Annotated in this window: 108 protein-coding genes, 1 tRNA gene and 1 other RNA gene (2 of these 110 only partly in view); 42 read left to right on the top strand and 68 right to left on the bottom strand. The window is 59.6% G+C overall.

Features of this window, described 5'->3' with window-relative positions:
- From JNB91_RS11215 to rimP, 9 genes are all read right to left on the bottom strand, one after another.
- On the bottom strand, nt 1–784 hold the 5' portion of the coding sequence (locus JNB91_RS11215) for an Ldh family oxidoreductase (RefSeq protein WP_220325585.1). It extends 209 nt beyond the left edge of the window; the window shows 784 of its 993 coding nt (coding positions 1–784); the start codon lies at nt 782–784; its stop codon lies off the left edge, out of view.
- Nucleotides 785–880: 96 nt separating this feature from the next.
- On the bottom strand, nt 881–1,813 hold the full coding sequence (locus JNB91_RS11210; RefSeq protein WP_220325584.1) for an energy transducer TonB family protein: 933 nt from the start codon (nt 1,811–1,813) through the stop codon (nt 881–883).
- A complete protein-coding gene (exbD, locus tag JNB91_RS11205; RefSeq protein WP_220325583.1) occupies nt 1,810–2,328 on the bottom strand; it encodes a TonB system transport protein ExbD in 519 nt (172 codons plus the stop codon). The genes JNB91_RS11210 and exbD overlap by 4 nt, the downstream gene beginning before the upstream one ends.
- A gap of 4 nt (nt 2,329–2,332) precedes the next feature.
- Complete coding sequence (exbB, locus tag JNB91_RS11200) at nt 2,333–3,565, bottom strand: tonB-system energizer ExbB (RefSeq protein ID WP_220325582.1); 1,233 nt, start codon at nt 3,563–3,565, stop codon at nt 2,333–2,335.
- A 265-nt stretch (nt 3,566–3,830) separates the two neighbouring features.
- Nucleotides 3,831–4,589, bottom strand: a complete 759-nt coding sequence (gene kduD / locus JNB91_RS11195; RefSeq protein ID WP_220325581.1) for a 2-dehydro-3-deoxy-D-gluconate 5-dehydrogenase KduD — start codon at nt 4,587–4,589, stop codon at nt 3,831–3,833.
- Between the two features lie 74 nt (nt 4,590–4,663).
- The gene (gene infB / locus JNB91_RS11190; RefSeq protein ID WP_220325580.1) at nt 4,664–7,486 is read right to left on the bottom strand and encodes a translation initiation factor IF-2; all 2,823 of its coding nucleotides are present in this window, start codon (nt 7,484–7,486) and stop codon (nt 4,664–4,666) included.
- Between the two features lie 100 nt (nt 7,487–7,586).
- Entirely contained in the window at nt 7,587–8,276 is a 690-nt protein-coding gene (locus tag JNB91_RS11185; RefSeq protein WP_220325579.1) for an RNA-binding protein, read from the bottom strand.
- Complete coding sequence (gene nusA / locus JNB91_RS11180) at nt 8,273–9,880, bottom strand: transcription termination factor NusA (RefSeq protein WP_220325578.1); 1,608 nt, start codon at nt 9,878–9,880, stop codon at nt 8,273–8,275. Before nusA ends, JNB91_RS11185 begins: the two co-directional genes overlap by 4 nt.
- A gap of 68 nt (nt 9,881–9,948) precedes the next feature.
- A complete protein-coding gene (rimP, locus tag JNB91_RS11175; RefSeq protein WP_220325577.1) occupies nt 9,949–10,542 on the bottom strand; it encodes a ribosome maturation factor RimP in 594 nt (197 codons plus the stop codon).
- Nucleotides 10,543–10,776: 234 nt separating this feature from the next.
- Here rimP and JNB91_RS11170 point away from each other — a divergent pair, with 234 nt between their 5' ends.
- The gene (locus tag JNB91_RS11170) at nt 10,777–12,405 is read left to right on the top strand and encodes an MFS transporter (protein ID WP_220325576.1); all 1,629 of its coding nucleotides are present in this window, start codon (nt 10,777–10,779) and stop codon (nt 12,403–12,405) included.
- A gap of 8 nt (nt 12,406–12,413) precedes the next feature.
- Nucleotides 12,414–12,866: a GNAT family N-acetyltransferase gene (locus tag JNB91_RS11165; protein ID WP_220325575.1), complete on the top strand. Its 453-nt coding sequence runs from the start codon at nt 12,414–12,416 to the stop codon at nt 12,864–12,866.
- Here JNB91_RS11165 and JNB91_RS11160 read toward each other — a convergent pair.
- Together JNB91_RS11160 and recR are read right to left on the bottom strand one after the other, a co-directional pair.
- Nucleotides 12,858–14,081, bottom strand: a complete 1,224-nt coding sequence (locus JNB91_RS11160; protein WP_223218151.1) for a lytic murein transglycosylase — start codon at nt 14,079–14,081, stop codon at nt 12,858–12,860. The two genes, JNB91_RS11165 and JNB91_RS11160, sit on opposite strands and share 9 nt — an antisense overlap.
- Before the next feature lie 58 nt (nt 14,082–14,139).
- On the bottom strand, nt 14,140–14,745 hold the full coding sequence (recR, locus tag JNB91_RS11155) for a recombination mediator RecR (protein WP_220325573.1): 606 nt from the start codon (nt 14,743–14,745) through the stop codon (nt 14,140–14,142).
- Nucleotides 14,746–14,802: 57 nt separating this feature from the next.
- Here recR and JNB91_RS11150 point away from each other — a divergent pair, with 57 nt between their 5' ends.
- Together JNB91_RS11150 and JNB91_RS11145 are read left to right on the top strand one after the other, a co-directional pair.
- Entirely contained in the window at nt 14,803–15,408 is a 606-nt protein-coding gene (locus tag JNB91_RS11150; RefSeq protein ID WP_220325572.1) for an MOSC domain-containing protein, read from the top strand.
- Between the two features lie 101 nt (nt 15,409–15,509).
- On the top strand, nt 15,510–16,121 hold the full coding sequence (locus tag JNB91_RS11145) for a hypothetical protein (RefSeq protein WP_220325571.1): 612 nt from the start codon (nt 15,510–15,512) through the stop codon (nt 16,119–16,121).
- A gap of 5 nt (nt 16,122–16,126) precedes the next feature.
- Here JNB91_RS11145 and JNB91_RS11140 read toward each other — a convergent pair whose 3' ends face one another.
- From JNB91_RS11140 to ffs, 4 genes are all read right to left on the bottom strand, one after another.
- A complete protein-coding gene (locus JNB91_RS11140; protein WP_220325570.1) occupies nt 16,127–16,738 on the bottom strand; it encodes a LysE family translocator in 612 nt (203 codons plus the stop codon).
- Between the two features lie 24 nt (nt 16,739–16,762).
- Nucleotides 16,763–17,086: a YbaB/EbfC family nucleoid-associated protein gene (locus JNB91_RS11135; RefSeq protein WP_112506836.1), complete on the bottom strand. Its 324-nt coding sequence runs from the start codon at nt 17,084–17,086 to the stop codon at nt 16,763–16,765.
- Between the two features lie 20 nt (nt 17,087–17,106).
- On the bottom strand, nt 17,107–18,993 hold the full coding sequence (locus tag JNB91_RS11130) for a DNA polymerase III subunit gamma/tau (RefSeq protein WP_220325675.1): 1,887 nt from the start codon (nt 18,991–18,993) through the stop codon (nt 17,107–17,109).
- A gap of 90 nt (nt 18,994–19,083) precedes the next feature.
- Nucleotides 19,084–19,180: signal recognition particle sRNA small type (gene ffs, locus JNB91_RS11125), an RNA gene on the bottom strand.
- A 99-nt stretch (nt 19,181–19,279) separates the two neighbouring features.
- Between ffs and JNB91_RS11120 the strand changes: the two genes are divergently transcribed.
- Together JNB91_RS11120 and nudC are read left to right on the top strand one after the other, a co-directional pair.
- Entirely contained in the window at nt 19,280–19,690 is a 411-nt protein-coding gene (locus tag JNB91_RS11120) for an HIT family protein (RefSeq protein WP_223218140.1), read from the top strand.
- Nucleotides 19,687–20,664 (top strand): NAD(+) diphosphatase, encoded by a 978-nt coding sequence (nudC, locus tag JNB91_RS11115; RefSeq protein ID WP_220325568.1) that lies wholly within the window; start codon nt 19,687–19,689, stop codon nt 20,662–20,664. The genes JNB91_RS11120 and nudC overlap by 4 nt, the downstream gene beginning before the upstream one ends.
- A 139-nt stretch (nt 20,665–20,803) precedes the next feature.
- Here the strand turns inward: nudC and JNB91_RS11110 are convergent, their stop codons facing one another.
- Nucleotides 20,804–21,667, bottom strand: a complete 864-nt coding sequence (locus JNB91_RS11110; protein WP_220325567.1) for a prephenate dehydratase — start codon at nt 21,665–21,667, stop codon at nt 20,804–20,806.
- Nucleotides 21,668–21,678: 11 nt separating this feature from the next.
- On the bottom strand, nt 21,679–22,437 hold the full coding sequence (locus JNB91_RS11105; RefSeq protein WP_220325566.1) for a 3-deoxy-manno-octulosonate cytidylyltransferase: 759 nt from the start codon (nt 22,435–22,437) through the stop codon (nt 21,679–21,681).
- A gap of 169 nt (nt 22,438–22,606) precedes the next feature.
- Between JNB91_RS11105 and JNB91_RS11100 the strand changes: the two genes are divergently transcribed.
- Nucleotides 22,607–23,185: a c-type cytochrome gene (locus tag JNB91_RS11100; RefSeq protein WP_220325565.1), complete on the top strand. Its 579-nt coding sequence runs from the start codon at nt 22,607–22,609 to the stop codon at nt 23,183–23,185.
- 67 nt (nt 23,186–23,252) lie between these two features.
- Here JNB91_RS11100 and JNB91_RS11095 read toward each other — a convergent pair whose 3' ends face one another.
- Nucleotides 23,253–24,197: an AEC family transporter gene (locus JNB91_RS11095; protein ID WP_220325564.1), complete on the bottom strand. Its 945-nt coding sequence runs from the start codon at nt 24,195–24,197 to the stop codon at nt 23,253–23,255.
- A 411-nt stretch (nt 24,198–24,608) separates the two neighbouring features.
- Between JNB91_RS11095 and JNB91_RS11090 the strand changes: the two genes are divergently transcribed.
- The gene (locus tag JNB91_RS11090; protein ID WP_220325563.1) at nt 24,609–25,601 is read left to right on the top strand and encodes an adenosine kinase; all 993 of its coding nucleotides are present in this window, start codon (nt 24,609–24,611) and stop codon (nt 25,599–25,601) included.
- Here the strand turns inward: JNB91_RS11090 and JNB91_RS11085 are convergent.
- Nucleotides 25,594–26,133 (bottom strand): SH3 domain-containing protein, encoded by a 540-nt coding sequence (locus JNB91_RS11085; protein WP_220325562.1) that lies wholly within the window; start codon nt 26,131–26,133, stop codon nt 25,594–25,596. The genes JNB91_RS11090 and JNB91_RS11085 overlap by 8 nt on opposite strands.
- A gap of 155 nt (nt 26,134–26,288) precedes the next feature.
- On the opposite strand from JNB91_RS11085, the gene JNB91_RS11080 reads away from it, so the two are divergent.
- The gene (locus JNB91_RS11080) at nt 26,289–27,293 is read left to right on the top strand and encodes a 2-hydroxyacid dehydrogenase (RefSeq protein WP_220325561.1); all 1,005 of its coding nucleotides are present in this window, start codon (nt 26,289–26,291) and stop codon (nt 27,291–27,293) included.
- A gap of 2 nt (nt 27,294–27,295) precedes the next feature.
- Here JNB91_RS11080 and JNB91_RS11075 read toward each other — a convergent pair whose 3' ends face one another.
- From JNB91_RS11075 to recF, 3 genes are read right to left on the bottom strand one after another with little or no spacing between them, the layout of a single operon-like run.
- A complete protein-coding gene (locus JNB91_RS11075) occupies nt 27,296–27,781 on the bottom strand; it encodes a GNAT family N-acetyltransferase (protein ID WP_222857507.1) in 486 nt (161 codons plus the stop codon).
- Nucleotides 27,778–28,572, bottom strand: coding sequence for a molybdopterin-synthase adenylyltransferase MoeB (locus tag JNB91_RS11070; protein ID WP_222857506.1), 795 nt, complete (start codon nt 28,570–28,572; stop codon nt 27,778–27,780). Before JNB91_RS11070 ends, JNB91_RS11075 begins: the two co-directional genes overlap by 4 nt.
- Before the next feature lie 58 nt (nt 28,573–28,630).
- Complete coding sequence (recF, locus tag JNB91_RS11065) at nt 28,631–29,752, bottom strand: DNA replication/repair protein RecF (RefSeq protein ID WP_220325560.1); 1,122 nt, start codon at nt 29,750–29,752, stop codon at nt 28,631–28,633.
- A gap of 274 nt (nt 29,753–30,026) precedes the next feature.
- Between recF and JNB91_RS11060 the strand changes: the two genes are divergently transcribed.
- Both JNB91_RS11060 and JNB91_RS11055 read left to right on the top strand, forming a co-directional pair.
- Nucleotides 30,027–31,526, top strand: a complete 1,500-nt coding sequence (locus JNB91_RS11060; protein WP_220325559.1) for a globin-coupled sensor protein — start codon at nt 30,027–30,029, stop codon at nt 31,524–31,526.
- 91 nt (nt 31,527–31,617) lie between these two features.
- The gene (locus JNB91_RS11055) at nt 31,618–31,824 is read left to right on the top strand and encodes a SlyX family protein (RefSeq protein WP_183823872.1); all 207 of its coding nucleotides are present in this window, start codon (nt 31,618–31,620) and stop codon (nt 31,822–31,824) included.
- Here JNB91_RS11055 and JNB91_RS11050 read toward each other — a convergent pair whose 3' ends face one another.
- The gene (locus JNB91_RS11050; protein WP_220325558.1) at nt 31,825–33,006 is read right to left on the bottom strand and encodes a low temperature requirement protein A; all 1,182 of its coding nucleotides are present in this window, start codon (nt 33,004–33,006) and stop codon (nt 31,825–31,827) included.
- Nucleotides 33,007–33,471: 465 nt separating this feature from the next.
- The gene (locus JNB91_RS11045) at nt 33,472–33,681 is read right to left on the bottom strand and encodes a cold-shock protein (RefSeq protein WP_112459391.1); all 210 of its coding nucleotides are present in this window, start codon (nt 33,679–33,681) and stop codon (nt 33,472–33,474) included.
- Between the two features lie 563 nt (nt 33,682–34,244).
- On the opposite strand from JNB91_RS11045, the gene JNB91_RS11040 reads away from it, so the two are divergent.
- Nucleotides 34,245–34,739 carry a YbaK/EbsC family protein gene (locus JNB91_RS11040; protein ID WP_220325557.1) on the top strand — a complete coding sequence of 165 codons (495 nt, stop codon included), beginning with the start codon at nt 34,245–34,247 and terminating at the stop codon, nt 34,737–34,739.
- Between the two features lie 6 nt (nt 34,740–34,745).
- Here JNB91_RS11040 and JNB91_RS11035 read toward each other — a convergent pair whose 3' ends face one another.
- From JNB91_RS11035 to JNB91_RS11015, 5 genes are all read right to left on the bottom strand, one after another.
- A complete protein-coding gene (locus JNB91_RS11035) occupies nt 34,746–35,114 on the bottom strand; it encodes a hypothetical protein (RefSeq protein ID WP_220325556.1) in 369 nt (122 codons plus the stop codon).
- 106 nt (nt 35,115–35,220) lie between these two features.
- On the bottom strand, nt 35,221–35,433 hold the full coding sequence (locus JNB91_RS11030; RefSeq protein WP_220325555.1) for a hypothetical protein: 213 nt from the start codon (nt 35,431–35,433) through the stop codon (nt 35,221–35,223).
- Between the two features lie 288 nt (nt 35,434–35,721).
- Nucleotides 35,722–35,919 carry a hypothetical protein gene (locus JNB91_RS11025; protein ID WP_220325554.1) on the bottom strand — a complete coding sequence of 66 codons (198 nt, stop codon included), beginning with the start codon at nt 35,917–35,919 and terminating at the stop codon, nt 35,722–35,724.
- A 110-nt stretch (nt 35,920–36,029) separates the two neighbouring features.
- Complete coding sequence (locus JNB91_RS11020) at nt 36,030–36,239, bottom strand: hypothetical protein (RefSeq protein ID WP_220325553.1); 210 nt, start codon at nt 36,237–36,239, stop codon at nt 36,030–36,032.
- A 131-nt stretch (nt 36,240–36,370) separates the two neighbouring features.
- On the bottom strand, nt 36,371–36,553 hold the full coding sequence (locus tag JNB91_RS11015) for a hypothetical protein (protein WP_220325552.1): 183 nt from the start codon (nt 36,551–36,553) through the stop codon (nt 36,371–36,373).
- 292 nt (nt 36,554–36,845) lie between these two features.
- Between JNB91_RS11015 and JNB91_RS11010 the strand changes: the two genes are divergently transcribed.
- The 3 genes from JNB91_RS11010 to dnaJ all read left to right on the top strand — a co-directional run bounded on the left by JNB91_RS11010 (nt 36,846) and on the right by dnaJ (nt 42,751).
- Nucleotides 36,846–39,416 (top strand): transglycosylase domain-containing protein, encoded by a 2,571-nt coding sequence (locus JNB91_RS11010; protein WP_220325551.1) that lies wholly within the window; start codon nt 36,846–36,848, stop codon nt 39,414–39,416.
- A 219-nt stretch (nt 39,417–39,635) separates the two neighbouring features.
- On the top strand, nt 39,636–41,534 hold the full coding sequence (gene dnaK, locus JNB91_RS11005; RefSeq protein ID WP_220325550.1) for a molecular chaperone DnaK: 1,899 nt from the start codon (nt 39,636–39,638) through the stop codon (nt 41,532–41,534).
- An 89-nt stretch (nt 41,535–41,623) separates the two neighbouring features.
- Entirely contained in the window at nt 41,624–42,751 is a 1,128-nt protein-coding gene (dnaJ, locus tag JNB91_RS11000; RefSeq protein ID WP_220325549.1) for a molecular chaperone DnaJ, read from the top strand.
- A gap of 192 nt (nt 42,752–42,943) precedes the next feature.
- On the opposite strand, the gene JNB91_RS10995 is transcribed toward dnaJ, so the two are convergent.
- Nucleotides 42,944–44,335, bottom strand: coding sequence for a M20/M25/M40 family metallo-hydrolase (locus JNB91_RS10995; protein WP_220325548.1), 1,392 nt, complete (start codon nt 44,333–44,335; stop codon nt 42,944–42,946).
- A 226-nt stretch (nt 44,336–44,561) separates the two neighbouring features.
- Here JNB91_RS10995 and JNB91_RS10990 point away from each other — a divergent pair, with 226 nt between their 5' ends.
- Nucleotides 44,562–46,229 carry an L-lactate permease gene (locus JNB91_RS10990; RefSeq protein WP_220325547.1) on the top strand — a complete coding sequence of 556 codons (1,668 nt, stop codon included), beginning with the start codon at nt 44,562–44,564 and terminating at the stop codon, nt 46,227–46,229.
- Nucleotides 46,230–46,267: 38 nt separating this feature from the next.
- Here JNB91_RS10990 and JNB91_RS10985 read toward each other — a convergent pair whose 3' ends face one another.
- A complete protein-coding gene (locus JNB91_RS10985) occupies nt 46,268–46,699 on the bottom strand; it encodes a MarR family winged helix-turn-helix transcriptional regulator (RefSeq protein ID WP_220325546.1) in 432 nt (143 codons plus the stop codon).
- A 393-nt stretch (nt 46,700–47,092) separates the two neighbouring features.
- Between JNB91_RS10985 and polA the strand changes: the two genes are divergently transcribed.
- Complete coding sequence (gene polA, locus JNB91_RS10980) at nt 47,093–50,107, top strand: DNA polymerase I (protein ID WP_430736266.1); 3,015 nt, start codon at nt 47,093–47,095, stop codon at nt 50,105–50,107.
- Nucleotides 50,108–50,135: 28 nt separating this feature from the next.
- On the opposite strand, the gene JNB91_RS10975 is transcribed toward polA, so the two are convergent.
- The 15 genes from JNB91_RS10975 to phnG all read right to left on the bottom strand — a co-directional run bounded on the left by JNB91_RS10975 (nt 50,136) and on the right by phnG (nt 62,700).
- Nucleotides 50,136–50,450 (bottom strand): hypothetical protein, encoded by a 315-nt coding sequence (locus JNB91_RS10975; RefSeq protein WP_220325545.1) that lies wholly within the window; start codon nt 50,448–50,450, stop codon nt 50,136–50,138.
- Between the two features lie 88 nt (nt 50,451–50,538).
- Nucleotides 50,539–51,147 (bottom strand): phosphonate metabolism protein/1,5-bisphosphokinase (PRPP-forming) PhnN, encoded by a 609-nt coding sequence (gene phnN, locus JNB91_RS10970; RefSeq protein ID WP_220325544.1) that lies wholly within the window; start codon nt 51,145–51,147, stop codon nt 50,539–50,541.
- Entirely contained in the window at nt 51,147–52,283 is a 1,137-nt protein-coding gene (locus JNB91_RS10965; protein ID WP_220325543.1) for an alpha-D-ribose 1-methylphosphonate 5-triphosphate diphosphatase, read from the bottom strand. Before JNB91_RS10965 ends, phnN begins: the two co-directional genes overlap by 1 nt.
- Nucleotides 52,280–52,993 carry a DUF1045 domain-containing protein gene (locus JNB91_RS10960; RefSeq protein WP_220325542.1) on the bottom strand — a complete coding sequence of 238 codons (714 nt, stop codon included), beginning with the start codon at nt 52,991–52,993 and terminating at the stop codon, nt 52,280–52,282. Before JNB91_RS10960 ends, JNB91_RS10965 begins: the two co-directional genes overlap by 4 nt.
- A 136-nt stretch (nt 52,994–53,129) precedes the next feature.
- Nucleotides 53,130–54,485, bottom strand: a complete 1,356-nt coding sequence (gene phnE, locus JNB91_RS10955) for a phosphonate ABC transporter, permease protein PhnE (protein ID WP_220325541.1) — start codon at nt 54,483–54,485, stop codon at nt 53,130–53,132.
- Nucleotides 54,485–55,411 (bottom strand): phosphonate ABC transporter, permease protein PhnE, encoded by a 927-nt coding sequence (gene phnE, locus JNB91_RS10950; RefSeq protein WP_430736268.1) that lies wholly within the window; start codon nt 55,409–55,411, stop codon nt 54,485–54,487. The genes phnE (JNB91_RS10955) and phnE (JNB91_RS10950) overlap by 1 nt, the downstream gene beginning before the upstream one ends.
- A 131-nt stretch (nt 55,412–55,542) precedes the next feature.
- The gene (gene phnD, locus JNB91_RS10945; RefSeq protein ID WP_220325540.1) at nt 55,543–56,448 is read right to left on the bottom strand and encodes a phosphonate ABC transporter substrate-binding protein; all 906 of its coding nucleotides are present in this window, start codon (nt 56,446–56,448) and stop codon (nt 55,543–55,545) included.
- A gap of 87 nt (nt 56,449–56,535) precedes the next feature.
- Nucleotides 56,536–57,390 (bottom strand): phosphonate ABC transporter ATP-binding protein, encoded by an 855-nt coding sequence (gene phnC / locus JNB91_RS10940; protein ID WP_220325539.1) that lies wholly within the window; start codon nt 57,388–57,390, stop codon nt 56,536–56,538.
- A 116-nt stretch (nt 57,391–57,506) separates the two neighbouring features.
- Nucleotides 57,507–58,124: a transferase hexapeptide repeat family protein gene (locus tag JNB91_RS10935; protein WP_220325538.1), complete on the bottom strand. Its 618-nt coding sequence runs from the start codon at nt 58,122–58,124 to the stop codon at nt 57,507–57,509.
- The gene (gene phnL, locus JNB91_RS10930; protein ID WP_220325537.1) at nt 58,121–58,831 is read right to left on the bottom strand and encodes a phosphonate C-P lyase system protein PhnL; all 711 of its coding nucleotides are present in this window, start codon (nt 58,829–58,831) and stop codon (nt 58,121–58,123) included. The genes JNB91_RS10935 and phnL overlap by 4 nt, the downstream gene beginning before the upstream one ends.
- 10 nt (nt 58,832–58,841) lie before the next feature.
- The gene (gene phnK, locus JNB91_RS10925) at nt 58,842–59,618 is read right to left on the bottom strand and encodes a phosphonate C-P lyase system protein PhnK (protein WP_220325536.1); all 777 of its coding nucleotides are present in this window, start codon (nt 59,616–59,618) and stop codon (nt 58,842–58,844) included.
- Entirely contained in the window at nt 59,615–60,499 is an 885-nt protein-coding gene (locus tag JNB91_RS10920; RefSeq protein ID WP_220325535.1) for an alpha-D-ribose 1-methylphosphonate 5-phosphate C-P-lyase PhnJ, read from the bottom strand. Before JNB91_RS10920 ends, phnK begins: the two co-directional genes overlap by 4 nt.
- Nucleotides 60,496–61,611: a carbon-phosphorus lyase complex subunit gene (locus JNB91_RS10915; protein WP_220325534.1), complete on the bottom strand. Its 1,116-nt coding sequence runs from the start codon at nt 61,609–61,611 to the stop codon at nt 60,496–60,498. The genes JNB91_RS10920 and JNB91_RS10915 overlap by 4 nt, the downstream gene beginning before the upstream one ends.
- Before the next feature lie 19 nt (nt 61,612–61,630).
- Nucleotides 61,631–62,230, bottom strand: coding sequence for a phosphonate C-P lyase system protein PhnH (phnH, locus tag JNB91_RS10910; RefSeq protein WP_220325533.1), 600 nt, complete (start codon nt 62,228–62,230; stop codon nt 61,631–61,633).
- Entirely contained in the window at nt 62,230–62,700 is a 471-nt protein-coding gene (gene phnG, locus JNB91_RS10905; protein ID WP_220325532.1) for a phosphonate C-P lyase system protein PhnG, read from the bottom strand. Before phnG ends, phnH begins: the two co-directional genes overlap by 1 nt.
- Before the next feature lie 89 nt (nt 62,701–62,789).
- On the opposite strand from phnG, the gene phnF reads away from it, so the two are divergent.
- Complete coding sequence (gene phnF / locus JNB91_RS10900) at nt 62,790–63,524, top strand: phosphonate metabolism transcriptional regulator PhnF (protein ID WP_220325670.1); 735 nt, start codon at nt 62,790–62,792, stop codon at nt 63,522–63,524.
- 73 nt (nt 63,525–63,597) lie between these two features.
- Here phnF and JNB91_RS10895 read toward each other — a convergent pair whose 3' ends face one another.
- The 6 genes from JNB91_RS10895 to mepA form a co-directional block, all read right to left on the bottom strand.
- Nucleotides 63,598–64,233, bottom strand: a complete 636-nt coding sequence (locus JNB91_RS10895) for a 2,3-bisphosphoglycerate-dependent phosphoglycerate mutase (RefSeq protein ID WP_112506748.1) — start codon at nt 64,231–64,233, stop codon at nt 63,598–63,600.
- A gap of 18 nt (nt 64,234–64,251) precedes the next feature.
- The gene (dapB, locus tag JNB91_RS10890; RefSeq protein ID WP_220325531.1) at nt 64,252–65,076 is read right to left on the bottom strand and encodes a 4-hydroxy-tetrahydrodipicolinate reductase; all 825 of its coding nucleotides are present in this window, start codon (nt 65,074–65,076) and stop codon (nt 64,252–64,254) included.
- Nucleotides 65,077–65,093: 17 nt separating this feature from the next.
- Nucleotides 65,094–66,875, bottom strand: coding sequence for an ABC transporter ATP-binding protein (locus JNB91_RS10885; protein WP_220325530.1), 1,782 nt, complete (start codon nt 66,873–66,875; stop codon nt 65,094–65,096).
- A 121-nt stretch (nt 66,876–66,996) separates the two neighbouring features.
- A complete protein-coding gene (locus tag JNB91_RS10880; protein ID WP_220325529.1) occupies nt 66,997–68,019 on the bottom strand; it encodes a glucokinase in 1,023 nt (340 codons plus the stop codon).
- Between the two features lie 18 nt (nt 68,020–68,037).
- The gene (locus JNB91_RS10875; protein ID WP_220325528.1) at nt 68,038–68,415 is read right to left on the bottom strand and encodes a methylglyoxal synthase; all 378 of its coding nucleotides are present in this window, start codon (nt 68,413–68,415) and stop codon (nt 68,038–68,040) included.
- A 118-nt stretch (nt 68,416–68,533) separates the two neighbouring features.
- Nucleotides 68,534–69,592, bottom strand: a complete 1,059-nt coding sequence (mepA, locus tag JNB91_RS10870; protein WP_220325669.1) for a penicillin-insensitive murein endopeptidase — start codon at nt 69,590–69,592, stop codon at nt 68,534–68,536.
- 176 nt (nt 69,593–69,768) lie between these two features.
- Between mepA and JNB91_RS10865 the strand changes: the two genes are divergently transcribed.
- From JNB91_RS10865 to pncB, 6 genes are all read left to right on the top strand, one after another.
- Nucleotides 69,769–71,604 carry an extracellular solute-binding protein gene (locus tag JNB91_RS10865; protein WP_220325527.1) on the top strand — a complete coding sequence of 612 codons (1,836 nt, stop codon included), beginning with the start codon at nt 69,769–69,771 and terminating at the stop codon, nt 71,602–71,604.
- 128 nt (nt 71,605–71,732) lie between these two features.
- Nucleotides 71,733–72,815, top strand: a complete 1,083-nt coding sequence (locus JNB91_RS10860; protein WP_220325526.1) for a microcin C ABC transporter permease YejB — start codon at nt 71,733–71,735, stop codon at nt 72,813–72,815.
- A 20-nt stretch (nt 72,816–72,835) separates the two neighbouring features.
- Nucleotides 72,836–73,963, top strand: coding sequence for an ABC transporter permease (locus tag JNB91_RS10855; RefSeq protein ID WP_430736267.1), 1,128 nt, complete (start codon nt 72,836–72,838; stop codon nt 73,961–73,963).
- A 4-nt stretch (nt 73,964–73,967) separates the two neighbouring features.
- The gene (locus tag JNB91_RS10850; RefSeq protein ID WP_220325524.1) at nt 73,968–75,596 is read left to right on the top strand and encodes an ABC transporter ATP-binding protein; all 1,629 of its coding nucleotides are present in this window, start codon (nt 73,968–73,970) and stop codon (nt 75,594–75,596) included.
- Between the two features lie 15 nt (nt 75,597–75,611).
- Entirely contained in the window at nt 75,612–76,562 is a 951-nt protein-coding gene (locus JNB91_RS10845) for a 2-hydroxyacid dehydrogenase (RefSeq protein ID WP_220325523.1), read from the top strand.
- A 222-nt stretch (nt 76,563–76,784) separates the two neighbouring features.
- Entirely contained in the window at nt 76,785–78,089 is a 1,305-nt protein-coding gene (gene pncB, locus JNB91_RS10840; protein WP_220325522.1) for a nicotinate phosphoribosyltransferase, read from the top strand.
- A 66-nt stretch (nt 78,090–78,155) separates the two neighbouring features.
- Here pncB and JNB91_RS10835 read toward each other — a convergent pair whose 3' ends face one another.
- On the bottom strand, nt 78,156–78,554 hold the full coding sequence (locus JNB91_RS10835; protein WP_220325521.1) for a DUF1236 domain-containing protein: 399 nt from the start codon (nt 78,552–78,554) through the stop codon (nt 78,156–78,158).
- Nucleotides 78,555–78,832: 278 nt separating this feature from the next.
- Between JNB91_RS10835 and JNB91_RS10830 the strand changes: the two genes are divergently transcribed.
- The 3 genes from JNB91_RS10830 to JNB91_RS10820 all read left to right on the top strand — a co-directional run bounded on the left by JNB91_RS10830 (nt 78,833) and on the right by JNB91_RS10820 (nt 81,828).
- Nucleotides 78,833–79,228, top strand: coding sequence for a response regulator (locus JNB91_RS10830; protein ID WP_220325520.1), 396 nt, complete (start codon nt 78,833–78,835; stop codon nt 79,226–79,228).
- Nucleotides 79,229–79,391: 163 nt separating this feature from the next.
- Nucleotides 79,392–80,399 carry an NAD-dependent epimerase/dehydratase family protein gene (locus JNB91_RS10825; RefSeq protein WP_220325519.1) on the top strand — a complete coding sequence of 336 codons (1,008 nt, stop codon included), beginning with the start codon at nt 79,392–79,394 and terminating at the stop codon, nt 80,397–80,399.
- A 220-nt stretch (nt 80,400–80,619) separates the two neighbouring features.
- Nucleotides 80,620–81,828: a glycosyltransferase family protein gene (locus JNB91_RS10820; protein ID WP_220325518.1), complete on the top strand. Its 1,209-nt coding sequence runs from the start codon at nt 80,620–80,622 to the stop codon at nt 81,826–81,828.
- A 2-nt stretch (nt 81,829–81,830) separates the two neighbouring features.
- On the opposite strand, the gene JNB91_RS10815 is transcribed toward JNB91_RS10820, so the two are convergent.
- From JNB91_RS10815 to JNB91_RS10790, 6 genes are all read right to left on the bottom strand, one after another.
- Nucleotides 81,831–82,973 (bottom strand): glycosyltransferase family protein, encoded by a 1,143-nt coding sequence (locus JNB91_RS10815; RefSeq protein WP_220325517.1) that lies wholly within the window; start codon nt 82,971–82,973, stop codon nt 81,831–81,833.
- A complete protein-coding gene (locus JNB91_RS10810) occupies nt 82,970–84,220 on the bottom strand; it encodes a glycosyltransferase family 4 protein (RefSeq protein WP_220325516.1) in 1,251 nt (416 codons plus the stop codon). The genes JNB91_RS10815 and JNB91_RS10810 overlap by 4 nt, the downstream gene beginning before the upstream one ends.
- A gap of 106 nt (nt 84,221–84,326) precedes the next feature.
- A complete protein-coding gene (locus tag JNB91_RS10805; protein ID WP_220325515.1) occupies nt 84,327–85,502 on the bottom strand; it encodes an ABC transporter permease in 1,176 nt (391 codons plus the stop codon).
- The gene (locus tag JNB91_RS10800) at nt 85,499–86,497 is read right to left on the bottom strand and encodes an ABC transporter permease (protein ID WP_220325514.1); all 999 of its coding nucleotides are present in this window, start codon (nt 86,495–86,497) and stop codon (nt 85,499–85,501) included. Before JNB91_RS10800 ends, JNB91_RS10805 begins: the two co-directional genes overlap by 4 nt.
- Nucleotides 86,494–88,398 carry an ABC transporter substrate-binding protein gene (locus JNB91_RS10795; protein WP_220325513.1) on the bottom strand — a complete coding sequence of 635 codons (1,905 nt, stop codon included), beginning with the start codon at nt 88,396–88,398 and terminating at the stop codon, nt 86,494–86,496. Before JNB91_RS10795 ends, JNB91_RS10800 begins: the two co-directional genes overlap by 4 nt.
- Complete coding sequence (locus JNB91_RS10790; RefSeq protein WP_220325512.1) at nt 88,395–90,278, bottom strand: ABC transporter ATP-binding protein; 1,884 nt, start codon at nt 90,276–90,278, stop codon at nt 88,395–88,397. Before JNB91_RS10790 ends, JNB91_RS10795 begins: the two co-directional genes overlap by 4 nt.
- Before the next feature lie 179 nt (nt 90,279–90,457).
- Here JNB91_RS10790 and JNB91_RS10785 point away from each other — a divergent pair, with 179 nt between their 5' ends.
- Nucleotides 90,458–91,405 (top strand): glycosyltransferase, encoded by a 948-nt coding sequence (locus JNB91_RS10785; protein ID WP_223218137.1) that lies wholly within the window; start codon nt 90,458–90,460, stop codon nt 91,403–91,405.
- A 4-nt stretch (nt 91,406–91,409) separates the two neighbouring features.
- Here JNB91_RS10785 and JNB91_RS10780 read toward each other — a convergent pair whose 3' ends face one another.
- Both JNB91_RS10780 and JNB91_RS10775 read right to left on the bottom strand, forming a co-directional pair.
- A complete protein-coding gene (locus JNB91_RS10780) occupies nt 91,410–92,150 on the bottom strand; it encodes a polysaccharide deacetylase family protein (RefSeq protein ID WP_220325511.1) in 741 nt (246 codons plus the stop codon).
- 4 nt (nt 92,151–92,154) lie between these two features.
- Complete coding sequence (locus tag JNB91_RS10775; RefSeq protein WP_220325510.1) at nt 92,155–93,243, bottom strand: glycosyltransferase family 4 protein; 1,089 nt, start codon at nt 93,241–93,243, stop codon at nt 92,155–92,157.
- Nucleotides 93,244–93,351: 108 nt separating this feature from the next.
- On the opposite strand from JNB91_RS10775, the gene JNB91_RS10770 reads away from it, so the two are divergent.
- Nucleotides 93,352–94,692, top strand: a complete 1,341-nt coding sequence (locus tag JNB91_RS10770) for a nucleotide sugar dehydrogenase (RefSeq protein WP_220325509.1) — start codon at nt 93,352–93,354, stop codon at nt 94,690–94,692.
- 33 nt (nt 94,693–94,725) lie between these two features.
- Complete coding sequence (locus tag JNB91_RS10765) at nt 94,726–95,208, top strand: class I SAM-dependent methyltransferase (RefSeq protein ID WP_220325508.1); 483 nt, start codon at nt 94,726–94,728, stop codon at nt 95,206–95,208.
- A gap of 14 nt (nt 95,209–95,222) precedes the next feature.
- Here the strand turns inward: JNB91_RS10765 and JNB91_RS10760 are convergent, their stop codons facing one another.
- The 7 genes from JNB91_RS10760 to cyoA all read right to left on the bottom strand — a co-directional run bounded on the left by JNB91_RS10760 (nt 95,223) and on the right by cyoA (nt 103,689).
- The gene (locus tag JNB91_RS10760; protein ID WP_220325507.1) at nt 95,223–95,678 is read right to left on the bottom strand and encodes a cyclic nucleotide-binding domain-containing protein; all 456 of its coding nucleotides are present in this window, start codon (nt 95,676–95,678) and stop codon (nt 95,223–95,225) included.
- A gap of 31 nt (nt 95,679–95,709) precedes the next feature.
- Nucleotides 95,710–98,433 (bottom strand): ABC transporter transmembrane domain-containing protein, encoded by a 2,724-nt coding sequence (locus JNB91_RS10755; RefSeq protein WP_220325506.1) that lies wholly within the window; start codon nt 98,431–98,433, stop codon nt 95,710–95,712.
- 271 nt (nt 98,434–98,704) lie between these two features.
- Entirely contained in the window at nt 98,705–99,424 is a 720-nt protein-coding gene (locus tag JNB91_RS10750) for an SURF1 family protein (RefSeq protein ID WP_220325505.1), read from the bottom strand.
- A 59-nt stretch (nt 99,425–99,483) separates the two neighbouring features.
- On the bottom strand, nt 99,484–99,885 hold the full coding sequence (gene cyoD, locus JNB91_RS10745) for a cytochrome o ubiquinol oxidase subunit IV (protein WP_220325504.1): 402 nt from the start codon (nt 99,883–99,885) through the stop codon (nt 99,484–99,486).
- Nucleotides 99,882–100,502 carry a cytochrome o ubiquinol oxidase subunit III gene (gene cyoC, locus JNB91_RS10740; protein ID WP_220325503.1) on the bottom strand — a complete coding sequence of 207 codons (621 nt, stop codon included), beginning with the start codon at nt 100,500–100,502 and terminating at the stop codon, nt 99,882–99,884. Before cyoC ends, cyoD begins: the two co-directional genes overlap by 4 nt.
- Nucleotides 100,503–100,504: 2 nt before the next feature.
- Nucleotides 100,505–102,508 carry a cytochrome o ubiquinol oxidase subunit I gene (gene cyoB, locus JNB91_RS10735; RefSeq protein WP_220325502.1) on the bottom strand — a complete coding sequence of 668 codons (2,004 nt, stop codon included), beginning with the start codon at nt 102,506–102,508 and terminating at the stop codon, nt 100,505–100,507.
- A 44-nt stretch (nt 102,509–102,552) separates the two neighbouring features.
- Entirely contained in the window at nt 102,553–103,689 is a 1,137-nt protein-coding gene (cyoA, locus tag JNB91_RS10730; protein WP_220325501.1) for a ubiquinol oxidase subunit II, read from the bottom strand.
- Nucleotides 103,690–104,005: 316 nt separating this feature from the next.
- Here cyoA and JNB91_RS10725 point away from each other — a divergent pair, with 316 nt between their 5' ends.
- The 12 genes from JNB91_RS10725 to deoA form a co-directional block, all read left to right on the top strand.
- Nucleotides 104,006–105,358 (top strand): MFS transporter, encoded by a 1,353-nt coding sequence (locus JNB91_RS10725; RefSeq protein WP_220325500.1) that lies wholly within the window; start codon nt 104,006–104,008, stop codon nt 105,356–105,358.
- 210 nt (nt 105,359–105,568) lie between these two features.
- Nucleotides 105,569–105,643 (top strand) — tRNA-Thr (locus tag JNB91_RS10720).
- Nucleotides 105,644–105,776: 133 nt separating this feature from the next.
- Nucleotides 105,777–106,103: a hypothetical protein gene (locus tag JNB91_RS10715; protein ID WP_220325499.1), complete on the top strand. Its 327-nt coding sequence runs from the start codon at nt 105,777–105,779 to the stop codon at nt 106,101–106,103.
- Nucleotides 106,104–106,179: 76 nt separating this feature from the next.
- Nucleotides 106,180–106,839, top strand: coding sequence for a peptide-methionine (S)-S-oxide reductase MsrA (gene msrA, locus JNB91_RS10710; RefSeq protein ID WP_220325667.1), 660 nt, complete (start codon nt 106,180–106,182; stop codon nt 106,837–106,839).
- Nucleotides 106,840–107,070: 231 nt separating this feature from the next.
- Nucleotides 107,071–108,063, top strand: a complete 993-nt coding sequence (locus tag JNB91_RS10705) for a BMP family lipoprotein (protein WP_220325498.1) — start codon at nt 107,071–107,073, stop codon at nt 108,061–108,063.
- Nucleotides 108,064–108,138: 75 nt separating this feature from the next.
- The gene (locus JNB91_RS10700; protein ID WP_220325497.1) at nt 108,139–109,665 is read left to right on the top strand and encodes an ABC transporter ATP-binding protein; all 1,527 of its coding nucleotides are present in this window, start codon (nt 108,139–108,141) and stop codon (nt 109,663–109,665) included.
- Between the two features lie 79 nt (nt 109,666–109,744).
- Entirely contained in the window at nt 109,745–110,848 is a 1,104-nt protein-coding gene (locus JNB91_RS10695; protein ID WP_220325496.1) for an ABC transporter permease, read from the top strand.
- Between the two features lie 3 nt (nt 110,849–110,851).
- On the top strand, nt 110,852–111,823 hold the full coding sequence (locus tag JNB91_RS10690; RefSeq protein ID WP_220325495.1) for an ABC transporter permease: 972 nt from the start codon (nt 110,852–110,854) through the stop codon (nt 111,821–111,823).
- Between the two features lie 3 nt (nt 111,824–111,826).
- A complete protein-coding gene (locus JNB91_RS10685; RefSeq protein ID WP_220325494.1) occupies nt 111,827–112,219 on the top strand; it encodes a cytidine deaminase in 393 nt (130 codons plus the stop codon).
- The gene (locus JNB91_RS10680; RefSeq protein WP_220325493.1) at nt 112,216–113,013 is read left to right on the top strand and encodes a purine-nucleoside phosphorylase; all 798 of its coding nucleotides are present in this window, start codon (nt 112,216–112,218) and stop codon (nt 113,011–113,013) included. Before JNB91_RS10685 ends, JNB91_RS10680 begins: the two co-directional genes overlap by 4 nt.
- Nucleotides 113,014–113,119: 106 nt before the next feature.
- Nucleotides 113,120–113,890, top strand: coding sequence for a deoxyribose-phosphate aldolase (gene deoC / locus JNB91_RS10675; RefSeq protein WP_220325492.1), 771 nt, complete (start codon nt 113,120–113,122; stop codon nt 113,888–113,890).
- Nucleotides 113,891–113,899: 9 nt separating this feature from the next.
- A protein-coding gene (gene deoA, locus JNB91_RS10670; RefSeq protein ID WP_220325491.1) for a thymidine phosphorylase crosses the window boundary here: on the top strand, nt 113,900–114,297 show its beginning. The gene runs 913 nt beyond the window's last position; only the first 398 of its 1,311 coding nucleotides appear in the window; it begins with the start codon at nt 113,900–113,902; the stop codon falls past the right edge of the window.

The raw sequence follows: 114,297 nt of genomic DNA, 5'->3' as shown, positions 1-114,297 counted from the left end.
CCGGCGGCGGGCCATTTTCGTCAAAGAGCGAGCTGGCCTGGTAGGAGAAGTTTGCGCCTGCAAGACCTGCGGAAAGCACCTCCACCATCAGCGCCAGCGCAGCCCCCTTGGCGCCGCCCGAGGGCGCCATGGTGCCTTTAAGCGCCGCAGCGGCATCCGTGGTGGCATTGCCGTTAATATCGAAAGCCCAGTCATCGGGAATGCTCTTGCCCTTCTGGTGGGCCTCCATGACCTTGCCACGCGCGACTTTAGACAGTGCCAGGTCGATGACCAGAGGGTCCGAATTCAAGACAGGGACTGCAAAGGCGATCGGGTTGGTGCCGAAGAGCGGGCTTTTCCCGCCCCAGGGCGCCATGGCGGCCGGTGCATTGGCAAACATCATCGCGATCAGCCCCTGATCGGCAAAGCGCTCCACCGTTAGTGCCATAACCCCGGCATGATGCGAGCGCCCGATGGCGGCAAAAGCAATGCCTTGCTCACGGGTGATGGCGGGAAGCTCGGCGACGGCAAGATCGAGAGCAGGGTAGGCAAAGCCATGTGCGGCGTCGATCGACAGAACTGCGGGACGCGTGCGTGAAGATCGTGGCGTGGCAGAACCGTCCACTTTGCCGGTTCTAACCTGCTTCACATAAGCGGGTACGCGGCGAAGACCGTGGCCGGATTGGCCGGCGGCTTCCGATTGAACCAGTGCGCGGGCGACGGAAAGAGCGGCCGAAGGCACGACGCCATTATCTTCGAAGATGCCGCGGATGAGCGCTTCGGCTTCAGTCAAGGTCATATGCATGGGGAGGGGGTCCAGAAATTCCGTGTTGAGGCGAGAGACCAGAGCGAGCTGCCTAAGCCTCCAAGCGGAATTTCGGGCGGGATCCCTCTTAAGCGATCACTCGCACTCTACCGACTGGGTAAGTGAGCTGGCAACACCCGAAGGCGGTGCCGGAATTGGCGAGGCCTTGCGAATGGCTGAAGTCACGTAATCATCGATCTGAGCATTGCCTGAGGAGCGAGCAACAGAAACGCGACCGATATTGCCGCCATTGTCGAATGTGAAGCTGACCGTGACGACACCCTTGTCGCGGACCGGGCAGCGACGTGCATTGCGGGCGATCTTGGCTCTGACACGCGTCATCCAACGCGCCGGAGAGACCGAGGAGGTCGCAACGGAACCGGTCGATGACTGGCTTGCGGCATTGCGGTTCGATTGCTGGACCTGGGCCTTGGCCTGGGCAAGCTCCTTTTGAGCTTGCTGCTGCTGCGGCTTTTTGCGCTCGACCTTCTTGGGCTCTTTTTTAGGTTCGGGCTTTTCCGCAATCTCCGGCGGTGGCGGCGGCGGACGAACGACCGGCAGCGGCACCTCGACATTTTCCAGCGCCGCAGTCATCTGCTGCTCAAGCGGATCTGGCTCTTCGATCGGCTCCGGCGGTGGCTCGGGCAGGGGCTGAGCGATTTCAGGCTCGGGCGGAAGAGGTTCTTCCTCGACGACTTCTTCGGGCGGCGGCTCAACCGGATCGGGAAGCGGATCAGGCTCCTGCTGAACCTCTTCGACAGGTTTTACCTGCTCACTCTCCACCTTCTCTGAATCGGTCGTGTCGGGCGAAACCTGTTCCGCCTCCGTATTGACGGCCTCCGGCTCCGGCGCAAGCTCGATCATGATTGCGGCGGGCGGTGCGCTGTCAGCATCGACGACCGGTTCTTCCTGCATCAAAAGGGCAGCGGCGGCGATATGCGCGCTCAGCACCAGCACGGAGGCGCCGGCCCATAGCGAGATCTCGCCGATCTTCTGAACCCGATTGCGATAGGGGGCGGCAGGGTTCATGGTGAAACTCCAGACGCTGCTCCAGCGGGCGCCGGCGCAGTTTGTGCTTCAGGCTGAGCCTCAGCACCTGGCTGAGCTGCCGGTTGAGCAGCACCAGGCAATACTTCCAGCCCGACCAGCGCGATCTTCAGATATCCCGAATTGCGCAGCAGGTTCATCACTTCCATGAACTGGCCGTAATCGACGGCCTTGTCGGCACGCAGGAAGATACGCGTGTCCTTGTTGCCGCCGGTGATTGTGTCGAGCCTGGCCGCCAGTTGTTCGCGAGCCACTGGATCATTGCCGAGATTGAGCGTCAGGTCCGACTGGACAGTCAGATAGAGAGGTTCTTCCGGCCGCTGTGCAGGCTTTGCGCTCGACGCAGGCAGGTCGACATTGACGTCCACCGTCGAGAGCGGGGCGGCGACCATGAAGATGATCAGGAGAACCAGCATGACGTCGATGAACGGCGTCACGTTGATCTCGTGATTCTCCTGCAATTCCTCGCCGTGATGTTCGCGAATGCCGCCGGCCATGGTCTTACTCTCCGGCCATGAGCGATACCGGGGCCGACTTGCGGCCGCCCGGGGGAACCTTGCGGAAATCGAGGTCGCGGCTTACCAGCCGCTCGACGCCGCTGGCGGCATCGGCAAGCAACTGGCGGTAACCGGTCACCGAGCGGGCAAAGAGGTTGTAGATCACGACGGCCGGAATGGCGGCAACGAGGCCGATGGCGGTTGCCAGCAGCGCTTCGGCAATGCCGGGTGCAACGACGGCGAGGTTGGTCGTCTGCGTTTCCGAAATGCCGATAAACGAGTTCATGATACCCCAGACCGTACCGAACAGGCCGACGAAGGGCGCAACAGATCCGATCGTTGCCAGAATGCCGGTACCGCGCGCAATCCGACGGCCTGCAAAGGCCTCGATGCGCGAGAGCGACGAGCCGACGCGTTCTTTCACACCGTCACCTTCGACATGGTCGAGAGCATCTGCGGACATCTTCATTTCCTCGGCGGCAGCTTGCAGCATATAGGCCGCGGGGCCGCCGCGTCCGGCAGACGCATCGACCGCTTCTGCGAGCGTGCGGGAATTGCGGATGATCTTGATGGTACGGCCTGCGCGGGCGCGGGCGCCGGCAAGTTCAAGCGTCTTCACCAGCCAAACGGTCCAGGTTGCGAGCGATGCGATGGCAAGCCCGATCATGACGCTTTTCACGACCCAGTCTGCCGCCATGAACATGCCCCAAGGGGAGAGATCATGCGGAATTGTCAGCGCTTCCGGCTCCTCAGCCGGGGCAAGATCCGTCACGGTTTCCTGCGGCAACTGTGCCTGAACGGGAGCGGAACCGGCGTCCACGGCGGGCGCGTCAGGCGTCGAGGTGGGGGCGGGCTGAGAAGCGGCTGGAGCTGGCGTCTCGGCCGGTGTGGAAGGTGCAGTCGGCTGCGCCGGTGCCTGGGTAGCGGGAGCCGTCTCGTTTGCTGGCGGTGCGGCAGGTGCTACGCTTTCTGAAGGAGCAGAAGGCGCTGTAGGAGCCTGCGCAGTTGTCGGTGCGGCGGGAGCAGCCCGACCGGTCGTCGGCGCAGCGGAAGAAGCGGGGGCCGGCTGTTGTGTCGTGTTATCCGCCTGCGGAGAGGCTGGTGCCTCTGGAGCAGAGGTTTGGGCCATTGCCATTGCGCTCAGCAGGGTAAGCGTCGCAACCGTGAGCCCGAGATGTTTCGCAACCTTCCCAAGGCGGCGGTTTCCGGCGACGGCAGGGGCAAAAGCAGCAGACATTTCAGGCGATACTCCGACTATTGCCGAAAGGCATTTTTGCCGGCTCGGCACGATATCATTCGGTCACGGCCCAACTTGAGGCCAGCAACAGACTTTGCTGCTATGCGATAATAAACATGACTACAAATGGCAACTAATAAATCTTGAGTGAAGCCGCCAATTTTACCTTCAGCATATCGTAAATGACGGAAGTCAGGCCTGTTGTGGTCTGCGCCATACCAAAATGGCGCAGACCAAATGCTTGTTGGATGTCTGGTTTGAAGACTTAGCGAGCTAGCCAGCCGCCATCTACGGGCAGCACGGTGCCATGGATATAGTCCGACGCCGAAGAGGCAAGGAAGACGGCAGCGCCGCCGAGTTCTTCCGGCTTGCCCCAGTGGCCGGCCGGAATGCGTGCCAGAATGGCGGCATTGCGGTCGGGATCGTTGCGCAGTGCCTCGGTATTGTTGGTCGAGAAATAGCCGGGCGCAATCGCGTTGACGTTAATGCCCTTGCCCGCCCATTCGCAGGCCAGAAGCCGGGTCAGGCCGGCAAGGCCGCTCTTCGATGCCGTATAGGATGGGATGCGGATGCCGCCCTGGAAGGATAAAAGCGAGGCGATGTTGACGATCTTTCCGCCCTTTTCGGCTGCAACGAGCCGCCGGGCAAAGGCCTGAGACAGAAAGAAGACGTTCTTCAGGTTCACGTCCATCACCGCGTCCCAGTCTTCCTCGGTAAAGTCGAGGGCATCGGCGCGACGGATGATCCCGGCATTGTTGATGAGCACATCGGCGCCGCCGGACCATGCTGTCGTCTCGTCCAAAATACGCTCGATCGGTTCAAGCGTGGAAAGATCCGCCGAGATCGCGAGGCTTTCACCGCCGGCGGCTTTGATCGCAGCTTCGGTCTCTGCCATCGATGAGCGACCGACCAGCGCCACTTTGGCTCCAGCTTCGGCAAGCGCCACCGCGATTGCCTGGCCGAGGCCGGTATTGGCCCCGGTAACGATTGCTGTCTTGCCGGTCAGGTCGAACGAATTAGCCATGTAAACCTCCACATAAACGAAAACCGCCGGGGATTGCTCCCCGGCGGCTGTTCGTAACATGACAATTGTCAAGCTTAAAGCGTGCGCGTGATATGTTCTACGCGGAAGCACTCGATCGTATCGCCGGCGCGGATATCTTCGTAGTTTTCGAAAGCCATACCGCATTCCTGACCCATCGGCACTTCGGCAACTTCGTCCTTGAAGCGCTTGAGCGTCTTGAGCTTGCCTTCGTGGATGACGACGTTGTCGCGGATGAGGCGTACGCCTGCACCACGCTCGACCTTGCCTTCGACAACACGGCAACCGGCAACCTTGCCGACCTTGGTGATGTTGAAGACTTCCAGGATCTCGGCATTGCCGAGGAAGGTTTCGCGGCGTTCCGGCGAGAGCAGACCCGACATCGCTGCCTTAACGTCATCTACCAGATCGTAGATGATGTTGTAGTAGCGGATATCGATACCGTTGCGCTCGGCCGTCGTGCGGGCCTGGGTGTTGGCGCGAACGTTGAAGCCGATGATGGCGGCATCCGATGCCTCGGCGAGCGAGATATCCGACTCCGTGATGGCACCGGCGCCCGAATGGACGATGCGTGCGCGAACTTCGTCGGTACCGAGCTTGTCGAGCGACGCGATGATCGCTTCGACCGAACCCTGCACGTCGCCCTTGATGACCAGCGGGAATTCCTTGAAACCGGTATTCTGCAGCTTGCTCATCATCTGTTCGAGCGAACCGCGCTGACCGGTCTGACGGGCAACGGCCTTGTCGCGTGCCAGACGCTGACGGTATTCCGAGATTTCGCGGGCGCGCGCTTCGTTTTCGACGACCGCGAAACGGTCACCGGCAGCAGGCGTACCCGAGAGACCAAGGACTTCGACCGGAGTTGCCGGACCGGCTTCCTTGACGTGATCGCCCTTGTCGGTGACGAGAGCGCGAACACGGCCCCACTGATCGCCGGCAACGATGATCTGGCCAGGCTTCAGAGTGCCCTTCTGGACGAGTACGGTCGCAACCGCACCGCGACCACGGTCGAGCTGGGCTTCGATAACGGTACCTTCGGCCGTACGGGTCGGATCGGCCTTCAGGTCGAGGATTTCAGCCTGCAGCAGAACGGCCTCGAGCAGCTTGTCGAGGTTGGTCTTGTTCTTGGCCGAAACTTCGACGTCGAGCACTTCACCGCCGAGCGATTCGACGAAGACTTCGTGCTGCAGAAGCTGCTGACGGACCTTGTCCGGCTTGGCTTCGTGCTTGTCGATCTTGTTGATCGCCACGATGATCGGAACACCGGCCGCCTTGGCGTGGTTGATGGATTCGATCGTCTGCGGCATCACGCTGTCGTCGGCTGCAACCACGAGAATTGCGATATCCGTCGCCTGCGCACCACGGGCACGCATGGCCGTAAAGGCGGCGTGACCGGGGGTGTCGATGAAGGTGATCTTCTGACCGTTCTTTTCGACCTGATAGGCACCGATATGCTGGGTGATGCCACCGGCTTCGCCGGAAACGACATTCGCCTGGCGGATGGCGTCGAGCAGCGAGGTCTTGCCGTGGTCGACGTGACCCATGATCGTGACGACCGGCGGACGCGAAACCATTTCGCCCGCATCGTCGGCCTTGTCGAAGATGCCCTCTTCAACGTCGGATTCCGAAACGCGCTTGACGGTATGGCCGAATTCGGCGGCGATGAGTTCTGCAAGGTCGGCGTCGATGACGTCGCCCGGCTTCATCATCTGGCCTTCCTTCATCAGGTACTTGATAACGTCGACCGCGCGTTCGGACATGCGCTGCGACAGTTCCTGAATGGTGATGGTTTCCGGCAGGATGACTTCGCGAGCGACCTTTTCACGGGTCTCCTGCATCTGGCTGCGGCGGAACTTTTCCTGTCGGCGGCGCATGGCCGCCATCGAACGGCCGCGGTTGTTGCCGTCATCGTCGGTGCTGGCAGCGGTGATCGTCAGCTTGCCCTGGCGGCGGCCTTCGTCGCCCTTCGGGCGTGCCGGCGGCTTGGCAGGGGCGGGCGCCGCGACGCGACCGCGACCGGGTGCACCGGCCGGACCACGAGCAGGACCACGATCATCGTCTTCATCATTGCCACGACGGCCGCGTACGGCGCCGGGCTGCGCTGCAGGAGCGTCGGCACCGGGGCGCGGCGACTGCGGGCGACCGGCCGGACCACGATCGGCAGGTGCGCGATCGGCGGTACGTTCCGGGGTCCGGGCTGCTGCCGGAGCAGGCTCTGCTGCAACGGGTTCGGGTTCCGGCTCGGGCTTCGGCATGGCTGCAAGGCGGGCAGCCTCGGCAGCTTCTTCAGCCTTGCGGGCCTCTGCTTCGGCGGCGCGACGTGCTTCGTCTTCAGCGCGCTGCTTGGCTTCGATGACTTCGCGTGCCTGTGCTTCCATCAGCGCGCGGCGACGGGCTTCCATTTCTCCTGCGGAGAGATCGTGAAGCACGTTCGGGCGGCTCTGCTGCGGACGCTGGCCGGACTGCTGCGGGCGCTGGCCCTGCTGCGGACGTTGGCCCTGTTGTTGGCCGTAGTTGGAGCCTGGACGCTGGCCCTGATGAGAGCCGGGGCGCTGGCCCTGCGGCTGTGCCGGGCGCTGAGCCTGCGGAGCAGGCTGCTGTACAGGAGCTGCCGGCTGCGGGCGCGGCTGCTGAGGCGCAGGCTGTGCTGCAGCTTCAACAGGGCGCGGAGCCGGTGCTGGTGCTGCAGGGGCTGCGATCGGGGTAATCGGCTTTTCGTCCTGCGGACGGGTCGGGCGGCGTTTCACCGTTTCGACGACGACCGCTTTCGTGCGGCCGCGACCCATATCCTGGCGTACAGTACCCTGGTTCATGCCGGATGGCTTGAGCGAGAGGGTCTTCTTCACGCCGAGTGTCTTGTCGTCTTTGTTGTCGGTCATTCCGTTCCTGTTCCTTCGTACAGGAACGGATGGAAGCCATCAGAACCTGTCGTTCAAGTCTTACAAATCGATCTGCGTCCGGCTAGAGCCGGTGACAGCGTCATGGTTTAGGCATGTCAAAGACATCCTTTGTCTGGGGCAGGCCGCCATTGCGGTACTGCTCAAGTAGGTTTGCGCGCTTCACTACACCCTCACCCGCCTGCCCTGCAAGCGCGCAGGCATGGATAAAAGCATTCTCGCGCATCACTTCGTCCAATTCGGCCCCTGTGAGGAGCAAAAAGGCCGGAATGTCTGTCTCGGCATCGGTGCCGAACTTAAAGGCCTTGCGGGCCTGATCTATCTTTCGAACGCCGTCCGCCGCTGCATCCGAAGCGTGGAAGACGCCGACGGCGGCTCCCGAGCGGACTGCGGCATCGACCTTCATTGCGCCGGAAACGAACTGGCCGGCCTTGCGCGCCATATTCATCATTCCGGCAAGGTCGGCGACCAGAAGCCGGTCGACCAAAGCGCCGAGATCTTCCGCTGCTTTCGTTTCGCTTTTGAAAGCGCGCGAAAACAGCTTCCGCTTCACCGCCCGGTCGACAAGTTGCCGTTCGGCCTTGATCCAGCAGCCTCTACCGGGAAGCTGCCGTTTCAGATCCGGAACCACGCTCCCGTCGGGAGCGCGGACGAACCGGATCAGGTCCTTCGGGTCGGTCGCCTCGCGGGTGACAATGCAGGTGCGGTCGTTCACGACGAAATCGTCCGGCCAATCATCTGCATCATTCACCCCATCACCGTCCGCGATCATTCCTGATCGGCGGCGACGGCCTCCTCCTCGGCCTCAGCCTGTTCTTGGGCGAGATCTTCTTCGGTGATCCAGCCTGCAAGCAGACGGGCCTGAACGATCATCTGTTCGGCTTCGACGCGGGAAACGTCGAACTTCGAGAACGTGCCTTCAAATTTCTTCGTTTCGCCGTCCTTGCGTTCCGACCAGCCGACCAGATCGTCGGCAGCGCAGCCGGCGAAGTCTTCGACCGTCTTGATGCCTTCTTCACCGAGTGCAACCAGCATCTGGGCAGTAAGGCCTTCGATCTGCTTCAGCTCGTCCTGAACGCCGAGTGCGACGCGCTTGGCATCGTTCTCAGCCTCGATACGCTCCAGATATTCGCGGGCGCGGGTCTGGATTTCCGTCGCGGTGTCTTCGTCGAAACCGTCGATCGACGAGATTTCGTCGAGTTCGGTATAGGCGAGTTCCTCGACCTGGGCGAAACCTTCCGAAGCCAGCACCTGGCCGACCATTTCGTCGACATCGAGGGCTTCCATGAACAGGTTGGTGCGCTCGTTGAATTCCTTCTGACGGCGTTCCGACTCTTCGGCTTCCGTCATGATGTCGATATCCCAGCCGGTCAGCTGCGAAGCGAGGCGAACGTTCTGGCCGCGGCGACCGATGGCGAGCGACAGCTGCTCGTCCGGAACAACGACTTCGATCCGCTCTGCATCTTCGTCGAGAACGACCTTGGCCACTTCAGCCGGCTGCAGGGCATTGACGATGAAGGAAGCCGGATCCTGGCTCCACGGAATGATGTCGATCTTTTCGCCCTGAAGCTCGCCGACAACCGCCTGAACGCGGGAGCCACGCATACCGACGCAGGCGCCGACCGGATCGATCGACGAATCGTTCGAGATAACGGCGATTTTCGCACGCGAGCCGGGGTCGCGGGCGACCGACTTGATGTTGATGATGCCGTCGTAGATTTCCGGCACTTCCATGGTGAACAGCTTCACCATGAACTGCGGATGGGTACGCGACAGGAAGATCTGCGGGCCGCGCTGTTCGCGGCGCACGTCGTAAACGTAAGCGCGGACGCGGTCGCCGTAACGCATGTTTTCGCGCGGGATCATCTCATCGCGACGGATGATGCCTTCGCCACGGCCGAGATCGACGATGACATTGCCGTATTCGACGCGCTTGACGGTACCGTTGACGATTTCGCCGACGCGATCCTTGAATTCGTCGAACTGGCGGTCACGCTCGGCTTCGCGCACCTTCTGCACGATGACCTGCTTGGCCGACTGGGCGGCGATGCGGCCAAAATCCATCGGCGGCAGCGGATCGGCGATGAAATCACCGATCTTGGCATCGACATTGCGGTCGCGGGCCAGCGCCAGCGGGATCTGCGTGCCGTAGTCTTCTGCATGCTCGACGACTTCGAGAAGGCGCTGCAGGCGGATTTCGCCGGTCTTGGAATTGATGTCGGCGCGGATATTGGTTTCCGAGCCGTAACGCGAGCGGGCGGCCTTCTGGATGGCGTCAGCCATCGCAGCCAGCACGATTTCGCGGTCGATGACCTTTTCGCGGGCCACAGCGTCTGCGATCTGCAGAAGTTCAAGCCGGTTTGCGCTCACTGCCATTGTCGTTGGTCTCCGTAGGTCCAATTCTGGCGGCCCTCCCTCCTCGGAAAGGCCAGTGTGTTGGTCGATTATTCTTCGTCTTCTGCTTCGTCGTTCTGGTTCGCCGCCTGCTGCTTTGCGAGCTTGTCGGCCCGCAGCGCATCGCGGATCAGATCGTCCGTCAGGATCAATTTGCCTTCGGCCAGCGCCGAGAACGGGATGACGACCCGCGGTTCCTCGCCATAGGCGACCTGGTCGCGCTCGACGGTAAAACTCTCTTCGTTGACGTCAGCAATCTTACCGCGGAAACGCTTCTTGCCGTCGATCATGATCGACGTTTCGCATTTCACCAGATGGCCGGTCCAGCGGGCAAAATCCGACTTGCGCACCATCGGCCGGTCGATGCCGGGCGACGACACTTCGAGATGATACTCGCGATCGATCGGATCTTCCACATCAAGAACGGGTGAGATGGCGACCGAAACGGCTTCGCAGCCTTCGACATCCATCGTGCCGTCGTTGCGCTCGGCCATGATCTGCAGGGTCATGCCGTTCAGGTTGAGCAAGCGCACACGGACCAGACGGTAATCCATGGCGGTCAGTACCGGCTCGATGATTTCGGCGATCCTGAGGTCGAGACCTGTCTCGACGATGAGACGCGGCTCGTGGTCTGTCTGCTGCATAAGCTCTCCGGTTCAATCCCCGCTCAAACTGCGGGTTGAAGCGATCGCCTAACAAAAAAGAGCGGGTCCGGTGTGGGCCCACTCTTCATCGGACGATCAAGAATATGGGCTGCATATACGCGCTTGGACCGGCAATTGCAAGACTTCCGCATTTCCGCCATTCAAAGCTGGAATTAGCCTGATCGACGTCTATAACCGGTTCAGAGAGTCGCTAAGAGGAGCAAGAGCCATACCGTGCCGGACAGGATAGCAACACTCGCACCGTTCAAGAACCAGACCTTCCGCACAATATGGATTGCGAGCCTTGCATCGAATTTCGGTGGCTTGATTCAGGCTGTCGGCGCTGCCTGGATGATGACCTCGATTTCCAATTCGCAGGACATGGTGGCGCTCGTCCAGTCTTCCACCACCCTGCCGATCATGATGTTCTCGTTGATTGCAGGCGCTCTCGCCGACAATTTCAACCGGCGCAGCATCATGCTGACGGCACAGCTCTTCATGCTGGCCGTCTCGATTGCGCTGACCATCTTTGCCTATCTCGACCTGCTGACACCCTGGTTGCTTCTCTGTTTCACCTTCCTTCTCGGCTGCGGCGTGGCGCTGAATAACCCCGCGTGGCAGGCGTCCGTCGGCGATATTGTTTCTCGCGAAATGCTGCCCCAGGCCGTGACGCTCAACAGCGTAGGCTTCAACATTACCCGAAGCGTCGGGCCGGCCATCGGCGGCGCCGTGGTGGCCGCGGCAGGAGCTGCAGCCGCTTTCGCGTTGAACGCCGCCAGTTACGTAGCGCTCATGTATGCGCTCCTGCGCTGGAAGCCCGAGCGTCGCGACGATGCCCTGCCGCGCGAAACGCTTCTGAGGGCGCTTTCGGCAGGTCTCGGTTACGTCTCCATGTCGCCGAACATTTTGAACGTGCTTTTCCGCGGCATGCTTTTCGGTTTTTCGGCCAGCGCCATTCTGGCGCTTCTGCCGATCGTTGCGCGCGATCTCGTGTCGGGCGGCCCATTGACCTACGGCATCATGCTCGGTTGCTTCGGCGTCGGCGCGATCGGTGGCGCCATGTCGAACGCGAGATTGCGCGAAAAGCTGACGAGTGAGCGGATCGTCCAGTTCGCTTTCCTCGGCTTTGCTGCAAGTTCGGCCGTTATCGCGCTCAGCACCAATACCGCGCTGACCGCGATCGTGCTGGTCGTGCCGGGAGCTTGCTGGGTCCTGGCCCTGTCGCTTTTCAACACGACCGTGCAGCTGTCGGCCCCGCGCTGGGTCGTCGGTCGGGCATTGTCCTTTTACCAGACAACCACATTCGGCGGCATGGCTGTCGGGAGCTGGATTTGGGGTGTCGGTGCCGAAAATCTTGGTGTCTCTGTTTCCCTGAGCCTTGCCAGCCTGGCGATGCTCGTGGGCGGGCTTGCAGGTTTAAGAAACCCGCTGCCGCAGTTTACCGATGTCGACCTGAGCCCGCTCAACAAGTTCAACGAACCGATGCTGCGGCTCGACCTGCAGCCACGAAGCGGCCCGATCGTGTCGCAGATCGATTATGAGATCGCGGAGGACGACATTCCCGAATTCCTCACCCTGATGGCGCGTCGTCGGCGGGTTCGCATTCGTGATGGCGCACGCCAATGGGCTCTGATGCGCGATCTCGAACATCCTGAAATCTGGACCGAGACCTATCACACAGCGACCTGGGCCGACTATGTCCGCCATAATCGCCGGCGTCTGCAGATCGACCAGGAGATATGGGACGCGATCCGGCAGCTTCACAAGGGCGTGGAGGGGCCGCGGGTTCACCGCATGATCGAGCGGCAGACCATCCCGCCGAAGGACGATATCTTCCACAAGCACCATGTCGATCTGCATTGAGGCCGGTGATGTTTCGCAAGGCAAGCTCGGTCGACCTGCCCGCAATCGTAGCACTTCTGAGCGATGATCCGCTCGGCGCGACCAGAGAGGTTGCGTCCGAGACGATCGATCAGGCCTATCTGGACGCTTTCGCGGCAATCGATGCGGACAGCAACCAATTGCTGGTGGTCGCCGTCGATGACGGTGATGGCGTAATCGGCTGTCTGCAGCTTTCGTTCATCCCGGGCCTGTCACGCACGGGCATGTGGCGAGGCCAGATCGAAAGTGTCAGGATCGCTGCTGGTCATCGCGGTGACGGGTTGGGGGCGACCATGATCGAATGGGCCGTCGGGCAGGCGAGAAATCGCGGTTGCGGCCTCGTGCAACTTACGTCCGACAAGCGGCGGCCTGATGCGATCCGGTTTTACGAAAAACTGGGCTTCGTCGCGAGCCACGAAGGGCTGAAGCTGGACCTATCTTAACCTGGCCTTGAGCGAGGCATCGGGATAGCAGGTCGGAGAGATCCCGGCCTTCGTCTGCCAGTCACCGAGCGAGCGGCGGGTCTTGAAGCCCGGTAATCCATCGACATTGCCGACATCGTATCCCTTTGCGACCAGTGCCTTTTGCATCGCAAGCACGTCGGAGCGCAGCATTTTGCCCACATCGCCCCATTTTGCCTGGAACGGCCCGCTACCATAAGCGATGCGATCGGCCAGATTGCCGATGAACAGCGCATAGAGGTCGGAATTGTTATATTCCTTCAGCACGTAGAAATTCGGCGTGACGATGAATTCCGGACCGTTTCTGCCCGCCGGTAGAAGCATCATCGCCGGCGCTTTCATTTCCGAAGCCGGAAACGCCTTGCCGGAAATCCGCGTAATCCCGGTCGATGCCCAGGCGGAGATCGGCTTGGCAAGGTCCGGCCCTTCCTGCGCGCAGGAGACATTGGCGGGGATGGAGACTTCAAAACCCCAGTCACGACCGGCCTGCCAGCCTTCGTGCTTCAGATAGTTTGCTATCGATGCCAGCGTGTCAGGCACCGAATTCCAGATATCCGGATGGCCGTCCTTGTCGAAGTCCACGGCATATTTCAGATAGCTCGTCGGCATGAACTGCGGCTGGCCGAGCGCGCCGGCCCAGGAGCCCTTCATCGTCGAAGCGCTCACATCGCCACGCTCGATCATCGTCAACGCAGCAATCAGCTCTTCACGGAACATCGGCTTGCGGGTCGACATGAAAGCTTTGGTCGCCAGCACTTCGACCGCCGAATAGGGCAGTTTTGCCCGTCCGAAACCTGATTCACGGCCCCAGACGGCGATGATGATCTCGCCGGGAACGCCATAGGCCGCTTCGATTTTCTTCAGGCCCGCCGCATAGGTGCCCGCCAGCCCGCGCCCGGTCGCGCCCAGCGTCTGCAGCCGGTTCTCATTGAAATAGGCGCCGGGAGAAGAAAATTCCGCCTGGCTTTGATCCTGCTGTTTCGGCGGTTTGGAACCGGGCGGCACGAGATCCGGCAGGCTCCAGTTGAGCTTGATCCCGTCGAATGCCGCACGCAGCGTCTTGTCCGAAATCCCCGCCTTGCGCGCCTCCGGGCCAAGATCGGTTGCAATCCACTGCTGGAACTGGCGTTCGACATCCGGCTTGCTTTGGGCGGATGCGGGGAGGGGCGAAATGATGGCAGTGAGGGCCAGAAGCATTGCTGCGCCATAGCGGCGGGTAGGCTTGCTCATCATCGTCCTCCTCGAAACAAAAATATCAGATCGCCGTCCGTGCTCGAAGCGCCGCCGTCAGCGTGCCTTCGTCGAGATAATCGAGTTCGCCGCCGACCGGTACGCCATGGGCAAGCCGCGTTATCTTGACGTCGAAATCGGAAAGCTGGTCGGTGATGTAATGCGCCGTCGTCTGCCCCTCGACCGTCGCGTTGACCGCGATGATGATCTCCTTCACCGTCCCTTCGCTGACGCGATCGACCAGCGCACGGATGTTGAGATCGTCGGGGCCAACACCATCGAGCGGCGACAGCGTGCCACCGAGAACGTGATAGGCGGCATTCATCGCGCCGGCCCGTTCCAGCGCCCAGAGATCGGACACGTCCTCGCAGACGATCAGCATCGAGTGATCGCGGCGGATATCGGTGCAGACGGTGCAGGGATCGGACGTATCGACATTACCGCAGCGCGAGCAGATCTTCACCTTGTCATAGGCCTCGCCCATCGCAAGCGACAGCGGGCCGAGCAATTGATCCTTCTTCTTGATCAGGTGCAGCGCTGCCCGGCGCGCGGACCGCGGCCCAAGCCCCGGCACTTTCGCCAGAAGCTGGATGAGTTTTTCGATTTCGGGGCCGGTGACTCGCTTTGCCATGTTCTCCCTTTAGCCCATATGTCGGTTGAACGGAAAGACCGAAGGACCAAGGCCCGCATGAAACTTCTCGCGATCTGCATCGGCCAGGCGGAACGACTGCCCGGAAAGAGCTACAAGACCGGCATCTACAAGACACAGGTCACCGGCTCGGTGCTGATCGATGAGTTTGGTCTGGTTGGAGATGCTGTCTGCAACAAAAAACATCACGGCGGGCCGGATCAGGCGGTTCTGCTCGAAGGATCGGTGACGCTTGATTGGTGGCGTGCCGAACTTGGTCAAGCCGTGCCGTTCGGAACATTCGGCGAAAACCTCGTTATCGAAGACTTAGATAATCGGGATGTGGCGGTGGGCGACCAGTTTCATCTGGGCGATGTCGTGCTTGAGGCAACGTCTCCCCGCTCTCCCTGCAACACGCTTTCCGCCCGTATGAGCGCTCCGGGATTTTCTAGGGCGTTTCTCAAAGCAGGCCGGCCCGGTATTTATTGCAGGGTCATCAAGCCGGGAACTCTTCATGCTGGAGATAGCGTCAGACGCGAGTTTCATGCTGGCGACCGCGTGCCTGTTTCAGACCTCTTAGCGTCGATAGGGCGAAAAGTGTCCGAAGCCGAGAAGAGCCGCTTCCTCTCAGTACCGCTCGGCAGCCGTTGGAGGGAGCGGTTCTAAGTCGCCGATGAGCGCATTTCACGAAACCGTGATATTTGGTGACATGGTTGCTTAGGTTTAAGGCCCTATACCCCTTGGCTGATGGCTATGCGGAGCTTTGTATGGATTTTCTGAGACGCATCCCCCTCGGGTTTCTTTCCGGTGCGCTTATCGCGCAGCTTGTAACGGCCGGCGTTGCCGTGGCCGAGGGGACCGATATCGAGCATTCGCTTTTCACCTTTGGTGGGGCCATGGTCGATGGAGACATGGCGGAATCGGCCAATCCTTTCGGCGTCGATTACGAAGATCATCCGATTTTTGGTATCGGTTACCAGTTCTTTCCTTACAGTATCGGTTCGGTGAAACTCGGGCTCGAAGCAGGCCTCGCCGGCCGGTTTGGCGGCAATACCAATGCCGAGATTTGGGGTGGTGTTGTCGGCCGTTACGATGCGATCGAGATTGCCAACACGATCCGGATCATCCCGTCCTTCACCTTCGGCCTGAGCCATGTGACCGAGACGATGAAAGGTCGCGAAAAGAAGAATGAGGAAACGCGTGACGGCGATGCCTCGACGCTCTTCTATCTCGGGCCGGAATTGAGTTTCAGCAGCGTTTCGAAACCCGAGCTTGAAGTCTTCTGGCGCCTGCATCACCGATCCGGTGCATGGGGCACCCTTGGCGATATGCATGGCGGCTCGAACGCCAACGTCGTCGGCGTCCGATATAACTTCTGACGGGTTTATCGGGTCGCGATGGCTGCCGCCGCGCCGGCCATGGTTCCAGCGGAAATGCGGTTGGCGATCTTGAGAGCGCGCGGGCTTTTCAAGAAAGTCCGCGCCTTGTTCGCCAATACGATCCAGACGATGTCGACGGTCGCGAGCACGAGAAGCATCGCGGCCACGAGTTCCAGCCAGCCGATGACTGTCACGCCGTTAAGATCGATGATCGACGGCAAAAGCGCGACATAGAACATCATGATCTTCGGGTTGCCTAGCGTCACGGTCAGTCCGGCAAAGAACATCCTTGCCGCAGAACGGCTCTCCGGCAGTTCGCCGTCAGCAGCATCCGTTCTGGCAAACCACATTTTCCAGGCGAGATAGAGAAGATAGGCAACACCGATCCACTTGATCGCGACGAAGACGGGCTGAAAGCTTTCGGCGATGGCGGAAAGACCGGCAACCGCAAAGGACAGCCAGACGGTCTCACCCACCCACATCGCCATCAGGAAGGGCAGCACGTCGCGCCAGCCCTTGGTCAGCACCCGCGAAACGAGCGCTGCAATGCTGGGGCCGGGAGAACCCGCCGCTAGGAACAGCGCGGCGGCGAATACGAGCACGGAAGCCAATGTCATCGGAACCGCCCTTTCGATGTCAGATCAGAACGGCAGCTTCATGCCCGGCGGGATCGGCAGGCCGGCGGTCAGTTCCTTGGTCTTTTCCGCGGTGATCTGCTCGGCGCGATCCTTGGCCGATTTGTGGGCGGCAACGATCAGGTCTTCGAGGATCTCGATATCGTCTTCCTTGAACAGCGACGGATCGATTTTCAGGCCGAGCATTTCGCCCTTGCCGTTCATCTTCACGGTCACGAGACCGCCGCCGGCAGTCCCCTCGACTTCGAGAGCGGCGATATCCGCCTGCATCTTCTCCATCTTGGCCTGCATTTCCTTGACCTTGCCCATCATGCCCATGATGTCGCGCATCGGTAATTCCTCTTCTTCTCTTATAGCTCGATGTCGTCGCCGGGCAGGATGTCGCCCTCGGCGGATTCCGCGATGGCCGGAGCCGGCGCATCCTCGACCTCGTTGTCTTCCTCAAGCACACGAATTCTGACGTCGGTAATCTTGGCGCCCGGAAATTGCGACAGGATCGCCGCGACATCCGGATCGGCGCGCGCGTCGGTCATCCGCGCTTCGCGGGCGCTGGCATCTGCCTCCACCAGCGTCGGTTCGCCTTCGTCCTTGCTCAGCGTAACGATCCAGTGGATGCCGGTCCAATCCTTAAGCTTGACGCCGAGTTCCCCGGGCAGCGTGCCGGGCCCGCCATCCGTCATGCGGATATCGAGACGGCCGGGTTCGATCTTCACCAGACGGACGAAATTGCGCACCAGCGCCTTCAGCCTCGGATCGCGGTTCTCGGTGCACAGATCGACGACATCATGCAGCGAGCGGACAGCAACCTTAGGCTCCGGCTTCTCGGACGGGCGTTCCTCGATCCGGCCGACAGGCATTTCCCGCGGCGTCGTGTTCGGGACGGCGTGCAGCATGGCCGTCGGTCCGCCGGAAGGCGCGCGCTGGCCGCCATCGAAGCCACGGGCGTTGACGGTCGCCTGCTGCGCCATCTGCGTGCCGCGCCCGCCGCCATTTCCGCCGCCGCCGTTCTGCATCGGCTGGCCATCGCCATTGGCAAAATCCGCAAGCCGCCGCGCCGCATCTTCGGGGGAGGGCAGCGATGCCGCATGCGTCAGCCGGATCAGCACCATTTCGGCCGCACCTGCCGAGCGTGAAGACGCTTCCGCTTCCGGAATGCCCTTGAGCAGCATCTGCCAGATACGCGACAGCGCGCTGACCGCCACATTTTCGGAAAACTCCTTGCCGCGTACCCGCTCGACTTCGCTCAGCGAAGGATCGTCGGCAGCTTCCGGAATATATTTGAACCGGGTGACGAGATGGGTGAAATCGGCCAGATCCGTCAACACCACGACAGGGTTGGCGCCGGCTTCATATTGGGCGTTGAATTCGGAGAGTGCTGCCGTGATGTCACCCTTCACGATATGCTCGAACAAGTCGACGATGCGGGCGCGGTCGGCAAGACCCAGCATGCTGCGCACTGTATCCGCATGCACGCTGCCGCCGCCATGAGCGATCGACTGGTCGAGCAGCGACAGGCCATCGCGGGCGGACCCCTCGGCGGCACGGGCGATCATTGCCAGCGCTTCCTGCTCGGCGGGAACGCCTTCCTTCTCCAGAATGGTGGTAAACAGCCCGACCAGATCGGCCGCACTGATCCGGCGCAGGTCGAAGCGCTGGCAGCGAGAAAGGACGGTGATCGGAACTTTCCGAATCTCTGTCGTCGCGAAAATGAACTTCACATGTTCCGGCGGCTCTTCGAGGGTCTTCAACAGTCCGTTGAAGGCCTGTGTCGAGAGCATGTGCACTTCGTCGATGATATAGACCTTGTAGCGCGCCGAAACTGGGCGGTAGCGCACCTGCTCGATGATCTCTCTGATATCGTCGATACCGGTATGAGACGCGGCATCCATCTCGATCACGTCGACATGCCGGCCTTCCATGATCGCCTGGCAATGCTCGCCGGGTTCTCTGAGGTCGATCGTCGGGCGGTCGATTTCGGCCGTCTTGTAGTTGAGTCCGCGGGCGAGAATGCGGGCAGTGGTCGTTTTGCCCACCCCGCGGACACCGGTCAGCATGTAAGCCTGCGCGATACGGCCGGTCTCGAACGCATTGGTCAGCGTCCGCACCATCGGTTCCTGGCCGACCATCAGGTCGGAGAAATCCTTCGGCCGGTATTTGCGGGCGAGCACCCGGTAACCGTTGCTGCCCGAGGGGGCAGGAGAGGTGGGATTGATCGATGTCGGCCCGCTGTCGCTCATAAGGTCCTGACTATAGGCCTTCGGGCCTTTACGGGCCATTCCGGCTGTCAGGCGATCTTGACCGGGCCGGATGTTGACCAAGATGAGAAGGTGGGAGGCTGGCACGGCGACCCGTGCCTGGCTCGTTAGGGCTGCTTCCTTCCGGACCTGACCCGGTTGGCGAGTGGCTCGTCCACCACCAACCTCCCGCCGCACATATCGGCAATAATGCTTCCAAATGCAAGCCAACCCTGTAAAAAACTGTCAGTATCGAAAATCACAACGACGAAATGCCGGGGAGGATCGCTTGAGCACCTTTGAATTGGATCCACGGCTTGCCAGGGACACCGAGCTGGTGGAGAACCTTGGTCTCTGTCAGCTCCGGATCATGAAGGATAGCCGCTGGCCCTGGTTCATGCTGGTGCCGCAGCGCGACGGCATGAGCGAACTCTTTGAGCTCACCCCGCTCGATCAGGCGCTTCTGACCTTCGAAACCAACATGGTCGCCGCCGCGCTGAAAAAGGCGACAGGGGCCGAAAAGATCAATGTCGCCGCGATCGGCAATATCGTTCGCCAGCTGCATGTGCATATCGTCGCCCGGTTCGATGGTGATCCGAACTGGCCCGGTCCGATCTGGGGTTACGGGCAGACGGAAGCTTATCAAGATACAGCCAAGCAGTCGTTGATCAAAAGCCTGACGGAAAATCTCGTATCATGACAAAAAGACTTTTCGAATCGGATGCCCCCCATCCCGAGCCCGGCAACCTGACGGCCTTTTCCGGCAACAGGCTGGACCGGCGGGCCGAATATCGTGCGGATGATTGCGTCAGCGAGGCGCTCGCGATCGAAGGTACCCATATTCTCGCCTTTGCCGGTGCAAAGCTCGTTCTCAAGCATGACGAACAGGTTCTGGATCCGCTTTTTGCGGCTTACGAACTGGCGGAACTGAAGCCGGATTTCGACAATGCCATCCTGCTCGGTTACCGCGAAAATGGCGAGCCGCGCGTCGCGATCCCGGTCGATGTCGCGGCCGAAGAGCTTGCCGGCCAGTACAAGCCGACAGATGCCCGCGCGCTTTACCGCGAAGCGCTGATCGATGCGGAACTGCAGGGTGAAGTCGCCCAGGCGATCTCGCTTCTGTCCTGGAACGCGGCCAATCGCTATTGCGGCAAATGCGGCTCGCCGACGGACATGAAGATCGGCGGCTACAAGCGGGTTTGTACTGAGTGCCAGCACATGATGTTCCCGCGCACCGATCCGGTTGTCATCATGCTGACGGTCGATGTCGAAAACGATCGCTGCCTACTCGGGCGCAGCCATCATTTTCAGGAGGGCATGTATTCCTGCCTCGCCGGTTTCGTCGAACCAGGCGAGACGATCGAACATGCGGTGCGCCGCGAGACGGTCGAGGAATCGGGCATTGAGGTCGGTCGGGTGCGTTATCACGCTTCCCAGCCTTGGCCGATGCCGCATTCGCTGATGATCGGCTGTTATTCGGAAGCGCTCTCGACCGAGATCACCATCGATCCGCAGGAAATGTCGGATGTCCGGTGGTTTACCCGTGACGAGGTGAAAAGCATGCTGGACGCCGGCCCGGATGTAAAACCCTTCGGCCCCGCCAGCGGCGCGATCGCCTATCGGCTGATGAAGGACTGGATCGATTGGCCGGATGAGGTTTCGGGAGTGGCTTGAGTGATTGTTCGATGGTCTGTGCAGGCAGGCCAATATCGAAGCCGCCTTAAACAGGAAAAGCGGCGTTTCGCGCGCCGCCTCTGTTAAGCTTGAGGCTACTCTGTCAGCGCCTCTATGTGGTTTGGCGCGTTACAGCACATTATGCTTTCTGCAGCGCTCCGCGCATCGGGTGACCCTTGTAGCTTCCGAGAATACGGACCTTTTCCGAGAAGAACCGCAGTTCCTCCAGCGCCCGACGCACCGGTGCATCGTCCGGGTGGCCTTCGATATCGGCGTAGAACTGGGTCGCCACGAACTTGCCGCCCAGCTGATAGCTTTCGAGCTTGGTCATGTTGATCCCATTGGTCGCAAAACCGCCCATCGCCTTGTAGAGGGCGGCCGGGATGTTTCGCACATTGAAGACGAAGGTCGTGACGATCACGTCTTCCGGGTTATTCCGCTGCACCCATTTCTCGTCGCGTGACAGGACGACGAAACGGGTCACGTTGTTTTCCGTATCTTCGACGTTCTCAGCAAGGATCTCGAGCTTGTAGAGGTCTGCGGCAAGCCGTGGCGCAAGGGCTGCCATCGAGTGATCGCCTTTTTCCGCCACCATCTTGGCAGCCCCTGCCGTGTCGCCGGCAACCACGGCTTTCCAGCCGTTCGAGCGGATGATCTTGCGGCATTGGCCAAGTGCATGGATATGGCTGTGCACGGTACGGATATCGTCATGCTTGACGCCCGGCAGAACCATCAGCTGGAAGCGGATCGGCATGAAATATTCGCCGATGATATGCAGTCGCGATTCTGGCAAAAGCGTATGGATATCGGCCACGCGCCCGGCGATCGTGTTTTCGATCGGGATCATCGCCAGATCGGCTTCGCCGCTTTCCAGCGCCTGAAACGCATCCTCGAAAGTTGCGCAGGGCAACGGCTCCATATCCGGAAACATGTCGCGGCACGCCATGTCGGAATTGGCGCCGTAGTCACCCTGGAAGGCGATGCGATTAGTCAGCGTGGTCATCTCGTGCCTCTTCAGGATTGGCGTGACGTCAGGATCGCGCGGGCTTTTTCAAGGTCTTCAGGCGTATCGACACCGAGCGGGATCGAATGGACGATCTCGGCATCGATCCGCATTCCGGCTTCGAGTGCACGCAGCTGTTCCAGCCGCTCGCGCATCTCCAGCGGCGACGGGCCGAGCGACACGAATTTTTCCAGCGCCGCACGCCGGTAGGTATAAAGGCCGATGTGATGATAGAGCGGGCCATCGCCGTAAGGCGCGGTTGCGCGGGTGAAGTAGAGCGCCTTCAGCCGCGTTTCTGAAATCGGAGAGCCGACGATTTTCACCACATTGGGATTGGTCTTCTCGTGCTCGTCGGTGATTTCGACGGTGAGCGTCGCGATATCGGTCGAGGCGTTGTCGAGCAGCGGACGCAGCGATGCACGCACCACTTCCGCCTCGATCGTCGGCAGGTCGCCCTGGACGTTAATGATATACTCGGCCTTGCCCTCCGGGTCAGCCTTCTGCAACGCCTCGTAGATGCGATCGGAGCCGGACTGGTGATCTTGGCGTGTCATGACGACATCGAAACCGGCTGCCTTCACGACATCGAACACGGCCTGCTCGTCGACGGCCACGACAACGCGTCCGGCCTTTGCTTCTTGCGCACGCTTCGCTACCTGAACGATCATCGGCAGACCGGCAATGTCCGCGAGCGGCTTGTTGGGCAGTCGCGTCGAAGCCATGCGGGCAGGGATCATGACCAGTGTTTTTTCTGCTGCCGGTTGTGTCATCGAAGGCCTTCAATTCTCGCGTCAAGAGTGTCAAAAAGTCTCATGCGGCGCGTTTTGTTTCCAATTGCAACGATTTGGCAAAAGACATAGCTTCCGCGCGATTGCAAGATGGCCGTTTGTACCGCAAGTTGGTCCAGAGGGTAGCCAACGAGATGGGAAGGAGCTCTGGATGAACCCCTACGTGAATATGTCGGTTGGTGCGTTGCTTGCCACTGTTTTTGTCATGATGTCGGTTTCTATCGCTTCGGAGGGTATTTTTCACTCTCCAGCTCCTGAAAAGGAAGGTTTTGTAATCGCCGCAGCAGAAGAGGCAGCTGGCGGCGAGGCAGCAGCGGAAGCAGCTCCGGTCGCCGTGCCGGTCGGCCAGCTTCTGGCGAGCGCAGATGCGAGCGCCGGTGCTACCGCTTTCAAGAAGTGTCAGGCATGTCACTCCATCGAGAAGGGAGGGCCCAACAAGGTTGGTCCCGATCTCTGGGGTCTCGTAAACCGCCCGATCGCCACCCATGAGGGCTTCTCTTATTCCGCTGCAATGAAGGATTTCTCGAAGGGCGGCCAGGAAACCTGGACCTTCGAACACCTGAACCACTTCCTTGCCGGCCCGAAGGCCTATGTGAAGGGCACGGCCATGGGCTTTGCCGGTATCAAGAACGACAAGGAACGCGCCAATCTGCTCGCTTATATCCGCGAACAGTCCGACAGCCCGGCGCCGCTGCCGGACCCGAACGCGCCGGAACCGGCTACAAACTGATTTCAAACTGCTGAAGTTTATTGTGATGACGCCCGGCCCAGCCGGGCGTTTTGCATTCTGCCGCCTGTCAGGAAAGCAGCCAGGCCCACATGCTGACGGAGATGACGCCGAAGGCGGTTGTGATGCTGATGACGGAAGCGGCAAGGCTCTGGCTGGAGCGAAAACGCTGGGCAATCAGCCAGGCATTGATGCCTGTCGGAACCGACGAGGTCAGGACCAACGCAGCGGTCCAGTCCGGCCTCAGGTTCAGCAGCTGGCAGGCCGCAAATACGGACGCCGGCATCAGGAATAGCTTGAGCATGGCTGCGGTGGAGGAAAGCCCCAGATCGCCCTTGATCGGATAACGCGTCAGCGCCATCCCGATCGAAATCAGTGCGGCCGGGCTGGCTGAACCGGCAATCTGGTCAACGACCAGCGCGACGGGTGCGTTCATCGACAGGCCGGAAAGATTGAAGGCAAGCCCGAGTGCCAATGCAATGACGAGCGGATTGCGCGCAAGGTTCGATCCGACCTGTTTCAGCACGGCGAAAATGCCGCGGGCCGCCGTACCGTCCACTTTGGCCGAGGCATTCTCCATCAAAATCGTGCCGACGATCATCATGATCGGCAGATGGATGGCAAGAAGGATGGAAATGGCGACCAGGCCATCATGTCCGACAATGTGATCGACCAGCGGAAGGCCGATAAAGACATTGTTGGCGAAGCTTGCGGACATGCCGGCAATCACCGCCACCTTGGCATCCCGCCCGAAGGCATGTCTGGCGAGAAGGGAGCCGATCGTCCATGTGATCGCAACGCCGATAAAATAGGCCGCCCACAATCGGAAAGGCGAGACGCCTTCGAAATGCGCAGTCGCCAAGGTGCGAAAGATCAGCATGGGTACGGCGATCTTGAAGACGAATTCGCCGAGCGCGTCACCCGTTTCGGCCTTGAGCAGGCCGGATTTGGCGATCAGCCAGCCGAGCAGAATGAGAATGAAAACGGGGAGAACATTGGCGAGGACAAGCGACACGTGGAGGGACCTTGGAATATTCCGACCCCATGCGTCTACAGCATCGGCCCGAAAATCGGAATCGATTTTCGGAAAGCCTGATGCGTAGATTCAATGAGATAGAGCGCCGTGCGTCCGCACGGTGCTCTGGCGCATAAGGCTGCTTGCAACAAATGCAGATATGCAGAGGTGCCGTGATCCAGCCTGATATCAAAACAGAAAATCCGGCAGTCAGCCGCCAGTACATCCGTGGCAGCCAACCTTACCGGACACCCCGAACATAGACGCGAACCGTGACGGCCAGATGACAGATGGCAATTGAGCGCAAACCCAAAGCACGGCAGGCATTAAGGCTAAAACATTTCTTCTTCCCTTGGCGGAAAAAGGCCACTACCCATGGCGCAAGCTTGAACGCAAAAGGATGAAGACTGAATGCCAAAGTTCGACGTGCTGACCATCGGCAATGCCATCGTCGATATTCTCGCCCGCTGCGAGGATTCGTTTCTTGAAGAGAATGCGATCATCAAGGGCGCCATGAATCTGATCGATGCCGAGCGCGCCGAATTTCTCTATTCCAAGATGGGGCCTGCTGTTGAAGCATCGGGTGGTTCGGCCGGCAATACGGCTGCCGGCATTGCCGGTTTCGGCGGCAAGGCAGCTTACTTCGGCAAGGTCGCCGAGGATCAGCTGGGTCAGATCTTCCAGCATGATATCCGCGCACAGGGCGTTCATTATCAGACGAAGCCGGAAGGCCTTCATCCGCCGACTGCCCGCTCGATGATCTTCGTCACGCCCGATGGCGAGCGTTCGATGAACACCTATCTCGGCGCCTGTGTCGAGCTCGGCCCCGAACATGTCGAGGAAGACGTCGTCGCCGAAGCCAAGGTTACCTATTTCGAGGGCTATCTGTGGGATCCGCCGCGCGCCAAGGATGCCATCCGCGAGGCATCACGCATCGCCCATGCCAATGGCCGCGAAGTCTCGATGACGCTTTCCGACCCTTTCTGCGTCGGTCGCTACCGCGCCGAATTCCTCGATCTGATGCGGTCTGGCACCGTCGACATCGTTTTCGCCAACAAGCAGGAACTTCTGTCGCTCTATGAAACGGAAGATTTCGAGCTGGCTCTCGGCAAAATCGCGATGGATTGTAAGCTGGCTGCGGTCACGCTCAGCGAAGAAGGTGCAGTTATCGTTCGCGGGAAAGAGCGTGTTAAGATCGATGCCTATGCAATCGACGAACTGGTCGATACGACCGGTGCCGGCGATCTTTTCGCCTCCGGTTTCCTTTATGGCTATACGCAGGGTCGTTCGTTGGAAGATTGCGGCAAGCTCGGTTGCCTGGCTGCGGCCGAAGTTATCCAGCAGATCGGGCCGCGCCCGCTTGTGTCGTTGAAAGACGCAGCAGCCCAGGCAGGCCTTATTTAAAGGCCTCGCCGGGATAGACGCCCCAGACTTCGCCCTGGGCTACCCAGCCCTCGGCGCCACCGGTTTCCGCCTGGCACCAGTCGCCGTTGCATTCCTTGATGGTGAGCTGGACGCCCGGCTGGAGCTTGGCAATCACTGCGGCCGAGCTTTGCGGATCCCGGCGCATGTTGACATAAATGTCCTGGCCCTTGCCGCGCATCCACGGAGCGGCAACGGCAGTGCGTTCGCCGGAAAGCAGCGCCTGGTTCACCCAGCCTTCGGTGCCCTCGGCATCGCGCACACGCCGCCAATTGTCGTATTCCTGAATGATTTCCATTGGCGTTCCGGCCTTCATATACATCCATGAAACCGCATAATCGGTGCTTGGGCCGATACGGATATTGACCTTCTTGGATTTGAGGCTGGCGAAGCGCGGAAGCGGCAGGCCGCTCGCACCTTTTGCAGCACCCTGCGCATAGACAGGTACGATAGCGGAAAGCGTTGCGATCAGGGGAAAGCAGATGGCTACGATGACGATGATGAGGCGGCGCATTGTTGGGATCCTGGCTGACGATCCACGGATGTGCTTCGAGGCCCGTTTGCGAGGTTTTGTTTGTCTTCGCCGGTGGGTCTGCTAGAACGCCCAAGGATAGGATCGACTATCGCGCGACTTGGTTAATGACCTCCTAAAATTGCGGTGGCGGAGCGATGACTGCGAAGAAAAGACCCAGGGTTTATATCACGCGCAAGCTGCCGGACGCAGTCGAGACGCGCATGCGCGAACTCTTCGACGCAGAATTGAACATCGATGACCGGCCTCGCTCGCGCGAAGAGCTTGCAGCGGCAATGGCAACCGCCGATGTGCTGGTCCCGACAATCGCCGACAAGATCGATGCGGAACTGCTGGCGCAAGCAGGCCCGCAGATGAAGCTGATCGCCGGTTTTTCCAACGGCACGGATCACATCGATGTCGATGCCGCCGCCGAAAAAGGCATAACCGTTACAAACACGCCGAATGTTCTGACCGAAGACACGGCGGACATGACGATGGCGCTGATCCTCGCCGTCAACCGACGCCTTGCCGAGGGTTCGCGCATCCTCACCGACAATCCCGGCGACTGGGCCGGATGGAGCCCGACCTGGATGCTCGGGCGCAGGATCTGGGGCAAGCGGATCGGCATCGTCGGAATGGGCCGGATCGGAACCGCGGTCGCGCGGCGCGCCAAGGCTTTCGGTCTGGCGATCCATTATCACAACCGCAAACCGGTCAATCAGGCGACCGAGAGCGAACTGGAAGCGACGTACTGGGACAGTCTCGATCAGATGCTGGCGCGTGTCGATATCGTGTCGATCAACTGCCCGTCGACGCCCGGAACCTTCCATTTGATTTCAGCCCGCCGTCTGGCGCTGATGCAGCCGACCGCGATCATCGTCAACACGGCGCGTGGCGACATCATCGACGAGATGGCGATGATCAAGCTGTTGCGCGAGGACAAGATCGCCGGTGCAGGCCTCGACGTCTACCAGAACGAGCCTGCTATCAACCCCAAGCTCGTCAAGCTCGCCAATGAGGGCAAGGTGGTCTTGCTTCCGCATATGGGATCGGCCACGATCGAGGGCCGCATCGACATGGGCGACAAGGTGATCATCAACATCAGGGCTTTTTTCGACGGGCATCGCCCGCCGAATCGCGTTCTTCCGGGGCGTAACTGAATTCAGGCCGGTATCCGCTCAAGCTCCTTGCGCATCTCGATAAAGGTAACCCGGTCGAAACCCGGATGGGATTTTTCGGCGGTCTTTTGAAATCCCCAGCGACCGAAGGTCGTGTGGTTGCCGACAAGCTCGATGCGCGTGTCCAGCCTGAGCGTCGGCAAGTTCAACTCCCGCGCCGTGTCTTCCGCGATGGTGAGCAATCGGCGACCGACCCCCTTGCCCTGCTGGCCGGGTGCGACCGCCAGTTTCCCGACATAGAGGCAATCGGCCTCGGGTTTCAGAAACACGCAGCCGACAAGTCGATTGTCCTCGATGGCCACGAAGGCGATTTCGCTCTCGGCTTTGTGTGCGAGCGAAGCAAGCGTAAGGCGATGCGCCGAGGAGGGCGGATCGATGATTTCGTCCATGTAGGAGAAGGACGAGACGATCAGCGCGAGCAATTCGTCCCACCGGCCGAAGCCACTGTCTAACTTGATAAGGTCGATCATTCTGCCGGCGATCTCTTTCTGCGTTTGTATCTGATCGTGTCGAACCGGGCCGAAAGCGCGTCATAGAGCATCAAACGGCCGATCAACGGTTCACCGATGCCGGTGACCAGCTTGATGACCTCCATCGCCATCAGAGTGCCGATCACACCGGTCAGCGCGCCGACCACACCGGTTTCCGCACAGGCCGGGATCAGTCCTTCCGGCGGCTTTTCGGGGAAGAGATCACGATAGGTCGGATTGAGCACGCCGTCTGCACCGGCCTCATAGGGTTTGAGCGCGGTGACCGACCCGTCGAAGCGACCCACGGCACCCGTGACAAGCGGAATTTTCGCCGTCTCCGCCGCATCCGCGGCTGCATATCGCGTATCGAAATTGTCGGATCCATCGACGAGGAGATCAAAGCGCGGCAAATGCCGTATGGCCCACTCGGTCGAAAACCGCTCTTCGAAATCGACAACCCGGACATGCGGATTGAGGCGGGCGATCTTTTCACGCGCGCTCCTCGTCTTCATCTCGCCGATCGTACCGGAATCGTGGATCACCTGGCGCTGCAGGTTGGAGAGCGAGACGCGGTCGTCGTCGACGATACCTATCGTACCGATCCCGGCAGCCGCGAGATATTCCAGCACGGGGGCGCCAAGACCGCCGGCGCCGATGACCAGAACACGGGCGGCTTTCAGCCGCTGCTGTCCTGTGCCGCCAATTTCCGGCAGAAGGATATGGCGTTTATAACGCTCGATCTCGTCCGGGGTCAGTGCCGTCACCGGCGATTGCGAAGCCTGATTTTCCATGATCGGTTTCATATCACCACCACGTCTTACCTGTAAGCGTCTATCGTGAGATGGTTCCCTACGTCACGCTTCCATGGCTGACCGTGAAGAACTGTGCCCGGTCGCCGAGAGCGGAAAACATCGATTGGTCGGTGCCGGTCATGAAGGCTTGGCCACCCAGCCCGTCCACCAGATCGAACAACGTTGCCCGGCGCCCCTCATCGAGATGCGCGGCGATTTCGTCGAGCAGCAGGATCGGCGCAAACCCCGTCATGTCCGCCGTTAACCGGGCATGGGCAAGAATGAGCCCGATCAGCAAAGCCTTCTGCTCACCGGTCGAGCATCGCGACGCCTCGATATTCTTCTCCTGATGACGCACGAGAAGATCGACGCGATGCGGCCCTTCGAGCGTGCGCCCTGCAGCCGCGTCGCGTCCGCGCCCGTTGCGCAGTGCTGCCAGATAATCCTCTTCCAGATCCGCCGCCGGGCGATCCATGCCGCCATCCATGAAACCTTCGAGCGCCAGAGCCGGTGTCGGAAACGGCGTCTCGGCGGAATTGACCGAAAGCGATTGCAGGAGGCCCAGCATTTCCTGCCGCGCCGCCGCCATGGCAATCCCCAGTTCGGCCATCTGTGTCTCAATTGCGCTAAGCCATGAAGGATCGAAGCGACCCTCCGAAAGCAGCCGGTTGCGGCTGCGCATGGCGCGCTCGAAATCGCTCGCTCTTCGCGCGTGGGTCGGATCGAGCGATAGTACGAGCCGGTCGAGAAACCGTCTCCGGTCGGAAGAAGAGCCGGTAAACAACCCGTCCATAGAGGGGGTCAGCCACAAAACGTTCAGATGGTCGGAAAGCTCTTCGGTGGATTTGGCCGGCGTGCTGTTGATCCTGAGCTTGCGGCTGACGCTTTCGCCGTCACCCGGTTCTGTCCCGGTGCCGATTGCAACCTCGCCCTGCATTCCATCGAGATCGACGAATATGGCAAAACCGCCGTCTGCACCGACCCGCGGCACGTCGGTCAGCACTGCCCGCCTGAATCCGCGCCCTGGCGACAGGAAGGAAATGGCTTCCATCAGGTTGGTTTTGCCCGCGCCATTTTCTCCCGTCAGCACCACATGCCTGCTGTCGAGCACAAGCGAAGCTGCCGCGTAATTGCGGAAGTCGGTGAGCTTGAGCCGGGAGATCGAAGTCTTTTGCGCCATGGGGAATCGCGGTTTGCCGTTGCACAGGAGCTAAGGATTTGCACGGCAGAACGCAAGCGATTGGATGGATCGAACCGTTGAACGGCACTGCGCGATGATCCGTTCGACCTAAGTCTCAATTTCTCGTCCGTTAGTATATCGGCAACAAGTTATGATTAATGAAAGCTTAGGGCGATTGGATAATAGTGAATTAAACTTTAGCGGGCAGGCTGCATTGAAAAGTGATGCCGCGTGCAAAATCGTGAAATGGCGCACCGTTGGACCGGGGGATAGAATGAATAATGAAGCACAAAAGGCTGCACTTGCCGAGCGCCTGAATTTCGTCGGCCTCGGTGAAGTGGAACGCCGCCATCTCACCAATGTCCAGCCGATCGTGAAGGACGCCGTGGGTCCGGCGCTGGATGCCTTCTATCAGAAAGCCAAGGCGCATCCTCACACCGCAAAATTCTTTTCCAGCGACGCCCATATCGCCCATGCGAAGGAACGTCAGGCGAGCCATTGGGACGTGATCTCGTCTGGCCGTTACGATGGTGGCTATGTCGATGCGGTTTCCGCTATCGGCAAAACCCACGCTCGACTGGGCCTTGAGCCGCGCTGGTATATCGGCGGCTATGCCCTCATTCTCGACGGCATCATACGAGCCGTGATCGCCAAGGAGATGAAAGGCTTTTTCCTCGAAAAAAAGGCCGGCATTCTGGCCGATCATCTTTCTTCCGTGGTCAAGGCGGCGATGGTCGATATGGACTACGCCATTTCGGTCTATCTGGAAGCGCTGGAAGACGGCCGCAAGAAAGTTGAAGCAGAACGTGTGGCAGCCAAGCAGGAGCAGGATAGTGCTCTGGAGGCCCTGGGCCAGGCGCTGAAAAGCCTTGCGGATGGAGATCTGACGGCGGAGCTTCATCAGGAGCTGGCGCCGAATTTCCATGCCCTGAAGGCAAACTACAACGCCTCCATTGCAGAACTCCAGGCTGCGATGGGAGAAATAAACCAGTCTGTCGGTCAGGTACGCGCGGAAGTCGGCGATATCTCCTCGGCCGCCGATAATATGGCAAAGCGCACCGAGCAGCAGGCGGCATCGCTGGAAGAAACGGCGGCAGCGCTTGAAGAGATCACGGCGCTTTCCGGCCAGGCTGCGCGCCGCACACAGGAGGTGCAGAGCATAATCCGCGAATCAGCAGTTGAGACGCAGAAAAATGGAGAAGTCGTCCATCAGGCGATCTCTGCCATGGACGATATTGCCGAATCATCCCAAAAAATGACCCAGATTATCGGCGCAATCGACGAGATCGCCTTCCAGACGAACCTCCTGGCCCTGAATGCCGGTGTTGAAGCGGCGCGTGCCGGTGAGCAGGGCAAGGGCTTTGCGGTCGTTGCCCAGGAAGTGCGCGAACTCGCGCAGAGATCTGCCGCCGCCGCCAAGGAGATCAAGGAGCTGATCGATCGCTCCGCTGGTGACGTTGAGCGTGGCGTCGGTCTCGTCAATCGTGCCGGTGAGGCGCTGACCGGCATCGGCACACGGGTGAAGGCAATCGATGAACACATCACCTCCATCGCCAATTCGGCGCAGGAGCAGGCGTCGGGCATCGACCAGATCAACGCATCTGTCCGCAGCATGGACCAGATCACCCAGCAGAATGCGGCATTGATGGAAGAGACGAATGCCGCCGCCCAGAGCCTTGTCGGCATCAGCGGCAGTCTGGCTGCGCTGGTCGCGCGTTTCAGGACCAGCAGTTCCTCAAGTGTTTATCAGGAACGCTTCAAGCTCAGCGCCTGATAGGAAGCTAGGCCGGATCGAAGGCTGGACCGGATCACGGGCATCCTCTAAATCGCTGGACGGTATTGAAGACGGTCGAGAGGATGATGCTGTGAGTGACGAGACGAGACTGGTGCAGCTGGAAGAGCTCGCTGCCCATCAGGCCAAGGTGATCGACGAATTGTCGGATCAACTCGCCGAGCAATGGAAGGTGGTCGAACAGACCCGCGCCAAGCTCGACCGATTGACCGAACGGTTCCTGACGCTTGAGGAATCGACACGTGAAGCCGCACCCGTCACGAGGCCGCCGCATTATTGATCAGGCGGAGGCGCGGCGAAAGCGCTTGAGCGCGACATATTCCCAAAGCGCGACGCCAAGCAGGATAGCGAGTGCCAGAAACTGAAGCAGAAAATTCTCTGCATGGGGTGCGAGCGCGAAGCCTGCAAGAGCGGCGGCTATGCCGGCGCAATGCGACCAAGGTATCATCCGGGTCGCTACCGTCTTCATCCATAGGGTTCCCGCCAGAAACAGGATGGGCCCGCCGAGTATCGCCAGAGCATTGATGTAACCGCCCTCGTCATGAGGGTGTGTCAGCGTGAAATCCTCGCCGATGGCGGTCAGGATGATGCCGGCGACGATCGGCAGGTGCCCGTAGGTGAAGAGATGATCGGCAGTGTTCTGCGGTTCACTTGTCTCTTCCACCGTATCGGCAGCACGTTCCTGCCCGTCATGGAAATAGATCCACCACATCAACACGGTCGTCAGGAAGGCTGCGACGAGAACGAAGAATATGATGCCGCCTTCGTCGGCGTGGTCCGAGGCGGTCTTGCCCGTTGTGATAATGGTTTCACCTAGCGCGATAATGACGAAGAGGGCGCATCGTTCCGCCAGATGCTCGCCGTTGACATCGAGTGTTTCGGCCGGCGAAGCACCTATTCCCGGCATCCAGTAACGGGCGAGCGGTGCGGCATATTCGATCGCAAGAGCCACGATCCAGAACAAGGCGCGGCTTTCAGGGCTGACCAGCCCGCCGGCGATCCAGAAGGCGCTGGAGACGAGCAGCCACAGCGTGATGCGCAGGAAGGTCATGAATGAGGCGCCGTCGACCCCCTTAAAGGCATAGAGCGCAAACAGCGAACGGCTGAGCTGCATCACCGCATAGGCCAAGGCGAATACAAGCCCCGCTTCGTCAAAAGCCTTGGGAAGCGCAATCGCCAGCACGATGCCGAGGAACATGAGCCAGAATAGAAGCAGCCTCACCGCCACCACTTCCGCGTCGAGCAGATTGGTCACCCATGTCGTGTGGATCCAGACCCACCAGAGCGCGAAGATGAAGATCAGCGCGTCGAACGCGATCCCGACGGAAAAGTCCGAAGCCAGCGTTTGCGATAGCTGGATCAGTGCGAAGACGAAGACGAGATCGAAGAAGAGCTCGGGAAAGCTCGCCTTGGTCGATTCGGTGTCCTCCTTGCGCAGCCAGTGATGTTTACCTTCAGCCATCCCGTTTCTCTGCCCTTCGCGCATGTGCAAGCCGGAGGACGGATTTAGGGCGGCAACTGACAAGTGGAGAGGCTGGCCGGGAATATTTGCTGCGCAGGTAGAAGCTTGCGGAAAAACAAAAAGGCCGGGCAAGCCCGACCTTTCCAATCCCATTCACTGTGCCAGTACATCCGTGGTCACTACAAATGGGTCAAGCATTCCGTCTCGGCTGCATTCAGGACTTGAAGTCATCCGCGCAGCTCCGTGGCGCTCATCATCTCTGAAACAGGTTAACGGACCGTTAAATGACTCGTCTACCCGCAACGAAACGGCACGGTTTCCCGTATGCGCCGCTATTCGCCGGAAATGCTGTTGAGCTTTAAATGGGATCGCGCTCAGGTCAGTTCAAGACCGTAGCCGGTGGACCGATAAGTGACGGTCATCTGAAAGCTCGCGGCGACCTGCGCCGCCGCGAGCCGAAGCTGATTAGGCAGCCTGCAGCTGGTCAGCTGCAACCTTGCCGGAACGGCGGTCCGTTACCAGCTCGAAGGAAAGCTTCTGGCCGTCCTGAAGCTGGCCGAGGCCTGCGCGCTCAACAGCGGAGATGTGAACGAAAACGTCCGCACCACCGTCGTCAGGAGAGATGAAGCCGTAGCCCTTGGTTGCGTTGAACCACTTAACTGTACCCGTCGCCATATCGATGCCTTTCTTTGCAATGACCGACAGCCCCTCCCGGAAACCCGGAAGGAACAGATTAAACTTCGAACTTTGCAGAGTAGAACGTCGCAAGCGTGGCAGTAGCCCGGTGCTGGCCATCAGACAAATTTCGATCCTACGCACTTAGGGCCTGCCCCAATGTTCGTCAAGATTGCTGCGGCGCTACGGGTGAGTGGAGGGTGAGCTATGCAATCCTAAGGGGTATTTCCGATAATGTAAACAATATCAATTGCATAGAAGGAGGCAATCAAGTGTCTTGAGCGCCGTTCCCGGCTCTGTTTTGTCGTAAGGCAAGGGATAAAATGCAAGAAAGCCCGGCGCGGGAGGAGGTGCGCCGGGCTTCCGAAACTGACCAACAACCGGGAGGAGGAGGTGTTGCTGGTCCCATCGAGGACGCTGGGAGGAGGAGTGCGTCCGTCGATGATTTGAATATACAGTAGGTGAGCCTAAAAAACAGCCACGATTTCGCACCGCAGTAATGCGTTATGCGCATGGCTATCCCTGGGCTTGCCTAAAAACGATACATGCGTAATGGTTCCAGCATGACACTTTCTTCCGTCCAGGCTTTCTTTGCCAAACATGCCCCCGATATTAAGATGATTGTCACCGAAGCCAGTTCCGCGACAGTCCCGCTCGCAGCTGCTGCCCATGGTGTCGAGCCTGATCAGATTGCAAAAAGCATATGTCTGCGCGCCGGTGAGGAAACCATGATTGTCGTCATGGCAGGCACTGCCCGTCTGGATAACAAGAAATTCCGTTCCCGATTCAGCGCCAAGCCACGCATGCTTGGAGGCGATGATGTCGTCGAAATCACCGGCCACCCGGTTGGCGGCGTCTGCCCTTTCGGTCTGGCATCGCCTTTACCGGTTTACTGCGATATTTCGCTTCAACGCTTTGATCAGGTTGTTCCGGCCGCCGGAGCCACCAATTCTGCTGTGCGAATCAGTCCGTCACGCTTGGCGGACCTCACGGGCGCCGTTTGGATAGACGTCGCCCAGGATGTGGTCGCGGCGGATGAATCTCAATCGTCACTGTAGGCGCGATCAGAATCGGTCGCCGATATAACGCTGGTACCATGCCTGTTTGCTGTCTGCCGAAGCGGTTGCAACGGCATAACCGATTGCGAAGCCCACGGCGCCGATCAGGGTAAACAGCGTGGTCGTCGCCGCCGGATGCTCCTTGATGGTGCCGGCGACGGAATGTGCTTCTGATGAAACGTAGTTGGCCGCACTGCTGGCGCGATCGGCGACACGCTCATAAACTTCCCCGGTCTTTTCCGACATCAAGGCGCTGAGGCGTGCGATCTCGGAGCGCAGGCCCTGGATTTCGTCGGCGATCGCGCTGTCGCTGGGCTGGTGGTCGAAGGAAGCGACAGCGTTTCCTCGGGTAAAGCTCTTGACTGATTCTGCCATGCCGGCCTCCATCATGTTGATCTTGGAGCCCGGTCAACTTTCGAGGTGGAGGTTAAGTTCCCTCGGATGGAAAAGATGAACGTCATTCGATGTCACATGACCGAAATCAACGCTCCTGGATCAAGGCGCCAGCCAGTGATTCCAGCCGTTCCTTTTCGTTCGAACCTTTTTGCAGCGAGTTCACCAGAATGAGGGCGAGAGCTTCGCCATCAGCGCTCGCCTTGTCGATGCCATGCTCGGCACATGTATCGTTGAAAACTTGCTGAAGCAGGGCAAGCTGTTCCGGATTGACCGGATTTCGGATCAACTGCGTCGGCATGAAACCCTCACGTCACGGTTGGGCCCGGTGGCAGACAGTCCAGTTTCGACTTCGCCTTGGGCAGACTAAGAGAGCACGAAACCTGCGCCATGCGCTGGAACCCGTGCCTTACAAAAATCCTTACCCGTGCCGCAATTTGTAATCCGGTTAATGAAATGGCAACAACAAGTTAGCGCGGGTGCAATTTGAGGGTTAAAAAACCTGCGGCTGTTTCTATCGCGATAGAAAGTGTCGTTACGAGGAAGTCTCGACGCGGATCTGCCTCGCTTCATCATCCCGTGAACCGGTTCAGGCCATGCCAGCCGGATCACCCGTTGGCAGGAGGGCAGGGTCGAGAACGGGGTCCTGCGGATTTTTGTTGTCGCCCTTGTCCTGTACTGGCGTCAGAGGCGGTTTTTCCTGTGTCCTGTCCGGCAGGCCATCCGTTGGCACTGGTCCGCGCGGCGTGTCCGATGTCGGGGTAGGGATAGGATCTCTGTTTGGCATCGCAACCTCCTTTTCGGGTTCCTGAAGACCCAACGGAGATCGCCTTGCATGGTTCCCACCATGACCGCTGCACTCCGCGCCAGAAGCGTGCCCCGGCGCGGAGCGTCGTTTTAAGGGGTGGCTTTCTGGTTTTCCGTGACAGGGGCGGTTTGTTGCCCCGTCTGCTTCAATTCCTGTTGTGCGGGAGTGGAAGCAATGCTGGCTGTGGTGAACTCCTTGTCCACCTCATGCGATGCCGTCACCTTGTGACCGGCGCAATCCGCAAGAGCTGCGGAAGACGTAAGGCCGATGACGGCAGCTGCGACGAGAAATGTTTTCATGCCCATTCTCCTTATCGCTTGTTGCGTCCGGGAGAATAACAAGCAAAGCGCGTCTGCCCAAATCACGAATATGCGTGATGTCTGTGTTTTGGCCCCATACGCACGAATGGTGTGCGTGGATGACGGTATGCTCACATCAGCTTTTGCAGCACCTCACGGCCGACGAAGACATCTGTCCTGCCGGCTTCGTGTTCAGGGTGGCTGAATTCGAAGACGAGCTTTTCCGACATTTCCAGTGCCTGCTTGAGATTGACGAGCCCCACTGGCACGCGCTGGTCGCCCTTGCGGATGACAGCCTCGAAGATCTTGTTCATGGCTCCCTCCCCGAGCATTGAACCCGGCAACAGGGGACTGCTCCCTCTTCTCTGCCGGACGCGTAACTTTAGCGTTACCTGATGTTACCAAATATAGGCTTCGCTGGAAAGCCATGGTTTTCAGGGCAAAGAGCCATATCGCGGCACAATTACTCGAAGATTTAGGTGTCTCCTTCACTCTCTGTTTGCCTTTTACCCCTCCTTAAATCGCCGCATTTAGAGTCCAGCGGAAACCTATCGGCAAAAGGGCCCACAGTTCGGGTCGACACAGGACAGGGGAACGCCGGCTCGCATGGCAGCCAGAGGCAGATCAGATAAACGCGTTGAACCTTCCTTCGAAGCATCGCGCGACGAAGATGAAGATGAGTTTCGCCTTGAGGCCGACGATCGGATTGTCGGTCATCGCAAGGGTTCTAAACGTGCGTCGAAAGCTGACGCGAAAGCCGATTCTGGCCGTCGTGAGAAGAGAGGGTCGGCAAGGTCCGGATCCCGCAAGGAACGCGACCATTCCGGTGGTGGTTTGTTCGCTCCGCTGCGCCGACTGATCTACTGGTGCATCGTTCTCGGTATTTGGGCTGCGATCGGCATTGGCGGACTTGTGCTCTATTACGGCGCGCAGATGCCTGCCGCCAGCAGCTGGTCCATCCCCGATCGCCCACCGAACATGAAGATCACGTCGATCGACGGTTCCGTCATCGCCAATCGCGGCGCGACCGGTGGTGAGGCTCTGGCGCTCGAAGAAATGTCGCCCTACCTGCCGCAGGCGGTCATCTCCATTGAAGACCGGCGTTTCTATTCGCATTTCGGTGTCGACCCCTTCGGTCTGGCGCGTGCTTTCGTCAACAACCTGACCGGCCAGCCGATCCAGGGTGGCTCGACGATCACCCAGCAGTTGGCGAAGAATCTGTTCCTCTCGCCGGATCGCACTTTCGAACGCAAGATTCAGGAAGTGCTTCTGTCCTTCTGGCTGGAACACAAGTTCACCAAGGATCAGATCCTTGCCATGTACTTGAACCGGGTCTTTTTCGGCTCGAATGCCTATGGCGTCGAGGCGGCGTCCCGGCGCTATTTCAACAAGTCCGCGCGCGAGGTGAACCTTGGCGAAGCGGCAACGCTTGCCGGCTTGCTGAAGGCGCCGTCGCGCCTCTCTCCCGCCCGTGATCCGAAAGCGGCGGAAGAGCGTGCCCAGGTCGTGCTCGGCACGATGCGCGAGGAAGGCTATATTACCGATACCGACTACAACAAGGCAATGGCGCAGCCGCCGGCCCAGGCCAAGAGCTATTGGTCCGGCCCGCAGCATTACGCCGCCGATATGGTGGTCGAGGAAGTCAAAAGCCTGATCGGTGAGCCTAAAGTCGATGTCACAGTCGAAACGACCATCGACTTGAAGCTCGAGGAAGCCGCCGATAAATCGCTGAATGACATCCTGAAAAAGGAAGGCGGCAAGCTGAACGCATCGCAGGCGGCACTCGTTTCTGTCGATGCGACTGGTGCGATCCGTGCCGTCGTCGGCGGGCGCGATTATGCCCAGAGCCAGTTCAACCGGGCCTTCAAAGCCAAGCGCCAGCCCGGTTCGGCCTTCAAGCCCTTCGTTTATGCCTCGGCGCTCGAGGCGGGTTACGGCCCTGACACGATCGTCAATGACGCGCCGGTGAGGATCGGCAACTGGACGCCGGAAAACTACGAGAAGGAATACAAGGGGCCGGTTCCGCTCTCCTACGCCCTGTCGCGCTCGCTGAATACGGTTGCGGCCCAACTCGTCATGGCCGTTGGGCCGGACAAGGTGGTTTCGATGGCCCACCGGCTTGGCGTCGATTCAGACATTCAGCCGAATGCCTCGATTGCGCTCGGCACATCCGAAGTCTCGCTTGTCGAACTGACCTCGTCCTACGCGGCCTTCATGAACGGCGGCTACAAGGCCACCCCGCATATCGTCAAACGGATCGTCGATCCGGATGGAAAGGTTCTCTATGAGGCGGATTACAGCAATCCGCCGCGTGTCCTGAGCGAGCCGATCGCCGCCACGATGAATGGCATGATGTCCGGCGTCATTCGGGAAGGTACCGGCAAGGCGGCGCGTCTCGATGGCTGGCAGGCGGCCGGCAAGTCCGGCACGACGCAGAATTCCCGTGATGCCCTTTTTGTCGGCTTCACCAGCATCCTGACGACGGGCGTCTGGTTCGGCAATGACGACGGTAGCTACATGAAGAAGGTCACCGGCGGCACGCTGCCGGCCAAGGCCTGGAAGGAATACATGACCGTGGCGATGAAGGGATATACGCCGACGCCGCTCTTCGGTTTCAGCAATGGTGTTCAACTGCCGCCCGCCGCGGACCAGCCGCAATCGCCTTCGACCTCGATCGGCGACATCATTTCCGGGATATTGCCGGGCGCAAGCGAAGATCAGCCCGCCTATTCGGGTGAGGACAGTTTTCCGCCGGCGCCGCAGGCACCGGCAGGTTCCGATATCGTCCGCTCCCGTCCGCTGCAGCCGCTGCCGCAGCAGGGTGAGGCTGCCGTGCAGCCAGGCCGGAACCGCGATCGGCAGCCAGTCCCGCAGCCGCCAGGCGCGATCCCCTGCGCCTATGGCGACAACGCAGTCTGCAACAATGGCAATGGTGGCATGGTCTACGATAACCGGCAGCAACGCCAGTATCGCGGCAATGCGGACGCCGGGCAGGCGGGCGGATATCGCGATTATCGTGAATATCGCGGTCCCTATGATTCGCAGGGTCCCGTGCCGCCGGGCAGCGTCGGCGGTGGGCCGATGCCTCCCGGTGAGGTCGGTTCCGATGGCGGCCATGTCTACCAGCCGCAGCAGGCCAGAAGGACGACCCTGCTCGATGTGATCATGGGCCAGTAATCGCCTGTGGTCGCATGCTTTGAAGCATCAGACGATGAAACGCATTTTTTGCCTGAAGGCTGGCGATTTCCTGCCTTGCAGTCGGAAAAACCCGTCCTTATATACGCCGCATGACGGCAGCACTGGCTGCCAAGGAATTAAGAAGACCATCCCAGTCGAGGAACTGTCAGCGGAATGCCTTTCGGGGTCCCGACAGTTCGCTTAAAGGAGAGAGAAGATATGGCTAAAGTAATTGGCATCGACCTCGGTACCACAAACTCCTGCGTCGCCATCATGGATGGTAAGGACGCCAAGGTTATCGAGAACGCCGAAGGCGCGCGCACCACGCCCTCTATGGTCGCATTCACCGAAGACGGCGAGCGTCTCGTCGGCCAGCCGGCCAAGCGCCAGGCGGTGACCAACCCGACCAACACCCTGTTCGCCGTCAAGCGCCTGATCGGCCGCCGCAACGACGACCCGACCGTCGAAAAGGACAAGGCACTTGTTCCGTTCGAAATCGTCAAGGGCGATAACGGCGACGCATGGGTCAAGGCGCACGACAAGAACTATTCCCCGGCCCAGATCTCGGCGATGATCCTTCAGAAGATGAAGGAAACCGCTGAATCCTACCTCGGCGAGAAGGTCGAGAAGGCCGTCATCACCGTTCCGGCATACTTCAACGACGCGCAGCGCCAGGCAACCAAGGATGCCGGCCGCATTGCAGGTCTCGAAGTTCTGCGCATCATCAACGAGCCGACCGCTGCTGCCCTTGCCTACGGCATGGACAAGAAGGACGGCAAGACGATCGCCGTTTACGACTTGGGCGGCGGCACCTTCGATATCTCGGTTCTGGAAATCGGCGACGGCGTCTTCGAAGTGAAGTCGACCAACGGCGACACCTTCCTCGGTGGTGAAGACTTCGACATGCGTCTCGTCGAATATCTCGCAAACGAGTTCAAGAAGGACCAGGGCATCGACCTGAAGAACGACAAGCTTGCTCTGCAGCGCCTCAAGGAAGCTGCCGAAAAGGCCAAGATCGAACTGTCGTCCTCGCAGCAGACTGAAATCAACCTGCCCTTCATCACCGCTGACGCCTCCGGTCCGAAGCACCTGACGATGAAGCTGACCCGCGCCAAGTTCGAAAGCCTGGTCGACGATCTGGTCCAGCGCACTGTTGCTCCGTGCAAGGCAGCCCTCAAGGATGCCGGCGTCACGGCTGCCGAGATCGATGAAGTCGTTCTCGTCGGCGGCATGAGCCGCATGCCGAAGGTGCAGGAAATCGTCAAGCAGCTGTTCGGCAAGGAGCCGCACAAGGGCGTCAACCCGGATGAAGTCGTAGCCCTCGGCGCAGCGATCCAGGGCGGCGTTCTGCAGGGCGACGTCAAGGACGTTCTGCTTCTCGACGTGACCCCGCTGTCGCTCGGCATCGAAACGCTCGGTGGCGTCTTCACCCGTCTGATCGACCGCAACACGACGATCCCGACCAAGAAGAGCCAAACCTTCTCGACCGCTGACGACAACCAGTCGGCCGTGACGATCCGCGTCTCGCAGGGCGAGCGCGAAATGGCAGCGGACAACAAGCTGCTCGGCCAGTTCGACCTCGTCGGCCTGCCGCCGGCACCGCGTGGCATGCCGCAGATCGAAGTCACCTTCGACATCGACGCCAACGGCATCGTCCAGGTTTCGGCCAAGGACAAGGGCACCGGCAAGGAACAGCAGATCCGCATCCAGGCTTCCGGTGGTCTTTCCGACGCCGACATCGAGAAGATGGTCAAGGATGCTGAAGCCAATGCCGAAGCCGACAAGAAGCGTCGTGCAGGCGTTGAAGCCAAGAACCAGGCCGAAAGCCTTATCCATTCCAGCGAGAAGTCGCTGGCTGAATATGGCGACAAGGTCACCGAAGCTGACCGCAAGGCGATCGAAGATGCGATCGCTGCGCTGAAGACCTCGGTTGAAGCTTCCGAGCCGGATGCCGATGACATCCAGGCAAAGACGCAGACCCTCATGGAAGCTTCCATGAAGCTCGGTCAGGCCATCTACGAAGCCCAGCAGGCTGAAGGTGGAGCTGAAGGCGGCAAGGACGACGGTGTCGTCGATGCCGACTACGAGGAAATCAAGGACGACAAGAAGTCGGCCTAAGGCTCCGTTGACGGAAGCCTCAATATAGTCGACTAAAAGTTCCGGCTGCCTTGTGCAGCCGGACTACGTTTCCGGAGCCGGATACCTGAATGGCCAAAGCAGACTTTTACGAAATCCTGGGCGTTGCTAAATCGGCAGACGAGAAGGAGCTGAAAAGCGCCTTCCGCAAGATGGCCATGAAATACCATCCGGACAAAAATCCCGGTGATGCGGAAGCCGAAAAGAAGTTCAAGGAACTGAACGAGGCCTACGAAACCCTCAAGGACCCGCAGAAGCGCGCAGCCTATGATCGTTACGGTCATGCAGCCTTCGAACAGGGTGGCATGGGCGGTGGCGGCGGTTTCGGCGGTGGCGCCGGCGGTTTCTCCGACATTTTCGAAGATATCTTTGGCGAGATGATGGGTGGCGGTCGTGCGCGCCGTTCCGCCGGTGGTCGCGAACGCGGCGCCGATCTTCGCTACAACATGGAAATTTCGCTCGAGGAAGCCTATAACGGCAAGACGGCTCAGATCAGGGTCCCGACCTCGATCACCTGCGACGTCTGCACCGGTTCCGGCGCCAAGCCCGGCACGCAGCCAAAAACCTGCGGCACCTGTCAGGGTTCCGGTCGCGTTCGCGCGAGCCAGGGCTTCTTCTCGGTTGAGCGCACCTGCCCGACCTGTCACGGTCGCGGTCAGACGATTACCGATCCCTGCACCAAGTGCCACGGCCAGGGCCGCGTGACCGAAGAGCGTTCGCTCTCGGTCAACATCCCGGCCGGTATCGAGGACGGCACCCGTATTCGTCTTCAAGGCGAAGGCGAAGCCGGAGCCCGTGGCGGCCCGGCGGGCGACCTCTACATCTTCCTGTCGGTCACCCCGCATGAGTTCTTCCAGCGCGACGGAGCCGATCTCTACTGCGCCGTACCGATCTCGATGACCACGGCAGCGCTCGGCGGCACATTCGACGTCGGCACGCTGGATGGCTCGAAGTCGCGTGTGTCGGTGCCGGAAGGCACCCAGGCTGGCAAGCAGTTTCGTCTGAAGGGCAAGGGCATGCCGGTTCTGCGTTCGTCGCAGACGGGGGATCTCTATATCCAGATCGGTATTGAAACGCCGCAGAAGCTGACCAAGCGCCAGCGCGAGCTGCTGCAGGAATTCGAGGAAATCTCGTCCAAGGAGAACAACCCGGAATCGACCGGCTTCTTCGCCCGGATGAAGGAATTCTTCGACAATTGATCGAAGGTGATCATGGAATTGAAAACGCCGGCTGAAGAGCCGGCGTTTTGCGTTTGTGGCGATATCTCGAACTGTGAAGGCTCACGGATCGTCATGCTCGGGCTTGTCCCGAGCATCTGCCACGTTGAATTTTTCACAACGTGATTGGATCCTCGGGACAAGCCCGAGGAAGACGAAGAGCGCAGCTTTGGCTTACTTCTGAGCCAACGCCGTCATGATCCGCGCCCAGGAGCGGATGCCCTTGTGGTAGGACTTGAGATCATATTTCTCGTTCGGCGAATGGATACGGTCATCGACGAGACCGAAGCCGACAAGCAGTGAATCCATGCCGAGTTGCTTCTGGAAATCGCCGACGATCGGGATCGAGCCGCCCATGCCGATGATCACGGCCGGGTTCTTCCATTCCGCCGACAGGGCACCCTTCGCCTTGGTCAGCTCAGGGGAATCGTAGGAGAGCTGGATGGCCGGCGAGGCTCCGTGTTCGTGGAACTCCACCGAGCAGTCGCCCGGGATTTTGGAGCGCACATAGGCGCGGAACGCTTCGCGAATCTTGGCCGGGTTCTGGTCACCGACAAGGCGGAACGAAACCTTGGCAGAGGCCTGAGCCGCGATCACGGTTTTAAAACCTTCGCCGGTATATCCGCCGGTAATGCCGTTCACTTCCGCAGTCGGACGTGCCCAGGTCAGTTCCAGCACGGAACGGCCCTTTTCGCCCGACGGGATCGAAAGGCCGACGCCGCCAAGAAAACTCTCTGAGCTGCGACCAAGCGTTTCCCAGCCTTCCTTGATATTGGTCGGGGTTTCTTCGACGCCTTCGTAAAAACCTTCGAGCGTCACCCGGCCGGTCTCGTCATGCAGACCGGCGAGAATGTCGGTAAGGATATGGATCGGGTTGGCGGCAGCCCCACCGAACAGGCCGGAATGCAGGTCGCGGTCAGCCGCCTTGATGACGATTTCCTCACCGACGAGACCACGCAGTGCCGCAGCGATCGCCGGCGTATCGCCATCCCACATGCTCGTGTCGCAGACGAGGGCAAATTCAGCCTTCAGTTCGGCTGCGTTCGCATCGAGAAACGGCTTCAGCGACGGCGAACCGGATTCTTCTTCGCCTTCGAACAGGATGGTGACGCGGATCGGCAGTGAGCCGTTGACTTCCTTGTAGGCGCGGCAGGCTTCGACGAAGGTCATCAGCTGGCCCTTGTCGTCTGCTGTGCCACGGCCGGTCAGCACCTTGCGACCGGGCGAAAGCTCCTTGATCTTCGGCTCGAACGGAGAATCCTCCCAAAGTTCGATCGGATCGACCGGCTGCACGTCGTAATGGCCGTAGAAAAGCACATGCGGCGCATCGGCGGTGGCGGCGTCATGATGCGCGACGACCATCGGATGACCGGCAGTATCGCGCACGGAGGCATCGAAGCCGATGCCCTTCAGCTCAGTGACCAGCCATTCGGCAGCCTTGCGGCATTCGGCCTTGTAGGCCGGATCAGTCGAGATCGACTGGATACGAACGAGCGAGAAGAGACGTTCGATGCTGTCGGAGAGGTTCTGGTCGGCGCGATCGAGAACGGCGGAAATATCGGTCATGGAAACACCTTGTCTTTTGAGCGGCAGCGCACGCGGGCGGCCAGCTTGCCTCCAAACTGTTAGCAAGCAAGGGGAGGGGGGCACAATGGCAAATGCCGCCGCTTCGGCTGCGAATATGCCGGCAATGCAACTTTGGTCGAAGGTGTGCAACTCTGGACTGTGGTTAAAGTGGAGGTATATGCTCCAAATTCGGACAATGTTTCGTCCGGCCTTGGGAGGGGCTTCAATGTGGAATCAAGTTTATGACCCCATGGGCAGCGCTGTCCTGTCCACCATACTCGCCGCAATTCCCGTTCTCATTCTTCTCGGCCTGATCGCAACCAATGTGGTGAAGGCGCATATCGCAGCCATCATCGCGCTGATCATTGCCAATCTGATTGCCATCTTCATATTCACAATGCCGGTCGGCATGTCCTTGAGTGCAACCGTTTTGGGAGCTGTCACCGGCTTCTTCCCGATCGGCTGGATCGTGCTGAACGTCATCTTTCTCTACCGGTTGACGGTGGAGAAGGGCCAGTTCGAAAAGCTGCAGCAGACGATCGGCAGCGTCACGGATGACCGCCGTATCCAGCTTCTCCTGATCGCCTTTGCCTTCGGAGCTTTTTTCGAAGGCGCATCCGGTTTCGGCACGCCGGTTGCCGTCACCGGCGCGATCTTGATCGGCCTCGGTTTCTCTCCGCTTGCAGCATCCGGCCTGTCGCTGATCGCCAACACGGCGCCCGTCGCCTATGGCGCGCTCGGCACGCCGATCCAGGGATTGTCGCAGGTCACCGGCATCGATCCCTATCTGCTCGGCGCCATGGTGGGGCGGCAATTGCCGTTCTTCTCGGTTCTCGTGCCCTTCTGGCTGATCTGGGTGTTTGCCGGACGCAAGGGGATGATGCAGATCTGGCCGGCCATTCTGGTGACCGGTGCATCCTTCGCGCTCGCCCAGTTCTTCATCTCCAATTACATCAACCCGTGGATCGTCGATATCGGCGCCTCGCTCCTGTCCATGGCCTGCCTGATCGGCTTCCTGCAGGTCTGGCAGCCAAAGGAGGTCTGGACCTCGCCGAAACTGCGTGGCCACGATATTTCCGATGACGGAACGTTGCGGGAGGCAAAACCTGTGGTGCGCCCCTCGCGGCAGGAAATTCGTGCGGCGCTCACGCCCTGGATCATCGTCTGCGTTGTCCTGCTCGTCTGGGGAACCGGGTTCTTCAAGTCTGCGGTCAACTCCTGGGCGACCTGGAACTATCCGGTTCCCGGTCTCGACAAGATGATTGCGAAGATGCCGCCGGTCGCACCGGGACCGACGCCGGAGGGCGCAACCTTCTCCTTCACCTGGCTGTCCTATACCGGCACCGGCATGTTCATCGCCGCCGTGCTCTCCGGTTTTGCCATGGGCTTCACGCCGCTCGGAATGTTGAAGACCTATGCCAAGACGATAAAGCTCTGCGCCTATTCGCTGATTACCATCTCTGCCATGCTGGCGCTCGGCACGCTGACGCGGTTATCGGGGATCGATTCGACGCTCGGCCTCGCCTTCGCCGCGACCGGCGTGCTTTACCCGTTCTTCGGCACGTTGCTCGGTTGGTTGGGGGTGGCTTTGACCGGGTCGGACACGGCCTCCAACATCCTCTTCGGCAACCTGCAGAAGGTGACCTCGGAACAGTTGGGCCTGTCGCCGATCCTGATGGGAGCTGCAAACTCGTCCGGTGGTGTGATGGGCAAGATGATCGACGCGCAGTCGATCGTGGTTGCCTCCACCGCTACCGGCTGGTTCGGGCATGAAGGCAGTATCCTGCGTTTCGTCTTCTGGCATTCGATCGTTCTGGCGTGCCTGGTGGGTGTGCTGGTGACGCTTCAGGCCTATGTCTGGCCGTTCACGGCCATGGTCGTGGTTCAGCCCTGACAGGACACAAAGAGGCGACGCTCGTCCTGGGCGGTGCCTCAAGCCTTCCGGCTGTTGCCAATGATGAGGCGCATATATTCCATCATCAACTCCCGCTCGAATGAGCGAAATCCGGAAAAGAGCGCGCTATCTGCCTCGGCTGCCGCATCGACGGCGCTCATTTCCAGTGACCTGCCGAGATCTGTCAATGTGATGATCTGGGCGCGTTTGTCGCTTGGATGCGGTGTGCGCGCGATCAGACCGTCGCGTTCCATCCTCGACAACGTATTGGCAAGCGTCGCCTGCTCAACCTCAAGCTTGTCCAGAAGCTGCTTCTGCGTCAGCCCGTCTTCCTGCCAGAGCTCCAGCAGAACCGGAAATTGACCGGGAGAAAAGCCAAGCGCCGCCGCCCGCTTCTGCAGCGATCGTGAAAACACCCTGGCGAGCTGACCGGCCAGATAGGTAGCCGACTGCGAGCGATCGAATCCCATGGCCTCCGCCAATTGCTTCCCGGGGAACCAGCTTTGCTGGTAGGCGATAATCGATATCAGGCAATACATTTATGAGATTGGAGCAGAGCTGCGCCATTGGCAAGATGCGTGGCTGTAAATCAGCTTCTGATGACCAAGGTGGACGCAAATAAAAACGCCACGGCTGGGAGGGGGCAGCCGCGGCGTTTCCAATAGAAGGACAAAGACCCGGAGAGGGGGATAGGCCTTTGTCCGGTCTGGTGAGGCGGGGGACGGGCCTTCTGCCAGACTGCGGCGTTATCAATCGCCGGTAATGCTGAAATGAGGGGTGGATTGCGGCTTTTCAAGGGAAAGCCGGATTACAATTCGGTAAGGTTGAGTGAGTGGTCGTTAAGCGGGTTACAGCAAGTTTCCATGGACGCGGCGCATGTGCCACGCTATTTCATGCCCATGAAAAAAGGCGATCATCTCTTCCTAGTCGACGGCTCCGGTTTCATCTTTCGCGCGTTTCACGCGTTGCCGCCGCTGACCCGTAAAACCGATGGGCTGCCCGTCGGTGCTGTCTCCGGCTTCTGCAACATGCTCTGGAAGCTCCTGACAGATGCTCGCGACACGTCGGTTGGCGTAACGCCGACCCATTTCGCGGTCATCTTCGATTATTCGTCGAAGACGTTCCGCAAGGATCTCTATGACGCCTACAAGGCCAATCGCTCGGCACCGCCGGAAGAGCTGGTTCCGCAGTTCGGCCTGATCCGCCAGGCAACCCGCGCCTTCAATCTGCCTTGCATCGAGACCGAGGGTTTCGAGGCAGACGACATTATCGCAACCTATGCCCGCATGGCCGAAGCCGCAGGCGCCGACGTTACGATCGTCTCTTCCGACAAGGATCTGATGCAGCTCGTGACGCCGATGGTCCACATGTATGACAGCATGAAGGACAAACAGATCGGCATTCCCGACGTTGTCGAAAAATGGGGTGTGCCGCCGGAAAAGATGATCGACCTCCAGGCGCTGGTCGGCGATTCGGTCGATAACGTGCCGGGCATTCCCGGCATCGGTCCGAAGACCGCAGCCCAGCTTCTCGAAGAGTTCGGCGATCTCGATACGCTGCTGGAGCGCGCCGGCGAGATCAAGCAGGTCAAGCGCCGCGAAAACATCATTGCCAATGCGGATATGGCGCGGCTTTCCCGGCAGCTGGTGGAACTCAGAACCGATGTGCCGTTGGAACTCGATCTCGACGCGCTGTTCCTCGAGCCGCAGGACGGGCCGAAGCTCGTTGCATTCCTGAAGGCGATGGAATTCGGCACGCTGACCCGCCGTGTCGCGGCTGCCTGCGAATGTGACGCCAATGCCATCGAGCCGGCCACGATCGAGGTGGAATGGGGTGCTGAGGCCCGCGGCCCGGATCTTGATGCCGGTACGGCAACCGATGGTGCAGAACCCGCCGCTCAGACACCCGCTGCCACCAGCGCGGCAACACCGTCAGCGGATGGCGATACGCCGGCTGGCCTTGCCGATGCGCGGACTGCCGCTTTTGCCAATGCCAAGATCGACACGACGAAATATGTAACGATCCGCGACGCTTCCACTCTCGACGAATGGATCAGGGCAGCACGCGAAACCGGTCTTGTCGGCTTCGATACCGAAACCAATTCGCTCGATCCGATGCAGACGGAACTGGTTGGTTTCTCGCTCGCTATTGCCGATAATACCGACAATCCGTCGGGGCTGAATGTCCGCGCAGCCTATGTGCCGCTCACGCACAAGACCGGCGTCGGCGATCTGCTCGGCGGCGGCATCGCAGAAAACCAGCTCTCCACCCGCGATGCGCTGGATCGCCTGAAACCTCTGCTCGAAGACACTTCGGTGCTGAAGGTCGCCCAGAACCTGAAATTCGATTACCTTGTCATGAAACGCCACGGCATCACCGTGAAGGGCTATGACGATACGATGCTGATGTCCTATGTGCTGGACGCCGGCAAGACCACGCATGGCATGGACACCTTGTCGGAGCGCTGGCTGAACCACAAACCGATCGCCTTCAAGGATGTCGCCGGTTCGGGCAAGAGCGGTGTCACCTTCGATTTCGTCGATATCGACCGTGCGACCGCTTACGCGGCGGAAGACGCCGATGTGACGCTGAGGCTCTGGATGGTACTGAAGCCGCAACTGGCGGCGATGGGCCTTACCCGTATCTACGAGCGCTTGGAGCGGCCTCTGGTCGAGGTTCTGGCGCGCATGGAAGAGCGTGGCATCTCCATCGACCGGCAGATCCTCTCGCGTCTTTCCGGCGAATTGGCGCAGAAGGCAGCTGCCTTCGAAGATGAGATCTACGAACTCGCCGGCGAAAAATTCACCATCGGCTCGCCGAAACAGCTTGGCGATATTCTGTTTGGCAAAATGGGACTGCCGGGCGGTTCCAAGACCAAGACCGGCCAGTGGTCGACCTCGGCGCAGGTTCTTGAGGATCTTGCAGCCGAAGGCGCCGAACTGCCGCGCAAGATCGTCGACTGGCGTCAGCTGACCAAGCTGAAATCCACCTATACCGATGCGCTGCCGGGTTACGTTCATCCCGAGACGAAGCGGGTCCACACCTCCTACTCGCTGGCCTCGACCACGACCGGTCGCCTGTCGTCTTCCGAGCCGAACCTGCAGAATATTCCGGTGAGAACCGCCGAAGGCCGCAAGATCCGCACCGCCTTCATCGCCTCGCCCGGCCACAAGCTTCTGTCTGCCGACTACAGCCAGATCGAACTGCGCGTGCTCGCCCATGTGGCCGACATCCCGCAGCTTCGCCAGGCCTTTGCCGATGGCATCGACATCCATGCCATGACGGCCTCCGAAATGTTCGGTGTGCCGGTTGAAGGCATGCCGAGCGAAATCCGCCGCCGCGCCAAGGCCATCAATTTCGGCATCATCTACGGCATTTCCGCCTTCGGCCTTGCCAATCAGCTATCGATCGAGCGCTCCGAGGCGAGCGATTACATCAAGAAGTATTTCGAGCGTTTTCCCGGCATCCGCGACTATATGGATTCAACCAAGGCCTTTGCCCGCGAGCATGGCTATGTGGAGACGATTTTCGGCCGCCGCGCCCATTACCCGGAAATCAAGTCGTCCAATCCATCGATGCGCGCCTTCAACGAGCGTGCGGCGATTAACGCACCGATCCAGGGTTCGGCAGCCGATATCATCCGCCGGGCGATGGTGAAGATGGAGCCGGTGCTGGCAGAAGCCGGACTTGGCGAGCGCGTTCGCATGCTATTGCAGGTCCACGACGAACTGATCTTCGAAGTGGAAGATGCTGATGTCGACAAGGCAATGCCGATCATCGTTTCGACCATGGAACAGGCAGCAATGCCGGCCATTTCGATGAAAGTGCCGTTGAAGGTCGATGCGCGTGCTGCATCCAACTGGGACGAAGCGCACTAACGACGCTTCGCCCTCTTTTGATCGATGATCAGGAAGGTCGCTCAGGCGACCCGTTGTCCGGATAAAGAGACGTCAATGCCGTGGAAAGCAGTTCCTCGGCATAGATGTCCGCCTTTTCCTGCCCCGCTCGGCTCAGGCCGACCTCGCGCGATCGTTGTCGCACGGTATCCTGGATCAGTGCCGCGATACCACGCGCCTGATCAGAGTTGCCGTTGTCGGAGGTGTCCAGCGTCAACGCCAATGCGGTCATGGCGACGATCTCCAGCACGACGATACGTGCTTCGAGATCCGGATTTGCCACACCGTCAGGGTCCGCCCCGTCCTTTGCTCGTGTTTCTATCACCGCCCCAGCTCCATTTGGCCCCACCTCTATTAGGTATGCCAAATAAATCAGGTAGGGGAGGCTTTGGAACTTTAAAGCGTGTCAGCTTTTATTTTTCATTCGCAATGAGAGACTGGGATAACAAACTCGAAACGGCATCCACCATTGCTTTGCCGGAAACTTCCATTTCGCCGCTATTATCGATGGTGACGACCTTGTAGTCACCGAGCACGCCAAGCGAGCTGCGCTTCAGCCGCCGCAAAATATCTTCCCTGCTTTCACGGCCGCGCGCTTCAAGTCGCATGGCCAACACTTCCGGACGTGCTGTCACATTGATGACGACGAGGTTTGGATACGCGTCCCTGAACAGCCCCAGTGCCGAGCGGGAGCCATTGGCGATCACGATCGCGCCCTGAGCCACGTTGTGTATCGTCTCGACAGGTATGCCGTAGTGAAGACCATGTGCCTCCCAGGAGACAGCAAAACGCCCATCGGCTGCGAGCTTTTCGAACTCTGCCTCGCAGACGCCATCATGATCCTCGCCGCCGGCCGCTGCGTCGCGCGTGATTACGCGGCGGGCAAATACGACGTCAGAACGGTCCGCGAAGGCGCGGGCGGCATAGGCCATCAATGTGTCCTTGCCGGCGCCGCTCGGTCCGACAACCGCGATCATGCAGCCTTCACCGGCATTCCTGCGAGGTTCGGATGAGCTGTCCATCACGCCACCCGACGCCCCTGCCGCCACACCGCGCGTGATACGGGCACACCTGCCTCGCGGTGAACCCTCACGAGGTCTGCGCGAAGCCCCGTGGCGATCCGGCCGCGATCGGCAAGGCCGGCCGTGCGAGCAGGTGTAGACGTCACCATGGCGATCGCCTTCGGCAAGGAAATCCCCTCGACTTCATCTGCCAGGATGAACGGCGCGTACAGCAGGCTGAGAGGAACGTAATCCGAGGAGAGAACATCAAGCACGTCCCCGGCAGCCAGATCGCGGGCAGCGATATTGCCGGAATGAGATTTGCCGCGCACGACATTCGGCGCGCCCATCAGCACGCTCATGCCGGCTTTGTGGGAGGCGGCTGCAGCTTCGAAACTGGTTGGGAACTCGGCAAGCTTGACGCCATTTTCGATCGCCTCGTCCACATGGGCAAGCGTTGCGTCATCATGGCTTGCAACGGTGATGCCGCGCTCGGCGCAGTGCTTGGCAATCGCAATGCGGTGCGGCGTCGAGTTGCGCTCGGATTCGGCTACGCGCTTGTCGACGAAGATCTTGAAGGCCTCGTCGGTAAGGCCGCGCTTCTTCTGATAATAGAAGATGTACTGGTCCATGGTCTGGAACTGTCGCTGGCCCGGCGCATGGTCCATCAAGGAGACGAGCCGCACGTGGCTGTCGTTTTCGAAATCGGCGAAGTGCTGCAGCACGTTGTCGGCCGAAACCTCGCAGCGCAGGTGGATCAGATGCTCCGAGCGCAGCCGTCCATCGCGCTCTGCAGCCTGGATCGCGTCGGCCATTTCGCGCATCTCGCCATGCTCGAAGCCGCCGTCCTCATCGGACCCCATGCGCAGGCAGTCGAACACGGTGGTAATGCCGGAAGACGCGATCTGTGCGTCATGCGCCTGAATGGCGGCAGTGGCATTCCAGCGCACGCCGGGGCGCGGCGAATAGTGCTGTTCCAGGTGGTCGGTGTGAAGCTCCACGAGACCGGGGATCAGGTAATCGCCTTCAAAATCCTCTCCGGCATGGACATTGCCCTCGGAAATGTCGGTGATCTGGCCATTGCGGATCTGGACGGAGCCGGAGATCACGCTGTCCTCCAGTACGATACGGGCATTGGTGAATACGGTCTCGGTCATGGGGCGGTCTTTCTGATGGCAAGGGCCGGCTTCAGGGGCAGCCAGCGAAGGGCGGTAAAGGGCGCGCCGCGCTCGGGCTCGACGAAGATCGACAGCCCGTCGATAGAGAGCGGCTTGTTGGTGAATTCGGCAAAACGGGTCTCAAGCGCAGTCTGCATGGCTGGCGCCTGTTCGGGCGGAACCTGGCCGGAAAGTGTCATGTGGAAACGGAACTCGTCCATCACATGCGGATAGCCCCAGCGCATCAGGTTGTCGCGATGGGCGGGCGATAAAGTCTCTGGTTTACGCCGGGCAATATCGGCCTCTGACAGCGGTGCGCGAAACGGCTCGAAATGCTCGACGACGCCAGCGGCAAAATCCTGCAGCTCGGGATAGACCTGGTCAGGGACCAGCGCAAAGAAGCGGCCGAGCTGACCGATGACGAGATTGGGAATGTCGAAGGCAGACGTTGCCGCCGCAAAGCCATCGAAGGTCTCGATCAGCTCCGCCTCGCTCTTTCCCTCCGCCAGTTCGAACGGCGCTTTCAGCGTCGCGTGGAATGCATAGCGGCGTGGATCGGCCGTCAGCGCGTGAACCTCGTCACATGGAAGACCAGTCACGTCCGGCGTCGGAAACGTCTCGTTCGTGAAGGCATCACGGCCGAGCCAACGGGAGGCGGTCTTCGTCAGCGGGTGGTCCGCAGCGGGAGAGAAATAAAGGGCGTAACGCAAGGTATCGGTCCGGAATCAGGGAAGGGGGACGACGGAAGACTAGCGGTCCGTCGCATCCGAAGACAGGCCCTGCGCCTAAAAGATTTCCATGACAGAATGATGATGCGGTGCGGTTTCACGACGTCTTCGGCCCGATTTAATGGCTCGGGCCGCCGATCAGTCGTGAGCGGATCGCATTCGACATCGCGTCGAACAGGAAGACGACCATCAGGATGAGCAGCACCATATAGGCGACCTTGTCCCAATCTGCATTCGTGCCCATCGCTTCCAGCAGCTTGAGGCCGATACCGCCGGCGCCGACAGCACCGATAACGGTGGCTGAGCGGGTATTCGATTCCCAGAAATACAGCGACTGGGAGATGAATACCGGCAGGACTTGTGGCACGACGCCAAAGCGGTTGACGATGACCGGATTTGCACCGACCGACTTGACGCCCTCGCGCTGCTTGTCATCGACATTTTCCAGCGCTTCCGCATAGACCTTGCCGAGCGCGCCGGTGTCGGTGAAGAAGATCGCCGCGATACCGGGGATCGGTCCGGGGCCGAAGGAGCGGGTGAAGAACAGGGCCCATATCAGCATGTCGATCGAGCGGAGGAAGTCGAAAGAGCGCTTCATCAGCCAGTTGGCAGCACGGTTCGGCGTGATGTTGCGGGCCGCGATGAAGGCGAAGGGGAAGGCGAGCAGCGTGCCGAACAGCGTACCGACAAAGGCCATGACCAGCGTCTGCGCCAGCTTGGAGAAGATGTCGGCATGCTGCCAGACGGTGTTTTCCAGGAAATCGCCCCACATATGGGAAATGTTGGCGCGGGCGGGATCGAGGCGATCGCCGACGGTAGCGAGGCTGATCAGTTCGCCCCAACCCTTGCCCCAGAATTCCGAGCGCGTATCGAACAGGAAGTTGGCCCAGCCGAGGAAGCGGCGCTGCACATAGACCTGGCTGGTGCGGATTTCGGCCTGTCCTGCAAAGCCGTAATGGACGATGACCTTGTTACCGTCCTGGACGATGGCGGACGGCGCGCCGGCCGGGGCCGTTGCCGCATCCTCGGTGATCGTCACCGGATAGGCGGTGCCGTTCACATAGACATCGACCTGCGTCGGGGTGACGTCGAGGCGGTTGGCGTCGCTGCCATAGGTGACCTTATAGCCGCGGTTCTGGGTTGGCTGCAGCCAGAAGATATCGGCGCCTTCGGCATACTGGCCGCGGTTCGACCACTGGACGCGAACGCTGCCGTCGTCCTCGTAGCGCAGGCGCGGCTGGGCGCGCCAGGAATACCAGTCCTGAATGTAGATCGAAGCCCGGTCCCACTGGCCCTGCATGAAGGCGGGGCCGACATTGAAGGCGAAGAAGCAGATCGCCAGGTAGAGGAACACGGTGCCCGAGCCGATCAGCAGGCCGTAGCGCTGCAGGAAGGAGCGATGGAAGACTTCCGGATAGGCTACACGCAGGCGCTCGCGGTCTGCTGCATTGATGCTGGGAACGGAAGTAGTCATCAGGCTTCTCCCCTGCCGAATTCGAAGGACTGGTTGCCGATCAGGCGACGGCGAAGCCAGGCGGAAAACTGGTCGATGGCGACGATGCTGATCAGGAGAAGGATGATGATCGCATAGGTCTTGGCGGCATGGTCGCGGCCGATCGCCAGGCGGAAGACCTCGCCGATACCGCCGCCGCCGACGGCACCGATGATGGTCGAGGCACGTACGTTGATTTCGGCGCGCAGCAACATGTAGGAGACGAAATTCGGCAAGACCTGGGGAACGATGGCGAAGCGTACCCGCTCGACCCAGGAGGCACCGGCGGCGCGCAGGCCCTCGTCCGGCTTCATGTCGGAATTTTCCACCACTTCGAAGAACAGCTTTCCAAGCGCGCCGATCGTGTGGACCGTGATCGCGATGATGGCGGCGATCGGGCCGATCGAGAGGATCGCGGTCAGGAGGCCAGCAATGACGATTTCCGGAAAGGCGCGCATCACTTCCATGATCCGGCGTACGACGAAACGGGTGGCGCCGGCGCCGACCAGATTGGTCGAGGCGAAGAAGCAGAGCACGAAGGCGATCGCCGCACCGATGATGGTCGAGACCAGCGCGATATTGATGGTGATGACGAGCTGATAGAGGAAATGCGGGATGTAGAGCGTCTCGGTAATATAAACGCGGTCGGACGTGTAATTGTATTTCAGCGAGCCGTCCGCATAGGGCGACGGCAGGTCGAACATCGCCCGGAAAATTTCCATCGGGCTGTCCGGCACGAAATTCTTGATGAAATCGAAGAGATAGGGAAGGCGCTCGAAGAATTTTCCGGAATTCGCATCATTGGCGAAATTCAGCGAAGCGCCGAGCACGAACAGGAAGACGACGATCGCGATCGCGGTATAGACCCGGCGCGTACGCAGCTGCTGCCGGTAGTGCTGCATCACCATGGATGCCGCAGGGCCAAGCCCGCCACCCGGTACACGATTGTTCTGTTCGCTGATGGTCGCCATGATCCGCGCTCTCGGTTGTAGAAACGGCGGCGCCTTTCGACGCCGCCGTCAGAGACATGTGAGGAAAATCAGCCGCCGATGACGGACTTACGAGCGTCGACGATGGTCTGGTAGAACGACTTGTCGACCTTGATGTATTCCTTGTTGTCGCCGCCCGTGTAGGACTTGAAGCAGGCCATGTCGGTCTTCGGCAGTTCGAGGAAGTAGTTTTCAACCTTCTCGCGGATGTCTGCCGGCAGGGCATTGTTGACCATCAGCGGGCCGTTCGGGATCAGCGGGGACTTCCAGACTTCGACGATGTCGTCGCTGTCGAGGTTACCCTTGTTGATCATCTGGTGCAGGTTGCCGCTGGAATAGCCGTCTTCCCACTTGCCTACGCCCGAACCGAAAGTCGTGCCGACGTCGAACTTCTTGTCGAGAACGGCGAGAACCAGGTTCTCGTGACCGCCGCCGAAGCCGGTTTCGGAGAAGTATTCCTTGACCGGTGCGCCGAGTTCCTTCGGCAGGGCAACGTTCGGAACGAGGTAGCCGGAAGTGGAGTCAGGGTCGGCGAAGCCGATCTTCTTGCCCTTGGCGTCTGCGAGCGTCTTGATGCCCGAGTCTTTGCGGGCAACCATGATGGAATAGTAGCCGGAAGAACCGTCAGCCTGGGTGTAGGTCAGGATCGGGTCGACAGCCCCTTCCTTCTGCAGTTCGATGGCGGCGTAGGAGGAAGCGCCCATCGAAGCGATGTCGATCGTGCCGCCGAGCAGGCCCTGGATGACGCCGTTATAATCCGGCGACGGGAAGATCTGTACGTCGGCAACGCCGGTCGCAGCCTTGAGGCCAGGAACAACGCACTGCGTGTTGCGGATCATGTCGGCTTCGTTTTCCGAGCCGTCGAGACCGATGCGCAGGACCTTGACGTCCTGGGCCATTGCGGAGCCTGCAACGACGCTCATGGCGACGGCAGCAAGAAGAGTTTTCTTCAGCATGGTGATCTCCTGTTTCCGGATCATCCGGAGTTGGGTCATGAATGAATGGTGTGCCCTTGACGCGGGCTGTCGATCTGGGTGCGGGTATCAGGCGCTGGCGCTTGCCAGCGTGCTGATGCCGCCCGATTGCGTGCCCGCGGCCACCTGGGCGGCGGGTATGTTGATGCTGGTCGAGGTCATCGTCTCGTCGATACCCGCGCCATCCCGGTCGGAACCGTAGATTTCCTGCACGGCGGCGGCCGTCAGTTCGGCCGGCGTGCCGTCGAAGACGACATTTCCATGGGCCATGCCGATGATGCGCTCGCAATAGCTGCGGGCGGTATCGAGCGTGTGGAGGTTGGTGACAACCGTGATGCCTTCGCGTTCATTGATGTCGCGCAGCGCGTCCATCACGATCTTGGCGTTGAGCGGATCGAGCGAGGCGATCGGCTCGTCGGCGAGCAGCATCTTCGGTGCCTGCATCAGGGCGCGGGCAATCGCCACGCGCTGCTGCTGGCCGCCGGACAACGTGCCGGCACGCTGCAGCGCCGTCTGTTCAATGCCGAGGCGCTCGAGTGCGGCAATCGCTGCAAGGCGTTCGTCGTCGGAAAAGATATTGAGCAGGCTAAGGACCGTCGAACGATGGTTTAGGCGGCCGAGCATGACATTGGTGAGAACGTCGAGGCGCGGCACGAGGTTAAACTGCTGAAAGATCATCGCACAGTCGCGCTGCCAGTTGCGCAGCGAAGCACCCTTGAGCGAGGAGACTTCGATATCGCCGAAATGCATGGAACCGGAACTCGGCTCCTGCAGGCGGTTGATCATGCGCAGCAGCGTCGACTTGCCGGCGCCGGAACGACCGATGACGCCGACCATCTGTCCCTGCGGAATTTCCACGTTGACCGAGTTGACCGCAACGCGGTCGCCAAAACGTCGCGTGATGTTCCGCAGTTCAAACGTCATGTTCTAAAAGCCCGTCATTACCCCTGGTAGCGATGGGATTAGACGTGGTTGATGAAGCCTGAATGTCTGTTTGATGTCTGTTTTGTTACAACCGTGACGCTCTTGTAACGCTTTCGTTACAAGCCATGGCGCGAAAGGAACTGCTCGGCCGAGAGCGAGCGGAAATCATCGAGCGCCGTGCGCAGCTTGGCGTGGTCCCAATCCCACCATGCAAGCCGGTCCATGCGCTCGCCGATCTCCTTGGTGAAGCGCTCGCGGATGAGCTTGGCCGGCACGCCGCCGACGATCGTATAGGGCGCGACATCCTTCGAAACGACGGCGCCGGCGCCGATCACCGCACCATTGCCGACATTGACGCCGGGAAGCAGTGTCGCGCCGTGGCCGATCCAGACGTCATGGCCGATGGTGATGCGGTGTTTCCGACGCCAGTCGAAAAACTCCTGCTCCATGTCGGCATCGTCCCAGTAATAGGCGGCGCGATAGGTGAAGTGATGCAGCGTGGCGCGCTGCATCGGGTGGTTGGTGGCGTTGATCCGCACCGAGGCGGCGATGTTGACGAACTTGCCGATCGTGGCGCACCAGATCGAGCCGTCGCGTTCGATATAGGAATAATCGCCGAACTCGACCTCATCCAGCCGGCAGCGTTCGGCCACTTCCGTGTAGCGCCCGAGTGTCGAGGCGGTGACGCTCGCGGTTTCGTGGATATTCGGCTCCGGGCTCAGTTTCTTGCTCATGCGGCAATCGCTTTCCTGGGCGAGAAGGCGCTGACGTCGAGAATGCGGTCGGCCACCGCCTCGCGCACTTCCTCGTCGTGGAATATGCCGAGCATGGCGACGCCCGCCTCCTTCTTCGCCGCGATCATCTCGACCACGACGCGCCGGTTGGTGGCGTCGAGCGAGGCGGTCGGCTCGTCGAGCAGCAGGATGCGGTGGCTGGTGATGAAGCCGCGGGCGATATTGACGCGCTGCTGCTCGCCGCCGGAGAAGGTGGCGGGCGGCAGCGACCAGAGTTCACGCGGCAGGTTGAGTTTTGCGAGCAGTTCCGCCGCATTCTCCTTCGCCACATTGGCCTCGATACCGCGGGCAACCAGCGGCTCGGCGACGACATCGATCGCAGCGACACGTGGCACGGTGCGCAGGAATTGGCTGACGTAGCCCATCGTCTGACGCCGCACGTCGATGATCGTGCGCGGGTCGGCGCTGGCGATATCGATGATATGGTCATTGTGGTCGACAAGGATCTGGCCGGCATCGACGGCATAATTGCCGTAGAGCATTTTCAGGATCGAGCTCTTGCCGATGCCCGAGGGTCCGCCGAGCACGACACATTCGCCCGAGGCGACGGAAAAATTCACGTCGTTGACGACCGGCAGCTTGATGCCGTCGCGCAGGTGCATCGTGAAGCTCTTGAAGACTTCCGAGACGACGAGGGGAGTGGCCATGGATGTTACCTCACACCTGGAGAATGGAAGAGACGAGAAGCTGGGTATAGGGCTCGCGCGGATCGTCGAGCACCCGGTCGGTCAGGCCGTGTTCGATCACATGCCCGTCTTTCATCACCATCATCCGGTGCGAGAGCAGCCGCGCGACGGCGAGGTCATGGGTAACGACGATCGCCGCAAGGCCCAAGTCGTTGACGAGACCGCGCACCAGATCGAGCAGGCGTGCCTGGACGGAGACGTCGAGGCCGCCGGTCGGCTCGTCCATGAAGACGAGACGCGGGCCGGTGACGAGATTGCGGGCGATCTGCAGGCGCTGGCGCATGCCGCCGGAAAAGGCGCGCGGCTGGTCGTCGATGCGATCTGCCGAGATTTCCACGCGTCCGAGCCAATCCGTCGCCGTCTGGCGGATCTTGCCGTAATGGCGGTCACCGACAGCCATCAACCGCTCGCCGACATTGGCGCCGGCCGAAACCGTCATGCGCAACCCGTCAGCCGGGTTCTGGTGAACAAAGCCCCAGTCGGTGCGCATCAGGAACCGGCGTTCCGCCTCGCTAATGTGATAGAGATCGCGAAAATTGCCGTCGCGCATCCGGTATTCGACGCTGCCGGTGGTGGGCAGAAGGCGCGTGGAGATGCAGTTCAGAAGCGTCGTCTTGCCCGAACCTGATTCACCGACGATGGCGAGCACTTCGCCGGGCCAGAGTTCGAAATTGACGTCCTTGCAGCCGATGCGGCTGCCATAGAATTTCGAGACGCCGCTGACTTTGAGAAGGGGAGTGTCGATCATTCCGCAGCCTCCTGGTTGGGTGCAAGCATCGCGCCGACATGGCCGTGTTCGCGGCGGTCCTCGCAGTGGTCGGTATCGGAGCAGACGAACATGCGCCCGCCGCGATCATCGAGCACCACCTCATCGAGATAGACGCCGTGGGCGCCGCAGAGCGCGCAGTCCTGCTCGAATGTCTGAATCTCGAACGGGTAGTCCTCGAAGTCGAGGCTGACGACCTCCGTATGCGGCGGCACCGCATAGATGCGCTTTTCACGGCCGGCGCCGAAAAGCTGCAGCGCATCCGACATGTGCATTTTCGGATTGTCGAATTTCGGCGTCGGCGACGGGTCCATCACATAGCGGCCGTCGACCTTGACCGGATAGGCATAGGTCTTGGAGATGCGGCCATTCTGGGCGATGTCCTCGTAGAGTTTTACATGCATGAGGCCGTATTCCTCCAGCGCATGCATCTTTCGCGTTTCGGTCTCGCGCGGCTCGAGGAAGCGCAGGGGCTCGGGGATCGGCACCTGGTAGACGAGAACCTGGTCCTCGGTGAGCTTCTGTTCGGGAATGCGGTGGCGGGTCTGGATGATCGTCGCATCCTTGGTATGGGTGGTGACGGCGACATCGGCGACCTTCTGGAAGAAGGCGCGGATCGAGACGGCATTGGTCGTGTCGTCTGCGCCCTGGTCGATGACCTTCAGCACATCTTGGCGGCCGATGATCGAGGCGGTGACCTGCACGCCGCCGGTGCCCCAGCCATAGGGCATCGGCATTTCACGCGAGGCAAACGGCACCTGATAGCCGGGAATGGCGATCGCTTTCAGGATCGCGCGGCGGATCATCCGCTTGGTCTGTTCGTCCAGATAGGCGAAATTGTAGGTGGCGAGATCGGCAGTCATTCGGCAGCGTCCTTCATCTCGTTTTCGCCGCGGTCGGCAGCTCGCGCCGCTTCGATATCGGCGCGCATCTTGCGCACCATCGCGAGTTCGGCCTGGAAGTCGACGTAATGCGGCAGTTTCAGGTGTTCGACGAAGCCGGTCGCCTGCACGTTGTCGGAATGGGAAATGACAAATTCCTCGTCCTGCGCCGGCGCGGTAATGTCCTCGCCGAGCTCGTCTGCACGAAGCGCCCGATCGACCAGCGACATGGACATCGCCTTGCGTTCGCTCTGGCCGAAGACGAGGCCGTAGCCGCGGGTAAACTGCGGCGGCGCCTTGGACGAGCCCTTGAACTGGTTGACCATCTGACATTCGGTGACGCGGATACGGCCGAGCGAGACGGCAAAGCCGAGTTCCGGCACCTCCATCTCCACCTCGACCTCGCCGATGCGGACTTCGCCGACAAAGGGGTGGTTGCGGCCGTAGCCGCGCTGGGTGGAATAGCCGAGCGCCAGCAGGAAGCCCTCGTCGCCGCGGGCCAATGCCTGCAGGCGAAGATCGCGGCCCATGGGGAATTCCATCGGCTCGCGGGTCAGGTCACCCGCCTCATGGTCCTGCGGCAGGTCGCCATCGGCCTCGATCAGGCCCTCATGGGCCAAAATGTCGGAGACGCGCATCACCTCTTCGCCAGAGGCAGGCTTGCGGGCGGGCTCATCGACCTCTTCATCAGTCAGCAGCGACGGGTCGAGAAGGCGATGGGTATAGTCGAAGGTCGGTCCGAGCAACTGGCCGCCGGGCAAATCCTTGTAGGTCGCGGACACGCGGCGTTCGACCTGCATGGCGGCCGTGTCGAGCGGCACGGAATTGCCGAAGCGCGGCAACGTCGTGCGGTAGGCGCGCAGGAGGAAAATTGCCTCGATCAGATCGCCGCGCGACTGGCGCACGGCCAGCGCTGCAAGCGAGCGATCGTAAAGCGAAGCTTCCGCCATCACCCGGTCGACGGCAAGGCCAAGCTGTTCGGCGACTTGGTCTATGGTGATGGAAGGCAGCGAACGGTCGCCCCGGCGCCGGTCGGCGAGAAGCCGGTGAGCGTTGCTGATGGCGGCCTCGCCACCTTTGACGGCAACATACATTGTATCGTCTCCTTGAGGCTTAAGCCACGATCTTCGTCGTGCGGGGCAGGCACAGAAAACTGCGTCCCGCCGTCAGGATGACATCGACCCCGCGCGGAAACAGCGGGCGGTTGTCGGCCCACAAGCGGAGGAACGCCTCGGGCAATCCGGCGATCTCGACGGTCTTCGATTGAAGGATGCCCGGCCCCGACAGCGTGAAGGACTGGCCCTCGCTAAGCCCCGCGACTTCGATGACCAGCGTCGTCGAACGGTCCGGGTATTCCTGTGTGCCGAGCGAAAACAGGCCGAAGGAAGAAGGCGTCACGCCCGGCTCCGCGAACGCAAAACGAGCCTCTGCCTTTTCGCGGGTTATCGTGGCACCAGAATGGAAGCCGATCCATTCGCCGACTGCCGATTTGGCAAAGCCGGCGCTGAGCCATACCGGCGTGTCATGGTCGCAAAGCGTCAGGGCGATTGCGCCGGCCGCTGCTCCGAGCGGATCGGGCTGTCCGGCGTCATGTTCGACAGTGTGGATCGAGCCCGGCCGCGCCATGCCGTCCATCAACTTGCGGAATACGCTCTGGGACTGGAAGACCGGATCGGAAAAGCCGCCGGTAAAGGCCTGTGTATCGGTAGACATCAGTCTTCTCCCCGAACCATGGTGAAGAAATCGACCCGGGTCGCAGCCGTCTCTTCGGCCTTCATCTTCTTTTCTGAGGCGAGGCGATATTCGACAGGTGCGAGAACGGCATTTTCGACATGGTCCCTCGTGGCATCTTCCTGCCACAGCGCATCGAAGATCGCGGCGAGCCTGGCTTTCTGCTTGTCGGTTCCAAGCGCCTGCGCATGGCCAATCGTGCCGGATGCGAGTGCGACGGTTGCGCGTGTCACTGTCGCTTCGCCCAGATTGAAGGGGCTGCCTCCACCGCCGATGCGACCGCGCACCATCACCAGGCCAGTCTCGGGGCCTCGCACAGGTTTCGCTTCAGGCTTGTCTTTCAATGCGTCCCATGCGGCGAAAAGTTCATCCGCCATCGCTCCGGCAAGAAGGGAAACACACCGCCTGCGGCCTGCCTGTCCCGTCAGCAGGGTCTGCTCTGCAACATCCATGGCCAATCTCCGTAATGTCTATTGATATAGACAACTATACAATGTAACTTAGTCATAACTTTTGGATATAACAAGCGTGTGACATGGATATGCAGCAAGCGGCCGTTCGCCGGCAAAACGGAGTGGCGCTATGGCGGCAGATCGCAGACCGGATACGCTCGGCCATCGCCAGTGGTGAGTATGATGAAACCGGCAAAGTGCCGCCGGAAATGGTGCTTGCGGCGCAGTTCGGCGTCAACCGCCATACCGTGCGCAGCGCCTTGGCGGCTTTGGCTCAGGAAGGCATCGTTCAGGCTGTTCAGGGCCGGGGAACGCTGATCCTGCGGAAGGAGAGGCTGAATTTTCCGATTTCGCGTCGCACGCGCTTCAATCAGGGCATTGGAGATCAGGCCCGGGAAAAGGAAGGCATATTGCTCGCCTCATCCGAAGAATCCGCGACGGCCGATCTCGCCGCTCGATTACAATTGCCCGTTGGCACGCGGCTTATCCGCCTGGAGACCCTGAGAAAGGCGGATCGCCGGCCCGTCTCGCGCGCGACGACATGGTTTCCGGCGGAACGATTTGCCGGCATGGCCGAGGCCTATCGTGACAGCGGCTCCATCACCGCGGCCTTTGCGGCTGTCGGCTTGCCGGACTATGTTCGTGCCTCGACGGAAATTACCGCCGTCCACGCCGACAGTGACGACCTTTCCTCCCTGGAACTGTCACCGGGGGCGATCGTGCTCGTCACCCGGGCGCTGAATGTCGATCCCGACGGCGTGCCGGTTCAGTATGCGGTCAGCCGCTTCTCCGCTGATGCGGTGCAGTTCACGATCGAGAATTGACACCGCCGAAACAGAAAACGCCAGCCGCAGTTTCCTGTCGGCTGGCGCTGCAATTATTGGGCCCGGAAAGCGCTTAATGCGCGCCGGACATGTCGCCGAGCACGTCCTTGGAAGCGACCGTCGAGTCTGCGTTGAGCTTGTAGACCATCGGAACGCCGGTTGCGAGGTTGACGCCGAGGATCTGCTCCTTCGTCAGCTTGTCGAGCACCATGACAAGCGAACGCAGCGAATTGCCGTGGGCAGCAACCAGAACCTTTTCGCCGCGAAGGACGCGGGGCAGGATTTCGGTCAGGTAATAGGGCCAGACGCGGGCGCCGGTATCACGCAGGCTTTCACCGCCCGGAGGCGGGACGTCATAGGAACGGCGCCAGATGTGAACCTGCTCTTCACCCCACTTGGCGCGGGCATCGTCCTTGTTGAGGCCGGAAAGATCGCCATAGTCGCGTTCGTTGAGTGCCTGATCCTTGATCGTCTTAAGGTCCGGCTGGCCGACCTTGTCGAGCACGATCTTCAGCGTCTTCTGTGCACGCTGCAGGTCAGAGGTGAAGGCGATGTCGAATTTGATGCCGGTCTCTGCCAGTGCCTGCCCGCCGGTTTCGGCTTCCTGGATTCCGAGCGGGGTCAGGTCAGGGTCCTTCCAGCCGGTGAACAGATTTTTGAGATTCCAGTCGCTCTGGCCGTGGCGAACGAGGACAAGGGTACCGCTCATGAGAAAGACCTCCGTATATTATTGATTTGAGAGCCCGAGCACGTCGAGCATCGAATATTGACCGGGCTTCTTATTGCGCGCCCAGAGTGCGGCCGCAACTGCCCCGCGAGCGAAAATCGAACGGTCCCGGGCACTGTGCGACAATGTAACCAGCTCGCCTTCGCCGGCCAGGATGACGGAATGATCGCCGACAACCGAGCCGCCGCGCAGCGTCGCAAAGCCGATCGTGCCACCGGCGCGCGGGCCGGTATGGCCATCGCGTACGCGGACCGATTGTGAGGCAAGATCGATGCCGCGCCCTTCGGCGGCCGCTTCGCCGAGTAGCAATGCGGTGCCCGACGGCGCATCGACCTTGTGCTTGTGATGCATCTCGACAATCTCGATATCCCAGCCATCTGCCGGCAATGCGCGGGCAGCCTGCTTGGTCAGAACGCTGAGAAGATTGACGCCGAGGCTCATATTGCCCGACTTCACCACCCGTGCATGCCGGGCGGCAGCGGCGAATTTCTCCTCGTCATCGACCGAGCACCCGGTCGTGCCGATGACATGCACGATGCGCGCTTGTGCGGCGAGCCCTGCGAAAGTGACGCTGGCAGCAGGCGCGGTGAAATCGACTACGCCTTCTGCATTGAGAAAGGCCTGAAGCGGATCGCTGGTAACCGCAACGCCGATCGGTCCGAGACCCGACAAATCACCGGCATCTTTCCCGAGGAAGGGAGAGCCTTCGCGCTCTATGGCTGCATGAAGAGTGACACCTGGCGTTTCGTGAATAACGCGGATCAGCGTCTGACCCATTCGGCCGCCCGCACCCACGACAACCAGCTTCATCTCGTTCTCACTCATGTCCTGCCTGTTCCTGCTTAATGATGTTCCGGCGACTGCAGATTGTTGAGGCGAGCGTAGAGGCCGTTCTTGCGCTGGGCAAGGTCCTCATGCGTGCCTTCCTCGACCACACGTCCGTCCTGCATCACCACGATTTTATCGGCGTTGACGACGGTCGAGAGCCGGTGCGCGATCACGATGACGGTGCGGCCGTGCATGGCGGTATCAAGCGCCTTCTGCACCGCAGCTTCCGACTCGTTGTCGAGTGCCGAGGTCGCTTCGTCGAGAAGAAGGATCGGTGCATTGCGCACCAGCGCGCGGGCGATCGAAAGTCTCTGCCTCTGTCCGCCGGACAATGTCACCCCGTTCTCGCCGACCGCCGTCTCGTAGCCTTCGGGCTGCGCCATGATGAAATCGTGTGCGTGCGCGAGCCTCGCGGCCTCCTCGACCTCTTCATCGGTCGCTTCCGGTCGGCCGTAGCGGATGTTGTCACGGATCGAACCTTCGAACATGTAGGGCTGCTGCGAGACATAGGCGAGCTGGTGGCGAAGCGACGATTTGGTCACGTCGGCGATATTCTGCCCGTCCACCAGGATCTCGCCTTCGGCCGGATCATAAAACCGCGGAATGAGGTTGATGATCGTCGATTTACCCGCACCCGAAGGTCCGACCAGAGCTGTTGTCTTGCCGCCTTCAGCGACGAGATTGACGCCGCGCAGAATTGGAGCACCATCGGTGTAGGAAAAGGCGACGTTCTTGAGCTCGACCTTTGCTTCGCTGATGGCGAGGTCTGGAGCACCGGGCTTTTCGCGCTGTGCCGGCTGTAGATCGAGAAGGGCGTAGATCATCTGCGCGTTGACGACGGCGCGGTCCATCTGCACCTGAAGCTTGGCAAGCCGGCGTGCGGGATCATAGGCCATAAGCAGCGCGGTGACGAAGGCGAAGAAGGCGCCCGGTGGCACGTTATCGTAGATCGAGCGAAATGCGGCATAGGCCAGCACGCTCGAAATGGCGAAACCGGCAAAGGTCTCCGTCAGCGGTGACGTACGCTCGGAAAGCCGCGCTATACGGTTGGAGCGGGCCTCGGCCGTCTCGATGATCCTGTTGACCTTCTTCTCAAGCTCGTGCTCCATCGTGAAGGCCTTGACCACCGGGATACCCTGGATCGTTTCCTGCATCGCGCCAAGCACGCGGCTATTGACCTCGACCGCTTCCCGCGTCGCCAGTCTCAGCCGGCGTGAAACATAGCGAAGTGCATAAAGCAGCGGTGGTGCGACGGCAAAGACGATCAGCGACAGAACCCAGTCCTTGGAGACCATCACGGCGACAAGCGAGACGAGTGTCAAAAGATCTCGGGCGGTAGAGGTGACCGTGAGGTTCATCACATCGCGGATACCGGCAATATTCTGGCTGACCTGGGCAGCCAGATGCGAGGAGCGGGCCTCGGAGAAGAACCCGACCGAAAGCGTCATAAGATGGCTGTAGAGCCGACGCTGGTAACGCGCCACGATATTGTTGCTGATTTTCTGCAGCGCAACTGCCTGTCCGTAGGTGGCAAAGCCGCGCAGCACGAAGGCGGCGAGGATCGAGCCGCAGATCAACCAGACGATATCGGCGCGACGATTGGCGAACGCCTCGTTGACCACCTTCTCCATGATCCAGGCGGTGAATGCGGTCGACAGCGCCACGACAATCAGACAGCTGATCGCGAAGACATATCCGCGGATATGGTCGCGGCCGTTTTCCGAAATGATACGCTTCAGCACGCTGACAACGGTGCTGGAATCAACGTGGCGCTTTTTTTCTTTTTCAGCCTTCAACGGAAAGTCCCAATTCGGCAGGGTCACTGCACGGTCTTAACAAAGGGGCTTGTTAACCCCTCGGGCTTGGTTTTGCCAGTCGACCTCTGCCGGATTCGTTAACGGTGTGACTTTCCGGCATTCATCGGCGCCAGCACCGGCCATCTGTAACAATACCATAAGAAGTCGGCATGCGTGCATAGCTGGCGAGACCTGCAAGGGCTGCCTGCGGATGTGTGACGACGAAGGTCGGGATCGTTTTCATCAACTCCTTATGCGGCGCTTTGTCTTCGAAGGCCGCCCGGAACAGAGGCTTTTTCAGCTCCGGCAGGATTTTTGGCGAAATGCCGCCGCCAAGGAAAACACCGCCGCGAGCCATGAAAATGAGGGCAAGGTCGCCGGCGAGACGGCCGAGATAGGTTACGAAGAGTTCGAGTGCTTCGGCAGCCTGTGCGTTCTTTCCGCTCAAGCCCTCTTCCGTCACGTCGGCCGGTCGCTTCATCATTGGTTCGACGCCATCGGCGGCACAGACAGCATTATAGATGTGCAGAAGTCCGCGGCCGGAAATGATTTCCTCGGCCGAGACCCGTCCCTCAATGGTGACGAGATGCGGAAAAATTTCGAGATCGCGTGGCGTGCGCGGGCCGATATCGACATGTCCGCCTTCTCCCGGCACCGGGAACCATGTGTTATGGGCGTGAAGCAGGCCGGCAACACCAAGGCCGGTGCCAGGACCAAGGACGACACGCGTCGCGTCCACGGCCGGCAGAGCCGGGCCGATCGTCGCGCGGTCGCCATCGGTCAGTGTTGCGATGGCCAGCGCCTGGGCTTCGAAATCGTTGAGCACGAGCACCGCGTCGAAGCCGAGTTCGCCGATCATTTTCTTCGGCCGCACGATCCAGTCGCAATTGGTCAGATCGATCTCATCGCCATCAATTGGCCCGGCAATCGCAAGAATTGCAGAACGTGGCTTGGCAAGATCGGCATTTTTGAAAACCTTGTCGATGATCGCGTCATCGATCGTCTCGTAATCCGCCGTCTGAGCATGGACGAAATCAGTTGCCTTGCTCTCGGCATCGACAAGAATGGAGAAACGGGCATTGGTGCCGCCGATATCTCCGATCAGGATAGGAAAGGGCAGTGCTTCGGACTGAACATTGGCCATATCAACGGATCTCGCGGATTACTGAAAGTCGATGAGATGTTCCGCGGTGGCGCGGTTCAGCGCCATCGGGATGTCGTAGACGGTGGCAAGCCGGGTCAAGGCCTTGACGTCCACATCGTGTGGAAGTGCCGAGAGGGGGTCAATGAAGAAGACCAGCATGGTCACTTCGCCGGTCGCAATCATCGCACCGATCTGCTGATCGCCGCCGAGCGGACCGCTTTTCAGTCGCGTGACATCCAGATCCGGAGCGGCGTCTTGCACACGGCCACCGGTCGTACCCGTCGCAACAATGCGGAATTTCGACAATGCCGTCTGACGCTGCCGGGCAAAATCTGCCATGTCGTCTTTTTTCAGATCATGCGCGATGAGCGCGATGCACGGCTTTACCGATTCCAAGGCATTCCTCCATCGGGCCTTCGCAAGGCCCCTTCCATTCGCTTTGGCGTTCTATCGTGCCGTCATTCAGAATGGAAGGCTCGGCGTTGTCGCTGCATATGCCGGATGCCGAACGGGCTTAACGGAATGGGCGCTCGCGCGGCAGAGGTATGTCCGCGGGAACATTGGCCGGATTGGACGTGATGGCATCTATCTGGCCAACACTTGCAGGCGCGGACGGTTGGCTTGAATAAGCGACCGGTGCTCCTCCATAAGTCGCCTCCGCTTCCGAGCGAGCTTGTGCCGCAAGCACTGCTGCGCAGGCACGCGGAAGATCCGACACCATGACCTGTCGCGGCTTGACCGGTTTCCTGTTCGGATCGGCCGGTTTCGGCGGTGCCCAGGGCTCCTTGGTAAACCACCATGCGAGCGCCTTGCTATCGCAATCGTCCGTGGAAGGCGTTGCCGCCTGCCTTTCGCACCCGGCAGCACCCGGCGGGCAGTTCATGCGGATATGAAAATGCTCGTCATGGCCATAGACGGGCCTTACCTTGCCGAGCAGGCTCCGGTCGCCCGTCCAGGTCTGGCAGAGCTTTTTCTTGATTGCCGGATTGACGAAAACACGCTGCACCTGGGGATAGCTTGCGGCCTGCATCACCAAGCGGGCATGCGTGCTCGTCCACTTGCGCGAATCGACCGTAAGGAACTTGCTCTTGTCCAGCATCGAGGTGAACGGCATATCCTCCCGCTGCTGGGCGGTCATAGGCTGTGCCGGCTTCGGTGTGAACCATACATCGGCATCGAGGCCGATCTGGTGCGAGGCATGGCCGCTCAGCATCGGCCCTCCGCGCGGCTGGGAAATGTCGCCGACGAGAATGCCGCTGCCCCAACCGAGATTGGCCGCATCGCGGGAAAACTGCTCCAGCAGGTCGATCATCGCGGGGTTGCCCCAGCGGCGATTGCGCGAAAGCCGCATCGCCTGCCATGTCGGCCCATCCGTCGGCAGCGCCATGGCGCCCGACATGCAGCCCTTGGCATAAAAACCGAGTGGTTCGGGGGAGGCTGCATTCGGCAGTTTCACGGCGCCGAAAGCCTGCTTCGCAGTGCGCTCTTCCTGCGCTTGGGGTGCTTCCACAAGCGCGCCCAGAAGCGTAGCCGTTGCCACTAGCCCGAGAGCCATCTTCGAGATCGATTTCATCATTACCCGCCGCAAATCACTTTCGAAGCCATTCTACCGCGAAACGCGATTTTGGTGAAATGGCGATGTCTCCTCACTCCAGCCTTAAGATAAATCGCTTGTGACCGGCCGCTCCTGTTTTTTGCCGCCTTTTGCCTTATGCTTCTCCGCAACAAATCGAATGAAAAGGGAAAAACATGGATTTGGCTCGGCTCCGCAAAGGCCTCGCAATCGCCATGGCAGCTTCGCTCATGGCTTCAGGGGCGTTAGCGGATGAGCTGAAATGGCGCCATGGCATGGCCGTGGTCGGCGAACCGCAATTGCCGGTAGATTTCAAGGCACTTCCCTATGTCGATGTGAATGCCCCCAAGACAGGCGAGCTCAAGCTGGCGCAGTCAGGTACGTTCGACAACCTGAACCTTGCGATCGATCGAGGAGCCGTTGCCCCGAGCGTAGTCATGATCTTCGATACGCTGATGAAGCGATCGGAAGACGAGGTGTTCGGTACCTATGGCCTGCTCGCCGAATCGGTTGCCTATCCCGATGACATGTCGTCGGTGACGTTTCGCCTGCGGCCGGAAGCCAAATGGGCTGATGGCGAGCCGGTGACCCCTGAAGACGTCGTCTTCAGCCTCGACAAGCTGAAAGAAAACAGCGCCTTCTATTCCGGTTACTACCGGCATGTGACCGCTGCGGAAAAGACCGGCGAGCGCGAGGTGACTTTCCGCTTCGATGAGAAGAACAACAGGGAACTGCCCTCGATCGTCGGCGATTTCCCGATCCTGCCGAAGCATTGGTGGGAAGGAACCGACGGCCAGGGCAAGAAGCGTGATATTTCCCGCACCTCGCTGGAAGTGCCCATGGGCTCCGGGCCTTACAAGGTTGCCTCCGTCCAGCCCGGCTCGGTCATCCGCTACGAGTTGCGCGACGACTATTGGGGCAAGGATCTGCCGATCAACATCGGTCAGCATAATTTCCGCACCATCAGCTATACTTATTTTTCCGACAGCGACGTTCAGTTCGAAGCCTTCCGAGCCGGTAACATCGATTATCGGCAGGAAAACAGCTCCAGTCGCTGGGCCACGCGCTACGATTTCGATGCGGTCAAGGATGGACGGGTGACGAAGGAGGCACTGACCAACCCGTTCAAGGCGGTCGGTATCATGCAGGCCTATGTACCCAATATGCGCCGTGACATGTTCAAGGATGCGCGGGTGCGCGAGGCGTTGAATTACGCCTATGATTTCGAGGATCTCAACAAGAACCTCGCCTTTGGCGGCCTGAAGCGAGTGGACAGTTTCTTCTGGGGCACCGAACTTGCGTCCTCCGGTCTGCCTGAGGGCAAGGAACTGGAAATCCTCAACGAGCTGAAAGACAAGGTTCCGGCAGACGTCTTCACGAAGCCCTACGCCAATCCGGTCAATGGCGATCCGGCCAAGGTGCGCGATAACCTCCGTACGGCAGTTGGTCTGCTGAAGGAGGCAGGCTACGAGCTGAAGGGCAACCGCATGGTCAATTCCAAGACCGGCAAGCCCCTTAGCTTCGAGATACTGCTGAACAATGCCGGGCAGGAGCGTACTGTCACGCCCTACATCAATAGCCTCAAGAAGATCGGCATCGATGCTCGCATTCGCACGGTCGATGCCTCGCAATATATCAACCGCGTCCGCAGCTTCGATTACGACATTATTTTCGGTGTCTGGGGGCAAACGATGAACCCCGGTAACGAACAGAACGAATTCTGGGGTTCGGAATCCGTCAATCGCCAGGGATCGCGCAACTATGCCGGCATCGCCGACCCGGCCGTCGATATCCTGATCCGCAAGATCGTTTTCGCACCGAACCGCGATGAACAGGTTGCAGCCGTCAAGGCGATGGACCGTGTCCTGCTCGCAAACCACTATGTCGTGCCGATGTTCTATTCCGGTGAGGAGAAGATCGCTTACTGGAACCGCATCGGACATCCGGAAAAGCTGCCGGAATACGGGACCGGTTTTCCCGACGCGTGGTTTGCCAAACAGGCCGGCAAGTAAGATGCTTGCACCTTGAAGGCCCAACTGTTCCAAATGCCCGGATTGATTCGCTTGAAGACGAAGGAAGCCCGCTTGATCGTTGCAGGGAACCGCGGTGATATGCCCGAACCGTTCGGCAGGACGCTCTGATGGGCGCCTATATTCTACGCCGCGTATTGCTGATGATCCCGACCATCGTCGGCATCATGGCAATTTCGTTTCTGGTCGTGCAGTTCGCACCGGGTGGCCCGGTCGAACAGATCATTGCCCAGGTCCAGGGACAGGATTCCGGCGACCGGCTGTCGGGCGCCAGCAATGACCTGTCGGCTCAAGGCATGAGCTCCGATTCGAACTATCGCGGTGCCCAGGGCCTCGATCCGGAATTCATCAAGAAGCTTGAGCAGCAGTTCGGTTTCGACAAGCCGCCGCTCACCCGCTTTCTCGACATGATGTGGAACTATATCCGCTTCGATTTCGGCGAGAGTTTCTTCCGCAACACGCCGGTGATCGACCTGATCATCGACAAGCTGCCGGTTTCGATCTCGCTCGGCTTCTGGATCCTGATCGTCTCCTACCTGATCTCCATCCCGCTCGGCATCCGCAAGGCGGTGAAGGATGGATCGAGCTTCGACATCTGGACGTCCGGCGTCATCATCGTCGGTTACGCCGTGCCAAGCTTCCTGTTCGGCATCCTTCTGATCGTCATGTTCGCCGGCGGTTCCTTCTTCGACTGGTTCCCGCTGCGCGGTCTGGTCTCGGACAATTTCGACGATCTCACCTGGTATCAGAAGATCGGCGATTATTTCTGGCATCTCACCCTGCCGCTGATCGCCATGTCCTTGTCGGCTTTCGCCACGACGACGCTGCTGACCAAGAATTCCTTCATCGACGAGATCAAGAAACAGTATGTCACGACCGCCCGCGCCAAGGGGCTGAACGAGCGGCAGGTGCTTTACGGCCACGTTTTCCGCAATGCCATGCTGATCGTCATCGCCGGTTTTCCGGGTGCCTTCATCTCGGCCTTCTTCACCGGCTCGCTGCTGATCGAAAACATCTTCTCGCTCGATGGGCTGGGGCGGCTCGGTTATCTCTCGATCGTCAACCGTGATTATCCGATCGTCTTCGGCACGCTCTTCATCTTCTCGCTGATGGGCCTTGTGGTGAACCTGATCTCCGATCTGATCTACACATGGATCGATCCGCGTATCGATTTCGAGCGGAGGGATGTCTGATGAGCGTCCCTTCCACCACAATGTCGGTCGAGACGATGGCATCTGCGAAACGTCCATTCCTGTCGCCCACGACGAAGCGCCGGCTGGCCAATTTCCGGGCCAACCGACGCGGCTTCTGGTCCTTCTGGATCTTTCTGATCCTGTTCACGCTCAGCCTGTTTGCCGAATTCATCGCCAATGACAGGCCGATCGTCGCCTCCTACAAGGGCGAGATCCTCTATCCGGTTCTGGTCGATTACCCGGAGGAAAAGTTCGGCGGTTTTCTCGCGACCACCGACTATCGCTCCGACTTCATCCAGGAAGAGATCAACGCCAATGGCTGGATGGTCTGGCCGCCGATCCGCTATTCCTATCAGACGGTCAATTCGCAGATCCCCCATTCCGCCCCAACAGAACCCTTCTGGCTGATGGCGAAGGAGGATCGCTGCAAGGCCTATCCGCAAGGCGATCAGGATCCGAACTGCATTCTCGGTAACATGAACTGGCTCGGCACCGATGATCAGGCGCGCGATGTCATGGCGCGGATGATCTACGGTTTCCGCATCTCAGTCCTGTTCGGTCTAGCGCTCACCATCTGCTCGGCCGTCATCGGCGTTGGAGCCGGTGCCGTACAGGGGTATTTCGGCGGCTGGACCGATCTTCTGATGCAGCGTTTCATCGAGATCTGGTCGGCCATGCCGGTCCTCTACATCCTGCTGATCATCGCCTCGATCTTGCCGCCCGGCTTCTTCATCCTGCTCGGCATATTGCTGCTTTTCTCCTGGGTCAGCCTTGTCGGCGTGGTGAGAGCCGAATTCCTGCGCGCCCGCAATTTCGAATATGTGCGCGCGGCGCGTGCACTTGGTGTCGGCAACTGGACGATCATGGTTCGTCACCTCCTGCCCAACGCGATGGTGGCAACACTCACCTTCATACCCTTCATCCTCTCGGGCTCGATCGCGACCCTGACTTCGCTCGACTTCCTCGGCTTCGGCATGCCGCCCGGCTCGCCGTCGCTGGGAGAAATGATCGCCCAGGGCAAGAATAACCTTCAGGCGCCCTGGCTGGGTCTGACGGCTTTCTTCACCATGTCGATCATGCTGTCGCTTCTGATCTTCATCGGCGAAGCGGTGCGTGATGCCTTCGACCCCCGCAAGACGTTCAGGTGACATGATGACAGACGCACTCCTTTCCGTTCGTGATCTGTCCGTCGCCTTCCATCAGGGCGACGCCGAAACGCTCGCTGTCGACCGCGTATCCTTCGATATCCGTCCTGGCGAAGTCGTGGCACTGGTCGGTGAATCCGGCTCAGGCAAATCGGTATCCGCCAATTCCATCCTGAAGCTTCTGCCTTATCCGGCAGCAAGCCACCCTTCGGGCGAAATCCTGTTTCAGGGCAAGGATCTGCTGAAGGCATCCGAAGCGGAACTGCGCCATATGCGCGGCAACGACATCACGATGATTTTTCAGGAGCCGATGACCTCGCTCAATCCGCTTCACACGATCGAGAAGCAGATCGGCGAAATTCTGGAGATGCACCAGGCCATGACCGGGGCCGCTGCCCGTACCCGCATCCTGGAACTGCTCAATCAGGTCGGCATCCGCGAACCGGAAAAGCGCCTGACCGCTTATCCGCACGAACTCTCCGGCGGCCAGCGCCAGCGTGTGATGATCGCCATGGCGCTCGCCAACCGGCCGAAGCTTTTGATCGCCGACGAGCCGACAACTGCGCTCGACGTCACTGTTCAGGCTCAGATCCTCGAACTCCTGCGCAAGTTGAAGGGCGAGCATGGCATGTCGATGCTGTTCATCACCCATGATCTCGGCATCGTCCGCAAATTCGCCGATCGCGTCTGCGTCATGACCAAGGGCAGGATCGTCGAGGAAGGCACGGTCGCCGATGTCTTCGAGCGCCCGCAACATGCCTATACCCAGCATCTTCTCGCTTCCGAACCGCGCGGCGAACCGCCGACGGCCGATCCGGCCCGTCCGGTCGTGATGGAGGCAAAGGACCTGCGCGTCTGGTTCCCGATCAAGGCCGGTTTCATGCGCAAGGTCGTCGATCACGTGAAGGCGGTCGATGGGGTGGATCTGACGCTCCGGGCCGGCGAGACACTGGGCATTGTCGGCGAATCCGGATCGGGCAAGACGACGCTCGGTCTGGCGCTCGCCCGGTTGATTGCGTCCGAAGGCCGGATCGTCTTCATCGGCGATGCGATCAACGGTTATTCCTTCAAGCAAATGCTGCCTTACCGCAATCGTTTGCAGGTCGTCTTTCAGGACCCCTTCGGTTCGCTCAGCCCTCGCATGCCGGTAGGCGAGATCATCGCCGAAGGATTGAAGGTCCACGAGCGCTCGCTTTCCGCAGACGAGCGAGATCAGCGGGTGGCCTGGGCCTTGCAGGAAGTCGGCCTCGATCCGCAAACCCGATGGCGTTACCCGCACGAATTTTCCGGCGGCCAGCGGCAGCGTATCGCCATTGCCCGCGCCATGGTGCTGAAACCGCGTTTCGTCATGTTGGATGAGCCGACCTCGGCGCTCGACATGACGGTGCAGGCGCAGGTCGTGGATCTTCTTCGCGATCTGCAAGCCAAGCATGATCTCGCCTACCTCTTCATCAGCCATGACCTGAAAGTGGTGAAGGCGCTCGCCAACCACGTTATCGTCATGCGCATGGGCAAGGTGGTGGAAGAGGGGCCGTCCGAGGCGATCTTCAGGGCGCCGAAAGAGGATTACACCAAGGCTTTGATGGCCGCGGCCTTCAACATCGAAGCCGTGGAAAACGGCGCTATCGGTCAGTAATCAGGGAGAACAGTCTTGTCGGATAAGGGTGCGGTCGTCATTGACCTGAAATTCGGACGTCGTGATGTGGATCAGGCTCTGGTTGGCGCTCTCGCCGGACGCCAGGTCCTGCACGCATCCGACAAATCGGCGGATCTTTCCAATGCAAGCTATGCTTTTCTCTGGAAGCCGGACCTCGATCTCTTCGATCGCGCCCCCGATCTGAAAGTGTTGTTCTCCGGCGGTGCCGGTGTCGATTCCATCCTCGCCACGCCCGGCCTGCCGGATATCCCGATCGTCCGTTTCGTCGATGAAAGCCTTACCACTCGCATGAGCGAGTGGGTCGTGCTTCAATGCCTCAGCCACCTGCGCCAGGTCCCGGCCTATGCCGCCCAGCAACGTGCACGCATCTGGAAGGAATTGCATCAACCGGAAGCGAAGGACCTGACCGTCGGTGTCATGGGGTTAGGCGTGCTCGGCCAAGATAGTGTCCGCAAGCTGAAGATCATGGGTTTCAACGTCATTGGCTGGTCGCGCACGAAGAAGACGAGCGAGGGCATCGAAACCTACGATGCGTCGCAACTCGATGCCTTTCTGGCCCGCACCGACATGCTCGTCGGGCTCTTGCCGCTAACGGACGAGACGCGCGGCATCTTCAACGCATCGCTCTTTTCAAAACTTCGTCAAAAAGGTCCGCTTGGAGCACCTGTGTTCATCAATGCCGGACGCGGTGGCAGCCAGGTGGAAAAAGATCTGATCGCTGCTCTCGAAGCCAAAATCCTTGGCGGCGCGTCTCTCGACGTTTTCGAGCAGGAGCCGTTGTCGCCGGACAGCCCTTTCTGGTCGATGGATAATGTGATCGTCACGCCCCATGCAGCTTCTGCATCCGATATCCGCGCGCTTTTGCGCAATGCGGAGGTTCAGATGGAGCGGTTCGAACGAGGAGAGGCATTGCAGCACGTCGTCGACAGGACGACAGGTTACTGACGGCCTCATGTCTAGCGCCGACAATCGGGCCAGGCGCGCCGGGTTGTCGGTTTCATCGCATGAATGCAGGAGGTCAGGCACAATTATCAGTACTGCGACAATTGAACTGCATCTGGACTTAATCGATTTTTTTCCCGATAAAGCTGCCGGGAGGTGGGATTGTTAGCTTGCCTCTTTAGCGAGTGAGGCCGACCGGTTAAGGCAACCGGGACAGGGGCAGGCATGACCAAGACCGATATCGCAACCAGGGTGTACAATCACAGCTGGAAGCTCGATCCGATCATCCGCAGTCTGATCGACACCGACTTTTACAAACTTCTGATGTTGCAGATGATCTGGAAACTTTATCCGGATGTCGATGCAACTTTTTCCGTCATCAATCGGACCACCAGCGTGCGGCTGGCCGACGAGATCGATGAAGGCGCCTTGCGCGAACAGCTCGACCACGCCCGCACGGTCAGTCTTTCCAAGAAGGAAATGATCTGGCTGGCGGGTAACACGTTTTATGGCCGCAACCAGATTTTCGAGCCGGAGTTCCTGACCTGGCTTTCCAACTACAAGCTGCCCGAATACGAGCTTTCCCGGCGCAATGGACAGTATGAGCTGAATTTCCACGGCAAGTGGATGGACACCACGATGTGGGAAATTCCCGCACTCGCCATCATCAACGAGATGCGCTCGCGGACCGCCATGCGGTCGCTCGGTTATTTCACGCTCGATGTCATCTATGCCCGCGCCAAGGCCAGGATGTGGGAAAAAGTGCAGCGTCTGCGTGAGCTACCTGGCTTGAGGATTTCCGACTTCGGCACTCGCCGCCGCCATAGCTTCCTTTGGCAGCGCTGGTGCGTCGAGGCGCTGAAGGAAGGCATCGGCAGCGGCTTTACCGGCACAAGCAATGTATTGCTGGCTATGGATAGCGATCTGGAGGCCGTTGGTACCAACGCGCACGAGCTGCCGATGGTCGCTGCCGCTTTGGCGCAGACTGATGAAGAGCTGCGCAACGCGCCATACCAGGTGCTGAAGGACTGGAACCGCCTTTATCACGGAAACCTGCTTATCGTGCTGCCCGACGCTTTCGGCACCACCGCGTTTCTGCGGGATGCGCCGGATTGGGTGGCTGATTGGACGGGCTTCCGCCCCGACAGTGCCCCGCCGATCGAAGGCGGCGAGAAGATCATCGACTGGTGGAAGAAGGTTGGCCGCGATCCCAAGGAAAAACTCCTGATCTTCTCCGACGGTCTCGATGTCGATGCGATCATCGCCACCTACAAGCATTTTGAAGGCCGCGTGCGCATGAGTTTCGGCTGGGGCACCAATCTCACCAACGATTTTGCAGGTTGCGCGCCAACCCAGATCGATGGGCTGAAGCCGATTTCGGTTGTCTGCAAGGTCAGCGAAGCAAACGGCCGCCCCGCCGTGAAATTGTCGGATAACCCGCAAAAAGCGACCGGAGATGCCAGGGAGGTTCAGCGCTACCTTCGCCTGTTCGGCGATGACGACCGGGTCGACCAGACACTGGTCGTGTAACTCTTCTATGGAACCTTGAATGAGTAAGCCCCGCCGCAGCGGCGGGGCTTACTCTCAATCCGAAAGTCACTCGATGATCTGCACCACGGTGTGGGTTTGCGGATCGACGATCACACGTTGATTGTTGACGACGGTGTAGGCGTATTTGGTGTTGCTCGGCACCGGCGTCAGCACGACCGTTTCCGGTACCGGCTTGCCGACCACGATCGGTTGCTCGATCGTAACTGCCGTTGTCGGAGCTGGCTGTTGCTCGACATAGGTAATCACCTCGCGTGGCGGCGGGTCGATCGCGGTACCGGCGATCGCGCCGACCACACCGCCCACAGCCGCCCCCACGGGACCACCAACGACGGCGCCAGTCACGGCACCGCCTGCAGCGCCGGTCACGGTGCCCTGTTGTGCAAAGGCCTGGCCCGAAAGCGTTGCTGCGAAGATTACGCAGGAAGCAAGAATGATCTTTTTCATGGTTCTTCTCCTCTTTTGACTTCCGGCCAAAGAACCGCCTGATGGATGAAACGGTTCCGAAAGCCCGCTCACCTTTGTGCAAAGCCCGAAATATTTGGAGATCACTCAGCCTGTTGCAGATTGGTGTTTCTGTCTTTGGCTGTCATCGTGCCGAAGCCCAAAAGCCGCGAGGTTCAAACACTTAACCAAGCCCGGAAAAATGGCAGCGATCCGCGTGATGCCTATTGCCAAGCGGTGAGCGCCAACTATTTGCCGCTTGAGTAATGGGAGAAGTGCCCGTGGAATATCGCTTTCTGATTGTCGAAGACAGCCTGCTCGTCGCAATGGACATAGAGGAGGCCGTTCAGCGTAGCGGTCATGATGTGGTCGGCATTGCCCCCGACATGAAGGTGGCGCTCAACTATACAAGGGACACGGATATCGCTTTCGTCGATGTGCGGCTCGCGGATGGTGAGACCGGCCCGGAGATTGCAAGGGTTTTGGCGGAATACGGTATTGTCGTCATCATGATCACGGGAAATCCCGGGGTCGTTTCCTCCGGTGTCGATGGCGTTCTCGGTGTCATGGCCAAGCCTCTTACGGATCAGGCTTCGATGGATCTCATCCAGTTTGCTGTCGATCGCAAGAACGGAAAGCCCGGCATCCCGCCGGCGCGCCTCAGGCTTTTCCACTAAAGCAATTCCAGCAAAAGTGGGAACCGGTTTTGCGTCCGGAATAGCGTAAAGACAAAGAGATAGGGCGGTTTCGCGTTTCGAAGAAAGGCGGAAATGCTTTAGCGGCTCGTTGCTTCAATCCTTTTGATTGGGTAAGTCATGCCCATCAATGGCGGAAGCGAACATGCGTTTTTTCATTACCGGTACGGCAGGTTTCATCGGGTTTCATCTGGCGCGCAAGCTGTTGCAGGATGGCCATGAGGTCGTCGGTTTCGACGGGATGACGCCCTATTACAGCCTGCGCCTGAAGGAGGCGCGCAATGCCGGTCTTGCGCAGTTCCCGTCCTTCCGCTTCGTTCAGGGCATGCTGGAAGACAAGGCTCTTCTTCAGGAGACGGTCAAAACCTTCAAGCCCGATGTGATCGTCCATCTGGCAGCTCAGGCAGGCGTGCGCTACAGCCTCGAAAATCCGAAGGCGTATCTTGATTCCAACCTTATCGGCTCGTGGAATATCCTTGAGATTGCTCGCGAGGTCGGTGTCGGTCATCTGATGCTGGCTTCGACCTCGTCCGTCTACGGCGCCAATCCGGGTATTCCTTTCCGGGAAACCGACAAGGCTGACGAACCGCTGACCTTCTATGCCGCCAGCAAGAAGTCGATGGAGGTCATGGCGCATAGCTACGCCCATCTCTACAAGGTTCCGACCACGGCCTTCCGCTTCTTCACCGTCTACGGTCCCTGGGGCCGGCCGGACATGGCGCTCTTCAAGTTCGTCAAGGCAATGCTGGACGATGAGGAAATCGAGATCTACGGCGAAGGCAAGATGAGCCGGGACTTCACCTATATCGATGATCTGGTCGATTCCATCATCGATCTGTCGAAGGTTCCTCCGTCTGAAGCGAACCGTGTCGCGGAAATCGATACGCTTTCGGCTGAAGGTCCGTTCCGCACAGTCAATCTCGGAGGCGGTCAGCCTGTCGGGCTTCTCGATTTCATCGAAGTCATCGAAAAGGCCATGGGCAAGCCGGCAAGGCGCAAGATGTTGCCCATGCAGAAGGGCGATGTCCCACGCACCTTCGCCAGCCCCGATCTGCTTCTCGCCCTGACAGGACGCAAGCCGGAAACCGGAGTGGAAGAAGGCGTCGGCGCATTTGTCCGCTGGTATCTCGATCACCGATCCGAGATCGAGTGAATAAAGACTTAAAAGCTTCACGCTGTTGGTAACGATGTTGTCACGTCCATAGCATGAGGCTTGTTCTCGCCGTATTCGCACCCCAGTTCGGGAGTGCATTATTATCCAAGACAGGGTCAAAGAGTTAGGCTTAGCTGCGATTTTCGCCAGCTTGGCTTCGCTTTTGAAAGACTTTATGGTGTCTCGAAACACAGATCAGATTTTATCAAAGGTCAAGGGCATGTCACAGGGTTTCAGAGATGCCCGCATCCTCATGTATAGCCACGACACGTTCGGGCTCGGCCACATTCGCCGCTGCATGACGATCGCCAATCACCTGGTCGAAAACTTCCAGGGCGCGCATGTGCTTATCATCTCCGGCGCGACGATCGCCGGTGCCTTCGATTATCGTTCGCGTGTCGACTACGTGAAGATCCCCAGCGTGATCAAGCTGCGCAATGGCGATTACACGTCGATGGACGAGCATATCAATCTCGAAGAAACGCTGGAAATGCGCCAGGCGATCATTCGCCAGACGGCCGAATCCTTCCAGCCGGATATCTTCATCGTCGACAAGGAGCCGCTCGGTCTTCGTCGCGAAGTGGAAGACACGCTGGTCTATCTCAAGAGCCGCGGCACGCTGCTGGTGCTTGGTCTGCGTGACGTGATGGACGCGCCGCATCTTCTGGATGCCGAATGGCGTCGTAACGATGTGATGGCGAAAATCGATCAGCTCTACGATAACGTCTGGGTCTATGGCCCTCCCGATTTTCACGATCCGCTCACCGGGCTTGACGTGCCGCCATCGCTTCGCCGTAAGATGACCTTCGTCGGCTTCCTTCAGCGCAAGGCCTGGACAAAACGAACGACATCGCTGCCGAAGCGCGACGGCTATATTCTTGTGACGACCGGTGGCGGCGGTGATGGCTACGATCTCGTCCGCGACGTGATCAATGCCTATCAGGCTGATCCGACATTGACCGAAAAGGCGCTGATCGTGCTCGGCCCCTATATGCCTGGAGAGCAGCGAACCGAACTGCTCAAGGCGGCCGGGCAGCATGACTGTCTCGAAGTCATCGAATTCGACAACCGCATGGAAGACCTGATCGCCAATGCACGGGCGATCGTCGCCATGGGGGGCTACAATACCTATTGTGAGATCCTGTCCTTCGACAAGCCGGCGCTGATCATCCCGCGCATGGTTCCGCGGCAGGAACAGTTGATCCGCGCGATGAGGGCGACCGAGCTCGGGCTGGTGGCCATGCTGCATCCGGACCATTCCTCGGATGGTTTGAGGCTCTCTGCGGCGATAAAGGAACTGCTTCTCCGCGATCCTCCGTCTGTAACGGCACCGGATTACCGCCTCGAAGGCCTGCCCAATCTTTCCGCCATCGTGCAGGAATATCTGCAGGGAAAGCGCCCGGATTATCTCTCTGTCGTCGAGAGCTGATTTCAGCCGGCGTGGCTGAGTTCATCGCGCAGCAGCCGCGCCGTTTCCCGCGCGCCATCCATGTTCAGGTCGAGATGAGCCTTGCCACGTTGCGCAAGCGCCTTCTCGATACCGGTCGCCACCATTTCAGGCGTGATCGCGGCTTCCTCAATATATTCCGCCAGCCCGAGTTCATGTAGTTTCACGGTGCGCGCCGTCTGTTCCGTCTCGCCGCCAGCCGCAAAAGGCACCAGCAGTGACCCGCAACCGGCTCGCAGCACGTCGCAGACGGTATTGTAGCCCGCCTGTGAGATCGACAGCTCTGCACTGCCGAGCAATTGCCGGAAATCGCTTCTGAAACGAAACACATCCATATCGCCGTCACCCATTGAGGCAAGGCTTTCAAAGCTTGCCGCATCGAGGTTCGGACCGGTGATGACGCACCAGCGCCCGGGCGATGCGATCAGGCCGCGCGCCGCAACGGCGGCATTCAGCAATTTCTGCCCAACCGCTCCGCCGCCGGCAGACACGATCACTCGATATTTTTCGGGCGAGGGGGTGGGGGCGGCCGGTGCCACTAAACCGGTATAGAGCACTTTGTCCGCGATCTCATCTGCAAGCGGAAACGTGTCTTCGATCCGCGTCAGATTCCGGTCGCCATGAACGAGCACGCGGTGGAAATGCTGTTTGACCAGCGCCACGGTCTCTTCGTCCCGTCCCGGCTTCTTGTTCACCTGCAGGATATCGCGGATCGAAGCAAACAGCAGCGGCTTTGGCCGCATCGCCTTGATCGCATCGAGAAACGGCAAAAGCTCGAAGCGCATCTGTCGGCGACCGAACGGAAAAGCTTCGGTGATGACGATATTCGGTTTCGTGTCGCCGAGAACCGCTAGCAGCTGCGTCATGCGCTGACGCTCGCCCTCCGGCCCGAGTGCTGCTCCATTGATGTCCTGTAACCCTGAAAACCCCTCGCGGGAGGTAACTTCCGGCATCAGGCGCACATGCTTGATGCCAGGTCCTGGAAAACCGGGCACAGGCAGGCCGCCGGTCACCATCGTCACATCGAAACCATCCTCCGCCAGCGCGGACGCAACCAGGCTTGCCCGGGCGATATGGCCGATTCCGAGCAGATGCTGGACATAGAAGAGCACGCGCGGTGATGTCATGGCTGCGGATGCTCCTTGGTGGCGGGTTGCGAATAGGCTAAGGAGAACAATCTCTCCAGATCGGTTATGCTGGTCTTGTGGTCGAAATGACCGCGGACTTTCGCTTCAGCATTCCTGGCCATCCGGTCGCGTTCCGACGGATGGCGCATCGCGCTTTCTATTGCGATAGCCAATGCCTGTGGGTCTTCCGGTTCGACAAGCAGTCCGTTTTCCTGATCGACGAACAGTTCCGGAATGCCGGAAATCGTTGTCGAGATGCAGAGGATCCGCTGGCTGGCCGCCTCGACCAGAACATTCGGCAGCCCGTCACGATCGCCATCCTTGCCGATCCGGCAGGGTAGGGCAAAGATATCGGCCTCACCATAACGCTGCAGCACTTCCTGTTGCGACATGGCTCCGTGCCAGTTGACGCGGCCCGAAAGCCCGAGTTCTTCCGCAAGCGGCTTCAGCACCTTCAGCTCGTCCCCGCCGCCGACATGATCGAGCCGCCAATGAAGATCGGCAGGAAGCAGCGCCAGTGCCTTGAGCAGGATATCAAAACCCTTTTTCGGCACCGCGCGGCCAACGGCGAGGATCGCGATGGGATCATTCGGATCGGAACCGTCACGCGTAGCGGTTGCCCTGTCGGGGGAGGGAAAGCGGCTGAGATTGAGGCCATGATAGCTGAGATGCACCTTGCCGGCGTTCTCTGAGAGCGTGCGCAGATGATCGGCGCCACCACGGGTGCAGGTCACCGTCCAGCTTGCATCATCGAGCTTGTCGGAAAGTTCCCAGTCGGGGCTTGTCCATATGTCCTTGGCATGGGCGGAAACGGTAAAGGGTATGCCGAGCAGCTGCGAGGCGTAGCGTGCGACCGAAGCCGGTGTGTGGATGAAATGCACATGCAGCCAGTCCGCACCCTGTGGCCACTCGCGGGCAAGCACCAGCGCCTGCCCGAAGCGGCGAAAGCGGTTGCGGCTGATATCGCGCGGCAGGTCGTTCAGGAATGCCTTGGCTGCGGCCCGAAAGGTTGGTTTGCCGAACCAATGGAAAAACCCCTTGGCGACGCGCAGAGGCTCTTCGTGCAGATATTCCGGCAGGTAGTGTACGGGGGCCTCGATCTCGTCATGTACCGGATGCCGCTTCTTGTCGGTCGGCCGACGCATCGACATCAGCTCCAGCTTGAAGCCTGCCAGTTCCAGGCCGCGCAGTTCCTGCGCGATGAAGGTCTCCGAAAGGCGTGGATAGCCCTTCAAAAGCACGACCATCTTTTTCGGTATGTTCAACGTCGTTCCTATGCGGTCTTTGCCGGCCGATATCCCCTGCGAGGATCGGCCGGCAAAACCAGTATCCGCCCGTTCTGAGCCGCGCAAGTCAGTGATAGGGGTCCGCCGCGTCGCGCAGGCCGTCTCCCAGGAAGTTGAAGGCGAGAATGACCAGAATGACCGGGATGACCGGAATAAGCAGCCAGGGATAAAGAGCAACGACATTCACCGTACGCGCCTCGGTCAGAAGCACGCCCCAGCTCGTCACCGGCGGCCTCAGGCCGAGCCCGAGAAAGCTCAGCGTCGTCTCGCCCAAAATCATGCCGGGAATGGTCAGCGTCGCGCTGGCGATAAGGTGAGACATGAAGCCGGGAATAAGATGACGGCCGATGACGCGCCAGTGATTGGCCCCCATCAGCTGCGCCGCCATCACATAGTCTTCCTCGCGAAGCGCAAGCAGCTTGGAGCGCACCGCACGTGCAAGTCCGGTCCAGTCCAAAAGCCCCAGAATGAAGGTAATGCCGAGATAGATGACAAAAGGGCTCCAATCGACCGGCATGATCGCGGCAAGCGCCAGCCAGAGCGGAATGCTGGGGATCGATTGCAGCACTTCGATGATACGCTGTACCACCAGATCGAACTTGCCGCCCCAATAGCCGGCAAGCCCGCCGATCAGAATGCCCAGCACAAAGCTTGTGGTGATGCCGAGAAGGCCGATCGTCAGCGAAATTCGCGCGCCATAAATGACCCGGGACATGACATCCCGCCCGAGCCTGTCGGTTCCGAACAGGAACATCTGGCCGCCTTCCGCCGGGCAGATGAGATGCCGCTCCGCATCGATGAGGCCCCAAAACTTGTAGGGATCGCCCTTGCAGAAGAAGCGCAGCCGCTGCACCTGATCGGGATCGTCGGTATAGACGCGCTTCAGGTTCTCCATGTCGAGCGTCATTTTCTGCCCATAGACGAACGGACCGACGAACTTCCCGTCATGGAAAAGATGCACCGATTGCGGCGGCGCATAGATGTGATCCATGTTGCGCGTATGGAGATTATACGGCGCCAGAAACTCGGCGATGATGATCGACAGGTAAGCGAGCAGCAGGAATATGCCGGAATAAAGCGCCAGCTTGTGCCGCTTGAACCGCCACCACATCAGGCGAAACTGTGATGCTCGCTTGGCAAGCGGCACGCCTTGTCCCGTCTTGTCGAAAGCATAGGGGTCGAAAGGCGCTTCAGAAACGTAATGCGGCAGCGGCTGGCCGTCCGGGGGCAATTGCATGCTCATCGCGTCCGTCCTCCATAAAGACGGATGCGCGGATCAAACAGCGCAAGCGCGATATCCGAGATCAGCACGCCGACCACGGTCAGCACGGCGAGAAACATCAGGAACGATCCGGCAAGATACATGTCCTGTGTCTGTAGCGCCTTGATCAGCATCGGCCCGGTCGTCTCGAGCGACAGCACGACGGCGGTGATTTCCGCACCGGAAATGATCTGCGGCAGGATGGAGCCGATATCCGAGATGAAGAAGTTGAGCGACATGCGCAGCGGATATTTCGTCAGCACCTTGAAGGGATGCAGCCCCTTCGCCCGCGCCGTCATCACATATTGCTTGCGCAGCTCATCGAGCAGGTTTGCCCGCAGCCGCCGCACCATGCCGGCGGTTCCGGCCGTGCCGATGATGATGACCGGGATCCACAGATGTTCGAGGATCGACATCGCCTTGTCCCAACTCATCGGCTGGTTCAGGTATTTCTGATCCATCAGGTGGCCGATCGACGTGCCGAACCAGACATTCGCGAAATACATGAGGATCAGCGCCAGCACGAAATTCGGCACGGCAAGGCCGATCAGACCAAGCAGCGTCAGCCCGTAATCACCCCAGCTATACTGGTGCGTGGCGGAATAGATGCCGATCGGGAAGGCGAGCAGCCAGGTGAGGATGATCGTTACGACGGAAACGAGAATGGTCAGCCACAGCCGGTCACCGACGACGTCGGAAACCGGCAGCCGGTATTCGAAGGAATAGCCGAAATCGCCGACCATCATCCCGCCGACCCAGTGCAAGTAGCGGATCGGCAATGGCTGGTCGAACCCGTAGCGAGCCCTCAGCTCCTCGATCTCCTGCATGTCGGCGGGCTCGCCGATCGCCCGCATTTCTGCGACATAGCTCTCGAAATAGTCGCCCGGCGGCAGCTCGATAATGGTGAACACCAGCATGGAAATGAGGATCAGCGTCGGGATCATCACCATGATCCGCCAGAGAATATAGCGGATCATACGTGATCCTCCTCATACCAGAAGGTGTCAGGCATATAGACGCCGAGGAAGGATGTGGGGTCGTAGCCGAACAATGCTTTTTCCGGAATGTTGCGTAACTTCGATGAATAGACGAGTGGCTGAAGCGCCTGGTTGATGATGCCGATGGTAAAGACGCTCTGGGTGAAGATGGTCAGCATCGAATGCCAGATGGCTTCCCGCTCCTCATGCGTTCCAGCCGTCTTCCAGTCCTTCATAAGTCCGAGAAGCTGGATGGCTTCCGGCAGGTCGGGCGGGTGGCCATCGCGTCCGCCGGAAAGATAGTGAAGCCCCCAGACCGGCCACTGCATCTGATCGTCGAAGGTCGGCGCCAGTTCGTTGGGCGACATTTCGGCCGTCGGCACGCCATTGTCGAGACCCATCCAGACGCACATCAGCGTCTCGCCGCCGATCACCCGCTTGCGAAAGATCTCGCGTTGCGACACGCGGGTAAAAATCGCAATGCCGATCTTCGACCAGTGATCGGTGATCAGTTCCAGCACGTCGCTCTCGAACGTGCTTTCGCCGGCGCTTTCGACGATGATCTTTGCCGGACGTCCGTCTGGCAGAAGCCGCAGGCCATCCTCGTTGCGCTTCGTCAGGCCTGCTTCGTCCAGCAACCTGTTGGCCATGTCGATATCGTGGCTTGCCCAGGCCTGCTCGTATTCCGGCTTGAACAGGGGACTGTCAGGCAGGATCGAGTTTCCGGCTTCATGCGCAAGGCCGAAGAAAACCGCCTTGTTGATCTCCTCGCGGTCGATTGCCAGCGACAACGCCCGTCTCACCCGGACATCCTGAAACAGCCCGCGCCAGACATCGTCCTTGCAGTTGAGGTTGGGGACCAGCGCCACGCGCGAACCCTGGGTCCGCTTCCACAGATCCACTTTCATGGGCAACCGCTTTTCGGCCGCCTTCAGGAACGTATAATCGGAGAAATCGACATTGGCGAATTGCAGGTCGCTATCGCCGGAACCCGCCTTGGCGGCGATAAGATCGGGCGAGCTGATATTCAGCACCATTTTATCGATATACGGCAGCTGCAGTCCGTTCTCGTCGACACGGTGGAAGAACGGATTGCGCAGGAAGACGAACTGCCCGGCCGGCGGCTTGGTGCTGTTATACCAAGGGTCGAGCGTCGGCAGCGCCGGGTTTTCCGGGCGTACCGTGCGCGACATCCGCTGGTGCAAGTCGGTCCAGTCCTGCGCCTTGTACGTCTTCAGCATCTCGGCAATCTTGTCCGCGCTTTGGTAGCGTGGATGAAACTGCTTCAGATAGGCCGACGGCATGTAGATGATGAGCGGCGAAGGTTTCGCCAATTGTGCCAGGAAATCCGGGTTTGGTTCAGCCCAGCTGTATCGTACTGTCCGCTCATCCAAAATCTCGAATGTCGGCCCTTTGCCGTTGACCCTGAGATCGACCGGAATGCCGCCGCGATGAAGCTCCTTGTTGTTCATCACGTCTTCCCAGCTGTAACGGAAATCCTCCGTTGTCAGCGGTGAGCCGTCCGACCATTTGTGTCCCTCCCGCAATGTGAAGGTGAACACGCGATCTTGTTCGGAGGTGAAACTTTCCAGAATGTCGGCCTGCAGGTTCAAATGCTCGTCGTAACCAACCAGACGCGAATAGCTGCTGATCGGCATGAGGCGGATATCGCGCTGGCCACCGATCAGCATGCGCACGACGCCGCCGTGCCGCCCGGGCTTCATACTTTTCGCACCGATGTTGACGACGCGCGGATTGCGCGGCAACCGCTCCGCAACATCCGGCAGCTTGCCGGCCTTGATGTCGTCGGAGAGATAATCCGAACCGGTGAAGGCAGCCCTCGCCTGAAAGGGTAGAAGAGCTGTCGCCATAAGGCTGAGCATTGTCCGGCGTTTGATCATGGCTGCAGCTCCCGGATACTCGCCTGAGGCTTGGCCAGAACGAAATGCCCACCGCCGAGATCGATCTGGGTCAGGCGCTCGCCCTCATCCTGAATGAAGGCCGGGTTCCAGTCCTGGGTCGGCTTTTTCGGAATGTCGAGCTGGTCGAGGTTCAGCGGACGGTCGAGGTCGGGGATGGGTACTGCCGCGATCAGCCGTCGGGTGTAAGGATGCATCGGGTTGCGCATGATGATCTCGCAGGGGCCGATCTCGACGATCCTTCCTGCATACATGACGGCCACCCGGTCCGCCATGTAGTTCACCACGGCAAGATTATGCGAGATGAACAGGTAGGTCAGACCCAGGTCCCGCTTGAGATCCTTCAGGAGATTGAGGATCTGCGCCTGGATCGACACGTCGAGCGCCGAGACCGGCTCATCGCAGATCAAAAGTTCAGGGCCGAGCGCCAGAGCCCGGGCAATTCCGATACGCTGCCGCTGGCCTCCCGAAAAACTGTGCGGATACCGGCTCAGCGCATTGTCATCGAGACCGATCGTGCGCAGAAGCCGCCGAACCGCCTCCAGACGCGTGGCGCGCGACCCGCGGCCATGAATTTCCAGCCCCTCGCTGATGATTTCCCGCACGGTCATCCGTGGTGAAAGCGACGAGATGGGATCCTGAAAAACCATCTGTATGCGCTGGCGCAGCATGTCCAATTCTTCGCCTTGCGCAGAAAGAACATCGATCGGTCCCTTCTCGCTTTCGAAGACGACAGCACCTGTATCCGCGGTCAGCCCACGCATCAGGATCTTGCTGAGCGTGGTCTTGCCGCAGCCGCTTTCGCCGACAAGTCCAAGGCTTTCGCCGCGCCTGATATCGAAGCTGACATCATCGACGGCAAGCGTCACATTGCTTTCGTGGCTGCCGAGCTTGCGCTTCTTGGCCTTGAACGTCTTGCTGATGTGATTGACTGAAAGGATCGTCCGTGAACCGCCCGAATTGAGGTAGCCGGTTTCCATCAGGCTGGCGGTATCGATATTGATCTCGCGAAGCGGCTTCAGACGCTGGCCACGCTCCATCTCGAATGTCGGGATCGCCGAGATCAGGCCCTTCGGATAGGGATGCACCGGGCGGCGAAAAATATCGTCCACACTGCCTGCTTCCATCACCTCGCCGCGATAGGCGACAACCACTTCGTCGGCAAGATTTGTGACGATGCCGAGATCATGGGTGATCAGCAGCATCGCCATGTTGAAACGCGATTGCAGGTCACGCAGAAGCTTGAGGATCTGTGCCTGGATCGTCACGTCGAGCGCCGTCGTTGGCTCGTCTGCGATCAGGAGGGCAGGGCGACAGACAAGCGCCATGGCGATCATTGCGCGCTGGCGCATTCCGCCGGACAGCTCGAACGGATACATCGCGTGGACTTTGGCCGGATCCTTGAACCCCACAAGGGACAGCGTATCGTAGACCCGCTCCCGCTGCTCAGCAGGTGACGACGCGTCGTGGATCCGCAGCGCCTCATCGATCTGGTTGCCGATCGTATGCAGCGGCGAGAGCGACGTCATCGGCTCCTGAAAAATCATCCCGATCCGATTGCCGCGAATAGCCCGGATCTGCCGTCCGTCCTGCGGCAACTGGAGTAGATCGACCGGGCCTTCCGAGCTTGCCGGATCATTGAACAACACGCGGCCGGATATCGAAGCCAGCGGGCTTTCGATCCCGACGATCGTGCGGCCTATGACGGATTTGCCGGATCCGGACTCTCCCACCAGCGCAGTAACCTTGCCGGGCCTGATCCGCATGCTCAGATTGTTGACGGCCTGAATTCTGCTGCCGAACACCGGGAAGCTGACGCTCAGATTTTCTATCCGCAGCAGGTCGGGCACGAATGTTGTCATCGGGCGGTTTTTCCCAAGGCGTCTCGCTGAAGCAATTCGCATTTCCGTGTGACGGCAAAATCAAATTTGTCGGAATGCATCTTTTGGCACCTGATCAGGTTGACGCTGGAGCAGAGTTGAACGTAGCGCAGAGCTATGATGATAGTCCATGCCATAAGAAGCCTGCCGGATAGCTGCCGATGATTAACGAACCAGACTACAAAAGGATGCTTGGCGAGGCGAAAGCGCTGATCCAATCCGGTAATTTTGTTGAGGCGCGCAATCTGCTGCAGGAGGTTGGCGCGAAGGAGTTGGGAAAAAGCGATTCCGTGACATCGCTTGGCCTGCCGCGGCGGTTGCAGTCTGCGAAGCTGAAGCTGGCGAAAGCCGAGGGCGATGCGGTTGCCAGAAGCGGCTACCAGTTCCACCTCGTCCCGCCACCCGAAAAGCTGGTGCGATACGGCGACTTCTCGCTGGGAGAGCAGACAGCAATGGTTCAGTTGTCGGGCGTCTCCGTTCCCCGATGCATCCACCAGATATGGTTAGGCTCAAGACCCGTTCCTCCGACTGTTGACGCCTGGGCTGCGCATGCCGCAGCGAATGGCTATCAGCATAGACTGTGGCGCGAAGCCGATCTTGCAGAAAATGGTTATGATCGGCACGCGGCGCTTCGGCATATGTTGCAGGAAGGCGATTTTCCCGGTGCGGTCGATGTCGCGCGCTATATGATCCTGCGCGATCATGGAGGCATCTATCTCGACTGCGACTGGTATCCGGCTAACAAGCGCGGCAGCTTTCACGACCACATGCCGCTGACGGGCCTTTCCGTCTTCGCCGAGGATATTCCGCGCAACACCGGTGCTGGAGGCACGCTTTTCGCCAATTCCTTCATTGCGACGCCGGCAGGCAACCCCGTCTTTTCAAGACTATGCGAAGTACTTCCCTCGGTGATCGAGGATCTCGGTCATGCTCCCGCCTGGTGGTCGACCGGCCCGCTGATCTTCACCGTTGTCGCCCGGTCCGGTCCGGTCAGCCTTGCCGGCGCAGGCTTCATCGCAAGATCGGCACCCGCTGCAGCATCGCTTTCAGACGTTCAGGCTCTGGCTGCGAATGCCGAAGGCCTGCTTATCGCCTGGAAGCCCTGGTAGGGCTTTAACGTTTGCTCATCAACTCGCGGACCGGAATCCATTGGCAGGCAGGATGGCCGGCTGTCAGCTCGAACAGGTCGCTCAGAAAATCCCAGGCTGCATCGTCATGCACGAGATGGTGGGTGAGGACCCCGAGACTTGTCGCCTGCATGGCGCCGGCTTCCAGCCGAGCCGCAGCTTCGGCGTAAAGAATATCCATCGGGCGCCCGCCGCGTGTACCCTTCCAGTCGATGATGTCGACATGGGTATTCACCAGCCGAACCGGCGCATCCACCCGTTCCGAGCCAAAGACGGAGAGACCCTCGTATCCAAGTGACGTCAGATGACGCAGCAGCGGCTGCGCGATACGGTTCCATGGCGGCACCAGCAATGGGACTGCGCGATCACCGAACAGGCCCGAAATTCGCTCCAGTCCTTCCGCCAGTCGGCCAAGCACGACATCTTCCCCGCGATGCAGGCCGAGTTCCTGTTTCTTTTCCAATGCCGGTGCATGATTGGCATGATCCCAGCCATGGACCGCGACGGAAATCAGCGGCAATTGCTCAACAAGTTCGGCCAATGCCGTTGTCGCATGCGCAGGGATGGCGGCGATCGTCAGCGGCGCATTCCAGCGCTTCGACAGATCGAGAAGACGAGACAGCGCAGCCGTCGGCTCTATGGCGTCGTCATCCCGCAGCCACAACTGCACCGTCCTGCCATCCGTGGCATAAGCGTCCAGCTGATCGATAAATTGGCTGCGGCTCATCGCGTCATCTCACATAGGTTTCGAGTATCCGGCCCAGGCTTTCCGCTGCGCCGCCGATTGACCGTTCCTCGGTCGCAAAAATCCTTGCCTCCTCCGCGAGGCGAGTGCGGTATAAGTTGTCGGTCAAAAGACAGCCGATCGCCTTTGCGAAGGAAATTCTGTCGCCCGGCGGTGTCAGCAGGCCTGTTCTATCATGCGCGACAACCTCGGGAACGCCTGCGATTGCTTCGGCAACAACTGGAAGGCCGGCGGCCTGCGCTTCGAGATAGGCAAGTCCGTAAGCCTCACCATGTCCCGGCCAAACGAAAATCGAACCGCACGACAGGAGGTCGGCAATATCACCCTCAGGTAAGGCGCCCAGCCATTCTATCCGCTTGGGGTCGAGTGCGGCGAAAGCCTGCTCCACCTCCTGCCGGCATTCTCCGTCACCGGCGATGGAAAGCGTCCATGGCAGATGCTCGATGAGGTTCAGGCTCTCCGCGAGTGCCCGATAGCTTGAAAGCTTATCGCCCGGCCGCATCATCGCCACGGTGACCAGCCGTCCCGGCTCAGGCGCGGGTTTACGTTGCAGATAGGGCGTGCTGTCGATGAACGGGGCGATGAGTTCCAGCCGCGCCTCAGGCACGGCCGCGTTCAATCCGTCAAGGTCCCGGCGTGTGAAGCAGAGATTGACCGCGGCGCTTTCGAGGCTGTCGAGCAACAGCTCCTGCGAGGTCTCCCACGTTCCAATGTTTCGCCGTGATGAATAGGAGGCTTCCGCATTGATCAGCGGAATACCGAAATGTCGTGCAAGTGCAGGGCCTAGAAGGTCGGGCGCCTTGTAATAGGGATGATAGGTAAACCACAGGTCCGGCGCAGCGAAGCCGGAATGTTCGGCCGCTATCCGTTCGATCTCGCTGGCAGCCTCGGTCCTGTTCGCTTCGAAGGCATCCCGCATGTCGGCCGAGCGCATGAAACTGCGCATCTCGGAAGCAACGCAGACCTCATGCCCCAGCGTCTCCAGCGCGCGGACCAAAAGCCGTGCCATCAACCTGTCCCCGGACGGAACTGGATGATTGGGTGACTTAAGCGGCGAATAGAACAGGATTTTCATAGGCCTGGCATCATGCGGGTTTGATCATCTCCCCGTGACCACTCTTGACACGTCGGCGCATCTCTCACAACTGTCAGCCACTGCCTCATCGCTAGGATTTCTCCCGTTATGACCGATACCTCCCTTTCCTCGACGCTTCATGCGAAGATCACCGCACGCACGGTAAAAGCCGGTGTTGTCGGGCTTGGCTATGTCGGATTGCCATTGGCGATGGCCTTTGCGCGAGCGGGTTTTACGGTCACCGGGTTCGATATCGATCCTTCGAAGATCGAATTCATCGATCGCCGGGAAAGCTATATCGAGGCGGTTCCCACCGATATTTTGAAGGTCGAATGCGAGGAAGGGCGCTTTGCTGCGACCTGCGATTTCGCCCGGCTGGCCGAATGCGATATTATCGCTATCTGTGTGCCGACGCCGTTGACCGCGCATCGTGATCCCGACCTGTCCTATGTGGCAAAGACGGCTGAGGCGATTGCGAAAACCCTGCGTCCTGGTCAGTTGATCGTGCTGGAATCGACCACCTATCCCGGAACGACCGATGAAGTTGTGAAGCCGATACTCGAAAAGACGGGCCTGAAATCGGGCGCTGATTTCTTCCTCGGTTATTCGCCCGAGCGTGAGGATCCCGGCAACCGCCAGTTCCACACGGCCAGCATCCCGAAAGTGGTCGCCGGTGATGGCGAGGCGGCCGCAGGCCTGATGCAGGCGTTTTATGGTGCAACGGTCGAGACCATCGTGCCGGTCTCGACCACCGCGACAGCCGAAGCCGTAAAACTCACCGAAAACATCTTTCGTGCCGTCAACATCGCGCTCGTCAACGAGTTGAAGCTCGTCTACGACGCCATGGGCATCGATGTGTGGGAAGTCATCGATGCGGCAAAGTCCAAGCCCTTCGGTTACATGCCCTTTTATCCCGGCCCCGGTCTTGGCGGTCACTGCATCCCGATCGATCCTTTCTACCTGACCTGGAAATCCCGTGAATTCGAGACGCCCACCCGCTTCATCGAACTGGCCGGCGAGATCAATACCGCGATGCCGCACCATATCGTTACGCGGCTTGCTGAAGCTCTGGATATCCGTAGCGGCAGGGCGCTCAGCCGCTCGAAGGTTCTGCTGATTGGTCTCGCCTACAAGAAGAACGTCCCCGACATTCGCGAAAGCCCATCACTGCGTCTCATGGAACTGATAGAGCGCCGCGGCGGATCGGCAGCCTATTTCGACCCTTACGTGCCGGAAATCCCCTCGACACGTGAATATGCCGAGCTGAAGGGCCGCCGATCGATCGAGTGGGACGAAAACGCGCTGAAATCTTTCGATGCTGTCGTCATCGCGACCGACCATGATAATGTCGATTACGACGCCATATCCCGTTTCGCTTCTCTGATTGTCGATACGCGTAACGTTTTTGCCCGCAGAGGCATTTCCGCGAACACGATCGTCAAAGCCTGAATTACTGGAAAACCGCAAGGTACTGGAAAGCCGATGAGCCGCCTCGATACATTCATCAACCGCATGTCCGCCCAGCGCGATATTCTCAATCACGTCGCGCGCGATCTGGGCCTTCCGCCGGAAGGGGTGGTTCTGGAAGTCGGGCTTGGCAACGGCCGCACCTACAGCCATCTGCGCGAACTGTTTCCGGATCGGCGTGTGATCGCATTTGATCGGGCGATGAATGCGCATCGTACCGCTGCACCCCAGGAAGATGATTTTGTCATGGGCGAAATCAATGAAACGGGCATGAAATATGCCGGATGTGGTGCAGCTCTCGTCCATGCGGATATCGGTACCGGTTATCCGGACAAGGACGCTATCACCCTGTCATGGTTGCCACAGATGGTTGCCGCCATGCTCCAGTCGGGTGGTTATGCCGTCAGTGGCCTGCCGCTCGACCATCCGCAGCTGGACGAGCTCCCACGTCTGCCCTCGGTGAATGAGGGCAGGTATTTTATGTATCGCAGAGCGTGAATGAGTAGGGCCAATCAGGCCTTCTGCAAGGCGCGAACCTGATCGAGTTCCGAGGAGGTGAGGCGCAGTCGCTCGGCGATTGCGCGCGTCATCTTCATCGTCATTCCGGGGCAGTCGTCCATGATCCGGAACAGGTAATCCTTGTTGATCTTCAAGGCCTCGACCACACCTGCGGCCTGAACGGTAGAGCTGCGCGGTCCGTCGCATAGAAGCGAGATATCGCCGACGATCGAGTTTTGTCCGCGTTCGCTGACTTTCACAGGACCGTCTGGCGTGTTGACGAGAAACTCGACTGTGCCGCTGAGAATGAAGTAAGCGGAATCCCCGCTGTCGCCCTGAGTGAACAGGCGTTGACCAGCCTTGAACGTCACGCGTTCGGATGCGAACGCGAGCAGCTTAAGCTTGCAGGTATCCACCTCCGCGAAATAGGGAAGCTTCCGCAACAGCTGGACTTCATCACATAGCAACATCGCTCTTCCGCCTTTCCTGTCGGATCGATGGCTAAGCCACCAGAGCCTTGAAGGTTCCGCTCTCCTGTTCAAGCGTCTCGTATGAGCCCTCTTCGAGGATCGCGCCTCCGTCAAACATGACAACCTTGTCAAACAAACGTGACAAAGAGATATTTGACAAGACCCAGATTACAGCTGGATCATTCTCTTGTTGACCCAGAAATGCAAGTACGTTTTGAACGATTTCCTCCTGGGTGTGCTTTTCGAGCCCGGGAAGCGGTTTGTTGAACACGTAATAATCAGAGCGCCGAATTAATGCGCGAGCAAGATTAAGCTTTCGCCTTTGTATCGGTGTGAGGCGGCGGCCACCGGCGCCAATATCGTAATCAAGGCCAGCTTTTAACAGTTGAGTGGCAAAACCGAGCTCGCGCGAGACACTGGCCGCCAGGGTGCGAAGTTCGATGATGCCATCGGCATTGCTGTTACTCAGTTTTCCGAAAACGATGTTTTCGCGCAAAGTTGCCACGGAAACATATTTGTCGGGGTCATAGCGCTCGATGAGTTCTCTCAGGTGAGACGGCAGCTCGGTATAAAAGAGTTCGCGCGAGCCGACGATCTTGTCCTGCAGTTCGGTTGTCAGAATACCAAGTCGGTATCGTGGCTCGATATATTCAAGCGTCAGTCGAATGAAGGCCTTGTCGGCGCCCGACAGGCGGAAATTGACCGGTTTGGGTTCGTTTTTCCGCTGCAACAGGCTCTGGTAGTAGCTGATATCTTCGGCCGATAGCGTCGTGACCTGCCGGAAGAACGGGTGATCTGCCGGAAGGCCGCCAAAAATTTCAACGAGGTTCGTCGCGACCGTACGCCCCATTTCGACGAACGGGCGTTGCAGCCCGACCTTGTTGAGCGCGGTGTAGAAATGTTCGCTGGACAGTAACTCGTTATCCGGCGTCAGGGGCGCCAGTGTTGCGCCGAAGAGCAGGTTCTCGGCGACGGTTGCCTGGGAGTTATATCCGTCCGGCTCGAAAGGTATGACGAGAGATTCCATGCCCAGTTCGTTCATCCGCGCGCGCAGGGCGCGGCGCATCTCGACGACCTGCGTGGCAAATCCCGGATCCTCTTCCGGATTGATTGTCGAATGAAGCGCAAGCTCGAGCACATCGTCGGTCAATTGCACCGCGTCGAGCGCAGCCAGAAGCGATTTCTGCAAATCCTCCTTGGCGCCATTGCCAAGTGCGGCGTAGCTGTAATCCACCCAGCCGGCTCGGATATCGAGATGCGGATTGCCTGCCTTTTTGGCTTCACGAATCTCCCAAAGCCGTTGCCGCATCTCCTTGCCTTCATACTCGTGCCGCTTAACCGGAGCGTGCTTCAGGCCATAGAGGAGATTGTCTTTCAGGCTTCCGTGGAAAAAGTAGCTGTCCGTGGAGACATAGGAGATGTGACGCCCGGTAACCGATTCCGGAAGCTCCCTGATGTCCTCGTCGCCAAGGCAGATTCGGCCGCTCGACGGCCATGAAAGCCGTCCGAAGGCTTCCGCCATCGCCTCTGCACCTCGGCCCGTATGGTCCACCAGCGCAACCGTCTGGCCACGGTCGATCTTCAGCGTGACGTGATCGACGACCTTCGCTCCGCTGTCATCGTTGAGGGAGACGGAGACTGCCTGCAAGGTTTCGCTGCGATGCTTGGCCGATGCGGGGGTCAGGGTATGGATAGCCGGATTGATAAGGTCCTCGACTTCGAAGTTTTCGAAAACCTGCTCGTATTTCACCTGCACGTCCTGGCGCGCCTGATCCCAGTCGATCAGTTCCTTCAGCGGGCCGGGCAGATCCTTGTAGGCGTTGATCACGGCGACAAGCTGACCGACATCGAGCGTGCCGCGCAATGTCAGGTAGCCGCCGATGAGATAGAACAGGAAGGGTGTCACCTGCGAGAGGAAGTTGTTGAGGAATTTGACCAGGAACTTCCACTGATAGAGATCGTAGCGGATGCGATAGATTTCGCCCAGGCGGCTGGCAACATCGGCGCGCTCGAAGTTCGACGTATCGTAGGCATGGATTGTGCCAAGACCCTCGACGACCTCGTTCACCTTGCCCGCCAGCCGCCGCGCCGTGATCTGCCGCTGCCGTCCGAGCTCGATCAGCCTGCGCCGCATTTTCGGTATGATGATGACCTGTATAGCGACCATGAAGGCCGCGACCATGCCGAGCCAGAAATTCTGCAGGATGATGAAGAACAGCGCCGCCAGCGCCTGGCCGCCCAGAAGTGCAGGCTGGACGAAGGCATCCCCGGTGAAGCCGCCGAACGGCTCCACCTCGTCCTTGATCATGCTGGCAATCTCGGCCCCGTTCAGGCTTTTGGCATGGCGGGGCGGAAAACGTAGAACCCGATCGACGAGTTCGAAGCGGATGCGGCGCAGCAGGCGCTCGCCGAGGCGGCCTTTATAGGTATTTATGTAGTATTTGAATCCGCCGTTGATGATCACCAGCAGCAGGAACACGACACTGAGTGCAACAAGTGTTTGCATGCGGTCGAGCGGAAAGCCGTCGAATCCGAACGTGTAGTCGGTGAAAGGAACCGTAAGAGAGAAATCCAGAAAATTCTGGGTGACACTCAGATCTTCAAAGCCCTGGCCTTGGATCGGCCCGTTGATGATCTGCTTCGGCAGATCGAAGGCAAGGAAATATGGGATCATCGACAAGGCGACAATCAGCAGGATGAAGACCTGCTGTGGCTTTGTATGTTCCCATATGTAACGTAGCAGCGTCTTCTGCATATGCCTTCACCAAAGCGACAGCGTTATCAACTCGGGCATCGGATAAGCTGCATACGGCATTGTATAGCCTGTCTTCCGGGTTTTAACGAGTGCTCATCCATCCGCACCCTTTACTGGAGCGAAGATCTATTTTGGCCGGAGAATGAGTACGGCCAGCACCCACTGCGACAAATTGGCATCTCGTGTCGGCAGGCGCGCCATTCAAGATCGGGCGGAAATTATTCTGCCGGTGTTGCAACTCGACTGTGCAGCCGGATCGTCGAGCCGGTCCTCAGGTCTCCTTGCGCAGCAAGCGCGGGAGGAGAAGCATGGCTGCGAAAGACATGATTGCGAGAGAAAACCAGGTTGCTGCGTAGACAAGGTGGCTGTTGCGGAACTGTATTACCGTCAGGCCGCCGACTGGATAGCCGCCGGTATTCGCCGTTGTATCGGCATCGATGAAATACGGCGCGAGCTTGGAAAGCCCCTCGCTTTCCCCGATCGCCTGCACATCGCGGGAATACCAATTGCCCGCCGATGGATTGTTGCTCCGCAGGAATGCCCCTTCAGGTTCGGAAAGACGCAGCAATCCGGTCACGGTCGTCTCGCCTTGAGGCAGCCCCTCCGACCGGGATGCCGGATCACGCCGATCCGGCGGCACGAAGCCGCGATTGATCAGGACGGTTCTGCCATCAGTCTGGGTGAGCGGTGTTAAGACCCAGAAGCCCGGGCCTCTTTCCGTCACGGCCTGAACGAGGGTTTCGCCGGAGTTGTCGAAGGTTCCATTCAGCGTCACATGCCGATATTCGGCATCTTCAGGGGTTGTCGCCGACCATTCGGCATCGCTCGGTGGCGCGACTGCCTGAGCATGGACACGTGCATCCACGCGGGCAATCAGGTCAAGCTTCCAGAACAGTCGCTGGACCTGCCAGCTGCCGAGTGCGGTAAAGACGAGAGCCGTAAAAAGCAGAAACGCCCGAAAGCCAAGATAAGATTTCACGGGCGTTTCCATTTCTCAAAATTTCTATGCCAGTCCGTCAGGTCTGGGTCGATCTAGTCTCAAGAGCAAGCTTAAGGCAAGTTCTTCATCATCTCGGGCGACATGACCATCATGTTCGAGTTGAGATGATGCATGACCCAGAGCGAGCCGATCAGCGCGATCGCCACGATGATGACCGTGAAGATCAACGCCATCATCGTCCAGCCGCCTTCCGACTTGGTGTTCATGTGCAGGAAGTAGACCATGTGGACGACGATCTGGATCGCGCCGATGATCATGATTGCCGAAACGGTGGCAACCTTGCTGTCCAGCACGTCGCCCATGACCAGCCAAAAGGGAATGGCCGTCAGGATCACCGACAGGACGAAACCCGTCACGTAGCTCTTGAAGGAGCCATGTCCGGCTTCGTGGCCGTGGCTATGGCCGTGATGGGCTTCGTGCGCATCTTCGTGCGAGGTGGAATTGGTGGTCATCCGACGACTCCCATGAGATAGACGACAGAGAATACGCCGATCCAGACGACGTCGAGGAAGTGCCAGAACATCGAAAGGCACATCAGGCGGCGGCGGTTTTCGTGGATCAGGCCGTGCTTGGAGACCTGAACCATCAGCGTCACCAGCCAGATGATACCGAAGGTGACGTGCAGGCCGTGCGTTCCAACCAGCGTGAAGAAGGCCGACAGGAAGGCCGAACGCTGTGGCGTCGCTCCTTCATGGATCATGTGATAGAACTCATAGAGTTCGATACCCAGGAAGGCGAGGCCGAACAGGCCGGTAATGCCGAGCCAGAACAGGGTCTCCTGCTTGGCGCCGCGCTCCATCTGCAGCATGGCGAAGCCGTAGGTGATCGACGAGAAGAGCAGCATGGCAGTGTTGATCGCCACCAGCTTCAGGTCGAACAGATCGGCCGGGGCCGGGCCGGCCGCATAATTGCGGCCGAGAACGGCGTAGGTGGCGAACAGCGTTGCGAAGATGAGGCAGTCGCTCATCAGGTACAGCCAGAACCCCAGGTTCGTGCTGCCTTCCGGATGGTGGTCTTCCTCGAGATAGAACTGCGGCTTTTCCGCAGATTGGCTCTGAATATTGCTCATTGTCACACCTGCTTCGCCAGCAGTTCCGTCCGCTTGGCTTCTTCGGCCGAAACGGTTTCCGCCGGGATGTAGTAGTCACGCTTGTAGTTGAAGGTATGGGCGATCGCGATTGCGATAATGGCGACGAAGGATACGGCTGCCAGCCACCACATGTACCAGATCAGGCCGAATGCCAGGACAACGTTGAGCGCTGCCAGGATTGCACCCGTGCCGGTATTCTTCGGCATATGGATCGGCTTGAAGCCCTGAAGCGGACGCGAGTAACCGCGGTTCTTCATGTCGTACCAGCTGTCATGATCATGCACGACCGGCGTGAAGGCGAAGTTGTATTCCGGCGGCGGCGAAGACGTCGACCATTCCAGAGTACGGCCATGCCAGGGGTCGCCGCTCTCATCCTTAAGTTCCTCGCGCTTGATGTAGCTGACGACGAGCTGGATGATGAAGGACAGGATGCCGATGGCGATCATGCCGGCGCCGACGGCGGCGATAATGAACCAGATCTGCAAAGACGGATCTTCGAACTGGGACATGCGGCGGGTAACGCCCATCAGGCCGAGCACGTAGAGCGGCATGAAGGCGAAGTAGAAACCGACGAACCAGAACCAGAAGCTCATCTTGCCCCAGAAGGGATCGAGCTTGTAGCCGAAGGCCTTCGGGAACCAGTAGGTGACGCCGGCCATCAGGCCGAACAGCACGCCGCCGATGATCACGTTATGGAAGTGGGCGACCAGGAACAGCGAGTTGTGCAGCACGAAGTCGGCCGGCGGAACCGCCAGCATGACGCCGGTCATGCCACCGATGACGAAGGTGACCATGAAGCCGATCGTCCACAGCATCGGGACTTCGTAGCGAACACGACCGCGATAGATCGTGAACAGCCAGTTGAAGATCTTTGCGCCCGTCGGGATCGAGATGATCATGGTGGTGATGCCGAAGAAGGCATTGACCGAAGCGCCGGAACCCATCGTGAAGAAGTGGTGCAGCCAAACGATGTAGGAGAGGATCATGATCACGCAGGTTGCGTAAACCATCGAGGCATAGCCGAACAGGCGCTTGCCGGAGAAGGTCGCAACCACTTCGGAGAAGATACCGAACGCCGGCAGGATCAGGATGTAGACTTCCGGATGGCCCCAGATCCAGATGAGGTTGACATACATCATCGGGTTGCCGCCGAGATCGTTCGTGAAGAAGTTCGTACCGACATAGCGGTCGAGCGACAGCAGAACGAGCGTAGCGGTCAGGATCGGGAAGGTGGCGACGATCAGGATGTTGGTGCAGAGCGAGGTCCAGGTGAAGACAGGCATCTTCATGAAGGACATGCCGGGGGCGCGCATCTTGACGATCGTGGCGATCAGATTGATGCCTGAAAGCGTCGTGCCGACACCGGCAACCTGAAGTCCCCAGATGTAATAGTCGACACCGACGCCCGGGCTGTAATCCGCGCCCGAAAGCGGCGGATAGGCCAGCCAGCCGGTGCGTGCGAATTCACCGACGAACAGCGAGATCATGATGATGATCGCGCCTGCAGTGGTCATCCAGAACGAGAAGTTGTTGAGGAACGGGAAGGAAACGTCGCGTGCACCGATCTGCAGCGGCACGACGTAGTTCATGAAACCCGTCACGAACGGCATCGCGACGAAAAAGATCATGATCACGCCGTGGGCGGTGAAGATCTGGTCGTAGTGATGCGCGTTGAGGTAACCCTCGTTGCCGTTGAAGGCGATCGCCTGCTGGATACGCATCATGATGGCATCCGCGAAGCCGCGCAGCAGCATCACGATGGCCAGGATGATGTACATGATGCCGATCTTCTTGTGGTCGATACTGGTAATCCAGTCGTGCCACAGCGGCCCCCACCATTTCATGTAGGTGATAAGACACAATACAGCGATGCCGCCCAGTGCAACGGCACCGAAGGTCGCGACGAGAATGGGCTCGTGATAGGGGATCGATTCGAGTGTCAACCGACCGAAGATGAACTTCAGGAGGTCTGGATCAGAAAGCATGGGACAACCCGTTCATTGATGTCATACGACGCAAAGCGCCAGGTTTAGTTGTTGTTGAGCTGGGCCGGCGCCGGCCCCTCGTTATTCGTTGCCGGAGCCGAATGACCGGCTTCGTGCGGAGCGTCTTCACTCTTGGCCGGCTCGCCCGATGCGGGGGTCGTAGCCCCGATGGCTTCAGGGGCAGGGCCGTGGCCTGCGGAATAGTGCTCCAGGTGACGATTGTCGTAACGCAGCTTTTCGCGGTTCTCGTGGCTCTCGATGCCGCCGCCGCCCATCATGTCGATATGCATCATTTCGTTCATGCACATCCGGCCGTCTTCGGCACACATGTTCAGAACGCGCTGATAAAGACCGTCGGCGACCGTGGCGTAATAACGGACCGGTTCGCGCTCGCTCGGCTTTTCGAGCTTCAGGTACGCGTCCTGATTGAGTGCGGTGCCGTTCTGCTTGACGCGGGCAATCCAGCCGTCGAAGCCGTCCTGGTTCAAGCTATGGAACTTGAAGCGCATGTGCGAGAAGCCTGCGCCGCTGTAGTTGGACGAAAAGCCATCGAACACGCCTTCCTTGTTGATGACCGCGTGCAACTTGGTTTCCATGCCCGGCATGGCGTAGATCATGCCTGCCAGCGCCGGAACGTAGAACGAGTTCATCACCGATGAAGAGGTGATCTTGAAGGTGATCGGGCGGTCGATCGGTGCCGCCATCTCGTTGACGGTGGCAATGCCGTATTCCGGATAGAAGAACAGCCATTTCCAATCCAGCGCCACGACTTCGACTTCCAGCGGCTTGGTGCCTTCCGGAATGCTGCGCTCTGCGTCGATGCGATCGAGCGGGCGGAACGGGTCGAGCTTGTGGGTGCTGATCCAGGTGATCGCACCGAGCGCGATGATGATTGCCAGCGGTGCAGCCCAGATCACCACCTCGAGACGGGTCGAATGGTGCCACTCAGGGTCGTACTTGGCCTTGGTGTTCGAGTGGCGATAGTGCCACGCGAAATACAAGGTCAAGAACAAGACCGGCACGATGATCAGCAGCATCAGCGCCGTCGATACGACGATCAGGTCGGCCTGCTGCTGAGCGATATCGCCCGATGGAGACATGACCACAAGGTCACAGCCCGCCATGAATGGGAGGATAAGTAGGAGGGAAAGCTGGCAAAGACGCCTTACGATTGGGGACATTGATCTGCTCAAATTTGCTTTTTATCTAGTTCGCCTATCGGAGCGTAGCCCCGATCTCCATGAGGTGTTTCGTCGCAGTGCTACATTTTTTCGCACCACAAATCACCACCTGCTCCACTTGGTGGAGGGCGGCCCTGCGGCGCGCAATCTAGACCATAAACTTGACGGAAGACAGGGGTCTTGGGTTGTGATGCTGACGATTGTGGCGGAATTTGCCATTTTTCGTATATTCACAAATTCTCAGTCAAAATCTTGATTGACAGCAAGTTCGGCCAACATACTCATTGTTGCAATGACGCGAAGGAGGACGTTAGTCATGGCAGAGGCAACAATTCCGGCGACGGGTCCGTCGTCATCGGCGCTTGAAAGGGATGCAAGGCATATCCACGATGACAAGCCGATTTCGGCAGGTAACATCGCCATCGGTGTCGTGATTGGCCGCACATCCGAATTTTTTGACTTTTTCGTGTTCGGTCTGGGCTGCGTGCTCGTTTTCCCCCGTCTGGTCTTTCCGTTCGCGCCCGACCCGGTCACGGCTACGCTTTATTCATTCGCCATCTTCTCGCTCGCCTTTCTTGCAAGGCCCGTCGGGTCATTCGTGTTCATGTGGATCGATCGTACCTTTGGTCGAGGTACCAAGCTGACGACGGCCCTTCTCATTCTTGGCGGATCGACGGCGTCAATTGCCTTCCTGCCGGGTTACGAATCGATCGGCATGTGGTCGGTTGCGCTTCTGGCCCTGTTCCGTCTCGGCCAGGGTTTTGCGCTTGGAGGTGCATGGGATGGGCTGGCCTCGCTCCTGGCGATGACGGCACCGCAAAACCGCAAGGGTTTTTATGCGATGATCCCGCAACTGGGTGCGCCGGTCGGTTTTGCGCTTGCCAGCCTCCTGTTCGGTTATTTCATAGTCAATCTTTCCGATGCCGATTTCCTTGATTGGGGTTGGCGTTTCCCGTTCTTTGTCGCCTTCGCGATTAATGTGGTGGCCCTGTTTGCACGGTTGCGCATCGTCGCATCGCATGAATTCGGCGCTGCGCTCGAAAACCATGAGCTTGAGGCGAAGCCGATCGCGGAAATGCTGCGCCTCCATGGCTTTGACGTCGTTCTCGGCGCTTTTGCGCCCTTGGCGAGTTTTGCAATGTTCCATCTGGTCACCATTTTTCCGCTGAGCTGGGTGACCTTGTATGGTGGTCAATCGGCAGGCACCTTCCTGTTCGTCCAGGTTCTGGGTGCGCTCTGTGGTTTCGCGACAATCGTCTTGTCCGGCTTCCTTGCAGATCGGTTCGGACGCAGGCAGCAGCTTCTGATCGGCGCCTTCATCATCGCCATCTTCAGCTTCACGGCGCCATTCCTGCTTGATGCCGGAGGCGTGGGACAGGCGGCGTTCATTATCCTGGGCTTCGCGATCCTGGGCCTGTCCTTCGGTCAAGCCTCCGGTTCGGTCTCGTCGCGCTTCAGTGCAGGTTACCGTTACACGGGGTCTGCCCTGACCTCCGACCTTGCCTGGTTGATCGGTGCGGGTTTCGCGCCGCTTGTGGCGCTGGGCCTCGCCAGCAATTTCGGTATCATCTTTATCGGTGGCTACCTGATCTCGGGCGCGATCTGCACGATATTGGCGCTTATTCTCAGCCGTAAGATGGATGTCGTAGACGTTCCGGCGCGTCGATAACGAAAATGCGGCGGCGGGGCGGATCTCTGTCCCGCCGCATCGTCGCTGTCGTAATAATTTCCAGCGACGGTAACCGCTGTGCCAAAGGCGTTTCACCCCGAACGCTGTCATCGTTCTGTAGAAAATAGTTGATTTGGCGCTTGCGCTCATCATGAACCTATGGCAATAGGCCGCTCACCAACGACGCGGGATCAACCGCGCCGCTCAGATGCTGCTATAGCTCAGGGGTAGAGCACTCCCTTGGTAAGGGAGAGGCCGAGAGTTCAAATCTCTCTAGCAGCACCATTTTCCTCCCGATATCACAAATACTTAAAGCACGGATATTGCGCCGGAAAACATGGCCGCCGTTGCCATAGGCAGACGATGGCGCTATCGTTTGGCGCACAACGCCGGTGCTTGAGGGAAAGAGATCTGCGCGATGAGGCTCCTCCGGGCGTTTTTCCATTTTCTGAGTTTTGCAGCGCTCGCTGCAGCCGTCCTCGTCGGCACGATCGATGCGATCCAGTCCGTCTCGTCATCCGATGTGGTGCTGACCAGTCTCGGCAATGCCTGGCTTAATCTCGATCCGGAAAGTCTGACACTGGCAGAACTGTCGGCCGATGACTATATGAGCGCAGATATATGGCGACCCTATGTGGCGCCGGTTCTGGCGCAGCCTGCCGGTGTCATGTTCCTGGTCCTTGCACTGCTTTTCTGGATGATGGGCTACAAGAGAACGTCTTTCGCAGGGCGCTTTTCAGCCTGAACCGGCAAGCGGTGCCTGGGAGGCATTCAGTCCAGGGAAAAACAGATAAACAATGTCGCCAAAGATGGAGGCAGAAATGTTCCTGAACGAGATCTTCAGCAAGAAGACTGTAATGCCCTCTGAGCAGACCGCTCTGCCAGGACGGCCGCAAGAGATCCCGACATCCGAGATCCATTTCGTCAATGGCCACGCCCTCAAGAGCCCTTATCCGCATGGTCTGGAAGTGGCTTATTTCGGTATGGGCTGCTTCTGGGGTGCCGAGCGCCTGTTCTGGAAAGTGCCGGGCGTTTACGTGACTGCGGTCGGTTATGCAGGCGGTATCACGCCCAACCCGACCTATCATGAAACGACAACCGGGCTCACCGGTCACGCCGAAATCGTCAAGGTCGTCTTCGATCCGAAGATCGTCTCCTATCGCCAGTTGCTCAAGCTGTTCTTCGAGGAACATGATCCGACCCAGGGCATGCGGCAGGGCAATGATATCGGGACGACCTATCGCTCCGCGATCTACACGACGAGCGAAAGCCAGGCCGAACAGGCGCGCGAGGCGCTGGATGTTTTCCAGGATGCGCTCAAAAAGGCTGGACGTGATACGCCGATCACCACGGAACTCGCGCCCGTGCCGACATTCTATTATGCCGAAGACTATCATCAGCAGTATCTTGCCAAGAATCCGGCCGGGTATTGCGGTCTCAAGGGCACCGGTGTGTCCTGCCCGGTCGGTCAGGCGGCTTGAGGCTGTGATAAAGTGATCTTGAACGCCGCGGATTTGTGCAGGTCCGCGGCAAATTCATGCAGGCTGCCAAAGGGATAGGCGTTTTTACCGGATGAAAAAAATCTGGTGAATTTTTCTGGCGCACATGCAAGAGTAGGTATAGCCAAGCCTTCTAAGAGGGGGCGGTAACCGCAAGGCGTTCGCTGGCCGGACCCGCGGGAGGACCTAACATTAAAAAAGCAAGGCTGCACCATGAAGAAAACCCTTTTGAGCCTTCTCGCCGTGGCTGCGATGTCGACGACAGCGCTGGCCGCCGAGATCAAGCCGGCGCTGGTCTATGGCACTGGTGGCAAATTCGATAAATCCTTCAACGAGGCTGCCTATGCAGGCGCCGAAATGTACAAGAAGGAAACCGGCACCGATTACCGTGACTTCGAGCCGACCAGCGATACGCAGGGCGAGCAGGCGATCCGCAACTTCGCAAGCCGTGGTTACAACCCGGTCATCGCCGTATCCTTTGCCTGGACTTCGGCCATGGAAAAGGTTGCCGGCGAATTCCCGGATACCAAATTCGTCATCGTCGATTCTGTCGTTGATCTGCCGAACGTCCGCTCCGTCGTTTATAACGAAGCCGAAGGTTCCTACCTCGTCGGCCTTCTCGCCGGCATGGCCTCCAAGACCGGCAAGGTCGGCTTCGTCGGCGGCATGGATATCCCGCTGATCCGCAAGTTCGGCTGTGGTTACGTTCAGGGCGCCAAGTCCGTGAAGGCCGATATGCAGGTCTTCCAGAACATGGTCGGCACCACCGGTGCTGCCTGGAACGACCCGGTTCGCGCCGGCGAACTCACCAAGAACCAGATCGATCAGGGTGCCGACGTGATTTACGCGGCAGCCGGTGCATCGGGCCTCGGTGTGCTGCAGACCGCAGCAGACAACAAGAAGCTCTCGATCGGCGTCGACAGTAACCAGAACCACGTTCACCCGGGTTCGGTTCTGACCTCGATGGTCAAGCGCGTCGATCTGGCCGTCTACAATGCCTATAAGGACGCCGCTGAAGACAAGTTCACCGCAGGCGTCCAGTCGAACGGCATCAAGGATGAAGGTGTTGTCGCTGCGATCGACGACAACAACAAGGCTCTGATCACGCCGGAAATGCAGGCCGCGCTCGACAAGGCGAAGGCCGATATCATTGCCGGCACCGTCAAGGTGCATGACTACATGACGGACAATTCCTGCCCGATGTAAGTCAAGGATCGAAGGGGCGCATGGTGGAACTGCCGCCATGCGCCCTTTTTGCATATCAAGAGCAAGGTCGGACCATTGAGCCTTCAGTCTTCAGCGAATGAGCCCGCGATCGAGCTTGTCGGCATCGACAAGAAATTCGGCGCAGTCCATGCGAACAAGAACATCAACCTTTCCGTCGGCAAGGGATCCATCCACGGCATCATCGGCGAAAACGGCGCCGGAAAGTCGACGCTGATGTCGATCCTTTATGGTTTCTACCATGCCGACGAGGGCGAGATCCGTATTCAGGGCAAGCCGGTCACGATCCGTGACAGCCAGGCTGCGATTGCGGCGGGCATCGGCATGGTTCACCAGCATTTCATGCTGGTCGAGAATTTCACCGTGCTGGAAAACGTCATGCTCGGCGCCGAAGGCGGGCAGTTGCTTGCCAAGGGTGTGGCAGGCGCGCGCAAGGAGCTGAAGCGGCTGGAAAAGGATTACGGCCTGGAAGTCGATCCGGATGCGGTGATCGAGGAGCTGCCGGTCGGCAGCCAGCAGCGTGTCGAAATCCTGAAAGCGCTTTATCGCGGTGCCGAAATCCTCATTCTCGACGAGCCGACGGGTGTTCTGACGCCTGCTGAAGCCGATCACCTCTTCCGTATCCTCCAGGTCCTGCGCGATCAGGGCAAGACGATCATTCTCATCACCCACAAGCTGCGCGAGATCATGGCGATTACCGACACGGTCTCGGTCATGCGCCGCGGCGAGATGGTCGCCACCCGCAAGACTGCCGAGACGACGGTTGCCGAACTCGCCGAACTGATGGTCGGTCGCCGCGTGCTGCTGCGTGTCGAAAAGGGCGACGCCAATCCCGGCCCGGTGCTTCTGTCGGTGAAGAACCTGACGGTGAAGGACGGCCGCGGCGTCACCATGGTCGATGACGTCTCCTTCGATGTCCGCGCTGGAGAAATCGTCGGCATTGCCGGTGTTGCCGGTAACGGTCAGTCGGAACTGCTCGAAGCGCTTGCCGGCATCCGCAAGCCGGTCTCGGGAGAAATCCTGATTGACGGCAAGCCGGTGGAGGCAGCCGACCCCGCTCTTCTGCGCCAGCTCGGCCTCGCGCATATTCCCGAAGACCGCCACCACATGGGGCTGGTGCTGAAATTCGAGGAATACGAAAACTCCATCCTCGGTTACCACCACGACCCGCGCTACGGCCACGGCGCGATGCTGGATCTCGACGCAATTCGAAGACAAGCCGAGGAGCAGATCGAAAAATACGATATCCGCCCGCCGAACCCGCGGCTGAAGACCGCCAATTTCTCCGGCGGCAACCAGCAGAAGATCGTCGTTGCCCGCGAGATCGAGCGCGATCCGAAAATGCTTTTGATCGGCCAGCCGACCCGCGGCGTCGATATCGGCGCGATCGAGTTCATTCACCGTCGCATCATCGAGATGCGCGATGCCGGCAAGGCGGTGCTTCTGGTCTCGGTCGAACTCGACGAGATCCGTTCCCTGTCGGACCGCATCCTCGTCATGTTTGCCGGCAAGGTCGTCGGCGAAAAATCGGCGGATGCGGATGAGCAGACACTTGGCCTGATGATGGCGGGGATCGCAGCGTGACGGTCTCTGTTTTTACTAGAATTTCGGAGTATGGGATGAACGAGGCACGGGTCGAAACCGGGCAAAAGGGGAGGGGCGCATGAGCACGGCTTCCGTTCCATTGCCCGCCTGGATCAATTACGGCGTCATTCCGCTGTTGAACCTCATCCTCGCCTTCTTTTTCTCCGGCCTCGTCGTCTGGGCGATCGGCGAAAACCCGTTCGAGGCGCTGAATTTTCTCATTCAGGGGGCGCTCGGTCGCGGTGATGCGATCGGCTTCACCCTGTTTTATGCCACAAGCTTCATCTTCACCGGCCTGTCTGTTGCTGTCGCCTTCCATGCCGGACTGTTCAACATCGGCTCCGAAGGTCAGGCCTATGTCGGTGGTCTGGGGGCGGCGCTCGTTGCCCTCTCGCTGGATCATTACGTACCGTGGTATGTGACCATGCCGTTTGCGGTCATCGGTGCAGCGCTCTTCGGTGCCGCCTGGGCCTTCATCCCCGCCTGGCTGCAGGCCAAGCGCGGTAGCCACATCGTCATCACCACCATCATGTTCAATTTCATCGGCGCGGCGCTGATGGTCTATCTTCTGGTCAATGTTTTCATCGTGCCGGGCAAGATGGCGCCGGAAACCCGCACTTTTCTGGCCGGCGGACAATTGCCCAAGCTCGACTGGCTGATGGCGCTGTTCGGCATGAAGCTTGGTCCGGCGCCGTTCAACGTCTCCTTCATCATCGCGCTCGTGATGTGTTACCTCGTCTGGCTGCTGATCTGGCGCACCAAGCTCGGTTATGAAATGCGCACGCTGGGCGTCAGCCCGACGGCTGCCATTTATGCAGGCATTCCATACGTGCGCACCGTCATCATCGCCATGCTCATCTCCGGCGGCTTGGCCGGTATGATGTCGCTCAACGCGGTCATGGGGGCCTCGGCCCGTCTTCAGGTGGAATTCGTCGCAGGCGCTGGCTTTGTCGGCATCGCCGTTTCGCTGATGGGACGAAGCCATCCGGTCGGCATCATCTTTGCGGCGCTGCTGTTCGGCATCCTCTATCAGGGCGGTGCGGATCTCTCCTTCGAAATGCCGAATATCACCCGCGACATGATCGTGGTCATCCAGGGTCTCGTCATCTTCTTTGCCGGTGCGCTGGAATATATGCTGCGCCCGGCCATGGTGCGGCTCTACCAGACGGCGACGGGGAAATAAGCCATGGAATATTTCGATACGTTCGTCAGCATTATGGGATCGGCGATCCGCCTCTCCATCCCGCTGCTCTTCACCGCATTGGCAGGCCTGTTCTCCGAACGGGCCGGCATTTTCGATATCGGCCTTGAAGGCAAGATGCTGGCATCCGCCTTTGCCGCCGCCTGCGCTGCCTACTGGACCGGCAATGCCTGGGCGGGGCTTGGTGCAGGCATCCTGATCGCGATCATCTTTTCCATGCTGCACGGTTTTGCCTCGATCACCAATCGCGGCAACCAGATCGTTTCCGGCGTGGCGCTGAACTTCATTGCGGCGGGTCTCACCATCGTGCTCGGCACCGCCTGGTTCAACCAGGGCGGCCGCACGGGGCAGGTGCCGCCGGAAGGTCGCTTCTCCGGCATCATCCTGCCGGGTGCCGACATGATGCGCGATGTGCCGATCATCGGTCCACTTTATGCCAATGTAATTTCCGGCAACAACATCCTCACCTACATCGCCTTCCTCATGGTGCCGCTCTCCTGGTGGGTCCTCTATCGCACCCGTTTCGGCCTGCGGCTTCGCGCGGTGGGCGAAAATCCGGGTGCGGTCGATACGGCAGGCGTATCGGTCGTCTGGCTGCGCTACCGGGCACTGATTGTCACCGGCTTCCTTGCAGGCTTTGCCGGCACCTATCTGGCGATCGCCCAGTCCGCCGCCTTCATCAACAACATGTCGGCCGGTAAGGGTTATATCGCGCTCGCCGCTCTGATCTTCGCCAAGTGGAAGCCGGTGCCGGTCATGTTCGCCTGCCTGCTGTTCGGTTTCCTCGATGCGTTTGCCAATTTCATGCAGGGCAAGTCGCTGCCGATGATCGGCGAGGTTCCGGTGCAGATCTTCCAGGCGCTGCCCTACATCCTCACCTGCGTCCTGCTGGCAGGCTTCATCGGCGTTGCCCGTCCGCCCAAGGCCGGCGGCGTCGCCTATACAAAGGAGCGTTGAGATATGTCTCACGAACTGTTCGAAGCCGCCCGCGAGGCGATGACTAAGGCTTACGCGCCCTATTCGAAATTCCCGGTCGGGGTTGCTCTCAAGGCCGATGACGGAAAAGTCTATCTCGGCGCCAATATCGAGAACCTGTCCTTCCCGCAGGGCTGGTGCGCCGAACCGACTGCGATCGGCGCCATGGTCATGGGCGGCGGAAAGAAGATCGTTGAACTGGCGGTGATCGCCGAAAAACTGCCGCTCTGCACCCCCTGCGGCGGCTGCCGCCAGAAGATCTCGGAATTCGCTTCGGCTGATACGCGTATCTATCTCTGCGACGAGGCAGGTGTGGCAAAGACCGTCACCATGGCCGAACTGCTTCCCTACGCTTTCGAAACGGATGTCATCGGATGACGACGGTAACCGATCTGCTGGTCGAGCGGCTGGATGGCCTCGTGCCGCGTGTGGCGATCGTACTTGGCTCCGGTCTCGGTTCGCTGGTCGAGGGCGTTACCGATCAGGTCCGAATTTCCTATCGCGAACTCGAAGGCTTTCCGGTGAGCGGCGTCACCGGCCACGCGGGTGAACTTGTAGCCGGTTATCTCGGCAGCCAGCCGGTCATCATGCTGTCCGGCCGCGCGCATTATTACGAGCATGGCGATGCCAAGGCCATGCGCTTTCCGATCCAGGTGCTTAAAGGCCTCGGCGTCCAGTCGCTGATCCTCACCAATTCGGCCGGCTCCGTGCGGGAGGACATGCCGCCAGGCTCGGTCATGCAGATCACCGATCACATCAACTATTCCGGCATGAACCCGCTGATCGGCGAACATGGCGATCAGCGCTTCGTCGGCATGACCAGCGCCTATGATGCCGATCTGGCGGTAAAGATGCGCAACGCGGCGATCCGCGCCGGCGTGACGCTTTATCAAGGCGTCTACATGTGGTTTTCCGGCCCGAGTTTTGAGACGCCGGCGGAAATCCGCATGGCGCGCACGCTGGGTGCCGATGCCGTCGGCATGTCGACCGTGCCGGAAGTCATCCTCGCCCGTTACTTCGGCCTCAAGGTTGCGGCCGCCTCGGTCGTCACCAATTACGGGGCGGGCATGACCGGTGCTGAACTCAGCCACGAGGAAACCAAGGACATGGCGCCCGTCGGCGGCGCTCGTCTGGCCTCGGTCCTGCGAGAAATGCTCAGCCACAGCACCTGACTTATCAAGGCCATAGCGGCGAGATGCCACATTTCGCGACCTATGCGGGTTGAATCAAATCGGTTCAACGCTAAAACTTGCACTCTAATCCAAAGCGGAGGACACCATGGAACTGCAGAGCCCGCGCGAGGCTGCGGCATTTGCCCTGTCTCTTCTCGACCTGACGAACCTGCGTGAAGATTGCGACAATGCCGCGATCGAAAACCTGTGCCTTCGCGCGCAGACGCCTTACGGCAACAGCGCCGCAATCTGCATCTGGCCGCGCTTCATCGCCCATGCCCGCAGCATTCTCGGGTCCGGCCATCCGGTCAGGATCGCGACTGTCGTCAATTTCCCCTCCGGTGATCTCGCCGTGTCCGAAGTGGTCGCGGAAACGAAGAAAGCCATCGAAGACGGTGCCGACGAGATCGATCTCGTCATTCCCTACAAGGCCTTGATCGCCGGTGATGAGGCGGCTGTTACGACGATGGTCGAGGCCGTCCGCGCCGCCTGCCCGCAATCCACGCTGAAGGTCATTCTGGAAACGGGTGAGCTGAAGGATAAGGCGCTCGTCAGTCGCGCTTCAGAACTGGCGATCGCCGCCGGTGCCGATTTCATCAAGACCTCCACCGGCAAGGTGCAGGTCAATGCCACGCTGGAAGCGACCGACATTATGCTTCGCGCCATTCGCGAATCGAAGGCAAAAGTCGGCTTCAAGCCTGCGGGCGGCATTTCCACGGTTGCCGATGCCGATCTTTACCTGCGTCTTGCCGAAAGCATCATGGGTCAGAACTGGGTCATGCCTTCCACCTTCCGTTTCGGCGCTTCGAGCCTGCTCGATGATATTCTGGCGGTTTTGAGCGGCAGCACCGCGCCGCGCGCCGCTGCCGGCTATTGACCGACCGGCATGCTGCCGCAGGAAATCATCCGCCATAAGCGAGACGGTCACGATCTTTCGAGAGAAGAGATCGCGGCCTTCGTCGCTGGCGTCACGGATGGAGCGGTGTCGGAAACGCAGGCAGCGGCCTTCGCCATGGCTGTCTTCTTTCGGGGCATGTCCAGAAATGAAACGATAGACCTGACGCTTGCCATGCGCGACAGCGGTTCTGTCTTGAAATGGGACAATGTCGATCGCCCGATCGCCGACAAGCATTCGACTGGCGGCGTCGGAGATAACGTCTCGCTGATGCTCGCCCCCATCGCGGCGGCTTGCGGCCTCGCCGTGCCGATGATTTCCGGCCGCGGCCTCGGCCATACCGGCGGCACGCTCGACAAGCTGCAATCCATTCCCGGCTATGACATCGC

Origin of the sequence: Aliirhizobium wenxiniae (genome assembly GCF_019511445.1) — a bacterium.
Classification (GTDB): domain Bacteria; phylum Pseudomonadota; class Alphaproteobacteria; order Rhizobiales; family Rhizobiaceae; genus Neorhizobium; species Neorhizobium wenxiniae_A.
The sequence above is the reverse complement of the archived record's forward strand: the minus strand, read 5'-3'. Positions and strand labels throughout refer to the sequence as shown.

Bases quoted from the DNA above. Each gene is read 5' to 3' on its own strand.
- JNB91_RS11210 (WP_220325584.1), bottom strand. From the start codon at position 1,813: ATGAACCCTGCCGCCCCCTATCGCAATCGGGTTCAGAAGATCGGCGAG.
- exbD (WP_220325583.1), bottom strand. From the start codon at position 2,328: ATGGCCGGCGGCATTCGCGAACATCACGGCGAGGAATTGCAGGAGAAT.
- exbB (WP_220325582.1), bottom strand. From the start codon at position 3,565: ATGTCTGCTGCTTTTGCCCCTGCCGTCGCCGGAAACCGCCGCCTTGGG.
- kduD (WP_220325581.1), bottom strand. From the start codon at position 4,589: ATGGCTAATTCGTTCGACCTGACCGGCAAGACAGCAATCGTTACCGGG.
- infB (WP_220325580.1), bottom strand. From the start codon at position 7,486: ATGACCGACAACAAAGACGACAAGACACTCGGCGTGAAGAAGACCCTC.
- JNB91_RS11185 (WP_220325579.1), bottom strand. From the start codon at position 8,276: ATGATCGCGGACGGTGATGGGGTGAATGATGCAGATGATTGGCCGGAC.
- nusA (WP_220325578.1), bottom strand. From the start codon at position 9,880: ATGGCAGTGAGCGCAAACCGGCTTGAACTTCTGCAGATCGCAGACGCT.
- rimP (WP_220325577.1), bottom strand. From the start codon at position 10,542: ATGCAGCAGACAGACCACGAGCCGCGTCTCATCGTCGAGACAGGTCTC.
- JNB91_RS11165 (WP_220325575.1), top strand. From the start codon at position 12,414: ATGTTTCGCAAGGCAAGCTCGGTCGACCTGCCCGCAATCGTAGCACTT.
- JNB91_RS11160 (WP_223218151.1), bottom strand. From the start codon at position 14,081: ATGCTTCTGGCCCTCACTGCCATCATTTCGCCCCTCCCCGCATCCGCC.
- recR (WP_220325573.1), bottom strand. From the start codon at position 14,745: ATGGCAAAGCGAGTCACCGGCCCCGAAATCGAAAAACTCATCCAGCTT.
- JNB91_RS11150 (WP_220325572.1), top strand. From the start codon at position 14,803: ATGAAACTTCTCGCGATCTGCATCGGCCAGGCGGAACGACTGCCCGGA.
- JNB91_RS11145 (WP_220325571.1), top strand. From the start codon at position 15,510: ATGGATTTTCTGAGACGCATCCCCCTCGGGTTTCTTTCCGGTGCGCTT.
- JNB91_RS11140 (WP_220325570.1), bottom strand. From the start codon at position 16,738: ATGACATTGGCTTCCGTGCTCGTATTCGCCGCCGCGCTGTTCCTAGCG.
- JNB91_RS11135 (WP_112506836.1), bottom strand. From the start codon at position 17,086: ATGCGCGACATCATGGGCATGATGGGCAAGGTCAAGGAAATGCAGGCC.
- JNB91_RS11130 (WP_220325675.1), bottom strand. From the start codon at position 18,993: ATGAGCGACAGCGGGCCGACATCGATCAATCCCACCTCTCCTGCCCCC.
- nudC (WP_220325568.1), top strand. From the start codon at position 19,687: ATGACAAAAAGACTTTTCGAATCGGATGCCCCCCATCCCGAGCCCGGC.
- JNB91_RS11110 (WP_220325567.1), bottom strand. From the start codon at position 21,667: ATGACCACGCTGACTAATCGCATCGCCTTCCAGGGTGACTACGGCGCC.
- JNB91_RS11105 (WP_220325566.1), bottom strand. From the start codon at position 22,437: ATGACACAACCGGCAGCAGAAAAAACACTGGTCATGATCCCTGCCCGC.
- JNB91_RS11100 (WP_220325565.1), top strand. From the start codon at position 22,607: ATGAACCCCTACGTGAATATGTCGGTTGGTGCGTTGCTTGCCACTGTT.
- JNB91_RS11090 (WP_220325563.1), top strand. From the start codon at position 24,609: ATGCCAAAGTTCGACGTGCTGACCATCGGCAATGCCATCGTCGATATT.
- JNB91_RS11085 (WP_220325562.1), bottom strand. From the start codon at position 26,133: ATGCGCCGCCTCATCATCGTCATCGTAGCCATCTGCTTTCCCCTGATC.
- JNB91_RS11080 (WP_220325561.1), top strand. From the start codon at position 26,289: ATGACTGCGAAGAAAAGACCCAGGGTTTATATCACGCGCAAGCTGCCG.
- JNB91_RS11075 (WP_222857507.1), bottom strand. From the start codon at position 27,781: ATGATCGACCTTATCAAGTTAGACAGTGGCTTCGGCCGGTGGGACGAA.
- JNB91_RS11070 (WP_222857506.1), bottom strand. From the start codon at position 28,572: ATGGAAAATCAGGCTTCGCAATCGCCGGTGACGGCACTGACCCCGGAC.
- recF (WP_220325560.1), bottom strand. From the start codon at position 29,752: ATGGCGCAAAAGACTTCGATCTCCCGGCTCAAGCTCACCGACTTCCGC.
- JNB91_RS11060 (WP_220325559.1), top strand. From the start codon at position 30,027: ATGAATAATGAAGCACAAAAGGCTGCACTTGCCGAGCGCCTGAATTTC.
- JNB91_RS11050 (WP_220325558.1), bottom strand. From the start codon at position 33,006: ATGGCTGAAGGTAAACATCACTGGCTGCGCAAGGAGGACACCGAATCG.
- JNB91_RS11045 (WP_112459391.1), bottom strand. From the start codon at position 33,681: ATGGCGACGGGTACAGTTAAGTGGTTCAACGCAACCAAGGGCTACGGC.
- JNB91_RS11040 (WP_220325557.1), top strand. From the start codon at position 34,245: ATGACACTTTCTTCCGTCCAGGCTTTCTTTGCCAAACATGCCCCCGAT.
- JNB91_RS11035 (WP_220325556.1), bottom strand. From the start codon at position 35,114: ATGGCAGAATCAGTCAAGAGCTTTACCCGAGGAAACGCTGTCGCTTCC.
- JNB91_RS11030 (WP_220325555.1), bottom strand. From the start codon at position 35,433: ATGCCGACGCAGTTGATCCGAAATCCGGTCAATCCGGAACAGCTTGCC.
- JNB91_RS11025 (WP_220325554.1), bottom strand. From the start codon at position 35,919: ATGCCAAACAGAGATCCTATCCCTACCCCGACATCGGACACGCCGCGC.
- JNB91_RS11020 (WP_220325553.1), bottom strand. From the start codon at position 36,239: ATGAAAACATTTCTCGTCGCAGCTGCCGTCATCGGCCTTACGTCTTCC.
- JNB91_RS11015 (WP_220325552.1), bottom strand. From the start codon at position 36,553: ATGAACAAGATCTTCGAGGCTGTCATCCGCAAGGGCGACCAGCGCGTG.
- JNB91_RS11010 (WP_220325551.1), top strand. From the start codon at position 36,846: ATGGCAGCCAGAGGCAGATCAGATAAACGCGTTGAACCTTCCTTCGAA.
- dnaK (WP_220325550.1), top strand. From the start codon at position 39,636: ATGGCTAAAGTAATTGGCATCGACCTCGGTACCACAAACTCCTGCGTC.
- dnaJ (WP_220325549.1), top strand. From the start codon at position 41,624: ATGGCCAAAGCAGACTTTTACGAAATCCTGGGCGTTGCTAAATCGGCA.
- JNB91_RS10995 (WP_220325548.1), bottom strand. From the start codon at position 44,335: ATGACCGATATTTCCGCCGTTCTCGATCGCGCCGACCAGAACCTCTCC.
- JNB91_RS10990 (WP_220325547.1), top strand. From the start codon at position 44,562: ATGTGGAATCAAGTTTATGACCCCATGGGCAGCGCTGTCCTGTCCACC.
- JNB91_RS10985 (WP_220325546.1), bottom strand. From the start codon at position 46,699: ATGGGATTCGATCGCTCGCAGTCGGCTACCTATCTGGCCGGTCAGCTC.
- polA (WP_430736266.1), top strand. From the start codon at position 47,093: ATGGACGCGGCGCATGTGCCACGCTATTTCATGCCCATGAAAAAAGGC.
- phnN (WP_220325544.1), bottom strand. From the start codon at position 51,147: ATGGACAGCTCATCCGAACCTCGCAGGAATGCCGGTGAAGGCTGCATG.
- JNB91_RS10965 (WP_220325543.1), bottom strand. From the start codon at position 52,283: ATGACCGAGACCGTATTCACCAATGCCCGTATCGTACTGGAGGACAGC.
- phnE (WP_220325541.1), bottom strand. From the start codon at position 54,485: ATGACTACTTCCGTTCCCAGCATCAATGCAGCAGACCGCGAGCGCCTG.
- phnE (WP_430736268.1), bottom strand. From the start codon at position 55,411: ATGGTGATGCAGCACTACCGGCAGCAGCTGCGTACGCGCCGGGTCTAT.
- phnD (WP_220325540.1), bottom strand. From the start codon at position 56,448: ATGCTGAAGAAAACTCTTCTTGCTGCCGTCGCCATGAGCGTCGTTGCA.
- phnC (WP_220325539.1), bottom strand. From the start codon at position 57,390: ATGACGTTTGAACTGCGGAACATCACGCGACGTTTTGGCGACCGCGTT.
- JNB91_RS10935 (WP_220325538.1), bottom strand. From the start codon at position 58,124: ATGAGCAAGAAACTGAGCCCGGAGCCGAATATCCACGAAACCGCGAGC.
- phnL (WP_220325537.1), bottom strand. From the start codon at position 58,831: ATGGCCACTCCCCTCGTCGTCTCGGAAGTCTTCAAGAGCTTCACGATG.
- phnK (WP_220325536.1), bottom strand. From the start codon at position 59,618: ATGATCGACACTCCCCTTCTCAAAGTCAGCGGCGTCTCGAAATTCTAT.
- JNB91_RS10920 (WP_220325535.1), bottom strand. From the start codon at position 60,499: ATGACTGCCGATCTCGCCACCTACAATTTCGCCTATCTGGACGAACAG.
- JNB91_RS10915 (WP_220325534.1), bottom strand. From the start codon at position 61,611: ATGTATGTTGCCGTCAAAGGTGGCGAGGCCGCCATCAGCAACGCTCAC.
- phnH (WP_220325533.1), bottom strand. From the start codon at position 62,230: ATGTCTACCGATACACAGGCCTTTACCGGCGGCTTTTCCGATCCGGTC.
- phnG (WP_220325532.1), bottom strand. From the start codon at position 62,700: ATGGATGTTGCAGAGCAGACCCTGCTGACGGGACAGGCAGGCCGCAGG.
- phnF (WP_220325670.1), top strand. From the start codon at position 62,790: ATGCAGCAAGCGGCCGTTCGCCGGCAAAACGGAGTGGCGCTATGGCGG.
- JNB91_RS10895 (WP_112506748.1), bottom strand. From the start codon at position 64,233: ATGAGCGGTACCCTTGTCCTCGTTCGCCACGGCCAGAGCGACTGGAAT.
- dapB (WP_220325531.1), bottom strand. From the start codon at position 65,076: ATGAGTGAGAACGAGATGAAGCTGGTTGTCGTGGGTGCGGGCGGCCGA.
- JNB91_RS10880 (WP_220325529.1), bottom strand. From the start codon at position 68,019: ATGGCCAATGTTCAGTCCGAAGCACTGCCCTTTCCTATCCTGATCGGA.
- mepA (WP_220325669.1), bottom strand. From the start codon at position 69,592: ATGAAATCGATCTCGAAGATGGCTCTCGGGCTAGTGGCAACGGCTACG.
- JNB91_RS10865 (WP_220325527.1), top strand. From the start codon at position 69,769: ATGGATTTGGCTCGGCTCCGCAAAGGCCTCGCAATCGCCATGGCAGCT.
- JNB91_RS10860 (WP_220325526.1), top strand. From the start codon at position 71,733: ATGGGCGCCTATATTCTACGCCGCGTATTGCTGATGATCCCGACCATC.
- JNB91_RS10855 (WP_430736267.1), top strand. From the start codon at position 72,836: ATGTCGGTCGAGACGATGGCATCTGCGAAACGTCCATTCCTGTCGCCC.
- JNB91_RS10850 (WP_220325524.1), top strand. From the start codon at position 73,968: ATGACAGACGCACTCCTTTCCGTTCGTGATCTGTCCGTCGCCTTCCAT.
- pncB (WP_220325522.1), top strand. From the start codon at position 76,785: ATGACCAAGACCGATATCGCAACCAGGGTGTACAATCACAGCTGGAAG.
- JNB91_RS10835 (WP_220325521.1), bottom strand. From the start codon at position 78,554: ATGAAAAAGATCATTCTTGCTTCCTGCGTAATCTTCGCAGCAACGCTT.
- JNB91_RS10825 (WP_220325519.1), top strand. From the start codon at position 79,392: ATGCGTTTTTTCATTACCGGTACGGCAGGTTTCATCGGGTTTCATCTG.
- JNB91_RS10820 (WP_220325518.1), top strand. From the start codon at position 80,620: ATGTCACAGGGTTTCAGAGATGCCCGCATCCTCATGTATAGCCACGAC.
- JNB91_RS10815 (WP_220325517.1), bottom strand. From the start codon at position 82,973: ATGACATCACCGCGCGTGCTCTTCTATGTCCAGCATCTGCTCGGAATC.
- JNB91_RS10810 (WP_220325516.1), bottom strand. From the start codon at position 84,220: ATGGTCGTGCTTTTGAAGGGCTATCCACGCCTTTCGGAGACCTTCATC.
- JNB91_RS10805 (WP_220325515.1), bottom strand. From the start codon at position 85,502: ATGAGCATGCAATTGCCCCCGGACGGCCAGCCGCTGCCGCATTACGTT.
- JNB91_RS10800 (WP_220325514.1), bottom strand. From the start codon at position 86,497: ATGATCCGCTATATTCTCTGGCGGATCATGGTGATGATCCCGACGCTG.
- JNB91_RS10795 (WP_220325513.1), bottom strand. From the start codon at position 88,398: ATGATCAAACGCCGGACAATGCTCAGCCTTATGGCGACAGCTCTTCTA.
- JNB91_RS10790 (WP_220325512.1), bottom strand. From the start codon at position 90,278: ATGACAACATTCGTGCCCGACCTGCTGCGGATAGAAAATCTGAGCGTC.
- JNB91_RS10785 (WP_223218137.1), top strand. From the start codon at position 90,458: ATGATTAACGAACCAGACTACAAAAGGATGCTTGGCGAGGCGAAAGCG.
- JNB91_RS10780 (WP_220325511.1), bottom strand. From the start codon at position 92,150: ATGAGCCGCAGCCAATTTATCGATCAGCTGGACGCTTATGCCACGGAT.
- JNB91_RS10775 (WP_220325510.1), bottom strand. From the start codon at position 93,243: ATGAAAATCCTGTTCTATTCGCCGCTTAAGTCACCCAATCATCCAGTT.
- JNB91_RS10770 (WP_220325509.1), top strand. From the start codon at position 93,352: ATGACCGATACCTCCCTTTCCTCGACGCTTCATGCGAAGATCACCGCA.
- JNB91_RS10765 (WP_220325508.1), top strand. From the start codon at position 94,726: ATGAGCCGCCTCGATACATTCATCAACCGCATGTCCGCCCAGCGCGAT.
- JNB91_RS10760 (WP_220325507.1), bottom strand. From the start codon at position 95,678: ATGTTGCTATGTGATGAAGTCCAGCTGTTGCGGAAGCTTCCCTATTTC.
- JNB91_RS10755 (WP_220325506.1), bottom strand. From the start codon at position 98,433: ATGCAGAAGACGCTGCTACGTTACATATGGGAACATACAAAGCCACAG.
- JNB91_RS10750 (WP_220325505.1), bottom strand. From the start codon at position 99,424: ATGGAAACGCCCGTGAAATCTTATCTTGGCTTTCGGGCGTTTCTGCTT.
- cyoD (WP_220325504.1), bottom strand. From the start codon at position 99,885: ATGACCACCAATTCCACCTCGCACGAAGATGCGCACGAAGCCCATCAC.
- cyoC (WP_220325503.1), bottom strand. From the start codon at position 100,502: ATGAGCAATATTCAGAGCCAATCTGCGGAAAAGCCGCAGTTCTATCTC.
- cyoB (WP_220325502.1), bottom strand. From the start codon at position 102,508: ATGCTTTCTGATCCAGACCTCCTGAAGTTCATCTTCGGTCGGTTGACA.
- cyoA (WP_220325501.1), bottom strand. From the start codon at position 103,689: ATGTCCCCAATCGTAAGGCGTCTTTGCCAGCTTTCCCTCCTACTTATC.
- JNB91_RS10725 (WP_220325500.1), top strand. From the start codon at position 104,006: ATGGCAGAGGCAACAATTCCGGCGACGGGTCCGTCGTCATCGGCGCTT.
- JNB91_RS10715 (WP_220325499.1), top strand. From the start codon at position 105,777: ATGAGGCTCCTCCGGGCGTTTTTCCATTTTCTGAGTTTTGCAGCGCTC.
- msrA (WP_220325667.1), top strand. From the start codon at position 106,180: ATGTTCCTGAACGAGATCTTCAGCAAGAAGACTGTAATGCCCTCTGAG.
- JNB91_RS10705 (WP_220325498.1), top strand. From the start codon at position 107,071: ATGAAGAAAACCCTTTTGAGCCTTCTCGCCGTGGCTGCGATGTCGACG.
- JNB91_RS10695 (WP_220325496.1), top strand. From the start codon at position 109,745: ATGAGCACGGCTTCCGTTCCATTGCCCGCCTGGATCAATTACGGCGTC.
- JNB91_RS10690 (WP_220325495.1), top strand. From the start codon at position 110,852: ATGGAATATTTCGATACGTTCGTCAGCATTATGGGATCGGCGATCCGC.
- JNB91_RS10685 (WP_220325494.1), top strand. From the start codon at position 111,827: ATGTCTCACGAACTGTTCGAAGCCGCCCGCGAGGCGATGACTAAGGCT.
- JNB91_RS10680 (WP_220325493.1), top strand. From the start codon at position 112,216: ATGACGACGGTAACCGATCTGCTGGTCGAGCGGCTGGATGGCCTCGTG.
- deoC (WP_220325492.1), top strand. From the start codon at position 113,120: ATGGAACTGCAGAGCCCGCGCGAGGCTGCGGCATTTGCCCTGTCTCTT.